This is a genomic window from Vibrio sp. OPT41 (assembly GCF_015163595.1).
GTDB lineage: Bacteria > Pseudomonadota > Gammaproteobacteria > Enterobacterales > Vibrionaceae > Vibrio > Vibrio alginolyticus.
The window spans coordinates 15697-131039 of sequence record NZ_JADDYH010000029.1; the positions used below are offsets into that span (position 1 = coordinate 15697).

99 protein-coding genes and 2 tRNA genes (1 of these 101 running past the window's edge) are annotated in these 115343 nt (G+C 44.3%); 60 read left to right on the forward strand and 41 right to left on the reverse strand.

Annotation, left to right across the window (positions count from 1 at the left end; all coding sequences use genetic code 11):
* Positions 1–276: 276 nt before the first annotated feature.
* Positions 277–353: transfer RNA gene (locus IQP38_RS12920), tRNA-Pro, on the forward strand.
* 186 nt (positions 354–539) lie between these two features.
* On the opposite strand, the gene IQP38_RS12925 is transcribed toward IQP38_RS12920, so the two are convergent.
* Entirely contained in the window at positions 540–923 is a 384-nt protein-coding gene (locus IQP38_RS12925) for a hypothetical protein (RefSeq protein ID WP_005384085.1), read from the reverse strand.
* Positions 924–1075: 152 nt separating this feature from the next.
* On the reverse strand, positions 1076–1948 hold the full coding sequence (locus IQP38_RS12930; protein WP_064353689.1) for a TraB/GumN family protein: 873 nt from the start codon (positions 1946–1948) through the stop codon (positions 1076–1078).
* 494 nt (positions 1949–2442) lie between these two features.
* On the opposite strand from IQP38_RS12930, the gene IQP38_RS12935 reads away from it, so the two are divergent.
* Positions 2443–5094, forward strand: a complete 2652-nt coding sequence (locus IQP38_RS12935; RefSeq protein WP_193837643.1) for a beta-N-acetylhexosaminidase — start codon at positions 2443–2445, stop codon at positions 5092–5094.
* A 438-nt stretch (positions 5095–5532) separates the two neighbouring features.
* On the forward strand, positions 5533–6231 hold the full coding sequence (locus tag IQP38_RS12940; RefSeq protein WP_193837644.1) for an oligogalacturonate-specific porin KdgM family protein: 699 nt from the start codon (positions 5533–5535) through the stop codon (positions 6229–6231).
* Positions 6232–6296: 65 nt separating this feature from the next.
* On the opposite strand, the gene IQP38_RS12945 is transcribed toward IQP38_RS12940, so the two are convergent.
* Positions 6297–6746 carry a DUF411 domain-containing protein gene (locus tag IQP38_RS12945; RefSeq protein WP_005382005.1) on the reverse strand — a complete coding sequence of 150 codons (450 nt, stop codon included), beginning with the start codon at positions 6744–6746 and terminating at the stop codon, positions 6297–6299.
* Between the two features lie 21 nt (positions 6747–6767).
* The gene (locus IQP38_RS12950) at positions 6768–9464 is read right to left on the reverse strand and encodes a heavy metal translocating P-type ATPase (RefSeq protein ID WP_193837645.1); all 2697 of its coding nucleotides are present in this window, start codon (positions 9462–9464) and stop codon (positions 6768–6770) included.
* Positions 9465–9942: 478 nt separating this feature from the next.
* Here IQP38_RS12950 and chiP point away from each other — a divergent pair, with 478 nt between their 5' ends.
* From chiP to IQP38_RS12970, 4 genes are all read left to right on the forward strand, one after another.
* Entirely contained in the window at positions 9943–11064 is a 1122-nt protein-coding gene (gene chiP / locus IQP38_RS12955; RefSeq protein ID WP_017819978.1) for a chitoporin, read from the forward strand.
* Positions 11065–11187: 123 nt separating this feature from the next.
* Positions 11188–11784 carry a DUF2057 domain-containing protein gene (locus IQP38_RS12960; protein ID WP_193837646.1) on the forward strand — a complete coding sequence of 199 codons (597 nt, stop codon included), beginning with the start codon at positions 11188–11190 and terminating at the stop codon, positions 11782–11784.
* Between the two features lie 177 nt (positions 11785–11961).
* Positions 11962–13389, forward strand: coding sequence for a glutamate--tRNA ligase (gene gltX, locus IQP38_RS12965; protein ID WP_005384075.1), 1428 nt, complete (start codon positions 11962–11964; stop codon positions 13387–13389).
* Between the two features lie 641 nt (positions 13390–14030).
* Positions 14031–14993: an OmpA family protein gene (locus tag IQP38_RS12970; RefSeq protein ID WP_005382010.1), complete on the forward strand. Its 963-nt coding sequence runs from the start codon at positions 14031–14033 to the stop codon at positions 14991–14993.
* Between the two features lie 115 nt (positions 14994–15108).
* Here IQP38_RS12970 and IQP38_RS12975 read toward each other — a convergent pair whose 3' ends face one another.
* The 3 genes from IQP38_RS12975 to IQP38_RS12985 all read right to left on the reverse strand — a co-directional run bounded on the left by IQP38_RS12975 (position 15109) and on the right by IQP38_RS12985 (position 17280).
* Positions 15109–15615 carry a hypothetical protein gene (locus IQP38_RS12975; RefSeq protein WP_005382011.1) on the reverse strand — a complete coding sequence of 169 codons (507 nt, stop codon included), beginning with the start codon at positions 15613–15615 and terminating at the stop codon, positions 15109–15111.
* A 279-nt stretch (positions 15616–15894) separates the two neighbouring features.
* Positions 15895–15971: transfer RNA gene (locus IQP38_RS12980), tRNA-Arg, on the reverse strand.
* Between the two features lie 175 nt (positions 15972–16146).
* Complete coding sequence (locus IQP38_RS12985; RefSeq protein ID WP_005382012.1) at positions 16147–17280, reverse strand: flagellar assembly protein FlgT; 1134 nt, start codon at positions 17278–17280, stop codon at positions 16147–16149.
* A gap of 169 nt (positions 17281–17449) precedes the next feature.
* On the opposite strand from IQP38_RS12985, the gene IQP38_RS12990 reads away from it, so the two are divergent.
* A complete protein-coding gene (locus IQP38_RS12990) occupies positions 17450–18088 on the forward strand; it encodes a FlgO family outer membrane protein (protein WP_005382013.1) in 639 nt (212 codons plus the stop codon).
* 9 nt (positions 18089–18097) lie between these two features.
* On the forward strand, positions 18098–18529 hold the full coding sequence (gene flgP / locus IQP38_RS12995) for a flagellar assembly lipoprotein FlgP (protein WP_005382014.1): 432 nt from the start codon (positions 18098–18100) through the stop codon (positions 18527–18529).
* 102 nt (positions 18530–18631) lie between these two features.
* On the opposite strand, the gene IQP38_RS13000 is transcribed toward flgP, so the two are convergent.
* The 3 genes from IQP38_RS13000 to flgA all read right to left on the reverse strand — a co-directional run bounded on the left by IQP38_RS13000 (position 18632) and on the right by flgA (position 20262).
* Positions 18632–19057: a flagella synthesis protein FlgN gene (locus IQP38_RS13000; RefSeq protein ID WP_005382015.1), complete on the reverse strand. Its 426-nt coding sequence runs from the start codon at positions 19055–19057 to the stop codon at positions 18632–18634.
* 27 nt (positions 19058–19084) lie between these two features.
* Positions 19085–19399, reverse strand: coding sequence for a flagellar biosynthesis anti-sigma factor FlgM (gene flgM / locus IQP38_RS13005; RefSeq protein WP_017819976.1), 315 nt, complete (start codon positions 19397–19399; stop codon positions 19085–19087).
* Between the two features lie 116 nt (positions 19400–19515).
* A complete protein-coding gene (flgA, locus tag IQP38_RS13010; RefSeq protein ID WP_005382020.1) occupies positions 19516–20262 on the reverse strand; it encodes a flagellar basal body P-ring formation chaperone FlgA in 747 nt (248 codons plus the stop codon).
* A 76-nt stretch (positions 20263–20338) separates the two neighbouring features.
* On the opposite strand from flgA, the gene IQP38_RS13015 reads away from it, so the two are divergent.
* From IQP38_RS13015 to IQP38_RS13090, 16 genes are all read left to right on the forward strand, one after another.
* Positions 20339–21265 (forward strand): chemotaxis protein CheV, encoded by a 927-nt coding sequence (locus tag IQP38_RS13015; protein WP_005382022.1) that lies wholly within the window; start codon positions 20339–20341, stop codon positions 21263–21265.
* A gap of 11 nt (positions 21266–21276) precedes the next feature.
* A complete protein-coding gene (locus tag IQP38_RS13020) occupies positions 21277–22104 on the forward strand; it encodes a CheR family methyltransferase (RefSeq protein ID WP_005382024.1) in 828 nt (275 codons plus the stop codon).
* Between the two features lie 303 nt (positions 22105–22407).
* Complete coding sequence (flgB, locus tag IQP38_RS13025; protein ID WP_005382026.1) at positions 22408–22803, forward strand: flagellar basal body rod protein FlgB; 396 nt, start codon at positions 22408–22410, stop codon at positions 22801–22803.
* A gap of 5 nt (positions 22804–22808) precedes the next feature.
* Complete coding sequence (gene flgC / locus IQP38_RS13030) at positions 22809–23222, forward strand: flagellar basal body rod protein FlgC (protein ID WP_005393132.1); 414 nt, start codon at positions 22809–22811, stop codon at positions 23220–23222.
* Between the two features lie 17 nt (positions 23223–23239).
* Positions 23240–23950, forward strand: coding sequence for a flagellar hook assembly protein FlgD (gene flgD / locus IQP38_RS13035; RefSeq protein WP_005382029.1), 711 nt, complete (start codon positions 23240–23242; stop codon positions 23948–23950).
* A gap of 30 nt (positions 23951–23980) precedes the next feature.
* Complete coding sequence (gene flgE / locus IQP38_RS13040; RefSeq protein WP_005382030.1) at positions 23981–25294, forward strand: flagellar hook protein FlgE; 1314 nt, start codon at positions 23981–23983, stop codon at positions 25292–25294.
* A 330-nt stretch (positions 25295–25624) separates the two neighbouring features.
* Entirely contained in the window at positions 25625–26374 is a 750-nt protein-coding gene (flgF, locus tag IQP38_RS13045; protein ID WP_005382031.1) for a flagellar basal-body rod protein FlgF, read from the forward strand.
* A gap of 18 nt (positions 26375–26392) precedes the next feature.
* A complete protein-coding gene (flgG, locus tag IQP38_RS13050) occupies positions 26393–27181 on the forward strand; it encodes a flagellar basal-body rod protein FlgG (RefSeq protein WP_005382032.1) in 789 nt (262 codons plus the stop codon).
* Between the two features lie 30 nt (positions 27182–27211).
* A complete protein-coding gene (gene flgH, locus IQP38_RS13055; protein WP_005382033.1) occupies positions 27212–27991 on the forward strand; it encodes a flagellar basal body L-ring protein FlgH in 780 nt (259 codons plus the stop codon).
* A gap of 43 nt (positions 27992–28034) precedes the next feature.
* On the forward strand, positions 28035–29126 hold the full coding sequence (locus tag IQP38_RS13060) for a flagellar basal body P-ring protein FlgI (RefSeq protein ID WP_054579496.1): 1092 nt from the start codon (positions 28035–28037) through the stop codon (positions 29124–29126).
* Between the two features lie 16 nt (positions 29127–29142).
* The gene (gene flgJ, locus IQP38_RS13065) at positions 29143–30069 is read left to right on the forward strand and encodes a flagellar assembly peptidoglycan hydrolase FlgJ (RefSeq protein ID WP_054579495.1); all 927 of its coding nucleotides are present in this window, start codon (positions 29143–29145) and stop codon (positions 30067–30069) included.
* A gap of 160 nt (positions 30070–30229) precedes the next feature.
* The gene (gene flgK / locus IQP38_RS13070; protein ID WP_054579494.1) at positions 30230–32170 is read left to right on the forward strand and encodes a flagellar hook-associated protein FlgK; all 1941 of its coding nucleotides are present in this window, start codon (positions 30230–30232) and stop codon (positions 32168–32170) included.
* Between the two features lie 13 nt (positions 32171–32183).
* Complete coding sequence (gene flgL / locus IQP38_RS13075; protein WP_047102907.1) at positions 32184–33377, forward strand: flagellar hook-associated protein FlgL; 1194 nt, start codon at positions 32184–32186, stop codon at positions 33375–33377.
* A 427-nt stretch (positions 33378–33804) separates the two neighbouring features.
* On the forward strand, positions 33805–34959 hold the full coding sequence (locus IQP38_RS13080; protein WP_005382038.1) for a flagellin: 1155 nt from the start codon (positions 33805–33807) through the stop codon (positions 34957–34959).
* Positions 34960–35465: 506 nt separating this feature from the next.
* Positions 35466–36599, forward strand: a complete 1134-nt coding sequence (locus IQP38_RS13085; RefSeq protein ID WP_005380447.1) for a flagellin — start codon at positions 35466–35468, stop codon at positions 36597–36599.
* A gap of 116 nt (positions 36600–36715) precedes the next feature.
* Positions 36716–37840, forward strand: coding sequence for a flagellin (locus tag IQP38_RS13090; RefSeq protein WP_017634830.1), 1125 nt, complete (start codon positions 36716–36718; stop codon positions 37838–37840).
* A gap of 94 nt (positions 37841–37934) precedes the next feature.
* Here IQP38_RS13090 and crr read toward each other — a convergent pair whose 3' ends face one another.
* From crr to cysZ, 5 genes are all read right to left on the reverse strand, one after another.
* Entirely contained in the window at positions 37935–38444 is a 510-nt protein-coding gene (gene crr, locus IQP38_RS13095) for a PTS glucose transporter subunit IIA (RefSeq protein WP_005382041.1), read from the reverse strand.
* Between the two features lie 121 nt (positions 38445–38565).
* Positions 38566–40290 (reverse strand): phosphoenolpyruvate-protein phosphotransferase PtsI, encoded by a 1725-nt coding sequence (gene ptsI / locus IQP38_RS13100; RefSeq protein WP_017634829.1) that lies wholly within the window; start codon positions 40288–40290, stop codon positions 38566–38568.
* A 140-nt stretch (positions 40291–40430) separates the two neighbouring features.
* Positions 40431–40688: an HPr family phosphocarrier protein gene (locus IQP38_RS13105; RefSeq protein ID WP_005382043.1), complete on the reverse strand. Its 258-nt coding sequence runs from the start codon at positions 40686–40688 to the stop codon at positions 40431–40433.
* A 300-nt stretch (positions 40689–40988) separates the two neighbouring features.
* On the reverse strand, positions 40989–41957 hold the full coding sequence (cysK, locus tag IQP38_RS13110) for a cysteine synthase A (RefSeq protein ID WP_005382045.1): 969 nt from the start codon (positions 41955–41957) through the stop codon (positions 40989–40991).
* A 164-nt stretch (positions 41958–42121) separates the two neighbouring features.
* Positions 42122–42865, reverse strand: coding sequence for a sulfate transporter CysZ (gene cysZ, locus IQP38_RS13115; protein ID WP_025998633.1), 744 nt, complete (start codon positions 42863–42865; stop codon positions 42122–42124).
* Positions 42866–43116: 251 nt separating this feature from the next.
* On the opposite strand from cysZ, the gene zipA reads away from it, so the two are divergent.
* The 3 genes from zipA (at position 43117) to IQP38_RS13130 (ending at position 48096) form a co-directional block, all read left to right on the forward strand.
* Complete coding sequence (gene zipA, locus IQP38_RS13120) at positions 43117–44073, forward strand: cell division protein ZipA (RefSeq protein ID WP_017634828.1); 957 nt, start codon at positions 43117–43119, stop codon at positions 44071–44073.
* A gap of 90 nt (positions 44074–44163) precedes the next feature.
* Positions 44164–46176, forward strand: coding sequence for an NAD-dependent DNA ligase LigA (gene ligA, locus IQP38_RS13125; protein ID WP_017634827.1), 2013 nt, complete (start codon positions 44164–44166; stop codon positions 46174–46176).
* Positions 46177–46686: 510 nt separating this feature from the next.
* Positions 46687–48096, forward strand: coding sequence for a hypothetical protein (locus IQP38_RS13130; RefSeq protein WP_005382055.1), 1410 nt, complete (start codon positions 46687–46689; stop codon positions 48094–48096).
* Between the two features lie 336 nt (positions 48097–48432).
* Here the strand turns inward: IQP38_RS13130 and IQP38_RS13135 are convergent, their stop codons facing one another.
* The 6 genes from IQP38_RS13135 to bcsE all read right to left on the reverse strand — a co-directional run bounded on the left by IQP38_RS13135 (position 48433) and on the right by bcsE (position 53854).
* Positions 48433–48612 (reverse strand): hypothetical protein, encoded by a 180-nt coding sequence (locus IQP38_RS13135; protein ID WP_054576689.1) that lies wholly within the window; start codon positions 48610–48612, stop codon positions 48433–48435.
* A gap of 324 nt (positions 48613–48936) precedes the next feature.
* Entirely contained in the window at positions 48937–49398 is a 462-nt protein-coding gene (locus IQP38_RS13140; RefSeq protein WP_017634826.1) for an NfeD family protein, read from the reverse strand.
* Positions 49399–49401: 3 nt separating this feature from the next.
* Positions 49402–50319 carry an SPFH domain-containing protein gene (locus tag IQP38_RS13145; protein WP_005382060.1) on the reverse strand — a complete coding sequence of 306 codons (918 nt, stop codon included), beginning with the start codon at positions 50317–50319 and terminating at the stop codon, positions 49402–49404.
* A 153-nt stretch (positions 50320–50472) separates the two neighbouring features.
* Positions 50473–52098: a cellulose biosynthesis protein BcsG gene (gene bcsG / locus IQP38_RS13150; protein ID WP_193837647.1), complete on the reverse strand. Its 1626-nt coding sequence runs from the start codon at positions 52096–52098 to the stop codon at positions 50473–50475.
* Positions 52098–52274, reverse strand: a complete 177-nt coding sequence (locus IQP38_RS13155; RefSeq protein WP_017819966.1) for a hypothetical protein — start codon at positions 52272–52274, stop codon at positions 52098–52100. The genes bcsG and IQP38_RS13155 overlap by 1 nt, the downstream gene beginning before the upstream one ends.
* Positions 52271–53854 (reverse strand): cellulose biosynthesis protein BcsE, encoded by a 1584-nt coding sequence (gene bcsE, locus IQP38_RS13160; RefSeq protein WP_193837648.1) that lies wholly within the window; start codon positions 53852–53854, stop codon positions 52271–52273. The genes IQP38_RS13155 and bcsE overlap by 4 nt, the downstream gene beginning before the upstream one ends.
* 470 nt (positions 53855–54324) lie before the next feature.
* On the opposite strand from bcsE, the gene IQP38_RS13165 reads away from it, so the two are divergent.
* Genes IQP38_RS13165 through IQP38_RS13190 form a run of 6 tightly spaced genes read left to right on the forward strand, consistent with a single transcriptional unit; the run spans position 54325 to position 65071 of the window.
* Entirely contained in the window at positions 54325–54522 is a 198-nt protein-coding gene (locus tag IQP38_RS13165; protein ID WP_021034149.1) for a hypothetical protein, read from the forward strand.
* Positions 54519–55298: a cellulose biosynthesis protein BcsQ gene (gene bcsQ / locus IQP38_RS13170; RefSeq protein ID WP_025767000.1), complete on the forward strand. Its 780-nt coding sequence runs from the start codon at positions 54519–54521 to the stop codon at positions 55296–55298. The genes IQP38_RS13165 and bcsQ overlap by 4 nt, the downstream gene beginning before the upstream one ends.
* 3 nt (positions 55299–55301) lie before the next feature.
* Positions 55302–57935, forward strand: coding sequence for a UDP-forming cellulose synthase catalytic subunit (gene bcsA / locus IQP38_RS13175; RefSeq protein ID WP_193837649.1), 2634 nt, complete (start codon positions 55302–55304; stop codon positions 57933–57935).
* Positions 57925–60210, forward strand: coding sequence for a cellulose biosynthesis cyclic di-GMP-binding regulatory protein BcsB (gene bcsB, locus IQP38_RS13180; RefSeq protein ID WP_193837650.1), 2286 nt, complete (start codon positions 57925–57927; stop codon positions 60208–60210). Before bcsA ends, bcsB begins: the two co-directional genes overlap by 11 nt.
* Positions 60210–61316: a cellulose synthase complex periplasmic endoglucanase BcsZ gene (bcsZ, locus tag IQP38_RS13185; protein WP_005382071.1), complete on the forward strand. Its 1107-nt coding sequence runs from the start codon at positions 60210–60212 to the stop codon at positions 61314–61316. The genes bcsB and bcsZ overlap by 1 nt, the downstream gene beginning before the upstream one ends.
* Positions 61307–65071: a cellulose synthase subunit BcsC-related outer membrane protein gene (locus IQP38_RS13190; RefSeq protein WP_193837651.1), complete on the forward strand. Its 3765-nt coding sequence runs from the start codon at positions 61307–61309 to the stop codon at positions 65069–65071. The genes bcsZ and IQP38_RS13190 overlap by 10 nt, the downstream gene beginning before the upstream one ends.
* Before the next feature lie 60 nt (positions 65072–65131).
* Here IQP38_RS13190 and IQP38_RS13195 read toward each other — a convergent pair whose 3' ends face one another.
* The 3 genes from IQP38_RS13195 to IQP38_RS13205 all read right to left on the reverse strand — a co-directional run bounded on the left by IQP38_RS13195 (position 65132) and on the right by IQP38_RS13205 (position 68244).
* Positions 65132–65986, reverse strand: coding sequence for a co-chaperone YbbN (locus IQP38_RS13195; protein WP_005388628.1), 855 nt, complete (start codon positions 65984–65986; stop codon positions 65132–65134).
* A gap of 471 nt (positions 65987–66457) precedes the next feature.
* Positions 66458–67285, reverse strand: a complete 828-nt coding sequence (locus tag IQP38_RS13200; protein WP_025766996.1) for an SDR family oxidoreductase — start codon at positions 67283–67285, stop codon at positions 66458–66460.
* Between the two features lie 44 nt (positions 67286–67329).
* Positions 67330–68244, reverse strand: a complete 915-nt coding sequence (locus tag IQP38_RS13205; RefSeq protein ID WP_005382076.1) for a TIGR01777 family oxidoreductase — start codon at positions 68242–68244, stop codon at positions 67330–67332.
* A 254-nt stretch (positions 68245–68498) separates the two neighbouring features.
* Between IQP38_RS13205 and IQP38_RS13210 the strand changes: the two genes are divergently transcribed.
* From IQP38_RS13210 to yfcE, 6 genes are all read left to right on the forward strand, one after another.
* Positions 68499–69233, forward strand: coding sequence for a DUF1538 domain-containing protein (locus IQP38_RS13210; RefSeq protein ID WP_005382077.1), 735 nt, complete (start codon positions 68499–68501; stop codon positions 69231–69233).
* A complete protein-coding gene (locus IQP38_RS13215) occupies positions 69230–70021 on the forward strand; it encodes a DUF1538 domain-containing protein (RefSeq protein WP_005382078.1) in 792 nt (263 codons plus the stop codon). The genes IQP38_RS13210 and IQP38_RS13215 overlap by 4 nt, the downstream gene beginning before the upstream one ends.
* Positions 70011–70361: a P-II family nitrogen regulator gene (locus IQP38_RS13220; protein ID WP_054578025.1), complete on the forward strand. Its 351-nt coding sequence runs from the start codon at positions 70011–70013 to the stop codon at positions 70359–70361. The genes IQP38_RS13215 and IQP38_RS13220 overlap by 11 nt, the downstream gene beginning before the upstream one ends.
* The gene (locus tag IQP38_RS13225) at positions 70358–70765 is read left to right on the forward strand and encodes a CBS domain-containing protein (RefSeq protein WP_005382085.1); all 408 of its coding nucleotides are present in this window, start codon (positions 70358–70360) and stop codon (positions 70763–70765) included. The genes IQP38_RS13220 and IQP38_RS13225 overlap by 4 nt, the downstream gene beginning before the upstream one ends.
* A gap of 149 nt (positions 70766–70914) precedes the next feature.
* The gene (locus IQP38_RS26425) at positions 70915–71124 is read left to right on the forward strand and encodes a hypothetical protein (RefSeq protein ID WP_005382086.1); all 210 of its coding nucleotides are present in this window, start codon (positions 70915–70917) and stop codon (positions 71122–71124) included.
* 75 nt (positions 71125–71199) lie between these two features.
* Complete coding sequence (gene yfcE, locus IQP38_RS13230; protein WP_138939153.1) at positions 71200–71745, forward strand: phosphodiesterase; 546 nt, start codon at positions 71200–71202, stop codon at positions 71743–71745.
* A 39-nt stretch (positions 71746–71784) separates the two neighbouring features.
* Here the strand turns inward: yfcE and IQP38_RS13235 are convergent, their stop codons facing one another.
* The 4 genes from IQP38_RS13235 to IQP38_RS13250 are packed head-to-tail and all read right to left on the reverse strand — an operon-like array spanning position 71785 to position 74292.
* A complete protein-coding gene (locus IQP38_RS13235) occupies positions 71785–72063 on the reverse strand; it encodes a SelT/SelW/SelH family protein (protein WP_005382088.1) in 279 nt (92 codons plus the stop codon).
* A gap of 21 nt (positions 72064–72084) precedes the next feature.
* Complete coding sequence (locus IQP38_RS13240; RefSeq protein ID WP_033906922.1) at positions 72085–72840, reverse strand: sulfite exporter TauE/SafE family protein; 756 nt, start codon at positions 72838–72840, stop codon at positions 72085–72087.
* A gap of 46 nt (positions 72841–72886) precedes the next feature.
* Positions 72887–73402: a transmembrane regulator ToxS gene (gene toxS / locus IQP38_RS13245; RefSeq protein ID WP_005382091.1), complete on the reverse strand. Its 516-nt coding sequence runs from the start codon at positions 73400–73402 to the stop codon at positions 72887–72889.
* 11 nt (positions 73403–73413) lie between these two features.
* Positions 73414–74292 carry a transcriptional regulator gene (locus IQP38_RS13250; RefSeq protein ID WP_005389626.1) on the reverse strand — a complete coding sequence of 293 codons (879 nt, stop codon included), beginning with the start codon at positions 74290–74292 and terminating at the stop codon, positions 73414–73416.
* A 271-nt stretch (positions 74293–74563) separates the two neighbouring features.
* On the opposite strand from IQP38_RS13250, the gene htpG reads away from it, so the two are divergent.
* From htpG to hemH, 3 genes are all read left to right on the forward strand, one after another.
* Positions 74564–76468 (forward strand): molecular chaperone HtpG, encoded by a 1905-nt coding sequence (htpG, locus tag IQP38_RS13255; RefSeq protein WP_017634818.1) that lies wholly within the window; start codon positions 74564–74566, stop codon positions 76466–76468.
* Between the two features lie 320 nt (positions 76469–76788).
* Entirely contained in the window at positions 76789–77433 is a 645-nt protein-coding gene (gene adk / locus IQP38_RS13260; RefSeq protein WP_005382094.1) for an adenylate kinase, read from the forward strand.
* 167 nt (positions 77434–77600) lie between these two features.
* The gene (hemH, locus tag IQP38_RS13265; RefSeq protein WP_005382095.1) at positions 77601–78563 is read left to right on the forward strand and encodes a ferrochelatase; all 963 of its coding nucleotides are present in this window, start codon (positions 77601–77603) and stop codon (positions 78561–78563) included.
* Between the two features lie 49 nt (positions 78564–78612).
* Here hemH and IQP38_RS13270 read toward each other — a convergent pair whose 3' ends face one another.
* Complete coding sequence (locus tag IQP38_RS13270; RefSeq protein WP_193837652.1) at positions 78613–80001, reverse strand: peptide MFS transporter; 1389 nt, start codon at positions 79999–80001, stop codon at positions 78613–78615.
* A gap of 333 nt (positions 80002–80334) precedes the next feature.
* Between IQP38_RS13270 and rfaH the strand changes: the two genes are divergently transcribed.
* A complete protein-coding gene (gene rfaH, locus IQP38_RS13275; protein WP_005382098.1) occupies positions 80335–80835 on the forward strand; it encodes a transcription/translation regulatory transformer protein RfaH in 501 nt (166 codons plus the stop codon).
* A gap of 115 nt (positions 80836–80950) precedes the next feature.
* Here the strand turns inward: rfaH and asnB are convergent, their stop codons facing one another.
* The 4 genes from asnB to nagA form a co-directional block, all read right to left on the reverse strand.
* Complete coding sequence (gene asnB / locus IQP38_RS13280) at positions 80951–82615, reverse strand: asparagine synthase B (RefSeq protein WP_005384979.1); 1665 nt, start codon at positions 82613–82615, stop codon at positions 80951–80953.
* A gap of 230 nt (positions 82616–82845) precedes the next feature.
* The gene (locus IQP38_RS13285; protein WP_005384981.1) at positions 82846–84435 is read right to left on the reverse strand and encodes a cation:proton antiporter family protein; all 1590 of its coding nucleotides are present in this window, start codon (positions 84433–84435) and stop codon (positions 82846–82848) included.
* 81 nt (positions 84436–84516) lie between these two features.
* Complete coding sequence (gene nagC / locus IQP38_RS13290) at positions 84517–85731, reverse strand: DNA-binding transcriptional regulator NagC (RefSeq protein WP_042523152.1); 1215 nt, start codon at positions 85729–85731, stop codon at positions 84517–84519.
* A gap of 2 nt (positions 85732–85733) precedes the next feature.
* The gene (nagA, locus tag IQP38_RS13295; RefSeq protein WP_193837653.1) at positions 85734–86870 is read right to left on the reverse strand and encodes an N-acetylglucosamine-6-phosphate deacetylase; all 1137 of its coding nucleotides are present in this window, start codon (positions 86868–86870) and stop codon (positions 85734–85736) included.
* A 489-nt stretch (positions 86871–87359) separates the two neighbouring features.
* Between nagA and nagE the strand changes: the two genes are divergently transcribed.
* Both nagE and glnS read left to right on the forward strand, forming a co-directional pair.
* The gene (nagE, locus tag IQP38_RS13300) at positions 87360–88853 is read left to right on the forward strand and encodes an N-acetylglucosamine-specific PTS transporter subunit IIBC (protein ID WP_005384985.1); all 1494 of its coding nucleotides are present in this window, start codon (positions 87360–87362) and stop codon (positions 88851–88853) included.
* A 276-nt stretch (positions 88854–89129) separates the two neighbouring features.
* Positions 89130–90800 carry a glutamine--tRNA ligase gene (gene glnS, locus IQP38_RS13305; protein ID WP_005382124.1) on the forward strand — a complete coding sequence of 557 codons (1671 nt, stop codon included), beginning with the start codon at positions 89130–89132 and terminating at the stop codon, positions 90798–90800.
* A gap of 222 nt (positions 90801–91022) precedes the next feature.
* Here glnS and fcrX read toward each other — a convergent pair whose 3' ends face one another.
* Entirely contained in the window at positions 91023–91472 is a 450-nt protein-coding gene (fcrX, locus tag IQP38_RS13310) for a ferric iron uptake transcriptional regulator FcrX (protein WP_005382141.1), read from the reverse strand.
* 200 nt (positions 91473–91672) lie between these two features.
* Between fcrX and IQP38_RS13315 the strand changes: the two genes are divergently transcribed.
* Positions 91673–92176: a DUF4442 domain-containing protein gene (locus IQP38_RS13315; RefSeq protein ID WP_005382144.1), complete on the forward strand. Its 504-nt coding sequence runs from the start codon at positions 91673–91675 to the stop codon at positions 92174–92176.
* Positions 92177–92228: 52 nt separating this feature from the next.
* Here the strand turns inward: IQP38_RS13315 and fldA are convergent, their stop codons facing one another.
* From fldA to IQP38_RS13330, 3 genes are all read right to left on the reverse strand, one after another.
* Entirely contained in the window at positions 92229–92762 is a 534-nt protein-coding gene (fldA, locus tag IQP38_RS13320) for a flavodoxin FldA (RefSeq protein WP_005382146.1), read from the reverse strand.
* A gap of 48 nt (positions 92763–92810) precedes the next feature.
* A complete protein-coding gene (locus IQP38_RS13325; protein ID WP_005393038.1) occupies positions 92811–93032 on the reverse strand; it encodes a DUF2788 domain-containing protein in 222 nt (73 codons plus the stop codon).
* A 112-nt stretch (positions 93033–93144) separates the two neighbouring features.
* Positions 93145–93912 carry an alpha/beta fold hydrolase gene (locus IQP38_RS13330; RefSeq protein ID WP_017634814.1) on the reverse strand — a complete coding sequence of 256 codons (768 nt, stop codon included), beginning with the start codon at positions 93910–93912 and terminating at the stop codon, positions 93145–93147.
* A 92-nt stretch (positions 93913–94004) separates the two neighbouring features.
* Here IQP38_RS13330 and seqA point away from each other — a divergent pair, with 92 nt between their 5' ends.
* Complete coding sequence (seqA, locus tag IQP38_RS13335) at positions 94005–94547, forward strand: replication initiation negative regulator SeqA (RefSeq protein WP_005382149.1); 543 nt, start codon at positions 94005–94007, stop codon at positions 94545–94547.
* A gap of 92 nt (positions 94548–94639) precedes the next feature.
* Positions 94640–96286: a phosphoglucomutase (alpha-D-glucose-1,6-bisphosphate-dependent) gene (gene pgm, locus IQP38_RS13340; RefSeq protein WP_017634813.1), complete on the forward strand. Its 1647-nt coding sequence runs from the start codon at positions 94640–94642 to the stop codon at positions 96284–96286.
* Positions 96287–96347: 61 nt separating this feature from the next.
* On the opposite strand, the gene IQP38_RS13345 is transcribed toward pgm, so the two are convergent.
* Positions 96348–97121 (reverse strand): DUF1853 family protein, encoded by a 774-nt coding sequence (locus IQP38_RS13345; RefSeq protein ID WP_017634812.1) that lies wholly within the window; start codon positions 97119–97121, stop codon positions 96348–96350.
* Positions 97122–97353: 232 nt separating this feature from the next.
* Here IQP38_RS13345 and IQP38_RS13350 point away from each other — a divergent pair, with 232 nt between their 5' ends.
* Entirely contained in the window at positions 97354–98112 is a 759-nt protein-coding gene (locus tag IQP38_RS13350) for a Nif3-like dinuclear metal center hexameric protein (protein WP_005382162.1), read from the forward strand.
* A gap of 92 nt (positions 98113–98204) precedes the next feature.
* Here IQP38_RS13350 and IQP38_RS13355 read toward each other — a convergent pair whose 3' ends face one another.
* Complete coding sequence (locus tag IQP38_RS13355) at positions 98205–99494, reverse strand: citrate synthase (protein ID WP_005382163.1); 1290 nt, start codon at positions 99492–99494, stop codon at positions 98205–98207.
* A 396-nt stretch (positions 99495–99890) separates the two neighbouring features.
* Between IQP38_RS13355 and sdhC the strand changes: the two genes are divergently transcribed.
* The 8 genes from sdhC to sucD all read left to right on the forward strand — a co-directional run bounded on the left by sdhC (position 99891) and on the right by sucD (position 109600).
* Positions 99891–100283, forward strand: a complete 393-nt coding sequence (gene sdhC / locus IQP38_RS13360; RefSeq protein WP_017634811.1) for a succinate dehydrogenase cytochrome b556 subunit — start codon at positions 99891–99893, stop codon at positions 100281–100283.
* Entirely contained in the window at positions 100277–100621 is a 345-nt protein-coding gene (gene sdhD, locus IQP38_RS13365; protein ID WP_005382169.1) for a succinate dehydrogenase, hydrophobic membrane anchor protein, read from the forward strand. Before sdhC ends, sdhD begins: the two co-directional genes overlap by 7 nt.
* Complete coding sequence (gene sdhA / locus IQP38_RS13370) at positions 100622–102388, forward strand: succinate dehydrogenase flavoprotein subunit (protein WP_005382172.1); 1767 nt, start codon at positions 100622–100624, stop codon at positions 102386–102388. It begins immediately after the preceding gene.
* 15 nt (positions 102389–102403) lie between these two features.
* Positions 102404–103114: a succinate dehydrogenase iron-sulfur subunit gene (locus IQP38_RS13375; protein ID WP_005382174.1), complete on the forward strand. Its 711-nt coding sequence runs from the start codon at positions 102404–102406 to the stop codon at positions 103112–103114.
* 171 nt (positions 103115–103285) lie between these two features.
* Positions 103286–106111, forward strand: coding sequence for a 2-oxoglutarate dehydrogenase E1 component (sucA, locus tag IQP38_RS13380; protein WP_017634810.1), 2826 nt, complete (start codon positions 103286–103288; stop codon positions 106109–106111).
* Between the two features lie 28 nt (positions 106112–106139).
* Positions 106140–107348 carry a 2-oxoglutarate dehydrogenase complex dihydrolipoyllysine-residue succinyltransferase gene (gene odhB / locus IQP38_RS13385; protein ID WP_005382177.1) on the forward strand — a complete coding sequence of 403 codons (1209 nt, stop codon included), beginning with the start codon at positions 106140–106142 and terminating at the stop codon, positions 107346–107348.
* Between the two features lie 213 nt (positions 107349–107561).
* Positions 107562–108728 (forward strand): ADP-forming succinate--CoA ligase subunit beta, encoded by a 1167-nt coding sequence (sucC, locus tag IQP38_RS13390; protein ID WP_005382179.1) that lies wholly within the window; start codon positions 107562–107564, stop codon positions 108726–108728.
* Positions 108728–109600: a succinate--CoA ligase subunit alpha gene (gene sucD, locus IQP38_RS13395; protein ID WP_005382181.1), complete on the forward strand. Its 873-nt coding sequence runs from the start codon at positions 108728–108730 to the stop codon at positions 109598–109600. Before sucC ends, sucD begins: the two co-directional genes overlap by 1 nt.
* Before the next feature lie 119 nt (positions 109601–109719).
* On the opposite strand, the gene znuB is transcribed toward sucD, so the two are convergent.
* Both znuB and znuC read right to left on the reverse strand, forming a co-directional pair.
* On the reverse strand, positions 109720–110505 hold the full coding sequence (gene znuB / locus IQP38_RS13400; RefSeq protein ID WP_005382183.1) for a zinc ABC transporter permease subunit ZnuB: 786 nt from the start codon (positions 110503–110505) through the stop codon (positions 109720–109722).
* Positions 110498–111286 (reverse strand): zinc ABC transporter ATP-binding protein ZnuC, encoded by a 789-nt coding sequence (gene znuC, locus IQP38_RS13405; protein WP_017634809.1) that lies wholly within the window; start codon positions 111284–111286, stop codon positions 110498–110500. Before znuC ends, znuB begins: the two co-directional genes overlap by 8 nt.
* 78 nt (positions 111287–111364) lie before the next feature.
* Here znuC and znuA point away from each other — a divergent pair, with 78 nt between their 5' ends.
* Together znuA and IQP38_RS13415 are read left to right on the forward strand one after the other, a co-directional pair.
* On the forward strand, positions 111365–112252 hold the full coding sequence (gene znuA / locus IQP38_RS13410; protein ID WP_176310841.1) for a zinc ABC transporter substrate-binding protein ZnuA: 888 nt from the start codon (positions 111365–111367) through the stop codon (positions 112250–112252).
* A gap of 202 nt (positions 112253–112454) precedes the next feature.
* Positions 112455–115343 carry the 5' portion of an AraC family transcriptional regulator gene (locus IQP38_RS13415; RefSeq protein ID WP_193837654.1) on the forward strand. It continues 489 nt past the right edge of the window, so 2889 of the gene's 3378 nt are visible here — the first part of the coding sequence; the start codon lies at positions 112455–112457; its stop codon lies beyond the right edge, outside the window.

Below are 115343 nucleotides of genomic sequence, written 5' to 3' on the forward strand. Positions count from 1 at the left end.
TCAAGCCAAAAGTCCATACGTTTCCTCCAAGATGTTCCCGACAGGAATAAACTAAATGGCGGTGTCTTGTTGCACACTGATCTGGATCAATTATGTTGCTAAGGTTAATAAACTGTATTTTGTTGTGAGTTATCAGTCACATTTTACGTGCTAGTGTTCAGTTATTCATCAAACGAATTAAGACCTAAGGTTTTTTTGTAAAAAGCACTTGCGCCACAGTTCAGAATCCGTAATATACGCATTCGTTGACGGGGACAATTCCTCAGTTAAACATCTCGGTGAATAGCGCAGCTTGGTAGCGCATCTGGTTTGGGACCAGAGGGTCGGGGGTTCGAATCCCTCTTCACCGACCACTTTTAGAAAGCCTGCTCAATGAGCAGGCTTTCGTCGTTTTTAGCGCTAGTAATTTTAGACTTCAATAGTATCGAATCAAATTGGGGTTCGCCTGATGTTCGAATATGGCACTTCACCGACACGTATTGAGAGGAAGGCTCTACAGAAATGTAGGGCCTTTTCATTTTTTAGAGTGAGTAAATTTATTACTTGATGTCACACGAGATAGTATTGATAGGAGTTTCAGAAGTAGTGAAGCAGACATAAGCGGTCTTTGGGTGATTTGGACCAATCTTGACGTAACCCGCTTTTAAATCGTCTTCATCAAACGTTACTGAGTGAGATTTGCTTGTATTTCCATCATAGTAAACCGCTTCAAAGCCTTGGTTCATCATATGTGCAACGCGATTTCGAGTGTGGGCTGTTGAAAACGTGATGTTCGCGCAACGCATCATTGGTTTTTCGGTAATAAGAAATTGACCACTCTCTTTATCTAAAACACCGCCTTTTACTTCCGGAGTTATATCAATAGCTTGAAAAGCTTCTACGTTGCATGGCGGTTTAGCATAAGACAGCGAAGAAGTGAGCATAATTCCAATCGTGTATAGGAATAAATATTTAAATTTCATATGAGTTGTTTTGTATCCACTTAGCTTAACGGCGTTTTATAAGAAAGTTTGAATGAATTTTTAAATGGTTGTATTTAAATAATTGTATTTAAATGGCATTTTTCACACAATCACTAGATATCACAATTTGCTTGGCGCGTCTTACCCAGTGGTTTGATGTTAAATCCCCGATTTTTAAGCAGTTCAATCAGGTTATCTTTACCTACTAAATGCAAGCCACCAACAACAACGGTGAAGCGACCCGATTGTTGAGGTAGAACACTGCCAGTGTCGAGTTTTTTAGCCCAATCTCGATTACGCTCGTATAAAAAGGCTTGGTTAAACTCTTCTGTTGTATGATCGGTCAAAGAGGCTTCGACCAACATGCTACCATCACCACTCTTCCAACTCTCTATCAAGCATTGAACCAACTCTTCTCCGCCATCATATTCTTCAATTGACGAGAGAAGTATCTCTTTACCGCCTTCTGATTGACCTGCGATTAAATCGATTTGGAATTGCACTGACTCTAGTGGAATGACCGGGATTTGCTTTTTATCAGCGAGTCCTATTAGGTGCATGTCGACCCCTTTATCAGAGACATACCCCAGTTTGTTGACTAAAGCGAGTTGGATGGTGAATGCAGCCATCCAAGGTGGGGAATTTAGGAGTTGAGTTTCTGGCAAACCTAAATCTTGGGCAATTTCAATTAAGTGGCGACGTTGAGCTCTGTCTAAAACATCTTTAGAAAGAATGGTTGTTTGTGGGTAAACCAAGCCTTCAGAATTCCTGACGTCTGCTTCAATAATCAACCCTGCGCTTTGGCTTAAATACTGGATGACCGTTCTAGGGAGTGGGTACATCGTTTTATCCCCCACATGTACCGAGCCAATAATCATAAGTTCGGTTTCCCCTTTTTTCGCTAACCAATGCTGTGGCTCTGCATAAGATGAAAAAGGCGTTAAAGTAACAAGTAGAGATGATATGAGCGTCAAGAGACGAAACATAGAATGGTCCTCAGATAAGATACCTTGAAACTTTATACGCAAAATAGCGTGAGGTTAAGTGCAATTTCTCCAGTGGTGTATTCGACAAAATCGTCATTTATAAAAATATTGACGAGTTTTGACGACGAATAAATGAGAGTCACTTCACGAAAGGTAAATAGGTAATTCGCTTACTAATGGTTCACAAAATAATTAGGCGTGATCCAAATCTTACAAAATCAGTCGTAACTCATGAATATAAGTGACCTAGATCGCAGCAAACTCGTCAAAACAAGTTGTTCGATTTTGACGTGTATTGTAACTCCATGAAAATTAGGTTTTTATTGTTTTTGCTGAGTGTCATTTTTTGAGCTGGATCACTTCCTATTTCTATTTATTTTACGCTTAGAAATAACAGGTTGTATGTTGAATGTAACGGTTAGGTACCTCGCATTTGAGGGGCCGAGATTTTTATCATTGTCGTTTTGAACCACTGACTTTTTTGGGGAAGTAAGATGTTTAAACCTAGTCTGATTGCTATTTCTGTTATCACTACATTAGCAGGTTGCGCTGCGCTGCAAAGCTCTGAACAACAAGTTGTAAATTCGTTGGCTAATAATCTTGATATTCAATACCAAGTGTTGACTAACCACGGCGCAAACGAAGGTCTTGCTTGTCAGGGCTTAGGGGCTGAGTGGGCGTCTTGTAACAAGGTAAACATGACGTTGGTTAACCAAGGAGAAGCGGTTGACTCAAAAGATTGGGCTATTTACTTCCACAGCATTCGTCTGATTCTGGATGTTGAAAACGAACAGTTCAAAATCTCTCGCGTAACGGGTGACCTACACAAACTAGAACCGACAGATAAGTTTGATGGTTTTGCTGCGGGTGAAGAGGTTGTGCTTCCTCTTGTTGCTGAATACTGGCAGCTATTTGAAACTGACTTCATGCCAGGCGCGTTCGTTGCTGCACCAAATGCAGAGCCTAAGATGATTGCTTCTCTTAACACAGAAGACGTTGCATCTTTCGTGACTGGCCTTGAGGGGAACAACCTAAAACGTACGCCAGATGACAACAACGTATTTGCAAACGCTGTGTCTCGTTTCGAGAAGAACGAAGACCTAGTAAAACAAGACGTATCAACCACGTTACTACCAACGCCACTGTCTGTTGAAGCAGGTAAAGGTACCGTAGATATCGCGGCGGGTATCGCGCTGCCTAAAGACGCATTCGATGCGACTCAATACGCAGCAATTCAAGATCGTGCAGAAGTGGTAGGTGTGGATGTTCGTGGTGATCTTCCTGTAAGCATCACTGTTGTTCCTGCAGACTTCACCGGTGAATTAGCAAAATCTGGTGCTTACGAAATGAGCATCAAAGGCGACGGTATTGCGATTAAAGCGTTTGACCAAGCAGGTGCTTTCTACGCAGTACAATCTATCTTTGGCCTGGTAGATAGCCAAAATGCTGATTCTCTACCACAACTGTCTATTAAAGATGCGCCTCGTTTTGATTACCGTGGTGTGATGGTGGACGTGGCTCGTAACTTCCACTCTAAAGACGCGATTCTTGCAACGCTTGACCAAATGGCCGCGTACAAGATGAACAAACTACACCTTCACCTAACGGATGATGAAGGCTGGCGTTTAGAAATCCCGGGTCTGCCTGAGCTGACTGAAGTGGGTGCTAACCGTTGTTTCGATTTGGAAGAGAAAAGCTGTTTACTGCCTCAGCTTGGCTCAGGTGCAACGACAGACAACTTTGGTTCTGGCTTCTTCAGCAAAGCAGACTACGTGGACATCTTGAAGTACGCGAAAGCGCGTAACATCGAAGTGATTCCTGAAATCGATATGCCAGCACACGCTCGTGCAGCAGTGGTATCAATGGAAGCACGTTACGACCGTCTAATGGAAGAAGGTAAAGAAGCAGAAGCAAACGAGTACCGCCTGATGGATCCTCAAGATACATCGAACGTAACGACGGTTCAGTTCTACAATAAGCAAAGCTTCATCAACCCATGTATGGAATCTTCAACTCGCTTTGTTGATAAAGTGATTTCAGAAGTAGCAGCAATGCACCAAGAAGCGGGCACGCCGCTAACAACATGGCACTTTGGTGGTGACGAAGCGAAGAACATCAAGCTAGGCGCTGGTCTGCAAGACATCAACGCAGAAGACAAAGTAAGCTGGAAGGGTAACATTGATTTGTCTAAGCAAGACAAGCCATTCGCACAGTCACCACAATGTCAGACGCTAATTGCAGACGGTACGGTAAGCGATTTTGCTCATCTACCAAGCCACTTTGCAGAAGAAGTGTCGAAGATGGTGGCAGAGAAAGGCATTCCAAACTTCCAAGCTTGGCAAGATGGCCTTAAGTACAGTGAAGGTGAGAAAGCGTTCGCAACAGAAAACACACGTGTTAACTTCTGGGACGTTCTTTACTGGGGTGGCACATCATCAGTGTACGAATGGTCTAAGAAAGGTTACGACGTTATCGTTTCTAACCCAGACTACGTATACATGGACATGCCGTACGAAGTTGACCCGAAAGAGCGTGGTTACTACTGGGCGACGCGTGCAACAGATACTCGTAAGATGTTTGGTTTTGCACCAGAGAACATGCCTCAGAACGCAGAAACCTCTGTAGACCGCGATGGTAACGGCTTCACTGGTAAAGGTGAAATCAAAGCGAAACCTTTCTATGGTCTATCAGCACAGCTGTGGTCTGAGACAGTACGTAACGACGAGCAATACGAGTACATGGTATTCCCTCGCGTACTGGCAGCCGCTGAACGTGCATGGCACCGTGCTGATTGGGAAAACGACTACAAAGTGGGTGTTGAATACTCGCAAAACTCTAACCTAGTAAACAAAGCTGCGCTAAACCAAGACTACAACCGCTTTGCGAACCTACTTGGCCAACGCGAACTGGCTAAGCTAGAAAAAGCGGGTATCGACTACCGCCTACCTGTACCAGGCGCGAAAGTTGAAGAGGGTAAACTGGCAATGAACGTTCAGTTCCCGGGTGTGAAGCTTCAATACTCTCTAGACGGCAAGAACTGGCTAACTTACGCAGATAATGCTCGTCCAAATGTGAAAGGTGAAGTGTTTATCCGTTCTGTGTCAGCAACCGGTGAGAAAGCAAGTCGAGTGACCAGCGTGAAATAACTCGATTCTTGTAAGTTAATTTTTTGGCAAAGCCTCAACATCATGTTGGGGCTTTCTTTATTTTTTGAGGAAATTAAGCGTGATCGATGTCTAATTATTTTTCATTGATAAATAAGTTTTTGGTTGTAATGGTCAAGGTTATTGTGAACTGGATCGACTTAATCTGCTAAATATCAATAAACAACCTGTTTATGATCACACTTCTATTTTTTGAATAATTTTATAAAAATACAATAAGTGCCTGTATTTCCGATGTTTTTATCAGGGTTGTTGAGCTCGGTTTGAACAAGATCACTTTTTAAAATGTTTTATTTTCCATCGCGAATTAATTAAAACAATATTGCGAACGCCAAGGAGGCACATTCCAAAGTTTGCGATAAAAGGGAAGAGATGCCCTCTAAAACTATCGCATAACGTGAATAAATAAAGGCAGTAATTATGAAAAACATTTTTGCACTGAGTGCTCTTTCTCTCGCTTTCGCTTCTAGCGCTTTTGCTGGTTCTTCTTACGTAACAGGTAATGTTCAATTCCACGATGATGGTCGAATTCATGGTTCGGACGTTACGTCTACACTGGAAGCTGGTCATACTTTTGATAACCAATTCGGCGGCTTTACGGTTTACACCGAATTTGATGGTATTCAGTTGGGTAAACTGGAAACAGAAAACGGTGGCGCAGGTAACACAACACCAGCAATCACTGTGGGTGGTGAGCAGTCATTTAATATTACCGATCATTTATGGGTTGCCGCGGGTTACCAACACCTGTTCTCTGCTGGCGAGAATGTACAGTACCGTCCATTGGTTAAGATCGGTTACAACTTCGATAACGGCATCTCCTTAAGTAACCGTACTCGTGCGCACATTGATGCGACAGACGCAGACGCAGATGCGGATACAGATTACCGCATGGACAACCGCATCGGTTACGTGATGAATGAGGATGTGACGCTAAGCTACAACAACGTCTACATGATTGAAGCGGAAACCATGGACCACGAGCTTCGTGCAACGTGGACTCGTAAAGGTGTTCAACCTTACTTTGAGTTCCGTAGTCAAGCACACGGTGCAGAAAACGCGAGTGGTGACAGCCTAGTGAATAACGCTTTTGTATTTGGTGCCTCTTACGGCTTCTAATTTTATATTTGTCTTAACTGTCCATTAAGAAAAAGCCCAGCGGTTTATCTCGCTGGGCTTTGTTTTTATTGGTCGTTGCCTTCGTGGTGGCTATATTCGAACACTTGGCCTTTTTCGTTAAAGGCGTAAACGGTGTAGCTGTCTTTTTTGTCGCCATATTCCATACCAGGGGAGCCCATTGGCATGCCTGGTACTGATAGGCCTTTTGCGTTACGTGGTGGATTTTTCAAAAACGCTTTAATGTCTTCGGCTGGAATGTGACCTTCAAACAGATAGCCGTTGATCTCTGCCGTGTGGCAAGAGTAAAGCTGTTCATTCTTGATGCCTAGATCGCGTTTGATGGCGTTCATGTCATCGTGCAATTTTTCTTCGACCGTAAAGCCGTTCTCTTCCATGTGTTTTGTCCATTCTCCACAACAGCCACAGTATGGCGATTTATGGTTAATGACATCGGCTGCCAATACGTTGGCGGACACGGTCGCAAGCATTGCAAAGGTCAATAGTTTCAACTTCATAATACCCTCAAAAAGAAGTGGTTATTTTACTGAAAACAGTCGTAGTCGATTTGCATTACTAACGACAGTAATTGAAGACAGTGCCATTGCCGCTCCTGCGACAACAGGACTGAGCAAAAATCCAAACGCTGGGTAAAGCACACCAGCGGCAACTGGAATACCCAACGAGTTGTAAACAAAGGCACCAAATAGGTTTTGCTTCATGTTTTTAAGTGTAGCGCGAGAGAGTTCAATCGCATGTACTACCGCCATTGGTGACGTGTTCAGGATGGTCATTTGCGAACTTTCAATGGCGACATCACTGCCGCTACCCATGGCAATACCTAGGTTGGATAACGCGAGAGCAGGGGCGTCGTTAATGCCATCCCCCACCATTGCCACGACATGTCCTTGAGATTGAAGTTGCTCAATGTGCTGAGCTTTCTCATCTGGCATTACTTGGGCAATCACTTCATCAATACCAAGTTCTTGGCCGATAGTATTGGCAACGTGTTGGTTATCGCCCGTCAGCATTACCGTTTTGATGCCTTGCGATTTTAATGCAGAGAGCGCTTGCTTCGCATCTGATTTGATCGGGTCGGCAATGGCGATCAGACCGATCAGTTCGCCGTTCAATGCCACAGCTACCGGAGTCCACGCATTTTTTGCGCATTCATCGATGGCAGGTTTTAGTGCGCTGGTCTCGACGTTCTCTGCTTGCATAAATTGAAGCGAACCAATGAGTAGCGGTTTATCTTGATACGTCGCCCAAATGCCGCGCCCGCGAACGTTCTCAAACTTGTCTAATGAGACATCCTTTGCGTCGTGTCGTTTGGCGTAATCACATACCGCTTTTGCCAGTGGGTGCTCAGACTGACGCTCTGCCGCATACGCTAAAGCCAATAGATCTTCTTGGCTGGTGGCGTGAGTAAACACTTTCTGAACGCTAGGTTTACCTTGGGTAAGCGTGCCAGTTTTGTCGAACACAACCGTGTCGACTTTGCTTGCCAATTGCAGGGCGTCGGCGTCTTTGATTAGAATGCCGAGCTCTGCGGCTTTACCCACTCCCACCGTGACAGAAAGCGGGGTTGCTAAGCCTAGAGCGCAAGGGCAGGCGATGATCAGGACGGTTGTGGTGACCACCAGCATATAACTCGCTTTTGGCTCTGGGCCAACGGCAAACCAAACGAGCGCGGCCAGTATTGCTATGCCAACAACGACAGGGACAAACACCGATGAAATCTGGTCTGCCAGTTTCGCGATGGCAGGCTTACTGCTTTGCGCTGTGCGCACCATGCGGATGATACGAGCCAGCATGGTATTTGCGCCAATACCCGTTGCCTCAATGACTAATCCACCATCGGTATTTAATGTCCCGGCAGACACTTGAGCCTCTTGTGCTTTTAATACTGGTACTGGTTCACCAGTGAGCATCGACTCATCAATGTATGATTCACCTTGAATCACAACGCCATCAACAGGCACTTTCTCGCCTGGTTTGATACGCAGTTTCATGCCTAACGTGATTTGCTCAACCGCGATTTTTTGGTCGCCTTGTTCCGTAATTACCGTAGCTTGCTGAGGTTGCAGGTTAATCAACGCTTGTAAGGAACGTGTTGTGTTTGCTTTGGCTTTTGCTTCTATATAGTGACCAAGAGAAATTAAGCCGATGATCATTGCACTCGCTTCAAAGTACACGTGGCGTGAAGCAAGAGGGAACCAGTCTGGGAAAATCACCACAAGCATCGAATAGAGCCACGCTGCGCCAGTACCGAGCGCGACTAACGTGTCCATGGTGGCGCGCTTGTGAGTAGCTGCTAACCAAGCGTTACTGAAGAAGTGTTTCCCTGCTGTGGCAAGAAGGAGTAAACATACGATACCGATCGCGCCCCAAGCTAATTGGTCGTTGGTGTTGCGAATCATCATATTGCCGCCAGCTACGCCCCAAATCATTAAAGGGGCACCGACGACAAGGCCAGCAATAGCATCCAGTTTAAAGCGTTTTTGTTGCTGACGTTGTTGCTGTGCTTGCTTTTCTTGCTGGGTTGCGGCGTCTTGTAGGATCTCTGCTTGGTAACCGGCTTGTTTTACCGATTCAACAATTGCGTTAAGGAGGTCATCAGAGTCTTGGCTTGCGAATATTAGTGCGCTTTGTTCTGCAAGGTTGACCTGTGCTTTCTCAACGCCTTCTACGTTAGTAAGTGCTTTCTCTACTGAAGATACGCAACTCGCACACGTCATGCCTTGAATCAGCATTTGCAATTGAATACTCGCTGGTGGCACCTGCGTATCTTTAATATTGCTTTGCTGTTCTACCTGTTCGGTCTCTGGTGAGCTTTCGTTCTCTACTTCAACAGAATCAAGGTTGGCGGTATAGCCGAGTGTTGCTATTAAGTCGATCACTTGTTGCTCGGAGAGGAGGGTACGAATCTCTAAGTGCGTTGTTGAAGCCTCAAAAGAAATAACGTCTTGATTAGATTCTAATAAAGATGAAAGTTTTTTGACGCAACCGCCACAGCTTAAGCCTGAAAGGTTTAGTTCGTAGTGATTTCCTGCTTGGTAACCAAGAGATTCAATCGACGAGACGAGCTCTTTAAGAGAAGACTCGGTTTTGACCTCTACTTGCGTCGGGGACAAATTGAGGATCTCCACATCGTGATTTGCATGTAAAGCCTTCTCAACTTTTCTCGCACAGCCCATGCAGTTGAGCCCTGATAAAGGTATAACTAACTGATACATAATCTGCACCTCAATAGTAGTGATGCCATGAGCTTAAACCTTCCTGCAAGGGTAAGGTCAATACCCATTTGCTACTCACAACAATTTCGTCAAAATCTCTCGAATCCCACAAGTGCACGGTCATTTTACTTGCGAGTGATCTCAAGGTTTTTTCTCTTTGAATATAAAGTTCCGTTAAAACACCTAAAAGATGAATGAAGTCGCTCACGTTTTTTAGATACTCTCAATGTCAGTTCAGTGTCAAAACGTACTTTTAACGTTTTTTATTTTTTATATTTGATGTTAAGTAATTGTTTTTTATTATTTTATTTTATTTTTGATCTTCTCATTTTGAAGTCGCTCAGATTGCTGTAGGGAAAGTTTTTTAGTGCGAAAAAAGTTTGTCATATTTGCCCCGTCCAAACACTGTTTCAAGTTCCTGCCATGTCCTAGTTAGTGAATTTGAAAATGGAAAAAACTAAAAATATAGGGGTTTATAATGTCTTACCTAAAGAAAAGCCTACTTGCCACGGCAATTACCGGCATGATGTTCAGTGGTGTTGCATTTGCTGATGGTGCAAACAGTGACGCAGCAAAAGAGTTTCTAACCAAAGATTCATTTTCTTATGAAGTTTACGGGATCATCGCGATGCAGGCCGCGTACCGCGATTACGATTCTGGCAGCAAAGCAACGGACGATGATTTGGGTGGCATGCAGCTAAACAACGAATCTCGTATTGGTTTCCGTGGTAAAAAACAATTTGCTAACTTCGACCCTACTTTTATTTGGCAAATCGAAGGCGGTTATGTAGACCCTAGCTTTGGTGGCGAGGGCGCAGGTCTTGGTGAACGTGACACATTCGTCGGTTTTGAAAGTGCATCTTGGGGTCAAATTCGTCTGGGTCGCGTTTTGACACCTATGTACGAATTGGTTGACTGGCCAGCATCTAACCCTGGTCTCGGCGATGTATACGACTGGGGTGGTGCTATTGGAGGCGCCAAGTACCAAGACCGTCAATCAAACACTATCCGCTGGGACTCTCCAATGTTTGCTGACAAATTCTCCCTAGATATCGCAGCTGGTGCAGGTGATAAAGCAGGTCTAGGTGAAGGGGATGACTACTGGGGTGGTATTGCAGCACACTACAAAATTGGTCCTATCCAGTTAGATGCGGCATATGAAGGTAACCGTAATATAAAGATGGAAAGCCAAACGTGGGAAAACAACACGTACTTGGTAGGGGCACAAGGCTGGTTTGATAACGGGATCTCTTTCTTTGCGCAATACAAATACATGGAAGCGGACGCAAGCAATGGTGTGAGTGAAAAGCAAGATGCAATGTCTGCCGCTATCATGTACACCACGGGTGATTGGCAATACAAACTGGCTTACGCCGCTAACTTTGATCTCGAGCGTGATGGTAAGAAAATTAACGATACAGCGGACGATGTGTTATCAGCACAAGTTATGTATTTCGTAGACCCATCGGCAGTGCTGTACGTACGTGCTCGTACTCTAGACTTTGGCGACGGTGCGTCTCAATTAGATAAACCAACAGAAGCACGTTGGAAGTCTGCTGACTACGACGAGTTCTCTGTAGGTGTTGAATACTACTTCTAACTAAAGAAGCAACTAAAAGGGCGGAAACGCCCTTTTTATCTTGATACTTATTCAAATAAGCCTTTGAAATGACTGGCCTGTAAATTTTAGAGGCTTATCTAAATTGGTATAAAGTGAGAAACCATGATGAAAAAAACAACGACACTTCTCGGACTTTGCGCAATGCTTTCTGCGCCTGCTTTTGCTGCTCAACTGACTCTGCAAGCTGAACTGGTTCCTCGCGTTCTCAACGGTGAGTTCGTGTACCCTGAGTGGATTTCCAAAAATAACAGCATCGAGTTAAAGGATGGGGAAAACCAATTGGCGGTAACGGTTGGACAAATCGTATTTGAAGATGGAAAGCGCCGTAAATTCGATTCGCAGCCGCTGGTATTAGAGTTTGATGCAGAAAAAGACACCGAGCTTTCTCTGACTTATCAAACATTCCGTACTATTGAAGAGGCGAGAGCCTTCGAACTCGATCCTAAAGTGGTATTGAAAGACAAAAACGGAAAAGAAGTGGCATTCTCTATGGTTCAACTTCGTAAAGGTGGTTTGCAAGGTTTTCGTGATTATGAACGAGAAGTTGCCGACTATAATAACGCAATGAATAAAGAATCGACTAAGGCAAGCATTGCGTCTTCTCCAGCGGAAACCAAAACAATCAAAGCATCGTTTAATGAATTGAGCCGTGAAGAGCAGCAAGAATTTATGCAATGGGCAATGCGTAACCTGAAGTAATTTCGTCTCGTGCTTTAACAGTAAATAGCAGGGCTGTGCCTTTTTGGTTCTGCCCTGTTTTTATTTCTGTTGTCAAACCGATTGTAGAATTGACTTACGGTGGTAAAATGTCGCCACTTTTATCCTTGACATTACAACGAGAGATCTCTCGTTGCTCATTACCCCTAAGGAACTCAAATGACGGTTAAAACTCGTTTTGCTCCTAGCCCAACTGGCTATCTACACGTTGGTGGTGCGCGTACTGCACTTTACTCTTGGCTATACGCTAAAAACCAAGGTGGTGAATTCGTTCTACGTATCGAAGATACAGACCTTGAGCGTAACTCTCAGGAAGCGGTTGATGCAATTCTTGAAGGCATGGAATGGCTAGGCTTGGAGTGGGATGAAGGTCCTTACTACCAAACTCAACGTTTTGACCGTTATAACGAAATGGTTGATAAGCTTCTTGCTGAAGACAAAGCTTACAAATGTTACGCGTCTAAAGAGCTGCTAGATGAAATCCGTGCAGAGCAAGAAGCAAATAAAGAAATGCCTCGCTACGATGCTAACCATCCAAAAATCAAAGCAGCAAACGAAGCGGCAAAAGATGGCGATCCATGTGTTATCCGTTTCCGTAACCCGAAAGAAGGCAGCGTAGTATTTGATGATCAAATCCGTGGTCGCATTGAAATCCGCAACGATCAAATGGATGACCTAATCATTCGTCGTACTGACGGTTCACCTACTTACAACTTCTGTGTAGTAGTGGATGACTGGGACATGGGTATCACTCACGTTGTTCGTGGCGAAGACCACATCAACAACACCCCTCGTCAAATCAACATCTACGAAGCACTAGGTGCGCCAGTACCTACATTTGCACACTGTGCAATGATCCTGGGTGATGACGGCGCGAAACTGTCTAAACGTCACGGCGCTGTATCAGTCATGCAATACCGCGATATGGGTTACCTGCCTGCGGCACTAAACAACTACCTAGTGCGCCTTGGTTGGTCTCATGGTGACCAAGAAATCTTCTCTCAAGAAGAGATGATCAATCTATTTAGCCTAAACGCAGTATCTAAGTCAGCGTCTGCTTTTAACACTGATAAACTGCAATGGTTGAACAACCACTACATCAAGAACTCAGACCCTGCGTACGTTGCTGAGCATCTACAATGGCATCTAGATCAACAAAAACTAGACGTAACGAATGGTCCTGCTATCACTGACGTGATCAAGCTAGTGGGTGAGCGTTGCAACACGCTAGTTGAGCTAGCTGAGCAAATCCGTTACTTCTATGAAGATTTCTCTGAGTTTGAAGCGGGCGCAGCGAAGAAACATCTACGTGGCGTGGCTAAAGAGCCTCTAGAACTTGCATTAGCGAAAGTGGAAGCACTAACTGAGTGGACGACAGCTAACATCAAAGATGGCGTTATCGCAGCAGTATGTGAAGAGTTGGAAATCGGCATGGGCAAAATCGGTATGCCATTACGTGTTGCTGTAACAGGAGGCGGTCAGTCTCCTTCTGTCGATGCAGTCATGGAGCTGGTTGGAAAAGAGCGTTGTATTGCTCGCATTAAGATGGCGCTTGAGTTCATTGCTGAGCGTGAAGCAAACGCATAATTGCTTTGAACTGAACGTTCTTTTGAATAAATAGTCACAAAGCCGCGGTGAGCAACCGCGGCTTTTTTGTATCTTCAATTTAGATAACGAGAAACTTTCTCTCATATTGGTGAATGAAGAGATGGTTTCACCTGTAATTTACCTCAATATGGATAAGATTTTTTAATCCAAATATCGTTGGCATGAATAAAAAACGAGCGATTATATATCAAATATCTGATTGATTTTTATCCATGTTCCTTAAAGTTCCATTTTGTTTGTCTCATTTTTAAGAAAAAACCTTTGCTTTAGCTATGTTGTTTCAAAAAATAAAGCAAACGTTTGCGTCGTGATTGCGTGGGGATTTTTTTGCTTAAGATCACATGTTGTCGAGATTTTTGATGACAATAAATTGACAGAATTGGGATTTTTCTCGCGATTTCTTAGCGTTATAGTTCATCCCGTCAGCGATACCGAGATGGCGATATGTATCACTGAACAGGAAATGTACGTAAGTTGCTTCCATAAAAAAAATGCATGTGCATAAAAAGAAGCTGACTAAGTATCTCACTCAAGGAATGAATAAAAAGAATTGAAATACAACGTCAGTCAGACGGCGCATTTCGGCATCTAACAAAAGAACTTCTTTAGAGGAATCAATAATGAAAAAATTAGCAGCGGTAATTTCAGCGTCTCTACTTATGGCTTCAGCAGCACAAGCAGAAGTATACGTTGGTGGTAAGATGGGTAAGTCATGGATGGAAGACGCGTGTGTAGCGGGCCAGGCTTGTGACAAAGACGATTCTACTCTTGGCGCTTTTGTTGGTTACGAAATGAATAAATACTTCGCAGTAGAAGCGGGTTTCGACAACATCGGTGATTTTAACCAAACTTCTTTCGGTGGCCACGTAGAAGCAATCACTCTTGCTCCTAAATTTAGCCTACCAATCACTGAAGACATCGCACTTTACGGTAAAGTGGGTGGCGCTTACGTAATGTTTGATGGCAAAGATGATTACTCTTACCTAGGCGCAGCTGGTCTTGAATTCAACCTAAGCCAAAACGTAACAGCTCGTGCGGAATACCAAACACTGACTGACATCAGCAACGATGTAACTCGTGCGACAGGTAACACTGCAACACTAGGTGTTTCTTTCAAATTCGGCGGCAACGATGAGCCAGTAATCGTAGAAGAGCCAGTTGTTGTTGAAGAAGTGGTTGTAGAAGAAGTGGTAGAAGAGCCAGTTGTAGTTACGAAAACATTCGAAACTCAAACAATTGGCACAGGTAGCTTCGATCTAAACAGCACAACTCTAAAACCAGAGAGCGCTGCAAAACTTGATAACCTAGTTGCTTTCCTAAACGAGCACCCACAAGCGAACGTTGAAGTTGTAGGTTACACAGATACGTCTGGTCCAGCAGCTTACAACCTAAAAGTTTCTGAAAAACGTGCTGAGTCTGTTGCTAACGCACTCGTTGAAAAAGGTATTGATTCATCACGTATCCAAGCTCGTGGCGAAGGTGAAAACAACCCAATCGCTTCAAACGACACTCGTGAAGGTCGTCAACAAAACCGTCGCGTAGAAGTCGTTGTTCCAGAATTTGAATACCAAGTTCAGCAATAAGCTCCTATTCGACCGTAGTATAGAAGACTGAAGCTGAAAGCCCCAAAGAGTTCGCTCTTTGGGGCTTTTTATTTCTCTTCAAAAAACTGACTGAAATGTTCAAAGTGGCCAGGTATTACTTAAGATCAATGCTGTTTAAACGCCCCATAAATGTCAGGATCTCCAAGTTATCTTTATGTGCTTCTAACAACGCTTTTTTGGTTTGCATGTAGGCGGCAAGTTTGCCGTACTTACTAATAGAGCGAACCACCGTTTTATATTTATACTCGCCGTCATCATTGAACTCTCGCCACTTGGCGATGTAACACGTATCTCGGTTGTCAGGGTTTTCAAGAGTAGGGTTAGGCTTGTGAACGATTTTAGGCTCAACGCTATGTGGAAGCCTAGTCATTAGGTAAGGGTCTTTCAAAAGACGTCGCCAGAATTTGCCCCACATTTGCCGGCCTAACTCGTTTCTCAGCTTAATGGCTTTTTGTAAGCCTTTCTTTTCTCCAATACGAACAAATCCTACCGAGCGGTGTAGTACCGTATCCTCGGGGGTATGGATATGTATCTTAAAGGCTGTCTTGCCTTTAGAAATAAAGCGGTGTCCAGTGTTAGTTATTAAATTGCTCTTAGACATAGTGCTAACTAATAATTTTATTAATAGCTAAAAGGGTAAGCAAAACTCATAGATAATTAAAGTAATAAAATACAAAACTGTAAATAGGGCTTGTTGAAATGATTTCAAGGGGAAGAAGTCAGATCAGTAGAAGGGTTTATCCCGTAACCGAAACACCCGATCCGATCATATTGATTACTGGGAAGATTATCTAACACGGTGTACTAGGGGGAGCAGTGCGAGGCTTGAAATTGAAGATACAAAAAAGCCTTAGCTCAAGTGGGAGCTAAGGCTATGATATGGCGCCCCCAGTAGGATTCGAACCTACGACCTGTCCCTTAGGAGGGGACTGCGCTATCCAGCTGTGCCATGGGGGCGTAATACCAATAGTTGCAGTTCATTGCACTGTTTTACTGAGTTCAAATCTAGCAATCTACCAGATCTGTATCAGCATCACGTTGAACGATTCGCTACGGTCATTGGTATAATCAAATAAGATGCGCTGCCTATGATATTCAAAAGTGAGCATATCTCAAGACTTAATGTTTGCTTTTATAGGATCTTGTTCATTACGTCGCCAATTTGAACGCTAGATGCTAAATTTGGCTGATCAATCGTCAGTTCCGCTTCGTGTTCGTATATGCGTGATACCGTTAATGTAATTTCGCTTTGCGAGACTTTGTTTCTTGGCAATCCATTTTGGTCGATAAACGACGCGGTGTGCCAAAGCTGCAATTTGTCTCCCTCTTTTACGCCGTGCATACGGCCGAGATCCATCGTTACGGTATTACCGAAGACTGCCACAACCTCTGGCAGTGTAATTTTGCAAGATAGCTCCGACTCCAGATCCAACATAATATTGCGACTAACGCGAAGCATCATCTCGCCATAGGTCGATGCCCAAAAACGTGCACTACGAGTGTCCACTTGACTCGTCTTAGCAAATGGCCAACGCGCGACCTCACGGTAGGCTTTGTTGAAGATTTCATGGCCAGTTTTACCATCAAATACTTTCATTTCTAACGCAAACTGACGATTGATGATGTCATCTTGCAATAGTTGAGATTCGACCGTTGCAGTGAGATCGGTGATGACCCCTCCAATGATGTATTGTGCGCCATTGTCTTGCGCGATCATTTGAGTGCGAGCAGGATAGTTGCTGCTTATTGAGTAGTCCGTTGTACCAACAGACACAAAGCTGCGTGAGGTTTGATCAAGTTGACGGTTCACTACGTGGCTAAAATCGTCACCAACTTGATAAATTTGTCCCATCACTGCTTGTTGTGGTGATGCGACCTCAATATTGCCGACCAGCATTGTCTTTTTGTATTGATCGGTGTGGCAACCCGTTGCCGATGGATAAATATCAACGCGGATTTTTACCTCGACTTTACCGCGACGTTTGCGTTCAGATTCGACCAAAATGTAACGGACTTCATGATTGGTAAACTGGTATTCGTTGCGGCTTTCTTCTAACAGCGGCATCAAGTTGCTAATACTGCCAATATCTGCGCCCGAAAAATTGACGGCTTTGAACAGCGCGTCTTCCAACGCATGGAGCCTTGCCGTCTCTTCTGAAGAAACGATGGTGGCAACGCCTGTGACTTCATACCAAGATGCCATTACCTTAAAAGGCACAAGCATCACTAAAGTGATTGAAAACAGACTGTTTAATATTTTTTTCATTGGTTACAACCGTTCGGGTATAAATATTGCTTTAACAAATTCAGTGAAGTTTGGTGGGTTTTTCTTCGTTAGGCAAACAAAGAAAAGCAAAGACTGTTCCAATATTCACTTTCTTGGAAAGGAATTAATAAAGAACGGTATCACCTAAGATTATCTGGAGAATCAAACCATGAAAAAGTGGCTTGTCGCCGCATCGATGATGACGCTTCTGACATCGTGCGCGTACTCACCGATTTACAATGGTAAAGAACCGTACTCGGGAAGCCAGTTCATGCTGATGGATAGTCCGCGTCATACGATGGACTTTTTCATTGAGAGCATGACAGAAGACCTGATGGTTTCTAATGTGGCAGTATCAGCGCGGACACCGATTGCGATTACCTCGTTTGTTGATCTACAAAATATGGATGCAACAAACTGGTTAGGTAACTCGGTCTCTGAAGGTTTTATCCATCAGTTTCAGCGCCGAGGGTTTAAAGTGGTTGATTTCAAAACTACGGGCTCTATTCAAGTGACGCAGCAGGGCGATTTTGCTTTAAGTCGTGATTGGCAAGATTTAGCTCAAGAGCAGCAAATTCAGTATGTACTGACCGGAACAATGCTGCGCCAAGAGGGCGGAGTGCTTGTCAATGCACGCGTGGTTGGCATGCAAAGCCGTGTAGTTGTAGCGACAGCGCAAGGTTTCCTTCCGGCTGACCGTATTGGGCGTGACTTAGATACGTTAAATAGCATCCGCACACAAGATGGTGTGTTGATTCGTTCTGACCCTACTATTCGTCAGCCGTACACTGTGATTCTCCGTCCATAGGATAGAAGCATGAAGAAGTTATTATTTATTGTTGCCACACTGATATTGGTTGGGTGTCAGCCATTACAACAGATGCGTCAAGATGAAATCTTAGTGGCGGTGGGTTATGCCAGCGTCAGTGAGCAAACAGGCCGCACAGTTGAAGAAAAGCGTGTACGAGCAATGCGCGCATCAAAAATTGATGCTTATCGTGAGCTAGCAGAGCAAGTTTATGGCATGCGTGTTAGTGGACGTGCAGAGCTGCAAGACCAGCGTTTGGGTATTGAAAGCACCACTGGTGCCGTCGATGGTGTAATTCGTGGTGCAGAAGTTGTGCGTAGTTATCTTGTTGAAGACAGTTATGTGACTGAGCTGCGCCTGGATATCCGTAAGATGGATAAGCTACGTGATTATGGAGAAGTTCAGCAGGTGCCTGAGAAGCGTCAGCAAACCTTGTTTTAAACCATTTCACTAGACAGATAATCTTTTTGAGCGGCTGATTGGTAACAATGAGTCGCTTTTTTATATCTACGTGAGCGCGGGAATTGAGGGTAAGAGTGACGTTTAAGCTTTTATATTGGTGCCAAGCGTCGAGATGGTGTGGGTTTTTCCGCCCGCATTGTAGGTCATGCCAACTTTGCCATGAGTTCGCTGAAGCATGTTGTTGAGTTTATTGAAGCTCAGCTGTGCGCGACTAAGCGATTCGCCATTTACTTGGTTAACTTGTTGACAGTCGAGGACGATCGATTGGATCTGAGCAACAACCTGACTTAGGTGCTCATCTTCAGTAAGTTGATTGACGTGCGGGTGAGAGGCGATTCGCTGATCAGTTGTTCTGAGCTGATCAATGAGCGTCATCTTCTGTTTGGCAATGTTCTCAATCTCGGTAGAGACACGCGCCGTGATTGCTTGTGTTTCTTGGCGTAAAACAGCGGAAAGTGCCTTAGCATTTTCTAGCTGGAAATTAACGAGATCGACTAATGCTGCCATAAAACACTTACCTTCGGCCTAAGCCAGTTAGCTTTTTCCTTGCAATTCGTTTTCAAACTTAATCATGTTGTCAGCCAATTTTTCAGGATCGACTTTGTATGAACCGTTTGTGATAGCTTCTTTGATTGCTGCAACTTTGGCGCTGTCATATGCCGGAGAAGCTGCCATATCCTTCTGGAGTTTACTGACGGCTTTACTTTGCTGGCTGAGTGATACTGCGTCTTGTTGCGCTGGCGCCTTTTTTGATTCTGTCGTGCTGGTAGCATTGGAATCGTTACGTGTAGGAGCACGACTTGTTGTCGTCATCATTTGCCCTGAACGTATATTATCTATACCTGCCATGTTTAACCTTTGCCTTGTATCGTAATACTGGTATCCAGACTATCGACCAGCGCAAAAATAACTTTAGTCATTTTTTGCATTTTTATTGATCAGTTTAAACACGCTACCAGTGGGTATTAAAAATTAACAGTGATTTCCGCAATGTCAGTCACTATGCCTTCTATTATACGTTGTGACTTATCATTTTTCACTCTTACTTGATCGCCAGCTGAACCATCCTGCAATGCTGTGCCTTGCGTTGTGATCGTCATGCCAGAATTCACCGCTTTGATAATGACCTTTTCATTTCGGCATACCACACAAACATCATTTCTCTCTACGACATCGCCTAAACGAACATTACGCTTTAGCTTTGCCCCAACCACTTGATCGTAGCTAGAAAATCCATCTTTACGAAAGCGCTGTAGCTCGATCATGGAAGTGGTAACATCCGATGCGCTGACGATTTCTCCTCTCCCTAATGTTCGTGTCGCGACGATCATTGGTACTGATACCGAGATCCTCACAGGGACATAGACTTTCCAGTCATCCGGTTGGCATTCCACTAACACATTGATGTTACTTCTCGTGCTGCTGGTGGAAGAGGCAGATGTATCTAATGGAACAGGGCAATCCGTTGCTTTTATTCTCGAGTCGATCTCTGCCGCATTAACAGATAGCTCGCCACCATCAGGCTGATCAACCGTAGCAAGAATATGTTGTTCTGCTGCTGTTTTTATTTGCTCGATCTGATTATCTGAAGCTGAATGAACAAAAAAGCTAAACATACTGAGCAAAATGCCGATAGACTTAGCGTACTTTGTAATTAGCGCTCTACATATTGTCATAGTCAATGGTGTCGAAGTGAAAGTGAAATACGCCATACTGTCTCCCTGGTATCGTGCTTGCCAGTGGTAGAGTATCATTTAAAAACAAAAAGTTTGAGATGGAGATGAGCATATGACGGGGATTCTTGACTCGGTGAATCAGCGTACGCAACTCGTCGGTCAGAACCGATTGGAATTATTGACCTTTCGACTGATGGGCCGACAGCGCTACGGCATTAACGTATTCAAAGTGAAAGAAGTACTACAGTGCCCTAAGCTGACTTCAATGCCAAATCTACACCCTCTGGTTAAAGGTATCGCTCATATCCGCGGCCATACCGTGTCCGTTATTGATTTGAGCCTGGCAATTGGTGGCCGCCCAACCACTGATTTAGATAAATGTTTTGTTGTTATTGCAGAATTTAACCGTACGATCCAAGCATTTTTGGTATCATCGGTTGAGCGTATTATCAATATGCATTGGGAAGCGATTTTGCCACCGCCAGACGGTGCAGGTAAAGCGCACTACTTGACTGCCGTGACAAACATTGACAATGAGCTGGTTGAAATCCTTGACGTTGAAAAAATCCTGGCAGAAATTGCGCCAGTTGATGAAACGATGGATTCCGCTATTGGCGAAGAAATCGCACAAGCAGAACAAGAAAAGCCTATTGTACGCCGCATACTGATTGCTGATGACTCGACGGTCGCGCGTAAACAGGTAGAGCGTGCGATTACATCCATCGGTTTTGAGGTCGTATCTGTCAAAGACGGCAAAGAAGCGTACAATAAGTTGATTGAAATGGCTCAAGAAGGCAATATCTACGATCAAATTTCGTTGGTTATTTCCGATATTGAAATGCCAGAAATGGACGGCTATACCTTAACGGCTGAAATTCGCAGACATGCCGATTTGAAAGACCTTTATGTTATCCTCCATTCTTCATTAAGTGGTGTATTCAACCAAGCTATGGTTGAGCGTGTAGGTGCCAACACCTTCATTGCGAAATTTAACCCAGATGAGTTGGGTAACGCGGTTAAATCTGCATTAACACAATAAAAGAGACATTAATGACTGCTATTACAATCAGTGATCAAGAGTATCGTGACTTTAGCCGTTTTCTAGAATCGCAATGTGGCATCGTGTTAGGTGATAGCAAGCAATACCTCGTGCGTAGCCGACTGAGTCCTTTAGTGACGAAGTTTAAGCTCGCATCGTTATCAGATTTGCTACGTGATGTTGTTACAGGGCGTAATCGAGAATTACGAGTCGCCGCTGTGGATGCGATGACGACTAACGAAACCTTGTGGTTTCGAGATACTTATCCGTTCACGGTTTTAGCTGACAAATTATTGCCAGAAGTAGCGGCAAGCAAGCGCCCAATTAAGATCTGGTCTGCTGCCAGTTCATCGGGCCAAGAACCGTATTCTATTGCAATGACGATCCTGGAAACGCAACAGCGCAAGCCGGGCTTGTTACCAAACGTGTCCATTACAGCCACAGATATTTCGGCAAGTATGCTCGAGATGTGTCGTGCAGGGGTGTACGACAACTTGGCTTTGGGTCGCGGGCTTTCACCAGAACGTCGTCGCACCTTCTTTGAAAATGCGGACGGTGGTCGCATGAAAGTCAAAGATAACGTCAAGCGTTTGGTGAACTTTCGTCCACAAAACCTGATGGACAGTTACGCACTGATGGGTAAGTTCGACATCATTTTCTGTCGTAACGTATTGATTTACTTTTCTCCAGAAATGAAATCTAAAGTGCTTAACCAAATGGCGAGCAGTTTAAACCCTGGTGGTTACTTGCTGTTAGGGGCATCAGAGTCGCTAACTGGTCTGACTGATAAATTTGAAATGGTGCGCTGTAATCCGGGCATCATTTACAAGCTTAAATAGCGGTATCTCTTCATTGATAGAAAAGCCTGACTTCGTGTCAGGCTTTTTTGTTTGTTACCTTTCTGCGCCGAGCGCTTCATGTATCACTCAATTAGTTGAAGCGCGTTTTTGCCTTGTGCCCTCAACACGGTGTATCTTTATTAAGTGAGCAAAGTGATACGACATGACATTCCAGTTACTTTGGCTCACTTATTGCTATTTCAATTCACGGTAACCACTAGGTTGGTGTAATGCTTTAGGTTTTGGCATGCTAATTGCTTTTTGGTTATCAATCACGGTCAGTTCTTAATTGTAGAGGCAAACATGGCTATATCTTTTGACAATGCACTAGGCATCCACCAGCACACGGTGGGCGTACGTGAGCGCAATGCAGAGGTGATTTCCACCAACATCGCACAAGCAAACACGCCTGGTTACAAAGCAAGAGGTTTAGACTTTGCGAAGGAATTGCAAGCGGCAACATCTGGGGCAAGCATTGGTCTTAGTCGCACAGATGGTCGGCATATTCCTGCCACTACGACGTTGGTTGGGGACAAGTTATATCGTCTTCCTACGCAACCAGATACGGGAGATGGCAACACGGTAGACTTGGATTTAGAGCGTAACTTGTTTATGCAAAACCAAATCAGACACCAAGCATCACTCGACTTTCTAGGCAGCAAATTCAAGAACTTAACCAAAGCAATCAAAGGGGAATAATTTAGATGAGCTTATTTAACGTTTTCAATGTGACAGGTTCCGCAATGAGCGCTGAATCCGTTCGTCTGAATACTACCTCAAGCAACTTGGCGAACGCCGACAGTGTCAGCAGCTCTGCGAAAGACACTTACAAAGCGCGTCATGCCGTGTTTGGTGCAGAGTTAAGTAACGCCATGCGTGGCGGTGATACGGTGCCAGTGAAAGTGATGGGTATTGTAGAAAGTGATAAACCGCTGAGTGCGGAGTACAACCCAGACCATCCCCTTGCAAACGAAGAAGGCTACATTTACAAGCCTAACGTCAATGTAATGGAAGAAATGGCAAACATGATTTCAGCTTCTCGTGCATACCAAACTAATGTACAGGTCGCTGATTCTAGTAAACAAATGCTGCTGCGTACGCTGCAGATGGGTCAATAAGGATAAGGGGGTAGCGTATGGCCGGAATTAACAACGTTGGTCAAAGCGGCTTGTCCTATATCGACCAGCTTAAAAGTCTACAAGAGAGTAACAAGAAAGCGGAAGAGAGCACGGGTAAGCAGGACCTAAAACAGGAAGACTTCTTATCATTGCTCACGAAGCAACTGTCTCAGCAAGACCCTTTTAAGCCGGTAAGTAATGACCAGATGATTGCGCAAATGGCTTCATTTGCGACCGTTGATGGCATTGGCAAGATGAACACTCAGTTTGAGAGTTTGAATTCGTCAATGACATCAAATCAAGCGTTACAAGCTTCCTCTTTGGTAGGGCGTGACGTATTGGTCCCAGGAGCAGCAGGTGTGAAGCAGGACGACGCACCAATGGCGGCAATGGTTAAGCTTTCACAATCTATCGATAATCTGTTTGTTCGTGTAGAGGATGAAGCTGGCCAACTGGTTCGTACCTTTGAGGTAGGGGCGAAACCAGCCGGCGACACGCGTGTGCTTTGGGACGGTAAAGATGAAAGCGGAAATCCACTGCCAGCTGGCAAATACAAAGTGAAAGCGTCTGGCTTAGTTGAAGGGGAGTCGCAAGAGTTCCCAGTATCGACGTATGCCAACGTAAACAGCGTATTGCTTGGCAAAGGTGACGGAAACGTATTACTCAATCTGGCTGGTTTTGAATCGCCAGTTCGACTTGCAGAAGTATTGGAAGTCGGCAAAGCGTAGTCATAGCTCGCTAGATTAGGAGATTTTGGAATGTCATATGTATCTTTAAGCGGTTTGTCCGCCGCCCAACTGGATTTGAACACCACCAGTAACAACATTGCGAACGCCAACACTTACGGCTTTAAAGAGTCCCGTGCTGAGTTTGCTGATGTCTACTCTAACTCTTTATTTACTAACGCAAAAACCACACCGGGTGGTGGTGCGCAAGCAAGCCAAGTGGCACAGCAGTTCCATGAAGGCTCTAGCATTTACACCAACAACCCAATGGATTTGCGTGTTTCGGGGACAGGTTTTTTCGCTGTAGCGAAAGAGCGTCTAACTCCACAACAGAATGAACTGACACGTAATGGTGCATTTCACTTAAATAAAGAAAACTACATGGTGACCGCGAACGACGAGTTCTTATTAGGTTACCAAGTGGACCCAAGCTCTGGTGAGGTTTCTTCATACGAGCCACAACCCATCAATATTCCTGCTGAATTTGGTAAGCCAAAACAAACAGCAAACATTGAAGTGGGTGTGAACTTGCCAGCGAACGGCGATTTGAAAGATCCAACGCAGTTTGATTTTTCAGACCCAGATACATACAACCGTTCAACCTCTTCGACAATTTATGACTCGATGGGTCAGTCTTACAAGCTAACGACGTATTACTTGAAAGATCAGACTCAGCCAAATACATGGAACACTTACTACACCGTGACAGATAAAGAAGGTGAAAAGCCTTTAAATGTTGCGGCTGGTGATGCGCAAACGCCAACAGGTCATGTGGGGCATACCATGAAGTTCAACAACGATGGTACGTTGGCGAGCTTGAACAATGGTCAGCCAATCACTTCTGTGGCTCTGGGCGATCCGGCGACGAACACGACACCAGTCGATATGAATGGTGCCGATCCTGCGCAGACGCTTAACTTCGGCTTAGGCTCAGCAACACAGTTTGCGGCTCCGTTCGAACTGACTAAGTTTGACGAAGACGGTGCAACGACGGGCTTCCTAACCAAAGTTGACTTCGATGAAAACGGCAGCGTATTGGGAACTTACTCAAACGGTGAAAACGTTACATTGGGTCGTGTTGCTCTCGTACGTGTTCCAAACGAGCAAGGTCTGGATAAGAAAGGCGGCACTCAATGGGATTCAACGCAGTTCTCTGGTGACAAGATCTGGGGTGAATCAAATAAAGGCTCTTTCGGCACCATCAATAACGGTATGCTGGAACAGTCAAACATTGATATGACGCAGGAGTTGGTGGACCTGATCTCTGCTCAGCGTAACTTCCAAGCAAACTCACGTTCGCTCGAAGTACACAACCAACTACAACAGAATATCTTACAGATCCGCTAGAGCACTAGCTGGGTCATTCGATACTCTGCTTGAGTAAGCAATGGCGTGTGATTGCTTCTTAGTAATTACCGCTTTGTTCACTTTCATCATGACATTCATCTGATGCTTAGCCTGAATACACCTCACTCAGGCTAAGCATGCTTTGATCTACGATTTGCCGCTGTTGCCGCCGTATGGATCAAAACCTTGCCTCTCGTTACAGTTTTCTGCCCCTATTGACCTCTTTTAATTGTTGATTGTTAATTCAAAGTATTGATTGATAAGCCTATTTTTGTTTTGGCATAACTATTGCTTTTACTCCGTGTACAGAGAGATTTTTTGGAGTAATTTATGGATCGCGCACTGTTTCTCGCAATGAGTGGCGCCAAGCAAAATATGCAGGCACTACAATTGCGCGCTAATAACTTGGCTAACGTAAGCACGACCGGATTTCGGGCTGATTTAGCACAGGCTCGCTCAATGCAGGCTTATGGTGAAGGCCATCCTTCACGTGTGTTCAGCATGACAGAGCGTCCAGGGCATAACTTTGCTCAAGGTAGCGTGATTACAACAGGGCGTGATCTGGATGTGACGATTGAAGGCAGCGGTTGGATATCGGTACTCGATCACACAGGGAAAGAAGGGTTGACCCGTAACGGCAACCTAAAAGTCGATCAAAATGGCATGCTTACCAACGCAAGTGGTCATTTGGTGCTGGGTGAAAACGACGCGCCGATTACTTTGCCTATTCCTCTCTCCAAAATTGAAATCGGTCGGGATGGCACCATCTCTGTACTTCCTCAAGGTGCCCCGGCAGAAGAATTCCAAGCGGTTGATCGCATTAAGCTTGTTAAGCCTAATGATCAAAGCTTGTTTAAAGACACCAATGGCTTATTTCGCCATAAAACTCCAAACCAACCTTACGAAGCAGACGCGACTGTTAGCCTCCAGACGGGAGCGATAGAAGGCAGTAACGTGAATGCCGTAGGTGAAATGACCGCATTGATTGACTTACAACGTCAGTTTGAAATGCAAGTCAAGATGATGAGCACAGCTGAAGAAATGGATAAATCTTCAGATTCACTGCTTCGTATGAGTTAACAGAGTTAGAGGTTCACTATGCATCCAGCACTATGGGTAAGTAAAACAGGTCTAGACGCCCAACAAACCAACATTGCCACGATTTCGAACAACTTGGCGAACGCCTCTACTGTCGGCTACAAAAAGAGCCGTGCAGTATTCGAAGATCTGTTCTATCAGAACATCAACCAGCCTGGCGGCCAGTCATCTCAGAACACGGAACTGCCAAGTGGCTTGATGCTAGGTGCGGGTTCTAAAGTGGTTGCGACGCAAAAAGTGCACACGCACGGCAATGCACAGACAACGACCAACGCACTGGACATGATGGTGGAAGGCGACGGCTTTTTTCAAGTGACATTGCCGGACGGCAACATCGGTTATACCCGTAACGGTCAGTTCACGCTAAATGGTGAAGGCACGTTAGTCACGTCGGGTTCTGGCTACCCTGTAGAGCCTGAAATTGTGATTCCAGAAGATGCGATTTCTATTACTGTCGGTACGGATGGTGAAGTGTCGGTTCGTGTCCGAGGGCAGCAAGACAACCAAGTCGTTGGTCAGTTAACCATTACAGATTTTGTTAACCCGGGTGGCCTAGAGCCAATTGGTCAGAACCTTTACTTACCAACGGGTGCCAGTGGCGATCCACAAGAGGGTGTTCCAGGTTTGGACGGTTTGGGTGAAATTCGTCAATCCATGCTGGAAGCGTCCAACGTGAATGTAACGGAAGAGTTGGTCAACATGATCGAAGCCCAGCGCGTTTACGAAATGAACTCAAAAGTGATCTCGTCAGTCGATAAAATGATGAGCTTCGTTAACCAGCAATTGTAACGATTAAGAGCAAGATTTGAGGAGCTCACGATGAAACGTATTTGCCTACTCGCTTTGATTGCTACGATGTCGGGATGTGCCATGTTGGAACCGATTGAAACGGATGAAGTGACACAAGCAACCACTGTGGTCGACGCAGTAGAAGGCGATAAATCGAAAGAAGAGAGCAGCGGTATTGTAGATACTTTACGTGGTAGAAGTGATCCGGTTGCTGGCGACCCTGCTTGGGCTCCAATTCATCCGAAAAACAAGCCTGAGCATTACGCTGCTGCAACAGGTTCGTTGTTTAGCGCCGAGCACATTACCGACCTATACGACGATTCTAAACCACGTGGTATTGGCGACATTATTACCGTAACACTGGATGAGACAACCAGTGCGACGAAAAGCGCAAATGCCGATTTATCGAAAACCAATGAAGCGCAAATGGACCCGCTTCAAGTGGGCGGAGAAGAGCTGCAAATTGGCGGAAAATATAATTTCTCTTATGACTTAAACAACTCCAACTCATTTGCAGGTGACTCTTCTGCAAAGCAGAGCAACAGCATCAGTGGTTACATCACTGTTGAGGTGATCGAAGTACTGGCAAACGGCAACCTCGTGATCCGCGGTGAGAAGTGGATGACGCTAAATACGGGTGATGAGTACATACGTTTAAGTGGCACTATTCGTCCGGATGATATTAATTTCGACAACACCATTGCATCAAATCGCGTTTCTAACGCAAGAATTCAGTACTCTGGCACTGGTTTGCAACAAGATATGCAAGAGCCAGGCTTCTTGGCACGATTCTTTAATGTAGCGCTATAACACGCCGTGCTGACGGCAATTTGACTGCAAGAGATAAGTAAGCATGAAAAAACTCCTTTTAGTACTGATGAGCGTTGCTCTGTTTTCTACCGTAGCCCAAGCCGCACGTATCAAAGACGTCGCGCAAGTGGCAGGTGTACGAAGCAACCAACTCGTGGGTTATGGTTTGGTTTCAGGCTTACCTGGTACGGGTGAAGCGAACCCGTTTACAGAGCAAAGTTTCGCCGCCATGCTGCAAAACTTCGGCATTCAGATGCCGCCGGGCACAAAGCCAAAAATTAAAAACGTTGCCGCAGTCATGGTTACGGCCGAATTGCCGCCTTTCTCTAAACCGGGTCAGCAAGTGGACGTGACTGTCTCTTCCATCGGAAGTGCTAAAAGTTTGCGTGGTGGCACCTTGCTGCAAACGTTCCTCAAAGGTCTCGACGGTCAAGTTTACGCGGTTGCTCAAGGTAACTTAGTAGTGAGCGGCTTCAGTGCTGAAGGCGCTGACGGTTCTAAAATCGTAGGTAACAATCCAACCGTTGGTCTTATCTCTAGTGGTGCGACAGTAGAGCGAGAAATTCCAAACCCATTTGGTCGTGGTGATTACATCACGTTCAACTTGCTTGAGTCAGACTTCACAACGGCTCAACGTATGGCGGATGCTGTAAACAACTTCCTTGGCCCACAAATGGCGAGCGCTGTTGACGCGACATCAGTGCGCGTGCGTGCTCCTCGTGACGTCAGCCAGCGTGTTGCGTTCTTATCGGCAATCGAAAACCTAGAGTTCGACCCAGCAGATGGTGCAGCCAAAATCATCGTTAACTCACGAACGGGCACCATCGTAATTGGTAAGCATGTGCGTCTTAAACCTGCAGCAGTAACGCATGGCGGCATGACGGTTGCGATCAAAGAAAACCTGAATGTTAGCCAACCTAACGGCTTTTCTGGTGGGCAAACCGTTGTCGTACCAGACTCGGATATCGAAGTCAGCGAAGAGCAGGGCAAGATGTTTAAGTTTGAGCCAGGCTTAACGTTGGATGACTTGGTCCGTGCAGTGAATCAAGTCGGCGCAGCGCCGTCGGATTTGATGGCTATCTTGCAAGCATTGAAACAAGCTGGTGCCATTGAAGGCCAGTTGATCATCATTTAATGGTTAGGAGGTAGGTATAATGAACAATCCTAACGACATTGGTTTTATTCATGACATCAGTTCGCTGGATACCTTGCGTCAAAAAGCAGTGAAGGAAGGTAAAGATGGCGAGCAAGAAGCACTGCGTGCAGCAGCTCGTCAGTTCGAATCTATTTTCACCTCCATGATGTTGAAATCCATGCGAGAAGCCAATGAGGGCTTTGAGTCCAACATGATGAACAGCCAAAACGAGAAGTTCTATCGACAAATGTTGGATGAACAGATGGCGAGTGAATTGAGTTCGTCTGGTTCAATGGGACTGGCCGATATGATTGTTAAGCAATTAACGGCTGGGCAAGGGAACGACAAAAAAGAAACGGCTATGCGTGATGCGGCAAACAATGCTGCGGAATATCGTCGTGTTGACCCGAAAAAAGCGCGCGAGATTGAACAGCGCTTGATTGAGTCTGGTCAGCTATCTCGACCAAGCAATGAACCCACTCGATTCGATTCACCAGAATCCTTTGTTAACTCGATGAAGCCATACGCGGAGAAAGCTGCGAAAGCCTTAGGTGTCGAGCCATCTCTGCTACTTGCGCAAGCCGCTTTGGAAACGGGGTGGGGACAAAAGGTCGTGAAGAACGCGCGTGGCAGCAGCAACAACTTATTTAATATCAAAGCAGATCGAAGCTGGCAGGGTGACAAAGTGACGACTCAAACTTTAGAGTTCCACGATAACACGCCAGTGAAAGAGACGGCAGCGTTTCGCTCCTACTCAAGTTACGAAGACAGCTTTAATGACTTTGTACGATTTTTGAATGACAACCCACGTTACGATACAGCATTGCAGCAACGCGGGAATTCAGAGTCGTTTATTCGCGGTATCCACAGTGCGGGTTACGCGACCGATCCGAATTACGCAGATAAAGTCCTGCAGGTGAAGGATAAAATCGAAAGTATGTAATGTCTCTGCGACAATTTATGACGTTCTCGAAGGCTTGCCATAGTGCAAGCCTTCACTTTATCTGAACATCTACGCCTTTCTATCACTTGGCACATCTTTTGCTTTTAATGTGTCTAGGTGATCGGTTTTGCCGATTTATATTTCGTTTTTGGGGGCATGTATGGCGTCAGATCTTCTGAATGTAGGTACTCAAAGTGTGCTTACTGCTCAGAGACAATTAAACACCACTGGTCATAACATTTCTAATGTTAATACAGAGGGTTATAGCCGTCAGTCTGTTATCCAAGGCACGAATGATCCGCGCATGTTTGGTGGTTCTACCTACGGCATGGGTGTGCATGTGGAAAATGTTCGCCGCTCGTGGGATCAGTTTGCCGTGAATGAACTGAACCTGTCGTCGACCAACAATGCCAACAAAACGGATACCCAAGACAATCTTGATATGCTCTCTAGCATGTTGAGCTCCGTGGCATCGAAGAAAATTCCTGAGAACCTGAATGAGTGGTTCGATGCGGTAAAAACCATGGCAGATACCCCGAACGATTTAGGGGCACGAAAAGTGGTATTGGAAAAGGCGAAAATCTTCTCTGATACATTAAATGACTTCCATGAAACCGTGCGACTGCAATCTGATGTCACCAATAAAAAATTGGATATGGGCATTGAGCGCGTTAACCAACTTGCGTTGGAAATTCGCGATATTCATCGACTGATGATGCGTACTCCCGGCCCACATAATGACCTGATGGATCAGCATGAAAAGCTGGTTACTGAGCTGTCAGAGTACACCAAAGTTACCGTAACCCCACGCAAAAATGCGGAAGGGTTTAATGTTCATATCGGCAATGGACACACTCTTGTTTCTGGCACGGAAGCAAGCCAGCTCAAAATGATCGATGGCTATCCGGATGTTCATCAAAGACGCTTAGCAATGGTGGAAGGGGATGGCATTAAAGCGATCAAGTCTGACGACATGGATGGCAAAATCGGCGCTTTGCTTGAAATGCGCGACAAACACATTCCACAACTGCAAGATGAAATGGGCCGTTTAGCGACGGGTTTCTCCTACAAAATTAATCAGCTGCAATCTCAAGGTCTGGATCTTAACGGTAAGATAGGTAAAGACGTATTTACCGACGTGAACTCTGAGCTGGTGGCAAAATCTCGAGTTTTTGCTGCGCCTGACTCTCAAGCTGATGTTGCGGTTTACATTGATGATATTTCAGCGATCAAAGGTGGTGAATATTCGCTACGTTATGATGGCGACCAGTATAGCGTGACAACACCGAAAGGTGAGCAAATGTCGTTGAACATTGATCAATCAGATTCTTCGTTTGTTCTGGATGGTATGAAAGTGCAAATCGGTGAAGGTCTTGCCGCTGGTGAGCGCGTATTATTGCGCCCAACACGAAGTGGCGCAGCCATCATCAAGATGGAAACCAATGATGTAAAAGCCATTGCCGCGCAAAGTTATGAAGCTTCAACCACTTTTGCTCAAGGTAACGCCAAGTTCAAAATTCGTGAGGCGGGGGATGTTAAAGAGTTTGAGGTCACCGTACAACCAGCCGACGAGAAACATGATAAGCCATGGTTAAAGATCACGGACAACAAAGGCAATTTGCTATCGGACAAATACTCATACCCGCTAGACAAAGATAACCCGATGATTGAAATCTCAGTGCCGAAAAGTCATCCGCTGTATAAAAATGGCGATGCGACTGTATTTGAGCTGAGCGAAGGTGCGCTGATGAATGACAAGTTCACCGCGAACTTGGTGCCTTCGGAAGGTGGTAATGGCAACTTGAGAAAAATGCAGAAGATCCAAACAGATAAGATGATGGACGGAAAATCCAGTACTTTGATCGATGTTTATCACAACCTCAATACCGAAGTCGGATTGAAATCTTCTACAGCAAACCGATTAGCCTCTGTCGCTCGCTTAGAGCATGAGGCGGCACAAGAGCGCGTTGCTTCTATCTCTGGCGTTAACCTCGATGAAGAAGCGGCCAACATGATGAAGTTTCAACAAGCGTACATGGCTTCATCACGTGTGATGCAAGCGGCGAATGATACCTTCAATACCATTTTACAACTGAGGTAAGGAGAAGAGATAAGTGCTAACCCGAATTTCTAGTTTCCATAACTATCAGTCCGTACAAAATGATCTGCGTCGTCAAGAGAATAAGGTTCACCACAACCAAGAGCAGCTTGCTTCAGGGAAAAAGTTACTGAAACCTAGTGACGACCCCCTCGCTGCGCATTACATCCAAAACATTAGTCAGCAACAAGAACAGCTACAACAATATCTTAGCTCGATAGTGTTGGTGCGTAATCGTCTAGAAAACCACGAAGTTAATATCGCCAATGCGGAGAATTTTGCCGACGAGTCGAAGCGCTTAACGATGGAGATGATTAACGGTGCCTTTTCTGCTGAAGACCGACAAGCAAAGAAGCGTGAGCTAGAAGAGATTGCGAACAACTTCCTTAACTTGGTGAACTCGCAAGATGAATCTGGTAACTACGTGTTTGCTGGCACTAAGCCAAAAAGCCAACCATTTTATCGCGATAAAGATGGTAGCGTGCAATACGCTGGGGACGATTATCAGCGCAAAATGAAAGTTTCTAGCATGCTTGAGATGCCAATGAACGATCCTGGCAGCAAGCTGTTTATGGAGATACCAAACCCATTTGGCGATTATCAGCCGAATTACGATCTACAAAACGGTTCTGAGTTGCTATTAAACAGAGCCACTAACGTTGATACGAAGGATGATGCGGCGTATCGCGTGACATTTGTCGATATGAATAACGGCAAATTTGGTTACCAATTAGAGCGTAACGGCAAAGTAGTGGATGCCGATGAGTTTTCTCCAGAGAAAGGGATTGAATACAAAGGCCTGAAAGTGCACGTAAAAGGCCAAATTACGCCTGGTGACAGCATTGAGATCGAAAAGCGGGCAGAGTTCAGCATTTTCGATACCTTCAAGGATGCAATGGCATGGTCAGACAAATCGGTTTCGGATACGTCGGCGACCGCCAAATTGCACCAAATGACAGAAGAATTCCACGCTGCTTTTATCCATTTGAATAAAGCGCGTACAGATGCCGGTGCTCGATTGAGTACGCTGGATATCCAAGAGCAAAATCATGAAGACTTTAATTTGTCTCTCGCAAAAGCGAAGAGCAACTTTGAGGACTTGGATTACTCTAAAGCCGTGATCGAGTTCAGTGAAAACTCGCGAGCGTTACAGGCATCGCAACAAGCATTCGGTAAGACCAAAGATCTAACGTTGTTTAACTACATCTAGTATGGCACTCATACACATTGTCTGATTTTGATGCCTTATGTGCAAAGCCTTAAGCGCGATAAGTCGGCGTAACCTGAGAGTCTGAGATGTCATGCGGCACGATTTTACCCAAAGCGGCAATGAGGCGGGAGGCAAGTCGGGCGGCAACAGGGCAGCGTTCAATACCCTTGGGCTAAGATGAGTCTGACAAACCTGAAATAGCTTAATGATAAAGCTAACTTATTGTTTATCTGATTCTTTTAAAAGTAGTTAAATAATTTACGCAAGTTGGCACACAAATTGTATTGAAAATATCAGAACAGATTTAGAGATTCTAAACCCTGCGTTTAAGGCAGATTTAGCAAGTAACTTTTACGGTCAGTGCTTATCCAAATGAGAGTAAAGCTGGCCGCTTCGCAAAATCTTGCGAACTCAACAGGAGAGCAAAATGGCTGTAACAGTTAGTACTAACGTCTCCGCGATGACCGCGCAGCGTTACCTAAACAAAGCGACTGATGAATTAAACACGTCGATGGAGCGCTTATCTTCAGGACATAAGATTAACAGTGCAAAAGATGATGCGGCAGGTCTACAGATCTCTAACCGCTTAACTGCACAGTCTCGTGGCCTAGATGTCGCAATGCGTAACGCGAACGATGGTATCTCGATTGCACAAACCGCTGAAGGTGCGATGAATGAGGCAACCTCTGTCATGCAACGAATGCGTGACCTTGCGATTCAATCATCGAACGGTACTAACTCTCCGGCTGAGCGTCAGGCGATCAACGAAGAGTCAATGGCATTGATTGACGAGCTAAACCGTATTGCAGAAACCACTTCATTTGGTGGTCGTCGTCTATTGAACGGCTCATTCGGTGAAGCGGCATTCCAGATTGGTGCGAGCTCAGGTGAAGCAATGATCATGGGACTCACCAGCATTCGTGCGGACGATACTCGCATGGGCGGTGTGACCTTCTTATCTGAGAACGGTAAAGATAAAAACTGGAGCGTTGACCCAGCTAAATCTGACTTGAAGATCACGCTACCAGGTATGGGTGAAGACGAAGACGGCAATGTTGATGATCTAGAAATCAACATTAATGCCAAAGCGGGCGACGACATCGAAGAGCTTGCCACTTACATTAATGGTCAGTCTGATATGATTAATGCGTCTGTAAGTGAAGATGGCAAGTTGCAAGTTTTTGTCGCGCATCCAAACGTTCAGGGTGAGATTTCTATTTCTGGTGGATTAGCATCTGAGCTTGGCCTGAGTGATGAACCTATCAGAACGTCAGTACAAGATATTGATATGACCACGGTACAAGGTTCTCAAAACGCGATTTCTGTGCTGGATTCGGCACTGAAATACGTAGACTCGCAACGTGCAGACTTAGGTGCGAAGCAAAACCGTTTGAGTCACAGCATCAACAACTTGGCGAATATCCAAGAAAACGTTGACGCATCGAACAGCCGAATTAAAGATACAGATTTTGCGAAAGAAACCACGCAAATGACCAAAGCACAAATTTTGCAACAAGCAGGAACATCGATTCTTGCTCAAGCGAAACAGTTGCCAAACTCTGCAATGTCACTATTGCAGTAGTTTACTTAGCCTGTGCTCAATACATTCAGACGTGGATGGGAATGCAGGCTTTTGGCAAGCAACTTTACAATAGAATGAGCGGCTCTCTCATCTCTCACCTGCCAATCATTTTCAATGTAAAGTTGCACTCGGTATGCCGGAAATGTGTTCATTTCTCTTGATCTCCACATAGGCTCTGGCGACCAACCTAGCCCCAGTTCTCTCAAAGGAAAAGGGGCTTTTTCTTTTCTAATTCTTACGTCTATCGTCTGCGAACTTATCTTCAATTGTTTCCTTTCGCTGGTTTTCTATACAATTTGGCACTCTCGGCTCGATTTGTGGAAACTTGAGCACTTTTTCTTACTTTTCTTCAATTTTATTAGCTAAATCTCGCAATGTTATTTTTTTAAACTTTTTTCTAAAGCTTCTGAATTTGGTGTCGTTAATAGAGGTAACTTTGAGAGAACTACTTGGTTTTCCGAGACGTCGGAAACCGCTACATCGGAAAATCAATTGGAGAAATCACCATGGCAGTGAATGTAAACACAAACGTATCAGCGATGACCGCTCAGCGTTACCTAAACAACGCAAACTCAGCACAACAAACTTCTATGGAACGTTTGTCTTCAGGTTTCAAAATCAACAGCGCGAAAGACGACGCTGCGGGTCTTCAAATCTCGAACCGCTTGAACGTACAAAGCCGTGGCCTGGATGTGGCTGTTCGTAACGCGAACGACGGTATCTCGATTGCACAAACTGCTGAAGGTGCAATGAACGAGACCACTAACATTCTTCAACGTATGCGTGATTTGTCTCTACAATCAGCAAACGGTTCAAACTCGAAAGCAGAACGTGTTGCGATTCAAGAAGAAGTGACCGCGCTAAATGACGAACTAAACCGTATCGCAGAAACCACTTCTTTCGGTGGTAACAAGCTACTAAACGGCACACACGGTGCGAAATCGTTCCAAATCGGTGCGGATAACGGTGAAGCAGTGATGCTTGAGCTAAAAGACATGCGCTCAGACAACAAAATGATGGGCGGTGTGAGCTACCAAGCTGAAAGTGGTAAAGGTAAAGACTGGAACGTTGCTGAAGGTAAGAACGACCTAAAAATCAACCTAACGGACAGCTACGGCCAAGAGCAAGAAATCAACATCAGCGCAAAAGCGGGTGACGATATCGAAGAGCTTGCGACTTACATTAACGGTCAAACTGACCTAGTGAAAGCATCAGTAGACCAAGATGGTAAACTGCAAATCTTCGCAGGCAACAACAAAGTTGAGGGCGAGGTCGAGTTTTCAGGCGGTCTATCTGGTGAACTAGGTCTGGGCGAAGGCAAAAAAGTAACGGTAGATACTATCGACGTAACCTCAGTTGGTGGCGCACAAGAATCTGTTGCTATCATCGATGCGGCACTGAAATACGTAGATAGCCACCGTGCAGAGCTGGGTGCTTTCCAGAACCGTTTCAACCACGCAATCAGCAACTTGGACAACATTAACGAGAACGTGAATGCGTCGAAGAGCCGTATCAAAGATACAGATTTCGCGAAAGAAACGACGGCAATGACCAAATCACAAATTCTATCGCAAGCGTCAAGCTCAATTCTAGCGCAAGCGAAACAAGCGCCAAACTCAGCGCTAAGTCTGCTAGGTTAATCAATTTAACAAAGCAAGAAACCAAAGCCAGGCTCATCCCTGGCTTTTTGCTTATTGGCTATAACGATTCAGATGTGTCCTGACAGTATGTTCGATAAGGCATTCATATCGATTAGATGCTCTCTTTAAATTCCAATGTTTCTGCGATGGTGGCGCAGAGACACCTGAGTCAAGCAGCTGCGCAAAATGTTGATTCACAACGCAACCTAACTTCGGGATTTCGAATCAACTCGGCGAGCGATGATGCGGCAGGTTTACAGATATCGAATACTCTCCATGTACAAGCGAGAGGGCTTGATGTCGCCTTAAGAAATGCACACGACGCTTTTTCTGTTTCTCAAACAGCGGAGGGAGCATTGCACGAAAGCAGTGACATATTGCAACGCTTACGCTCTCTGGGGCTTCAAGCAGCAAACGGCAGTTATGACTCAAGTGATCGGCAAAGTATTCAATATGAGGTCGTAGCGCTGCAAGATGAGCTTGATCGTGTCGCGATCACGACAACATTTGCGGATAAAAACCTGTTTGATGGATCTTACGGTTCACAAAGTTTCCATATTGGCGCGAACGCTAATTCAATCTCTTTGACGTTACGTAACATGCGTAGCCATATCCCAGAGATGGGAGGGCAGCATTATGTTGGTGATGCGGTCGATAAAGATTGGCGAGTCACTAAAGATAACCAAACCCTAAAAGTCGAATACCAAGACAGTAAAGGGCAAACCCAAACGGAATCCATTGGACTCAAATTGGGTGACCGTATAGAACAGGTCGCCACTTACATCAATGCTCAACAATCGATAGTGAATGCTTCAGTAACGGAAAACAACGAACTGCAATTCTTCGCTTCTACGATGAAGGCGCCAGAGGGTGTGGTTCTCGATGGGAGTTTAGCGGATGAGCTTGATGTGAGCGCTGGTCAATTAGTCACAATGGATGACATCGATATGTCGACGGCAGGTAAGGCGCAGCTTTCAGTTGGGGTGATTGATGCAGCAATTAAGTACGTTGATTCGCACCGAAGTGAAATTGGCAGCTTTCAGAACCGTGTAAATGGTTCGGTGGATAACTTAAATACTGTGAATCGGAGTGTTACAGAATCCAAGAGTCGAATAAGAGATACAGACTTCGCAAGAGAATCTACGGAAATGGTGCGTTCTCAAGTGCTCCAAGATGCGACAACTGCGTTATTGGCTCAGGCAAAGCAAAGGCCGAGTTCGGCACTTGGATTACTTAGCTGAGCGGGTTTCAGCGATGCCCATCGCTCAGAAAAAAGTCAGATAATAAAAAACGCTGCCATTGGCAGCGTTTTTTTCGTGTTCGATTAAGTAAAAATTACTTAGTTACACGTAGAACTGGAGTTTCACCAACAGTTACAGAACCAGAAAGCTTGTTTAGCTCTTTGATTTCGTCCATGTTAGAGATAACAACTGGAGTTAGCGTTGACTTCGCTTTCTCTTCTAGAAGAGCTAGATCGAATTCAATTACAGTGTCGCCAGCTTTAACAGTTTGACCTTCTTCAGCGATACGCGTGAAGCCTTCGCCTTTTAGTTCAACTGTGTCGATACCGAAGTGAACGAAAAGCTCAACACCGTCGTCAGACTCGATAGAGAACGCATGGTTAGTTTCGAAGATCTTACCGATAGTACCGTTTACAGGAGCTACCATTTTGTTGCCTGCTGGCTTGATAGCAATACCGTCACCAACGATTTTCTCAGCGAAAACAACATCTGGCACGTCTTCGATGTTTACAATCTCACCAGAAAGTGGCGCGATGATTTCGATAGCACCAGCGTCAGCGCTGTCATCAGATACAAGCTTCTTAAGTTTGTCAAACAGACCCATTGTGTCATGCTCCTAAGGTTTGGTTTTATTCTGTCGAATTATAGTATACCAATATAGCTCATTAGACGACTTTTTTCGCCGTCTAATGGCCATTAAGTATTGAATTACTTGGTACTACCGATTACTGAGCTTTCTCAGCAATAAACTTTTCTACCACGGCTTCGATTTCTTCTGCTGTTGGTAGAGAAAGGGCTTCTTCAGCCATTGCTTTCACTTCTGCGAAGTTAGAGTTACGAACTACTTTCTTCACTTTAGGGATTGAAATGCCGCTCATTGAGAACTCGTCCAGACCCATACCTAGAAGTAGAAGTGTTGCACGCTCGTCACCTGCAAGTTCACCACACATACCAGTCCATTTACCTTCTGCGTGAGAAGCGTCGATAACTTGCTTGATCACTGTAAGTACAGCTGGTGATAGTGGGTTGTATAGGTGAGAAATCATCTCGTTACCACGGTCAACCGCTAGCGTGTACTGAGTTAGGTCGTTTGTACCGATAGAGAAGAAAGACACTTCCTTCGCTAAGTGGTGTGCGATCGCAGCAGCAGCAGGAGTTTCAACCATAACACCGATTTCGATGTTTTCGTCGAACGCGTGGCCTTCAGCGCGTAGCTCTTCTTTGTACTCTTCGATCGCTTTCTTAAGCTCACGGATTTCTTCGACAGAGATGATCATTGGGAACATGATACGCAGTTTGCCGTGTGCAGAAGCACGTAGGATGCCACGTAGCTGATCACGAAGGATTTCACGACGATCCAGACTGATACGTACAGCACGCCAACCTAGGAATGGGTTCATCTCTTTTGGAAGATCCATGTATGGGAGATCTTTATCGCCGCCGATATCCATAGTACGGATGATCACAGCTTGACCGTTCATTGCTTCCGCAACTTCTTTGTACGCTTGGTACTGTTCTTCTTCAGTTGGTAGCGCAGTACGGTCCATAAATAGGAATTCAGTACGGTACAGACCAACACCTTCACCGCCGTTACGAAGGATACCGTCACAGTCTTTCACTGTACCGATGTTACCGCAAACTTCTACACGGTGACCGTCAGTCGTTTCTGCGTGTAGGTCTTTCAGTTTCGCTAGCTCTTCTTTTTCAGCTAGGAATGCTGCTTTAACCGCTTTCGCTTCTTCTAGCTCAGCTTCTGATGGGTTAACAACAATCTTGTTGTTCATTGCGTCAAGAATCAGCATGTCGCCATTCTTAACTTTCTTCGTGATGTCGTTAGTACCAACGATAGCTGGAAGCTCAAGTGAGCGAGCCATGATTGAAGTGTGAGATGTACGACCGCCGATATCACAAGCAAAACCAAGCACGTAGTCTAGGTTAATTTGCGCAGTTTCAGATGGCGTTAGGTCGTAAGCAACAAGAATTACTTCTTCGCTGATATCGCTAAGCGAAACAATGTTGATGCCTAGTGCGTTCTTAACAAAACGAGAACCGATATCGCGGATGTCAGTTGCACGCTCTTTTAAGTATTCGTCATCTAGAGACTCAAGAGCACATGCTTGCTCTTCGATCACTGAGTGGATAGCGTGATCAGCAGTCATCTTGTCGTTTTTGATAAGTGCTAGGATTTCCTCTTCTAGCTCTTCGTCTTCAAGAAGCATGATGTGACCTTCAAAGATCGCTTCTTTTTCTTCGCCAAACGTTTCAAGCGCTTTTTGCTTGATAGTTTCTAGCTGAGCTGCAGATTTGTTACGAGCGTCAAAGAAACGCTGAACTTCAGCTTCTACTTGATCGTCAGAAATAGTGTTTGTGTTTAGGACAATTTCATCTTCTTGAAGTAGTAGTGCTTTACCGATTGCAATACCAGGAGATGCTAGGATGCCTGAAATCATAGCCTTACCTTAAGTTTGGTCAACTTTATAAAACGGGAGAATAATGGGTGCGCTAACGAATAGTTTTAGCTTAGTTTTGAGCCTATTTCCAACGAAGCCATTTTGCTTTCACAAAATGGCTTCTGGAGTAGGAGACCGGATTAGTGTAGTTGGTCCATTAGAGCAACTAGGTGGTCAACTGCTTGCTGAGCTTGTGGGCCTTCAGCAGAAATAGTAACTTGAGTACCTTTTACTAGGCCTAGTGTTTGTAGTTTGAACAGGCTCTTAGCGCTAGCGCTTTTACCGTTAGAAGTCACAGTGATGTCTGCGTCGAATGCTTTCGCTTCTTTAACAAACTGTGCAGCTGGACGAGTGTGAAGGCCGTTTTCTGCTGTGATTTCTACTTGCTTCTCGTACATGTGATATACCCCAATAAATGTATTTTTTTGTTAGTTTGTGACCAGATTTTAGCTTAACTGCTTTACATCTTGTGCGCTAGCACGGGAAGAGTTCAAAGCGCGTCAGTTCTGATACTAGTCAAAAGTTTGGTAACTACGCAACTGTTTGCGTGCGTAATCACTTTGAAACCTTTTTGTGTTCTGCTTCTTTATTTTGAAGCTAGAAATAAAACACCCTGATATTACCAAAGGTAGGGCAGGGATCAACAAAAAAGCCCCTAAACGGGGCTTTTTTAAACTAAAAATTGATTTGAACACATATTATTGTTGGTTCTCTTTTTCGGTAAAGATACCTGCAAAGAGTGCTGTACTTAGGTAACGCTCACCGGAACTTGGCAAGACAGTTACAATTGTTTTTCCTTCAAATTCAGGTAGTTCCGCAAGTCGGTTCGCTGCAACAACCGCTGCGCCAGATGAGATACCAGCTAGGATACCTTCCTCTTCCATTAGGCGACGAGCCATCTCAATCGCTTCTTCTGAGGTAACTTGCTCAACACGGTCAATAATGTCTAAATCGAGGTTACCAGGGATGAAACCAGCACCGATACCTTGAATTTTGTGCGGGGCAGGTTGGATTTCTTCGCCAGCAAGTGCTTGTGCAATAACCGGAGACTCTGCTGGCTCAACTGCAACAGAAGTGATGGCTTTGCCTTTTTCACCTTTGATGTAACGGCTTGTACCTGTAATAGTACCGCCCGTACCAACACCAGCAACGAATACGTCGATTTCACCGTCTGTCGCTTCCCAAATCTCAGGGCCCGTAGTCTTTTCGTGGATTTCTGGGTTCGCTGGGTTGTCAAATTGTTGAAGAAGTAGGTACTTCTCAGGGTTGCTTGCTACGATTTCTTCTGCTTTAGCAATCGCCCCTTTCATGCCTTTCGCCGCTTCAGTCAGCTCAAGGTTCGCGCCTAGTGCTTTTAGTAGCTTACGGCGTTCTAGGCTCATTGATTCAGGCATGGTCAATGTTAGCTTGTAACCGCGAGCAGCCGCTACGAATGCTAGAGCAACACCAGTGTTACCACTGGTAGGTTCTACAAGCTCTACACCTGGCTTAAGAAGGCCCGCTTTCTCTGCTTCCCAAATCATGTTTGCACCGATACGGCACTTAACACTGAAGCTAGGGTTACGCGCTTCAATTTTTGCGAGAACTTTGCCTTTACTTACTTTGTTTAGACGAACGAGAGGTGTATTACCAATAGTAAGAGAGTTATCTTCGTAGATTTTGCTCATAGTGATGTTCCTTCATTACACGTTGTGTGAATATGGATAGAAGAATATGCGGTATGAAAAAAAGGGAAAAGGATTAAAAAGTTATATCTTATTAGGTTGGCCCAGAACTTGATAAAAGAAAAGGGAAAAGCTGGCGCTGATCCCTTTCCTTAATCTCTAATCGACTATCGTTGGTGCTTAAACTCCGCGACCCACATAGCGGTTGCACCACATATTGCTACAGGCATGACAATGAGGTTCAAAATTGGGATCGTCGTAAACACAGACACCAATACCCCAAAGCCATAGGCCTTACCTTGCTTTTGTTTCAATTTGTAACGCATGTCGTTAAATGGGATTTTATGGTTATCAAACGGGTAGTCACAATATTGAATCGCGAGCATCCAGGCGGTAAAGATAAACCATAAAAATGGGCCTACTGTTTGTCCAAGGGCAGGGATGAGCAATAATAGGAATAGGCCTATTGCTTTAGGTAAAATGTAAAGGAGCTTTCTCCACTCACGAGCTAAAACGCGAGGAACATCTTTCAGGACGGCAGTGAAACCATCATCATTTACTTTTTGTCCCGTTAAGTACTCTTCCACTTTTTCAGCCAAGAGGCCATTGAATGGCGCGGCGATAAAGTTCGCGAGCGTGCTGAAAAAATAGGAGAAGGTAGCGAGTATCGTCAGAGCGAGTAAAGGCCAAAGAATGTAAGTTAACCAGGATAAAAACTCAGGCAGCTGCCCAATCCAGCCTTCTATCCATATATTAAGGTTTGAAAATAGATAGAAGATGGCACCACCTACAAGCAAGATATTTGCAAGTAGAGGTAAGATGACAAAGCGCCTGATTTTAGGGGCAAGTGCCAATTGTATCCCGTATAGAAAATAACCGAACCCGGTTCTCTGCTGATTGTTTTGCTTCATGTCTATTTTGGCTTCGTGTAAATGAAAACTCATTGTACCTGTGAGGACTTTTCTTTCAATGCCCTGACAAATGACGTCTTGTTAAGTGGAATCGTGGCAAGAATCACAACAAAAAACGGAACTTCTTGCATTAAGTTGTTCTAAATCTACATATAGTTTTGGTAAAGTAAACGTATCATTCAGATTTATTGCACTTGGGTTGCTGCTCAAGGAACTGCGAGTAGTAAAAACAAGTATATTGAGAGTAAATAATGCAGGAATTGCGATTCGTACTCATTGTTGTTGGCGCATTAGCCATCGCGGCATTACTGTTTCATGGTTTATGGAGCAGTAAAAAAGAAGGCAAAGCAAAGTTTGGTAACAAGCCACTTGGTAAGCTGGATGTTGACCAAGAAGACAAAAATGATCTTGTTGAGAAAGAACGAGACTTCGCTCCCGCTCCTGAAGATGACTTTGAGATCATTCGCAAAGATCGCAAAGAGCCAGATTTTGGGATGGCGAATTCTTTCGACAACAAGTTTGAATCTGACCCGTTATTCGGTGGCCCATCTGAAGTCAAACAGACGCAGCAGGAGCCGGATGACATCCCTTCATTTGTTGCAGAAAAAGATAAAGAAGAGGACGTTGAGCCTGTTGTTCAAGCAACAGTAGCTGAAGAGCCATTCCAGCCCGCTGTGGAAGAAGACGCTATTCCCGCCGCGTTTGATATTACGGAGAAAGAACAGCAAGTCGAAACGGTTAGTGAGCCTGTCGTTGCAGAGCCTAAGGAAGAGCCAAAGCCAGCACCTGAAATGCAAGTGATTGTATTGAATGTGCACTGTGCTGGTGAAGAGCCATTTGTTGGTACTGCTTTATTTGAAAGTATGCAACAAAACGGTCTAATTTATGGCGAGATGGATATTTTCCATCGTCATGTTGACTTGTCCGGTAACGGCAAAGTGCTGTTTAGCGTCGCTAATATGATGCACCCTGGTACGTTTGAGCATGCTGATCCTGCTGAGTTTACAACGAAGGGTATTTCATTCTTCATGACATTGCCTTGTTATGGCGAGGCTGAACAGAACTTCAACTTAATGCTCCGAACTGCACAGCAAATTGCTGATGACTTAGGTGGTAACGTACTTGATGACCAGCGCAACTTAATGACGCCAGATCGTTTAGCATCTTATCGACGTCAAATAGTTGAGTTTAATGCCGCTAACGCATAATCTTAACAGCAAATAATAATAGGGCTCCGGATGGAGCCCTTTTTCTTGGATTTCCCAACCTCACCGATTGAAAATACACGGGGCTTTACTATGTCTGAATCAGTACTTCAGCGACTAGAAGAACTAAAAGAGTCGTTGCATTACCACGCTGTGCGTTACTACGTGGAAGATAACCCAGAGATCCCTGATGCCGAGTACGACCGTTTAATGCGAGAGTTACTGGATATTGAAGCTGAGAACCCTGACTTAATAACCGTAGACTCGCCAAGCCAACGTGTCGGTGGACAACCTCTCTCTGCGTTTAGCCAAGTGACACATGAAGTACCGATGCTTTCGCTTGATAACGCGTTTGATGATAGTGAACTTGATAGTTTCCACAAGCGCGCACAAGAGCGCGTGGGCAGCCAGAGTGTGAAAGAATACTGTTGTGAGCCTAAATTGGATGGACTCGCCGTAAGTTTGTTATATGAGAATGGCGTGTTAGTTCAAGCGGCCACTCGAGGCGATGGTACTACGGGTGAAAACATCACAGAGAATGTGCGTACGATTAAAGCCATTCCTTTAAAACTCAGAGGTAATGACTGGCCAAATCGTCTTGAAGTTCGTGGTGAAGTCTTTATGCCGAAAGTTGGGTTTGAAAAGCTCAATGAATTAGCAAGGAAGAAAGGCGAGAAAATCTTTGTTAATCCACGTAACGCTGCGGCAGGTAGCTTACGACAATTGGATTCACGTATTACGGCTTCTCGTCCGCTTAGCTTCTATGCATACAGTGTAGGCGTGGTGCAAGGCGCAGAATTGGCAGCAAGTCATTACGAACGCTTTTTGCAAATCAAATCTTGGGGACTGCCAATGTGTCCGGAAACTAAGCGAGTTGAAAGCTTGGCGGATGTAAAAGCTTACTACCAAGATATATTGCAGCGTCGTGATGCCCTCCCTTATGAGATCGATGGTGTCGTTATTAAAATTGACGATATTGCCGTGCAAGAGCGTCTGGGGTTTGTTGCTCGCGCTCCACGTTGGGCGATTGCCTACAAATTTCCAGCTCAGGAAGAAATGACGACACTGAATGAAGTGGAGTTCCAAGTCGGTCGCACTGGTGCGATTACACCTGTTGCTAAGCTAGAGCCTGTATTTGTTGGCGGGGTAACGGTAAGTAATGCGACGCTTCATAACGCAGATGAGATAGAACGTCTGCAGGTCAAGATTGGTGATCACGTTGTGATCCGCCGTGCTGGCGATGTTATTCCGCAAGTCGTATCTGTCATCAAAGAGCGTCGACCAGAAACAGCTCGAGATATTGTTTTCCCAACTCAGTGTCCTGTTTGTGGTTCGCATGTTGAGCGGATCGAAGGAGAAGCGGTAACACGTTGTATGGGGGGCTTAGTTTGCCAAGCCCAACGCAAACAAGCGCTAAAACACTTTGTTTCTCGTAAAGCGTTAGACGTTGACGGTTTAGGCGATAAAGTGATCGAGCAGCTTGTTGATCGTGAGATGGTGAAAACTCCTGCTGACTTATTTAAGTTATCAGCGGGGATTTTAACCGTACTAGATCGCATGGGGCCAAAGTCTGCGCAGAATATTGTGAATGCGTTAGAAAAATCCAAAGAAACAACTTTACCTCGGTTTTTGTATTCACTGGGGATCCGTGAAGTTGGCGAGGCAACCGCAGCAAACTTAGCAATGCACTTTAAAACGTTGGGAGCGATCCAAAATGCTACCGAAGAGCAGTTGATTGAAGTGCAAGACATCGGTGCTGTGGTTGCTCAACATATTACGACTTTCTTTAGTGAAGAACAGAACCAAGCGGTGGTTAAAGATTTGCTTGAACAAGGAATTCATTGGCCAGAGATTAATACTACTGAGCAGGTGGGGGAATTACCATTAGAAGGTAAAACAGTAGTATTAACGGGAACACTTTCTCAACTGGGGCGTACAGAAGCCAAAGAAGCCCTCCAAGCACTGGGGGCTAAAGTGACGGGTAGTGTTTCTAAGAAAACCGATATTTTGTTTGCTGGTGAAAATGCAGGTTCGAAGCTCGCAAAGGCACAAGAACTGGGTATCGAAATTAAAACAGAACAAGACTTACTCGAACTGATGAATTAAGTCTTCTCAAAAAAGCTAAAAAATAACTAAAAGCCCCGTATGCTAAGCATGCGGGGCTTTTTCTTGTTCATAATTAAGTGTTTTTTTATTGAGTAATTGATGCCTTTGTTCTTTTCAGTGATCAAGATCGAACCTTGGGTTATTGGTTTTTTTGGCTTTTTTAGTCTGCGAGTGACTTCAAGTTGATACTTTCAAGTTCAATTTAAGTGTTTGATTTTAAATAACAATTTGTTGTGTTGTGTTGATGTTGTTAAAAATAAGATCTGGATCAATAAGTTATATGGAACTTTGGAGTGGCTCATATTTTTTTAGAAAAAAAATAAGTTCCATTTGGATGTTTTTAGCTGCGAAGTTAGTCTTAATCACGTGGATACACGGTGTGTATGCAGGAACTAAAAAAAGCCAAATTAGAAATAATGAGGTTTGATCAGGAATTTACTTCTCTCCTTCGGCGGCCAACTAAAGGTGAGATAGAAAAATACAGCTATATCCATTTTTAGGAGTTTTTCCATGGACAAATTTTTTAAGGTTTCAGCGTTAACCGCAGCAATGTTTGGTGTTGTTGCTGTCGCTCCAGCTACAGCGTCTACTGAAAGTGCAGCAGGTGGCGAGTACGTAGAGAAAGTGAACGAATTTATGCAAGACTCAAGTCTGAATGCATTATTCATAGTTGATACTCGTTCACGAACTCGTACAACAGGTAAGCCCGGCGGTGAAAATGGTGACCGTTGGAGTCGTCTAAACTACTCTTCTTACAACGCAATTTTAGACTTCACTTCTGGCTACCACGATGGTTGGGTGGGCGCAGATGTTGCGGCTTACTACTCTGGCGATCTTTACAACGATAGTCTTTACAATTCAAACGAAGGCTACCTATGTAACGAAATCTCAACTTGTAACAACCTAGACTGGGGTGCAGGTGATGGTCAGCAGCTTAAAGTTTACAAAGCAGCGCTGAAATTCAAAGCAAACGAAAACTTTAATGCTCGTTTTGGTATGTTACAGGCTGGTGGTAACGGTACAATCGGTAACGTTTGGAGCTTTGTACCTGGTACTTACCGTGGTTTCGAACTGAACGCTAAACTTGGTGATTTCAACCTAAGCTACTTTGGCGCAGACCAATTTACAGCACCTTGGCTGCTTCACGAAGATGATTACGCACCAGCGCTTTGGTCTGACACTTCATGGAGCTACCTACACTCTCTAGGCCTAAACGGTAACCTAACTGACAGCTTGTTTATGCAACTTGGTTTGGGTCAAGCTACTGGCGTTCAATATGCAAATGGTGTTGACTGGGGTGCAGGTCAAGTAACTAGCTACCACAACGAAACTGACAACACTTCTTACAAGGCTTACTTGAAGTACACTGTTAGTGACCGTACAACTCTAGCATTTGATTTCTACGGTGTTGACGATGATGTGAAATACGATGGTCTAGGTTTCCACACTGGTCTATCTTTGAATCAATCTTTCGGCAAGCTAGCTTGGATGTCTGAGTTGCGCTACACAGACACAGATAACCGTGCGGACTTCGTTCCTCGTACTATTCATACATATGGTATGAACAATGGTACTTGGTCTCAGTGGTGGGACGCGCTATCTGACTGGAACAAAGCGGGTGAGCTAGCATGGTACAACCGTCTATCTTACAACCAAGGTAACGGCTGGAACTACTACCTAGGCTTTGGTTACGGTACTGGCGCTGACTCTGCAGCAAGCGGAGCATCAGGTGACTGGGATTACGAAAGCGAATACGCAGTTAACGCAACAGTATCTTACTCACTACAAAGTGGCGCGCTTAAAGGTTCTACCATTCGTTTACACGGTACAATCCTAGAACGTGATGAGTACGCAGGTGCTGGCGATGCGGATGAAACAGACTTACGTCTACAAGTTCTTATCCCTTACAGCTTCCACTAATACTTAGTGAAATAATAAAAGGAGCCGCTAGGCTCCTTTTCTATTTCACTTCTCGGCCGTCGTATATTTTGCAATATAACGGTGGCAACATATGTACATTACCGTTTGGCAACTCACACTTTATCTCTGGGCCTATCGTACGACCACCGGATGCACCATTAGCATGAGTGGTTAACGGAATTATGGCAAAAGATATTACTAATAGACCAGATAAAAATCTCATAATCATCACCTCAATATAAACTTTAAATATCTACGTACTTGTATAAACCGTGACTACGCAGAAAGGTAAGGTTGAAAAGGGCTCTTATATCAAACTAAGCTCTTACTTCTTTACTATTCCCATTCCCCACCTCTAAATCGACACATTTCACTTGGAATATTCGTAATGTCGCCACTTGGCATCTTACATTCGACTATAGGTCCCAAATTAGTTGTACCGCCGTTTCCGTTGTTGTAGGCAAAGGAAGAAAAAGAAAAAATACCGCACATCATTAAAAAGAGAAGCTTATTCATAGTACATCCTCTTACTTACCAAATAAAAAGCACTCAACTTAAATGCTTATGCGTTAAGTATGTATCCGAGGATAAAAAGATCAAAAAATAATTCAATAAAGTTTTATTTTTTAAAATAAATTTAGATCGATAATTTACCTAGATATATTTCTATCTTATTGATTGTCGTGTGTTGAATAATTAAATAATAGGAAATGGTAGGTAGGGTATTAATAATATTACTAATACTTATTTTTTTCTCGATTTTAATTAAGGTAATGAAATGAAAGCAGTTGTTTAGATTAAAGTAATGGAGCATGATTTGCCCCATTACTTTGGCATAAATTAATTTGAATCAGGCTCAATGATTAAAATAATACCTTCAACATCGGTGATTCTTACGCGGGTACCGGCTGGAAGTGCTTGATCCGATTGTGCGGACCATGTGGTATCGGCTACCTTGATGCGATTGAGCCCGACGGAAAAGTCTTCTTCAAGGATAAGAGTACGCCCAATTAACTGCTTGTACTTTTGGTTCAGATCTCTTTCTTGGTCTTCTTGCTTGTCTTTAGACCATTGTCGTCGCCACCAAAGCCAGGTGGTGATTAAGCTGAAGCTTGCAAAGCAAAGCCATTGCAATTGCCAGCTCATTGGCAAAACGGTCATGAGTGCTCCAACGATAAGTGCAGACATCCCGAGCCAGAGAAAATACCCTGCGGTACCAAGTAGCTCAACTGCTAAAAGAGCAAAGCCAAACGCTAGCCAATGCCAGAAAGAGATACCTTCCAACAAACTAAAAAAGTCCATAAATTATTCTTTATCTTGCTGTTTAAACATTTCTGCTATCCCTGCAACCGAGCCCATTAGTCCGGTTGCTTCTAATGGAAGCATAATGATTTTACCATTTTCGGCTTGACCAATGCTTTTGATCGCTTCGGTATAACCCTGTGCAATGAAGTAATTGACGGCTTGCATGTCACCTTTTGCAATGGCTTCGGAAACCATGTAAGTCGCTTTTGCTTCTGCTTGCGCGGCACGCTCACGTGCTTCTGCATGGAGAATAGCAGACTGCTTTTCGCCTTCAGCTTTTAATATCTCTGATTGTTTATGACCTTCGGCCTTTAATATCTCAGCTTGGCGAACCCCTTCTGCTTCAAGAATTTCCGCACGCTTATTACGCTCGGCTTTCATTTGCGCATTCATTGCAGCGGTCAGATCGGCTGGTGGCTGGACATCTTTAATCTCAATTCGTGTGACTTTTACGCCCCAAGGGTTTGTTGCTTGGTCAACAATCGCCAACAGCTTAGAGTTGATCATGTCGCGTTGGCTCAGCATTTCGTCCAGTTCCATTGAACCTAAAACGGTACGAATGTTGGTAAGGGTCAAGTTTCTAATAGCGTGTTCTAAATCGTTGACTTCATAAGCCGCTTTGGCAGCATCGATCACTTGAACAAATCCGACAGCGTCAATAACCACGTTAGCGTTATCTTTTGAAATGACCTCTTGCGCAGGAATATCGAGAACGCGCTCCATCATATTTACTTTTTGACCAACTTTATCAACGAATGGAATGATCAAGTTTAAACCCGGCTTTAATGTGTGGGTGTAGCGTCCGAAGCGTTCAACTGTCCAGTTGTTTCCTTGCGGAACCGTTTTAATGGCTGAAGATAAGATAACGACAGCAAGAACGACGAAAATACCGATGGTGATCAGTGAATCAATTGGCATGAGTTATTCCCTTAAGTGCATAATGTTCGATCCATTTTTACCTATTTATAGACAATAGACAATTGAAGTTCTGAGACCTTTGAGAGGTTATTGGTTTTTTATATGACAAAGGCCGGAAACACCGGCCTTTGTCATGGCATGGTTTTACTCTCGCTATTTTGCGGGGTATTCAATCCAACTTGAACCATCAAGAGAAACATAATACTTCCCTTGTACTTCAATCACAGTAGAGCCTGAGTTCTGCGCGACAACTCGTGTTTCTGGTAGGTTCTCTGTCAATATTGAAGGGCTAAACGTCTTACTTTGATAAATGTTTTTATCCAGGATATTCGAAACGAGCTGCGACAATGCCAGATAGCTAGATGGCTCGCTTACGTGTTCGGTGTCGCCCTGACGCTGAATTCCTTCTCCGAAGATTTTAATTCCTACCGGTGTATGAATGATTGTCGGTGCAGGAATTTCTCGCATACCCGAAATTTGCATGCGGTCTCCTCGCATTCCACCACCATGTTCTGGTACCAAAGCGACAACGATGTTGCGTTTTGAGGACTCTAAGGTTTTAAAGAACGCGTGGAGATCATCAAGCAAATTCTCAAGGCGCATTTTGTAGCTAGCAATAGATGTGCTTGAATTCGCATTGATGATCCTGTTGCCATCATGTAGTGAAATTGAGTTGTAGAGTGCCACGACTTTGTCGTCACTACTGTTAAGTCTTTGCTGCCACCAATTATCCAATACTTGCTTATCGCGGAAGATCGAAGAGCCATCAAAAGATTTTTGGTAAGGAGTTAAGTCTTCTTGAGACATAAGAGCCGCTTGTAAGTCGCCGTCTTTTTTGATCAATTCAAGGAAGCTATCAAAGACACCATTGTGGTTCATCAGTAAATTTTCTGTGAAGCCTAGCTCTTTCAAACTTTCGAACAAGTAGCACTGCTTTGATGTTGCTGGCTGGAACAGTTGACTGTGTTCCTGTTGACCACAATTGGCTCGTAACAGACGAATGACAGCAGGCCCACTGTATGACGTAGCGGAGCTAAAATTGTCGAACATGATGTCAAACTCTTTGAACAGCGGATGATCAGCCAGTCCTGCAATTTCGATGTCATCCCACGCGACCGAACAAATACTCAAGAACAGCAAATCAAAAGGAGCATCCATTGCGCTGTTTGTATCGAATGCCACACGTCGGGAAGCTTCTTTAGCAAAGAAATCTGCAGTTAACGTGTTGAGACTGGCATCATTAATTTCCGTTATTTGAGGTTGTTTGCCAGCAGTAACCTCGTTTGTCGGCTGTTGTTGAGTTACTTCTGCAGCCACTGTTGTCTGAGGTTCAGTCGTCATTGGCATACTTATATAGACCATCGCAATAACCACAAAGACTGAAACCCTAACAAACTTGCTCAAAATAAAGTACGCACCACACAAAGCGAGCAATCCGAGTATTGCTTGGAATGATAAAAATCGTCCCAAAAGCTCGACCAGATAACTCAATTCAAACTGCATTAACTGTCCCGCTTGAGCCCAAAGACGGTCTAGAGGAGGGAGATAAGAATCATAATGCAAGAGCCACGCTGCGGCGACAAATACAACGATATGACGTACCGCATTTAGGCTTTTCATCGAGATAGGAAGCAGGATGAAGATCAACAGCGCAAAGTTTTCCATTGGATGGAAATCGATGATTCCTTGAAAATAGAGCGCTGTTTTTGCGATAAAGTAAATATTCCACCAGCCCAATCCTATAGTGGAGGGGGTAGAGTCATGAGAATGCGATATCATTACTTAAGCTTCTTAGTGTTAGTGGCTGATGTATCTAGCTCAAAATAGCGCGAGCGTTTTAAGTGCTTGTGGTAAAAGCGTCGGGTAGCGTTTACTAGGTCACGGATAAAGTATCCTAGGAGTAGGCCAATACCTGAGCTGATAATCACGGTCAGTAAAAAATCGTTAATATTCATGAACGCTCCTTGAGCTCGATGGTTTTTTTCACAGCAAACAAAGGAGGAACATCAGTAATGGAGTTAGTGGCGGTATGGAATATTTTCCTCTCTGTCGCCAGAGCTGAAACGTCGTCGGATATGACGGCTTCATCTTGAACGATGAATTTTAACTCTGTTTCGATATCTAATTGAGTATCAAACGTGTGAGTTGAATGAAATAAGTCTCTCACTGGGAACTCAAATATATTGTTGAGTGCAATATCAATATCGCTATGTCGAATAGCACTGAACAAGACATATAGAGCTTTGTTGCAGGCTGTCACAACGTCGCCATCTCTTCGAATATGGCAAAGACGTAAACATTCCTCTGCCGTCATACCTGGTAATAAGTTCAGCTTGATAAGCGCAAAGTTCACATTTGAGTGTGTTGAGTGGGAAATGACGTCAATACAGTATTGGCTAAAGTCCTGGTTTTGTAAGTAGCCTTTGCTACCAAACTCAAAGTCATATTTTAAGAGCGCCTCTAAACTTTCAGGAATTGGGCGTGTAAGCATTTGGCCTTGAATTGCTTCAACCTGAGTCATAAAGCGCATGTGGGGGATTTGCGCGTGAGAAATGAAGTTTGCCCCCGCGCGAAGCAAGAACTTTTCATCTGCATATCTCAGACATTGTTGGGTCTCCCTGACAATAATCTTTAGTCGACGGCCATATGCGGACCTTAAACGGTAGCAATCTAACGCGATCTGTTGAACTTCGCTTTGGTTATCGCAGCTGAAAATAATCGTTGAAGAGCGAGGGTTGTCTAGCATCGCTATGAGTCCTTGATTGCTCTCTGCCACACGCATCCCTTTTGGGGCTTTCACGCTTTCTCTGAAAGCTCTTCTGCTGACATAGATTCTATCACTATCCGATTTGTCTTCTGGCATGACATGAGATGGATGCGTTTCGTAAGACGTTGCTTTTAGTGTTTTATCTTTAGTTTTAGTGAGAATGTATTCGTGTTGGGTAATTACACCGTGTTTATTGGACCAAAAATCCACAAGATAGCAGTAGCGAGCGTCATCTAATGATGTCATGGTCGCCAAACCTGCAATGTGTCTATTGTGAGAAATAAGAATGGGCTTTAATAGTGAAGTCGTCAGATGCCCATATATACAAACACTAATAGTGATTTTTTTATTATTTGCCAGCTCATTTAAGCTTTGTAGAAAGACACTTATAAAATCATCATTAGTTGATGATAGTAGCGAGTCTGGAACAACTAATAGACATGTAGAAAACTTCTTTATGTTCGTTTTGTGAATGTCTTTAGCAAGATTTATAGCTTTGGGCGTTTTTTTTGTGAATTTATGACTAAGAAAAAAACACTGTTCAAGGTAGGTTTTAGATAAGTCATTGAATTTCATTAAGGCTTCATCATTCAATGTGGACAAAAAAGTTTCTTTGTCTGTAAAGCTTGTAAGTGAAGTGTTGTCATTTTCCGGTAGTGTACTGAACAAATAATCAATAAGCATCTGTTTATGAGTAAATAAGTTTACATAAACAGAGTTTATCTCTCGTTCGTTTTTAATAGCAGATGATTCAGAGAGTGATGACATAAAGAGCCTTAAATCAATAACTTAATGTGTTTTGCGAAGCTCACAATCCGTTGTATGCTAATCGTTACAATTTTGATTTTCTTAGTGACAAGAAAATGACGCTAAGATATTAAACGAAATTGATCAGAAATTAAAATAGTTATAGCATGTGCTTCACATGATGTTTATGAGTTTAAAATCAATAGTCTCTAAGTCTATGATTCTCATTTAAAATATTTAAATTTCTTATATGTATTAAATGGATGGTAACAATTCATTATTGTAATCCTTTTTTCTGAAGTTAAATATTATTTAGGCCTTTGTTATTTATATGGGCTATAAATAAACTTATTCACATTCATCATCGTTCTATAAATATGAGACGCATAGGTCGATGCGTCAATTTTTTAACAATGGAATTTATACTGAAAATGATAGTGGCGGGATTGCTGTTATCTCAGTTTAAGCTCCGTTACATTGTGAAAAATTCTATGACTGAGTCTGCAAAAGATATTAATTCGATCTACTCTTCTTATAACTTAACTCAATACACGTATATTGAAACAACAGAAAACGAGTCTTACGTACAAGTTAAAAATAAGTGGCAAGTCTTCAAAGCCAACGGTGCTCGTAATGTTCTATCTTTGGTACGTAATACGCAGAAAAATTCAGAAACGGAAGCGATATGAAGCGCCTTCTATTTGTTAGTTTAAAAGGCGGTTGTGGCTCAACGACCGTCGCTGCGAATTTGGCACAAGCGTTAGTTAAGATAAATAAACAGGTACTGGCCATTGAGGTGGTGCCTAATAGTTTACTGCAAGCTCATCTTGGCTTGCCGAGGGAAGAGCAAGGAGGCTGGGCGAAACAACTTCTTTTAGATAAGCCTTGGACCCAGGCTGGTTATGAAAGCCCACAAGGTGCACTTTTTTTACCGTTTGGCCATCTGAATTCTGAGCAGTTAAAAGCGTTTTTTAATGAGCGTTCTCACTATCTATCAATGTTAGGTGAAACGACGTTGCAAGTGAGCGAAAACCGTGGTGAACAGTGGCTGCTTTTTCACGCCGACTTAGCAGAGCTTACTGATCCTGAAGTGCGATCTTTTGTCGACTCAATGGATATGATTGTGGTGGTGGTAACGGCAGACGCCTTGAGTTATCTCACTCTTCAATCTTGGCTACAACATGAAGAGCTATCGAGATTGCTTCGCTCTGACAAATTACGTTTTTTGGTGAATAAATATCAGCCAGAAACCGAAATTGGTCGTGATTTCATGTTGGTGCTGAAAAAGGAACTTAGCGAATCCTTGATTCCTGTTTCGATTCATCGAGATACGGCATTGCTTGAATGTGTGGCAAACCTGACGACCGTTCAACACTATTCGCCATCGAGCCAAGCCGCAAAAGATTTTCAGTCTTTTGCTTTTTGGTGTGTATCAGCGTTATCAAGCGCTCAGGACCAAAGCTAATTTATGCGAAGTCTTAATCTGATTTTCCAACGTTGGGTAGTGGATCAATTCAGACTGCAGAAGAACGCTTACGAGCAAGCCTGGAATTGTAAAACAAACTGGGTTGGTGAGTGTGCTTTGTCTTTTTGGTTTTCATTGAGTTTTGTATTTTTAAAGCCGGTTATTTCGGGTGTTCCCTCATGGAAACTGCCTTTGGTTTACTATCCAAACGTTAATTTTGCTGCGCCAAGATGGTTTGATCCTGTACGTTTTATTATCCAAAGCGTGTGGTTGCTTTGCTTCAGGCAAAACGTAAATACAGCATGGTCCAAAAAAACCAGCAGCTTAGCGATGACTTTAGCCGAGCAAATTCGCAATGCGTTCTACTTGCCATTTGAATTGGTTGCAAAAGGCGTCCGCTGGTTAGAACAGACAGCGAACAACATCAAAGATCCACAAGTTCGAGAGCGTATTAAAGCAAGTAAGTCAGCGATGGCGTTGAACTACACCTTGTTGTTTTTCGTGGTGTTAATCGCTTTGCTTTGTTTTACGGTGCCATTTGGTTATCAGGCTCAGACTGTCTTTGTGCTGTTACTCTGGGCATTAGCGATGATGGTCCGTCGCATGCCGGGTCGTTTTCCTACCATGCTTTTGATCATCTTGTCGGTTACGGCCTCATGTCGATACTTGTGGTGGCGTTATTCGTCTACCCTGAACTGGGACGATCCTGTTGCTTTGTTTCTAGGGGGCGTTTTACTTCTAGCTGAGACGTATTCTTGGATTGTGCTGATGCTTGGCTATTTCCAAAATATCTGGCCATTGAATCGCAAACCAGTATCGATGCCACCGGATCAGTCAACTTGGCCAACCATTGACTTGATGATCCCTACTTACAACGAAGATCTCGATGTTGTGAAAGCGACGGTTTATGCCTCGTTAGGTGTCGATTGGCCGAAAGACAAACTTAACATCCACATTCTGGATGACGGCAAGCGTGATAGCTTCCGAGATTTCGCCAAAAGTGTAGGGGTGAACTACATCCGCCGCCCAACGAATGAACATGCGAAAGCCGGTAACATTAACTATGCGTTGAAGCAGACCAGCGGTGAGTTTGTTGCGATTTTTGACTGTGACCATATTCCTACACGAGCATTTTTTCAGCTCACAATGGGGATGTTCCTGAAAGATCCAAAGTTGGCGCTTATTCAGACGCCGCACCATTTTTTCTCACCGGATCCTTTTGAGCGTAACTTATCGAACTTTCGTAACGTGCCAAACGAAGGCAACTTGTTTTACGGCCTGATTCAAGATGGTAACGACTTATGGGATGCGACTTTCTTCTGTGGCTCGTGCGCTATTTTACGTCGAGAGCCTTTAGAGGAAGTCGGTGGTATTGCAGTCGAAACCGTGACGGAAGATGCGCACACGTCTCTGCGCATGCACCGTTTAGGCTATCGTTCTGCATATCTTAAGCAGCCGATTTCTGCTGGTTTGGCGACAGAAACATTGTCTGCACATGTTGGGCAACGCATTCGTTGGGCTCGCGGGATGGCGCAGATATTTAGGGTAGATAATCCATTGACTGGAAAGGGGCTTAAGCTCTCTCAACGGCTTTGTTACGTCAATGCCATGCTGCACTTTCTATCTGGTATCCCGAGGATTGTATTCCTGATCGCACCCTTGGCTTATTTGTTGCTGCATTCCTACGTGATTTATGCACCAGCGCTGGCGATCATTTTGTACGTATTACCCCACATGATTCACGCCAGCATGACCAACTCTCGTATGCAGGGTGACTACCGTTATTCGTTTTGGGGTGAGGTATACGAAACCGTGCTTGCTTGGTATATCGCAAGGCCAACAACGGTGGCTTTGTTTGCGCCCCATAAAGGGACATTCAACGTAACGGCAAAAGGCGGTTTGGTTGAAAAGTCTCACTACGATTGGGTTATCTCTCGACCATATTTGGTTTTGGTTGCACTCAACATTTTGGGCTTCGCTGTAGGGACTTACCGAATGGGGTGGGGGCCTCAAAATGAAATCGGTACAGTTATCGTGAATCTCGTATGGACGATGTACAACCTGTTGATTTTAGGTGCTGCCGTTGCGGTTGCAGTAGAAGCTAAACAAGTGCGAAAAGATCACCGAGTAGAGGTGGCGATTCCTGTCGCGGTTAGGCTTAATTCTGGGCATTTAATACAAGCGCAGATGAAGGATTTCTCTTTGGGGGGCGTGCGCATAGAAATTGACGGGGTCGATGAACCAACCTGTGCTTACTTACTCGGTCAAACCTTAGAAGTGATCCTCAATCGAGGTGGCCAAGAATTCGTCTTCCCTATGACGGTTGCCTATGCTCATAAGGGGATATTTGGTTTACAACTCAACGAATTGTCTCATCAACAACGAATCCAATACGTCCAATGTACATTTGCACGTGCAGATACATGGGCGAAATGGCAACAAGGTTATCAATCAGATAAACCTCTATCGAGTATGCAGGCTGTACTGCAAGTCGGCTTTAATGGATACAAACGCTTGCTGCAACATTGTCCTAAGTTTGTTCAGGTCAGTGTGGATGCACTTTTATTTTGTATCGAATTTATTTGGTCACTAAGACCTCGTTATGTCCCAATCAGGACCTCAAGTCATGCTAAATAATAAAAAACTAACAGCGTTGACAACGGCTATCACTCTCATGTGTATGTCGTGCAGTCTCGCGGCACAAGAAGTAAGTCAGCAACAAGCAACGCCTTTGGCACAGCAAGATGCTGAAGATTCGACCGTGTTTAAGCGCGTCATCCCATTTAGTCAATTAGGTTACAGTGGTTCAATTGCTATCCAAGGTAGTGAGGCCAGTGCTTATATTGGTTTCGGTTCGCGACTCGATGAGGTGGTATCTAAAGCAACGTTGCACTTTGATATCACACCTTCGCCAGCGTTGCTCTCTTTGGTTTCTCACGTCAAAGTGTATTTGAACAACGAACTTATGGGAGTAGCGTCAATCGTCGATGGCCAGCAAGGCAAAAAGTTGAGCTTATCTATGCCGCTGGACACTCGTTACTTTAGTAATTACAACCAAATTCGCTTTGAGTTAATAGGGAATACTCAGAAAGACTGTGCTAACCCCAATGACTCGAGCATTTGGGCTGAGATTAGCCAAAGTAGTCGAATTGAGATGCTTGCTCAAAAGACAGTGCTGGAAAGTGACTTGAGTTTGTTACCGGCTCCTTTTTTTGATGTCCGTGATTTCAGCCAGTTAAATCTGCCTGTCGTGATGGGTAGCAAATACGATTTAGATGATGTCAAGGCTGCCGGTGTCTTGAGCTCTTACTTTGGTGCTCTTGCGGGTTGGCGTGGTGCTCAATTCCCTTTTAGTGTCGACACGTTACCTAAGCGCAACGCCATTGTCTTTGTTACCAATGACAACAAACCTGAGTTTCTGAGAGATTTTCCAGACACGGATGGCCCTCGTCTTCAAGTCATCACTCATCCAACAGACCCGTACGTGAAGCTTCTTCTGGTGACAGGCCGTGACAGTAAGGAGCTTAACATTGCGGTGCAAGGTTTGGCGTTGGGAAACCAACTTCTTACTGGACCAATCGCGAAGATTAATGAAGTCAAACAAATCAAACCACGAGTCCCGTACGATGCGCCAAACTGGGTGAGTACGGCTCGTCCTGTTGCATTGTCTGAGTTAGTCGAACAAAAAAGCATGCTGCAAGTGGAAGGCCGAACGCCTCCACCAATCAACGTAAGTTTGCGTTTACCACCCGATCTCTTTACTTGGCAAAGCCGTGGTATACCGATGGATCTTAACTATCGTTATTCACCGCCTGCTGCGGATCATTCCGGCTCTCGTCTGACTTTGAGTATTAATGACCAATTCATTGAGGCGTTCAACCTAACCACAAAAGGTCAAGGTGGAGAATCTAACCGTATACGTGTTCCTTTGTTAGATGATGGCATTCTAAGTGGTGATACGTTTGTTCGCATTCCGGCTTTTAAGGTGGGTAGTCAAAACCGAATCGAGTTCGAATTTGGCTTTGCTTCGGTGACCGATGGGCAGTGCCAGGTAACGCAGCCAAGTAAGCAATACGCGGTTATTGATGGTGATTCTACTATTGATTTTAGTGGTTTCCCCCACTACATCGAAATGCCGAACATGCGCGCTTTTGCTACATCCGGTTTTCCTTACACTCGCATGGCTGATTTGTCAGAAACTGCTATTGTTGTTCCAGAGAGTGCTCCAAAAGAAGTGTTGCAAACCTTCTTAAACGTCATGGGGTCATTGGGACGTGACTCTGGGTACCCAGGTATTCAGGTGCTTTTGACAGATAAATGGAATGCTGAGCAACTAAAAAATAAAGATATCCTGACGATTGGTGTTGTGGATGCACTAGAAGAAGCCGCTAATAATCCTGACCAAGTTAACTTAGTGGTTAAAGAGGGTCAGAGACAAATTCGCCTACCAAGCAAAAATGAAAAGCAGCTCGGAATGAACTGGATGAGTCCAAGTGATGCTCGTCAAGCCGCCGCAGATTATGTTTCTGTCGAGGCAGAAGGCTCTTTTGCTGCTATTTATGGTGCAGAATCGCCATTTACGAAAAAACGCAGCGTCATTTCTATTATGGCGGCTCACCCGTCAGATTTTTCGTCGGTTGATCGCGCGTTGGCTGACTCCGGTAAAGTGGAGCACATGTTTGGCTCGGTGGTGACGTTGAGAAATAACGAAGTAGCAAGCTACAACGTGGGTTCGCACTACTATGTCGGTAAGCTTCCTGTGTGGCAGCTCGTTTGGTATCACTTCTCTAATCACCCAGTCATCGTTGCGTGCTTTGCCGCCTTGCTAGTGGTGATCGTAACCATTGTGCTTTGGCGCGTATTACGTCAAGTCGCGTCTAGACGTTTAGAAAAAACTGAGGAAGAGGAATAATGAAAAAACTCATCTCGTTCCTTATGTTGTTCGTGTCTCCTTACTTGTGGGCTAACACCTGCGAGTGGCCACAATGGGAAACATTTAAGTCGGTATACATGGAGCAAGGCCGAGTCGTTGATGGCAGTGACGAGCGTATGATTACAACCTCGGAAGGCCAATCTTACGCATTGTTCTTTGCCTTGGTTGCCAATGACCCTAAAACCTTCGATCAGGTTTTAAAATGGACTCAATCACATTTGGCTGGTGGGGATTTGACGGCAAGGCTTCCTGCTTGGTTGTGGGGAAGAAAAGAAAATGGTCAGTTCGGAGTCTTGGATTCTAACCCAGCGTCAGATTCTGATTTGTGGATAGCTTACTCCCTTGTTGAGGCGGGGAGATTATGGAATAACTACTACTATCAGACCCTTGGACATCTGATCGCGAGTCGTATTTTACGTGAAGAAACCGTCAACATAGCGGGAGTTGGAACGGTATTGTTGCCAGCTCCAACGGGCTTTGATGCCGACGGCCAGTACCGTGTGAATCCGAGTTATGTTCCGTTACAACTGATTGCTCGTATGCAGTCGCTGTACCCGCAATACAACTGGGACTCAATGTATAAGGCAAGTGTTCACATGCTAGAGAAAACGATGCCAGCTGGCTTTAGCCCAGACTGGGCAGTATTGAGAAATGGTCGTTATAGCTCAGATGTGGTTACAGGGCCGATGGGCAGTTACAACGCCATCCGCACTTATCTTTGGGCGGGTATGCTAAATGACCAAGTTTCAGAAAAAGCAGTATTAGTACAAAAAATGCAGCCGTTTGTCGCGGCAACCAAAGCCCTTGGTGCGCCAGCGAGAGAAGTAAATACTGAAACGGGTAAATATACCCAAGCAGGAAGCGCAGGTTTTTCTGCTGCGGCTCTTCCGTTACTCGCGGCTTCTGGTGAATCTACGCTCTTGGAGACGCAGTTTCGTCGTGCTCAAAATGAACTTGTGGTGGACAAAAACGATCATTATTACGACAACGTATTAAGTCTATTTGGGCTTGGTTGGCATGAAGAACGTTACCGTTTTGGTGTGCAAGGTGAATTGCTTCCTGTATGGAGCGAGAGATGTCAGTAACAGGACGCGCGTTATGGTGGATTCCACTGGTTGCTTTGGCGACTGGTGGCGTCGGCACTGTGCATGCAGAAAGCTTTAGTTCAAAACCTCTGACAAAGTCGCAGCTCGCACAGGTCTACAAGCCTATCGAGCTGGTTCAATTTTCCACATCATTAGCACGAGTTGACTCGGTTGAGTGGTTGGTTGAGCAGCTAAAACTGGCGGACGCGATTGGCCGAGATGATATTGTCGAGAGTACTCTGGAGAGGCTGTTCGCGATTGAAGAAAGCAATCCAACGGGGCTTTTCTATCAAGCGAATATGTATCTGAAACGTAAGCAGCCAGAATTAGCAAAACCGGTATTTGAGCGCTTAATCAGACAGGCGCCTCATTCGACTCAAGCGAAAAACTTGTCATCGATTATGGCTATTCAGGGAGAGAAAAGAGCGGATTATCAGCGCGCTCAGTTGCTTGCAAAATCTGGTCGTTACGATGAAGCGATTCAAGCTTACAAAGCCCTTTTCCCAAATGGAATGCCATCACCAGCGTTACAACTGGAATTCCTACAGTTGCAAAGTAATTTGCCAGGCAGTTGGAGCTCGGTAAAACAGGGACTGGAACGTTTAAATGCAAATTATCCTACTGTTCCGTCTTTTCAACTCGCGTTAGCCAACCACATTCGCAAAGAGAATCCTGCTGATCCATGGATTCTCGATACCTATAAAAAGTTAGCGCTTGCTCCTTCGGTTGGAACAAATGCGGCAACGTCGTGGTTGCGTGCATTGGATCAATTGCCTATTTCAGATCAAGTTGTTCAGCAATATGCCATCTTAGCTAGCTACTACCCGTCTGACATGGAGATACAAAGAGCGAATCAAAGCGCGAAAGATCGCTGGAAAAAGGAAAAGGAACTACGCAAAGACCCCACTTATCTCGCCAAGCTCAAAGGGTTAGCGTTGCTCGAGGAAGATAAAACCGACCAAGCAGAAGCTCAGCTGCGTTATGCGTTGACGACTCGTCCGCAAGATCCTGAATTGCTTGGTGCTATGGGTAAGGTTTATCTACGTAGAGGGCAGCAACAAAAAGCGCTCGGATACTTTAAACAGGCTCAGCACTTAGATCATAATCCTGACTCGGCCTCAAAATGGGCAGCGCTAATCGAGACTTCTCAATATTGGGCGTATCTTGATCAAGGTGATGCCTTGGTCGAAAAAGGCCAGTTTAAGCAAGCAGAAAGCGCTTATCGAAAAGCGATTCAAGTAGATAAATCCCAACCTTATGCTTATTCATCATTAGGCTCTTTGTATCTGGTACAAGAAAATTATGCCGCGGCAGAGAAGGTTTTCAAACAAGCTTTGCAACTGGATAGCAGCAATAGCTCTGCATTGCGTGGTCGCTTAGATGTTCGTATTCAGCAGCAAGATTGGTCTGGCGCGGAAGCACTCGCGCGCAGTTACTCAGCCCAACAGCAGAAAGTGGTCGCTGAAAAAATAGCGAGCATCAAGTCGGAAGTTATTTTGACTCGTCTGCGGATCGCAATCGCTCAAAATGATCAGGCAACGATGAAAGCGTCCGTAGAGGAATTGATAGCGCTACAGCCAACCTCCCCATGGTTAAGGCTTGATATTGCTGATGTTATTCATTCAATGGGCGACAAAGTACGCGCGGATACGCTGATGTCCGATTGGGCTACATCTAGTAATGACCCTGAAATGAAATTTGCTTACGCGCTTTATCTCGCGCAGGACTTCAACGTGAATGAGGCCATCGCTGAGCTAGAGAGTATCGCACAACATGACATGACAGACGCAATGCAGCGCAATTTAACCCGCTTGAAGCTTGATGCTCAGTTGAGAGACATTCAAACGCGTTACTTAGCTTCTCCCGAATCAGTAATGGCGACATTACGTGCGCTAGAGTCGGATTATCAAGGTCAAATTCAACCGCTCGCTCGTCTAGTGAGTGCGTGGTTAGACATTGATGAAGTTAAGGAAGCTGAGAGGATTTTCCAAAACATTTCGCTTTCAGAAGATTGGTCAACCGATGACAAACTGGCTTACGGCAGCATGATGGTAAGCTTGAATCACTTTGAAGATTTTGACCGTTGGTACGCGGACTTAGCATTAAATTCCGCAACACAAGATTTAAGTGCTTCGGAAGCATTACAGCTTGATGAACTCAAAACCCGTCGACTGTTGAGTCAAGCGGATCTGATGCTGGTTAATCAACAGCCTAAGCTTGCGTTGGATTTGTATGAACAAGTTTCTTTAAAGCCTGAGCCATTTAAAACTCAAGCAGAAATTGGCATGTTGCAAGCTAGTGCTTTGACTGGGTATGAAGCGACGTATCACGACATGCACCTCATTTTGAATAAAAAGCGCGATAGCTTAACTGCGGCACAGTTGATGACAGTGGCCGCGGTGTTTAATCAACAAGGCTATCGAAATGACGCTAATGCGCTAAATCAGTTGTTGGATGCGATGCCTGATGCTGACGCATTAGCATTTCGCAATAGCATGTCTATAGCAATGGAAAATCAACAGTGGGCGTTAGCTGAAACACGCGCCTATCAAGCCTTAAATCGTGACCGAATGGATAAAAATCGTGAACCTGAAGAGGCGAAAAAAGAACCCCTAAGCTTACGCGAGCTATATGATACTGCTGACGACTACTGGTTGACTCGTAACGTCAAATCGGACATCGATAAACTGCATGATCGGAGTGATGGGCATGTCATGATTGGCTGGGATTACAGTGCACGAGATGGCCGTAATACTTCGAATCAAGTGCCCATAGAAGCCCGAATCCCGATAGAGAGCTGGGATGGGCACCTGTTGCTAAAAGCCGATTATGTTTCTATCGATTCAGGTCAGTTGGACTATTATGAAAAAACCACCGATTCTGACAGCACTTCGTTCCAAAATGACGCATCAGGTATGGCATTTGGAGTGGGCTGGCAGGCTGAAGATTGGTTGGTCGATATCGGCACGACACCAATTGGTTTCGACCATACCACATGGGTTGGTGGTGTGCGCATCAATGGGGACCTGGGTGAGTTCGGTTGGACGGCAGAAGCTTCGCGTCGCCCTGAGACCAGTAGCGCGCTTTCTTATGCTGGAATGTCTGTCCCTAGCGGCACGACTGACCCTCAAGGGACTAAATGGGGCGGAGTTGCTCGTACTGGTGTGAAGTTGAGCTCAAGTTGGGACATTGGTGGCCCTTACGGTTTTTGGAGTAGCTTGCAGTATCATGTTTTGACTGGTGAAAAGGTTGAGGACAACACTCGTTTAGGCGTGCTAGGTGGAGCGTACTACAAGTTAATTGCAACGGATGACCAGCGTTTAAGTATAGGTACAAACTTAATTTACCTTGATTACGACAAAAATCTGGGTGAGTACACGCTAGGTCACGGTGGCTACTACAGCCCGCAAAGTTACTTCTCGGTGTCTTTACCTATCAACTTTTATGGCCGATACAACAGTTCTTGGTCATATCAATTGAGTGCATCCGTCTCTAACTCTTGGACTAAGGAAGACGCGCCATACTTATCGACAGTAGCGGAGTCAGACAAAGGTGGTGGTTTTGGTACGTCGTTGCAAGCGGCGGTAGAAAAGCGAGTCAGCAAACGTTGGTATCTTGGTGCGTTAGTCGATGTACAACGTTCTGAGTTTTATACACCAAACCATTTCATGCTTTATGCCAAGTACACCTTTAATGATCGTTGGCAACCAATAGAGTATCCGCCAGCAGCACCAACGTTGTATAGCGACTTCTAACAAAAAACAAAGGCCGGAAATCCCGGCCTTTGTTGTCTTATTCCTAGAAGAATGCGGCGCTTAGTACAAAATTGAGTAAAGCTGGCGACGATATTTGCTTGCTAATGCGTTACCTTGACCTAGCGCACTGAGAATATCCATAAAAGTCTTCTTCACGTCACCGTCTTGGGCGCCCAAGTCTTTTTTAAGAATATTCCACAGCAGTTCCAACGCTTCTTCATCCCGACCAACTTGGTTGTATTGTACCGCCAATTCACAAGCGAGTTCGAAGTTTGCCATGTCTGCTGCGTATGCTTGTTCTAGTCGCTGTAACTCAGGGCTATCTGCAGCCTGCAAATGCAGCTCGAGCTTGGCTATTAGGCTCTTGTAGTAGTTATCTTGATACTCGAGAGGGATAGCGTTCAGTAGTTCTTGGGCAATATCAAATTGTTTGGTTTCTAGCAAACAATCAGCCATCGCGAGTTTCACATCACCACGCTCTTGCAGCTCTGGCGGCAAAGTGTGGATGATGCTCAAAGCCTGAGCATGCTCACCTTGCTGAAGAAGTTCACTGACTTGTTTTAATAGTTGTTCATCTGGGCTTGGCAAATGCTTTTGTAGCATGGTAGCAATGGCATCAATTGGCTGGGGGCCTCCCAGACCATCGACGGCTTGACCATTTATAAACAGCGCGATAGTTGGCAATACTTGCACGCCAAATTGAGACGCTAAAGCGGGCTGATCTTCACAATTTAGTAGAGCAAGCGTAAATGCACCGTTGTACTGTTGAGCAAGAGATTGCAACTCAGGGAGTATCTGTGCGCTTTCTGGCTGAGCGTTGGCCCAAAAGTGGATCAAAACGGGCGTGTTCATTGATCCTTCAAGCGTTTCGCGAAAGTTCTGTTCTGTTATCTCAACGATAAATGGGGATTGCATCAGAGTATCCTTGCCTTGTGTCTTGTCGTTGATATTAGATATGGAGTTGATTTAGGTGAAATTCAAGCGACATTCACCATCAATAATGATCATTCTATTTTGAGAAAACGTGAGGTAATAGAGTGAGGTTATTGCTGCTCAGGTGTTAGATAAAAAGAAAACGCTGCCGAAGCAGCGCAATTCTAATGCTATTTGTTAGTGCGGTATCAAAATAGGATGAACATGGTCAACACTACACCCACACTAAGCCAGTTAAGCTGATTTAATGTCATTGTTGCCTCGCAGTAGTATAAACATTGCTACAAAACGTAATGGGTGGCGATACCAAATCTAAGCAACTCAATCACTTTGGGCGAAAGAATCCCCGCTGAATTGCGTAGAAATTGATTCGTTTAGTTGAGGTTTTTTTAACCTACATGTTCATAATGACATCACATTGTTACGGTGAAATTACATTTCGACAAAACTTTTTTATGCAGCCTGTCGCAAAATTTTATCAAGTACACGGGTTGGTAATAGTCTTTTCAAGACTGCGAATAATTTAGTCGGTGTAGTAATTCGATAACGAATTTTCGGTGAAACGCTAGTTAATGCATGAAGAACTGGTGCGATGCAAGACTCTGCAGGCAAAACAAATCGATTATTAGACTTGTCGTTGTTGAGTCGCTCTCTTTGTCCTTCATAAGCATGACGATGGGGGCTAGATTCAATATCAACCCACTTCTCAAAGGCTCGTAATGCATTGTTTCTAAATTGAGTTTCGATCGGTCCTGGTTCTATCAATGCCACTTTGATATTCGTATCCGCAAGCTCTAGCCTGAGCGTATCTGTCCAGCCTTCTAAGGCAAATTTTGATGCATTATAGGCACCACGGTATTTCATTGCGGCAAAACCAAGAACAGAGCTGTTTTGTATGATGCGTCCTTCGCCTTGCTGGCGCATATGAGGAAGCACCTCTCTGACCAACTGGTGCCAACCAAAAAAGTTGGTCTGAAATTGATCTTGAAGAGCCTCGGTGGGTAAGTCTTCCAGTGCTCCGGGCTGACCATAGGCACCATTATTGAACACTGCGTAAAGCTTACCTTCTGCTAACTCTAGCGCTTGCTTCACGCCCGAAGAAATGCTTTCTGGGCTATTTAGGTCTAGATTGATGCAGGTTAGCCCTTCATTAATTAGGCGCTGGACATCTTGTTCTTTCCTACAAGATGCAATGACATTAAATCCCTTGTTTTGTAGGGCGTGAGCGCACACGTAACCGATGCCGGTTGAACAACCCGTAATAAGAATCGACTTTTTCATAATTTAATTTAAGACTCAGAAACCTTGATTAGAGCCATCATTCATCAGCTCCGGTCATGAAGCAAGTGCTTGAGTGCTGGCTCTATTCTGGAGTAGCTAAATTTAAAGCCCAGTTCGGTGAGTTTTTTGGGTTTGGCTCTCATGCTATCAAACAATAAGCAGGAAGATTCTCCCATTAGGAGTTCCATCGCCCATTTAGGCGTGAACAAGATATGCGGACGTTTTAGCGTTTTAGCTAGTGTGCCGCTGAATATACGATTAGTCACAGGATGGGGGGCGCACATATTGAATGCACCGTGGGCATGTGGTGTTTCAAGCAAGTACATGATGGCGCGGACCATATCTAGGATGTGAATCCAAGGCATGTACTGATTACCGTTCCCAAGTGGGCCGCCTACGCCAAGCTTGTAAGGTAATAGCATTTTTGCCAACGCACCACCATTAAGGCCGAGTACCACGCCAGTTCTCAGTAGACAAACCCGTGTTTGTTCCGACTCTGCGCGCTTGGCTATTTGCTCCCACTTTGCACAAACCTCGTGAGGAAAGTCGTCGCTATTAACATGTAAGCACTCATCAAACGGATGGTCTTGTTGATCACCATAGTAGCCAACTGCCGAGCCACTAATAAAAACAGAGGGAGGTTCGGTACTTGCGTGGATCAGCTCAACAATTTGCTCGGTAATTTTCCAACGACTTTTGCAGATTTTTTCTTTTTGCTCGCTGGTCCACCTTTTATCCGCAATAGGCTCACCTGCAAGATTAATGACGGCATCAACGTGATTTAGATCGGCGAACGACTCGAGCGAGTCAAGGTATTCGATATTACCCAGATCAGCATGCTGTAGGCGTTGTTTTGCTCGCTCTGGAGAGCGTGTAAGTAGCATAACCTGGTGAGTTGATAGCAGCTTGAGCAACTCCGAGCCAATAAACCCAGTGCCACCTGTGAGTAATATCTTCATGTTATCTCTTTGAATGTACACGTATTAGAACATTATAGTCGTTTTGTGCTTAGCTTGATCATCTCAACACCATTATTTCTGGGATAGTGACAAGCTGGCAGAGATACTATTAACTTCACATATTAGAAAATATGTAACTAAATGTTATAGATGGCGCTAGTGCATTCACGGTAGAAGAGTGAAATCTATGCCAGACTAGAAGTTATCGCTCATTGGAATGGCGTAATCAGTTTGCACAATCAAGGAGGATAGGCATGGAAGCATTTGTTGCGCTTTTTCGAGCGCTCCTCAATAGTGCTCGTGACTTATTACCCATCATCATTGTTATCACTTTTTTCCAATTAGTCGTTTTGCAAGAGCCGCTGCCCAACCTGGTCTCCATTCTTTTTGGCTTGTTGCTTGTCGTTTTAGGATTAACCTTTTTTATCTTTGGCCTAGAACTTGGTCTTTTTCCTATCGGAGAGAGTATGGCTCAAGCCTTTGCAAAAAAAGGCAGCGTGTTTTGGTTATTAGTCTTTGCGTTTTGTTTGGGGTTTGGCACCACGATAGCTGAACCTGCATTGACCGCGGTAGCGGAAGAAGCCTCAGAAGTTGCGGCAGAGGGCGGAATGATCGCTAACTCAGAGCAGTCCATGCAGGATTACGGAGAAGGACTTCGAGTAACAGTAGCTCTCTCTGTGGGGATAGCCATCGTTATCGGCGTTTTGCGTATCTTAAAAGGGTGGCCGATTCATTACATGATAATTGGTGGCTATGTAGGCGTTGTAATACTGACGTGGTTTGCACCTGAAGCCATTATTGGCGTCGCTTACGATTCAGGAGGTGTAACAACGTCCACCATAACAGTACCTTTGGTCACTGCACTGGGCGTCGGTTTAGCGTCTTCTATTAAAGGGCGCAACCCTATGGTGGATGGCTTTGGTTTAATCGCTTTTGCCTCGCTGTTACCGATGATGTTTGTGATGGTTTACGGAATGGTCGTAACATGATTTCAATTGATCATTTCCTAGACACTTTATTATCGACCGTTAGAGACGTCGTTCCCATCGCCAGCATTATTTTTGGTTTTCAGTTAGCCGTGTTAAGGCGTCCTGTTAGCAACCTTAAGAAAGTTTTGCTTGGGTTCGTTTATGTGATTTTCGGGCTAGCTCTTTTTTTACTTGGATTAGAAATGGCGTTGTTTCCACTTGGGGAGACGATGGCTGTGCAATTAACGGCGCCGGAGTTTTTACAAGAGTTCAAAGTATCGGTAGGGAAAGCCTTAATGTGGGTCGACTATTATTGGGTTTACACCTTCGCCTTTTTTATAGGCTTTAGTACCACGATTGCAGAGCCTTCTTTAATCGCTGTAGCGATAAAAGCAAACCAAGTCTCTGGAGGCAGTATCAGTATTAACGGCTTGCGCGTAGCCGTTGCGTTTGGGGTGGCAATTGGTATTGCATTAGGGAGTTACCGGATTGTCGTGGGCGATCCCATTCATTATTACATCATCGCGGGTTACATCGTCGTTGTGATTCAAACGTTTTACGCTCCTAAGCTTATTGTTCCACTCGCCTACGATTCTGGAGGCGTAACAACTTCTACCGTCACTGTCCCACTTGTAACTGCATTAGGGTTAGGGCTTGCTTCGACCGTCCCTGGAAGAAACCCAATGATTGATGGCTTTGGCTTGATCGCGTTTGCCAGTCTATTTCCTATGATCTCTGTGATGGGCTATGCGCAAATAACCCAGTGGCTGAATAAAAACGTCTCGGAGGAAGAAGAAAATGCGCTTTAAATTGATACTTGCGTTTGTTGAAGACAGCAAAACAGACAAGGTGTTGGACGCTGCACGCGATGCTGGTGCGACCGGTGCAACAGTGATTAACAATGCTCGCGGGCAAGGTTTAAATCAAAAGCGAACGTTTTTTGGTTTAACGCTAGAAGTGCAAAAAGATGTGCTGCTGTTTGTGGTCGAGGAACATCTATCTCGACACATATTAGAGACCATTAATGAGGTTGGTGAATTTGACAGAGAGTCGGGACAGGGGATTGCTGTTCAGATCGATATTGAAGATGCAGTCGGTGTCGCGCATCAAGTCGAGACATTGACCAAAGTAGTCGAGGATGAATTATGAGTGATCAAACGATAATTAGAGTTCGAGATGTTATGGCGGCAACGTATGTAATGGTTGATGGACTGATGACCGTATACGAAGGCATAACGCTAGCGAAAAAATACCAAGTCAAAGCGCTGGTGGTGAAAAAGCGAGATGATAATGATGAATATGGCATCGTGTTGATGAATGATATCGCCAAAAAGGTGCTGGCGAATAATCGTTCTCCTCAGCGCACAAATATTTATGAAATCATGACCAAGCCCGCTTTGTGTGTCGAACCAGATATGAACGTAAAATATTGTGCACGTTTGTTTGAGCGATTTGGCATAAGCAGAGCGCCGGTCATTGAAAGTGGCGAGGTCATTGGGATGGTGAGTTATAACAATATTGTCATCAACGGTATGGTGCGAGAAGAAGTGTAATAGGTTGATATAAATGAAAAATCAACGAATTTTTTCTCAAGTCAGCGACTGTTACAAAGAACTAAAATATTTAATATATGTTAGGTTGCATATGTGTTAATTCACCATTATTCTTTGCGCCCTAAGCCTAATGTCGAGGAATCTGTATCATGCCTTTAGTCTCTTGCCCCGTGTGTGAGAAACAAATCTCAAAACGCGCTCATGCATGTCCAGGATGCGGAGAGCCCGATCCGCTGCACCATCTAGCCAAATCAAAATTTATGTCGATGGTGTTTTGGATACTGGTGTTGGTTGGAACAGCGTATGCAGCATGGTTCTATGTTTTGCCTATGGTCATTGAATCATTGCGCTATCAGTAGTATTCAAACCGTCGTAGGTTGAGCTGCTAAAAAAATGCCGTAGAATGACCTCATACTTTTTGAGGAGACAATGTCGTGAAACTATTTTTTGCCTCAGACCTGCATGGCTCTTTGCCAGCAACTAAAGAAACCATTGAGCTATTTCTGGCCTCTGGTGCGCACCACATGATTTTGCTAGGAGATACGCTAAACCATGGGCCGCGAAACCCTATTCCGGAAGGCTACAACCCTCCACAGGTAGCAGACTTATTGAACCAATACAGTGATCAAATTATTTCTGTACGTGGCAACTGTGATAGTGAAGTGGACCAAATGCTATTGAAGTTTCCAATGATGATGGATTACTCATGGGTGCTACTTGAATCTGGCAAGAGAATCTTTTTGACTCATGGTCACTTGTACAACTCTGAAAAACGGCCGCCACTGCGCGAAGGTGATATCATCGCCCACGGGCATACACATGTTCCCGTCGCAGAGATGCAAGATGGAGCCATTATATTCAACCCAGGCTCGATGACATTCCCACGTAATGGCTTACCGAGAAGCTTTGGTACTCTAGAAGACAATAAGCTAACGGTAAAAACGCCAGAAGGCGAAGTATTAGCACAAACCATGATTTAACGGTTTTACTAAGTAAAAAAATAGGGAGCGAATTGCTCCCTATTTTGTGTCTGAATGTCCTAAATCGCGTTCTGGGTCGATAATGTCTCTAACGCGCTGTTTTAGCACCTTGGCTTCAGGAAAGCCGCTGTCTTTTTTCCGTTCCCAAATTTGCTGGCCATTACAGAAAATTTCGAAGCGACCACCTGTGTCCGGGTGTAAGCTGATTGTTTCTATTTCTTCGCTAAAAGTATGCAGTAATTCTTGCGATAGCCAAGTTGAACGCAACATCCAGTTGCACTGGCGGCAGTAATAAATATCAATGATTGCTTTATCCATGAAACTTTCCTTTTAATCTTTTTAAACCAGCAACTTGATGCCCACCGCAAACGTGAGAATTTCGAATGCAACTTTAATCACTCTGTTACTGTATCGAGTCGCGGCCCATGCGCCTAAACTGCCGCCTAGAAAAGAGCTTAACAATAAAACAGGTAACCAAGCCCAGTGAATAGGCGCCCCTGCCTGTACGACGGCAATGCCTCCAATGCCATTCCAAAACAGGCCGACACAAATCATGGTGTAAGCAACGGCTTGTTTGTAGTCGTAACCAAACCAGCGCACCAAAAATAGTGTCACGAGCAAACCAGAACCTGCGGTAAGAGATCCGTTAATGATGCCGATAAACAGTAAGCCAATTCCACCAATAACCCAACCGATAGGATGACGGTTACGTATTACTTCAGCTTGGCCTAGCGATGTCTTAAATCGCGAGTAGATACCTAGCGCTAGGATCATCGTGCCGAGCATCTTTTCCGCGATACCATCAGGGATCTGTACAATTAAGTTAGCCCCTAAAATCACGCCAATACTACCGGACAAGATAAGGTAGAGCGCGACTTTCCATTTAATAGTGCCTGATCTTAAATGCGTGCTTGCTGCGCCTAAGCCTAAAGCAACCGAAGCCACCTTATGTGTGCCTAGCGCAACGGAGAACGGTAAGCCGAGAAAGATGAGTAAAGGGAATTGAAGCAAGCCTGCTCCGCCACCAGAAAGTGAAGCCAGCGTGTTGGCGATTAGTGAACCGAAAAAAAGGGTAAGGGTATCTAGCCAATCCATAAGCAAAACAAAGGGGGCGTCTTGCCCCCTTATCATCCAATCAAAATTAGTTTTTAAACAGTACCGAAGAACCGTGGTTCAAGCTAGTGAGCAATAGTGTTTTTTCGTTCACGACGTCAATACGACGACTTTGCTCCGCATCTAGCTTAAAAATTTGAGTAATCAAACGTAGCTGTGCTTCGGAAAAGTCTTTTGATTGAGAAGATGAAATATCTTTAAACTCCGAAGGCGAGACCAACAAATAGTTGTCACTTACTTCCCAGCGGCCTTTTTCCGAGATATTTATCGTTGATTCTGCGGTTGAACCTTGAGCGAATAGTTTGATATTTGCTACGCGAATATAGTCACCATTAGGGAGATATTTCACGTTTGATTCAACATTAACTCGGCGTAGTGGGCCGACAGTATCGTCAGGCAAGCTGTCTGTAATGACTGTCACCATGGTCGACTGCCATTCGTTTGCTGTGAGGAGCTGCTCCACTTTTAGGTCACTTCCCCAATACAACCAACTACTGAAAAGAACGGATACGGCCAAAACCGCAGATGCTAATTTAATCTTCATATTGGCCTCCTTTATTTGCAGATGTCTGTTGGATCGTTTTGACCTGCGAAAATACGCAGTGTTACGTTCTCGTAAGAGTGGTTACTGTCATGAATGTAGTTCAGAATCAGCTGGTTATTTTGTCCACCAGTGGCAATCACTTCCACTGGCAACGAGTCTTCTGCATGGTGCTTCACGTAGCGCTCAATGCATTGCTCTATTGAAGGCAACCAGTTGTTGATTTGAGGGTGATTTACAGGTGTCATCACTGGTACATTTTGATACTCACCAATTTGACGGAATTGGGATTCCGCAGGGTTCGTGAATAACAATACGCAAACAGGAAGCAGCAGAGACAAAAAGATAATGACACGCGGTAGCCAGTTAATCGTGTTAGATGCTGGCTTCGGCTGAGTTTTAGTTGGCTCTACTTGAGGCTCAATATCAGCAGTAGTATCGGTCACTACCTCTGTCGGTAGCATATCGCTCGCTTCTAACTCCACTGCTGGCGCTTCTTGTTCAGAAGAGGTTTCTTCAGCGTCAGTGTTAGAGTCAGTAGAAAATGGGCTCAAGCGTTCCACTGAACAAATGAGTTGGTAGCCACGTTTAGGTACCGTTTTAACAAACTCTGGAGATTTTGTTGAATCCTTCAACATCTTACGCAGAGTAGAAATCGCTTGAGTCAGGCTTGAGTCATCCACCTCAAAACCTTGCTCACGCCAAACAAACTCGTGAAGCTCGTTACGGGTTAAAACTTCGTTTGGTCTCTCTGCCAACATCAGAAGTATACGGCTTTCGTTGCTTCCTAATCGTACAACGTCGTTGCCGTTTTGTTGGTCAGCGAGCGAATTACTATTTGGATCAAAGGTGAACCTTTGAGCAAGTAGAAATTTGGTGCCAATGTTAGTCATTTAGTTCTTCTTAGATGGATGATGTTGTAATTATGGTGATTTATGTCACAAAATTACCGGGGCGCTTGGAGTGCGCACGACATTTTAGATGCTTTTAGACGGGTAGGATAATTAAAATTTTCTAAAAAAACACCGTTTTTAGCAATATTGACCTTGAATTTACATTTGTCAGCCACATGTTAAATGACATCTCGGTAAGGTGATTTCAAGGGGAAAGTCACAAACTTGTCCCTATGAAAAAGCCAATTAGTTTAGATGTTATGGAGCACACATGAGCGAAACCGTATCTCAAAATAAAGAAACTCGTGGTTTTCAATCAGAAGTAAAACAACTACTGCATTTAATGATCCATTCTCTTTATTCAAATAAAGAGATCTTTTTGCGCGAGCTGATCTCTAACGCATCAGATGCATCAGACAAACTGCGCTTTCAGGCGTTATCTAACCCAGATCTATACGAAGGTAATGCAGACCTTTGCGTGAAACTGTCGTTTGATGAAAGCGCAAATACCTTAACCATTTCTGATAACGGTATCGGTATGAGCCGTGATGATGTGATTGAGCACTTAGGAACAATCGCAAAATCTGGTACAGCTGAGTTTTTCTCAAAGCTATCTGAAGAGCAGAGCAAAGACTCTCAGCTTATTGGTCAGTTTGGTGTTGGTTTCTACTCGGCATTTATCGTTGCTGACGCCGTTACCGTGCGCACTCGCGCTGCGGGTCTAGCCGCTGATGAAGCGGTACAATGGCACTCAGCGGGTGAAGGTGAGTACACCATCGAAAACATTACCAAAGAGTCACGTGGTACCGACATCATTCTTCATATGCGTGAAGAGGGTAAAGAGTTTTTGAATGAGTGGCGTCTACGTGACGTTATCAGTAAGTACTCTGATCACATCGGCATTCCTGTTTCAATCCAAACTGTCGTTCGTGATGACGAAGGCAAGGAAACAGATGAGAAGAAGTGGGAGCAAATCAACAAAGCCCAAGCACTGTGGACGCGTAACAAATCTGATATTTCAGAAGAAGAGTATCAAGAGTTCTACAAACACGTATCACATGACTTTGCCGATCCCTTGGTCTGGAGTCATAACCGTGTAGAAGGTAAAAACGACTACACGAGCTTACTATACATCCCATCGAAAGCACCTTGGGATATGATGAACCGCGACCACAAATCAGGCTTGAAACTGTACGTACAGCGCGTATTCATTATGGACGATGCAGAGCAATTTATGCCGTCATACTTACGCTTCGTACGTGGTTTAATAGACTCAAACGATTTACCGCTAAACGTATCGCGTGAGATTTTACAAGACAATAAAGTGACTCAGTCTCTACGTAATGCTTGTACTAAGCGCGTGCTAACGATGCTCGAGCGCATGGCCAAGAATGACGAAGATAAATACCAATCATTCTGGAAAGAGTTTGGTCTTGTGATGAAAGAGGGCCCTGCGGAGGACTTTGCAAACAAAGAGAAAGTTGCAGGTTTATTGCGCTTTGCTTCAACTGAAGTGGATTCTTCTGAGCAAACTGTGGGCTTGGCGTCTTACGTTGAGCGCATGAAAGAAGGTCAAGATAAGATCTACTACTTGACGGCAGACAGCTATGCAGCTGCGAAAAACAGCCCTCACTTAGAACTGTTCAAAGCGAAAGGCATTGAAGTTATCTTGATGTACGACCGCATTGATGAGTGGCTGATGAACTACTTAACTGAGTTTGATGGTAAACAGTTCCAGTCAATCACTAAGGCTGGGCTTGATCTAAGTCAGTTTGAAGATGAAGCAGAAAAAGAGAAGCAAAAAGAAACCGAAGAAGAGTTTAAGTCGGTTGTAGAGCGCACGAAGTCTTACCTAGGCGATCGTGTGAAAGAAGTTCGTACGACCTTCAAACTCGCATCCACGCCTGCTGTTGTGGTAACGGACGATTACGAAATGGGCACTCAAATGGCGAAGCTTCTTGCGGCAGCTGGTCAAGCTGTACCGGAAGTGAAATACATCTTTGAGCTAAACCCTGAGCACGAATTGGTTAAGCGTATGGCTGACGAAGCCGATGAAGAAGCGTTTGGTCGCTGGGTTGAAGTTCTGCTTGGTCAGGCAATGCTAGCGGAGCGAGGCTCTATTGAGGATCCAACAGAGTTCTTAGGAGCCGTTAATCAACTTTTGACTAAGGTGTAATAACCTCTGCAAATCAAAAAGCTCGCATTTCGCGAGCTTTTTGTTTGTTGTCGCAAAATTTTGCATCTCAAGTGCTGAGTTAATAATCAATAGGGCGTGAAAGAGGGTACTGTTAACATTCTTTAGTCTTAATACACTCTTTGCTCAGAGAACCTGTGATAGAATCTGCGACTTGAATGTGAGTAATAAGGCGTGTATTTTTGCTCGCCTATATACGTTATACCGAAACTTATCGTTGCAGGTGCTTCTCAGGTTTGATGTCTAAGAGGTCAGCTATTGTGAGCTTCGGTATAAATCTTAAATATTAAAGAGGATAAATCATGCGCATCATTCTTCTAGGTGCTCCAGGTGCAGGTAAAGGCACACAAGCAAACTTCATCATGGAAAAATACGGTATTCCACAAATCTCTACTGGTGATATGCTTCGTGCTGCTATCAAAGCAGGTACAGAGCTTGGTAAACAAGCTAAAGCTGTTATTGACGCTGGTCAGCTAGTTTCTGATGAAATCATCCTTGGTCTTATCAAAGAGCGCATCGCTCAAGAAGACTGTGCAAACGGTTTCCTACTAGATGGTTTCCCACGTACTATCCCTCAAGCTGACGGCCTAAAAGAAATGGGCGTAGACGTAGACTACGTTATCGAATTTGACGTTGCAGACGATGTGATTGTTGAGCGTATGGCTGGTCGTCGTGCTCACCTTCCTTCTGGTCGTACTTACCACGTGGTTTACAACCCGCCTAAAGTGGAAGGTAAAGATGATGTAACTGGTGAAGATCTTGTTGTTCGTGATGATGACAAAGAAGAAACAGTACGTGCTCGTCTAGGTGTTTACCACGAGCAAACTGCACCGCTAATCAACTACTACGGCAAAGAAGCTGAAGCAGGCAAGACTAAGTATCTTAAGTTTGATGGTACTAAGCAAGTAGCTGAAGTTAGTGCGGATATCGAGAAAGCACTATCTTAATTTGCTGAAGTCAAAAATTTAATATTTTGATATATTGAAAGCGGCCCAAGTGGTCGCTTTTTTTAGTTTACTCGTAAACATATATCTAATTAACTTCAGCTCGGCTATTCGTTACTTCGAGGTTACTTAAATATATGAACCAAGCCGTTTACCATGAATAGGATGTTATGAAAGAGAATAATAAACAGGGTGTACTCCTAGTTAACCTGGGAACTCCTGACGCACCAACCGCTCCTGCCGTAAAGCGTTTTTTAAGTCAGTTTCTTCATGATCACCGAGTGGTAGACATGACTCGATGGCTTTGGTGTCCACTATTGCACGGCGTTATCCTTCCTATCCGAGCTCCTAAAGTTGCCAAACTCTATCAATCAGTATGGATGGAAGAGGGCTCGCCGTTGATGGTGTACTCTAAACGCCAAACTGAAAAGTTAGCACAAAAGCTTGATATACCTGTAGAGCTTGGTATGACGTATGGTAACCCAAGTTTACAATCAGGCTTTGAAGCCCTATTGGCGCAAGGCGTTGATGAAGTCATTGTTTTACCGTTGTATCCGCAATACTCGGGAACAACAACGGCAGCGGTTTCTGACGGAATCACTAAAGCATTTAAAAACCTGCCTGTGATGCCAAGCTTTAGCTTTATTCGTGATTATTACAATCACCCGAAATATATTGAAGCGTTAGCGCATTCAGTTCGTGAACATTGGCAAAAGAATGGTCAGGGAGATTACCTGCTGTGTTCTTATCATGGTATTCCAAAACGCTATGCTGACAATGGTGATGTTTACCCACAGCATTGTGAAGAGACGACTCGCTTGCTTGGGGAAGCGTTAGGTTTAAGTGAACAACAAATTGGCATGACGTATCAGTCCCGATTTGGGAGAGAAGAGTGGCTTCAACCTTATACCGATAAGACCCTAGAGGCACTTCCTGCAAAGGGTGTGAAAAATATTAATGTTGTGACCCCTGCATTTTCTTCAGATTGTTTAGAGACGTTGGAAGAGATCTCGGAAGAGTGTAAAGAGATTTTCCTTGAAGCAGGTGGTGAAAACTTTACCTACATCCCTTGTTTGAACGATAGTGAACTTCATATCGAGATGATGGTTGAGTTAGTTAAATCTAAACTTTAGATACAAAAAAGGGTCGCAATAGCGACCCTTTCTACGTTTAGTTGAGCGATCAAGCGACTTGTACTTGCTGCTCTTCTACTTGCTCTGCCGTGCTGTGCGTATTTTCAGCGCCATGCATCCAGCGAACGAGTGTATTAGAGAACAGGAGCAAGATTACGCCACTTACGGTTGCGCTGACCGCAATACCACTAAAGATAGCCATAGCGCCTAACTCGCCTACGTGAGAACCCACATAGCCCGCAACATAGTTAGCAATCGCATTACAGCCAAACCATGCACCCATCATAAGTGAAGCTAAGCGAAGCGGTGCTAATTTAGTCACCAATGAAAGACCAATTGGAGATAAACACAGCTCGCCTAATGTGTGGAAGAAGAAAGCGCCGACCAACCATAACATCGATGTTTTTACTGTTGTATCTCCACCTTTTTCTAGCACTGCGCCAACCATACAAAGGAAACCAATCGCCAAGAAAAATAGTGCCATCGCAAATTTCACTGGCGAAGTAGGTTCACGTTTACCCAATTTTACCCAAAGGACAGCCAGAACTGGCGCTAGAGTAATAATGAAAAATGGGTTTAGTGATTGGAACCACGCAGCAGGAACTTCGAAACCACCAATCATGCGATCAGTATATTGTTGAGTGTAGATGTTCATCAGGCCACCAGCTTGTTCAAAGCCTGCCCAGAAGACAATAGTGAATAAGCTCATGACCAGAATTACTTTTAGTCGATTCACTTCTTCTTTGGTGAGTGGCTGCTTCGTGGTGGCGTTTTTGTTATTTAGATCTCGTTTCGCCGCTGGTTCGCGGCCAATATCACCAAGCCATGATTGAGCCAGTACCATTTGCATCACTAGGCTAACCAGCATACCCACACCAGCGGCAACAAAGCCAGCTTTCCAACCGTAAGAGGTTGTCACAGAGCCAGAAACGACGCCGGCAAGTAATGCACCTAAGTTGATACCCATATAAAAGATAGTGAATGCGCCGTCACGACGGTTGTCACCTTCTTGATAAAGGTCGCCAACCATGGTTGAGATATTTGGCTTAAAGAGACCGTTACCAGTGATAAGTAGGCCAAGACCTAAATAGAAACTGTGTAGCGAACCAATACCTAAAGCATCAGCAGGAAGTGCAAGAGTAAACTGGCCGATGGCCATTAACGCGCCACCAAGCAAAATTGAGCGACGTTGACCTAAATAGTTATCTGCTAGGTAACCACCGATAAGAGGCGTGATATACACAAGCCCTGTGTATATGCCGTATAGGTCTAATGCGTCTTTGGTTGACCAGCCAAGGCCGCCATTCATTGTTGTATCAGTAAGGTAAAGCACGAGAATGGCACGCATTGCGTAGTAAGAAAAGCGTTCCCACAGTTCTGTACCGAACAATAAGAACAGGCCACGTGGATGACCAAAATATTGATGTTGGTTTGACATAAGCTCTTCTAATAATAGTTATTACATTTTTTAACGACTTCTACGTATACAATGCAATTCAACGAGTGACAAATAATAAAATTTTGCCATTCAACTATTTTTGTTTGTTAAGTGGCTGTTTTTGATTGGATTTGCAGATTATATGATGGTGTATTGGTTGTGTTACAAACTTAATTTCCATTTTTGCCTATGGACTTCTTTATCGTAAGTTACTGAAAAATGTCGTTAATGCGAGCGATGTATAATCATACTTTTATAGATAAACTGAATATCAATGACTCAACTTTGGCTTAATGCTAGGATAAAAACAAAATAGAATTGGCTAGTAAAAAGATGAAACGTTGGTATCTACTTTATTGTAAACGTGGGGAGCAGGTTAGGGCGAAACAACACCTTGAAAATCAAGGTGTAGAGTGCTTTTATCCAACTGTAGAAGTTGAGAAGATTTTGCGCGGTAAAAGACAAAAAGTCGAGGAACCGCTGTTTCCTTGTTACGTATTCGCTTACTTTGATTATGAGCAAGGGCCAAACTTCACCTCAGTCCGCTCTACTCGAGGTGTTGTTGACTTTGTGCGTTTTGGTGCTCAACCGAAAGAAGTTCAAGGTGACTTGGTCTTCGAATTGATGCAGCTAGAAAAGTGTTGTAATGACAATACCGTTTCTGAATGTATGCCAAAACCAGGCGATCAAATTAGAGTTAAAAGCGGTCAATTTGCGGGCATAGATGCCATCTTCCAAGAACAAGATGGTGAGAAACGCTCAATTATGCTAGTTCAGATGATCACCAAGCGTGTGCCTGTCAGCATAGACAATAGTGATTTAGATTTAAAATAGCCTAATTCCATCAAACATAAAAAGAGGTGCAAAAGCACCTCTTTTTGATCGTATCTAATTTTCTGTCTGTTTTAAAAGGGTTGGACGAACCGACCCTTATCTTTATCGTAGAGAATTAGTATGAGTCGTTGTGAACGGTCTGTACTGCACGACCTGATGGGTCAACACAGTTTTGGAACGATTCATCCCATTCAATCGCCTTCGCTGAAGAACACGCTACTGAAGGGCCTCCTGGTACACACTCTGCTGCTGATGGAAGTGGGAATAACTCTTCAAAGATTTCACGGTACACGTAGCCTTCTTTTGTCGTTGGCGTGTTGTATGGGAATCGATATTGAGCTGTTTCCATCTGCTGGTCTGTCACTTTCTGTTCCGCGACTTCTTTCAGCGTATCGATCCAGCTGTAGCCAACGCCATCAGAGAATTGCTCTTTTTGACGCCATGCGATCGATTCTGGCAGGTAGTGCTCGAAGCACTCACGAAGGATGTGTTTCTCCATTTTACCGTTGCCACACATCTTGTCTGCTGGGTTCAAGCGCATTGCTACATCTATGAACTCTTTATCTAGGAAAGGTACGCGTCCTTCAACTCCCCATGCTGCCAGCGACTTGTTAGCACGAGCACAGTCGAACATGTTCAGAGCAAGCAGTTTACGCACTGTCTCCTCGTGGAACTCTTTCGCGTTTGGCGCCTTGTGGAAGTAAAGGTAGCCACCAAAGATTTCGTCAGCGCCCTCACCAGACAATACCATCTTGATACCCATCGCTTTGATCTTACGACCCATTAAGAACATAGGTGTTGATGCGCGGATAGTCGTCACGTCATACGTTTCAATGTGGTAAATCACGTCACGAATCGCGTCCAAACCTTCTTGAATCGTGTACGTCATTTCGTGGTGAACGGTACCAATTTGGTCGGCAACTTCGCGAGCTGCTTTCAGGTCAGGCGCGCCTTCTAGGCCAACAGCAAAAGAGTGCAGTTGAGGCCACCAAGCTTCAGACTTTTCATCATCTTCAATACGCATCGCTGCAAAGCGTTTTGCTACCGCAGATGTAATAGAAGAATCTAGACCGCCTGAAAGAAGTACACCGTAAGGCACGTCAGTCATTAGTTGGCGTTTAACAGCCGCTTCTAGCGCTTCAGTCAATTCTTCTTTGCTAGTGCTGTTACCTTGTACTGCTGCGTACTCGTTCCAGTCACGAACATAGTAACGTGTTGGCTCAGTATCTTTAGAGCTGTAGTAGCTACCAGGAGGGAATTCACTTACTGTTTTACATACTGGAACAAGAGCCTTCATCTCTGATGCCACATAGTAGTTACCATGCTCATCGTGACCTTGATAAAGAGGGATAATACCAATATGGTCACGGCCGACTAAATACTCATCTTTTTCTTCGTCGTAGAGCACAAAAGCGAAAATACCGTTTAGTTCTTCAAGGAGATCTGCACCCATATCTTGGTAAAGTGCAAGAATGACTTCACAGTCTGAATCGGTTTGAAATTCGTACTTTCCTTCGTAACGAGCACGAATTTCTTTATGGTTGTAGATTTCACCATTGACGGCAAGGATGAGCTTCTTATCAGGGCTGTATAGCGGCTGTGCACCACTATTTAGACCAACAATCGCCAAGCGCTCGTGCGCTAAAATAGCACGCTCTGAAGAGTAAATCCCAGACCAGTCTGGGCCACGGTGACGAAGTTTTTTCGACATCTCTAATGCGATAGGGCGCAATGCGGCTGCATCGCTTTTAATGTCTAAAATGCCAAATACTGAACACATACTACATCCTTACTAAACTAAACAATTTCTAATCGGTATGGTTTAAATTTGCCATTACTAATAAAAAAAGCAACGTTTTGTGATTAAAAAAATGATAAAAGGCCTTGTTGTATGGAAAATATTTAACTCAATCGTTGTTTTGGTGAATGAGATCAAGGTTTGGTATAAAAACTATACAAAAAAGGCTTTCTATCAATAGAAAGCCTTTCAAAAAATATCAGTGCTGTTGCTTATTTAATTGGTGTGAATTTAGGCTGAAGTTGTTTACAGACGTGTCGAGCAAAACCGCTACCAGCTTCACTATATATATTGAATGCTGCGTCAACGCCATTTTCAAGTAAGCCTTCCAATTGATCTGGGTATTCGGCGATAGCGGCAATTTGCCCCTTATATTTTCTGCGTTTAAGCTGCTCAAGTGCTGTTTGGTTACCTTGATGATGTGGCATTGCAAGCAGAACCAGTTTTACATGACCTGTATCTAAAATTCGCTCCCAGAAATCCGGGTCGGTGGCATCACCAGAAATCACATTTCTTCCTTCTGAACGATGATGATGTGCAGCGTCTTCACGAATTTCTATACCCAATGAAATTTTGCCATAGCGTGAGCGTAGCTCATCATAAGCGCCCGTTCCAATACGCCCCATACCTAAGATCAATACTTGGGCATGACCTGGGTTGATGAGTTGGTCGCGTTGATTGAGCTTTTCTACCGCTGTCTCTTGCAGCCACTTACCTGAATGTTGATAAATTTTATGGCTAAGGCGGTTAAGTGGCGCGGAAATTACAAAGGATACCGACACCGCAACCGCAATCGCAGCAAGCATATCACTTGGCATCCAGCCCATTTTATAGGCCAATCCAGCAACAATAAGACCAAACTCACTGTAGTTAAATAGTGATAAAGAGGCGAGCAAAGAGGTACGTACTCGAAACTTAAAATGATTAATAGTGACGAAGTACAAGAGTCCTTTGATTGGTAGCAGTAAGATAAATAGCAGGGCGAGAACGACGCCATTCACGCTCAATGAGGCGGATAAACCAATGTTTAAAAAGAAGCAGACTAAAAAGAGCTCCTTCATATTGAATAATGACTTGGATAGTTCTGAGGCTTTTGGGTGACCTGCGAGTAGCATGCCTAAAATTAGCGCGCCCAAGTCTGGTTTCATCCCGACCAACTCGAATAGCCCAGCACCGACAACAAGCGCGAAGAAAATACCGAATAGCACCAGCATTTCGCCGTGGCCAACTTTATCGAGCAGCTTATAGAATAGGGGACGAAGGAAAGGCAGTGCGAACAAACCGATGGCATACCATTCTGGGACTTTTCCGGTTGAAGCAGTCAGGAATACTACGGCAAAAATATCTTGCATAACCAAAATACCGATCGCGAGTGTGCCGTAGGTCGCGTTCATTTCGCCTTTTTCTTGCAATGCTTTTACGGCAAAAACGGTACTAGAGAACGATAGTGCAAAAGCTAAAAGCAGGATTTGGCTGCCGTCCATACTGGCTAGCGAAGTCAAGCCCAGTAGTTTTAAGCCGGATAACGCTAGGGCAAAAAAAGCGGTAGAGAGTATGTTGTGGGCGGTTGCCCCTCCCCATATTTCTTTGGACAGCAGGGTTTTTACATCGAGTTTGAGTCCAATAGTAAACAGAAGAAGAGTAACACCAAGATCTGCGAGAGTGACGATAACGTCATTGCTTTGGTAACCAAATGCATGCAAGCCAAATCCAGCTAGTAGAAAACCAACGAGGGGAGGGAGGCTGCATTTAAGCGCAATAAAACCAGCTAAAAAAGCGGCTGTAATTAGAATAATTTCCATACTGTTAAGCTGTATTCCTGATATACAAAAACGGGCTGTGAAAACACAGCCCGAGATTGTAACTCAATTGGTTGTATAAACTTAGTCTTCCAGTAACTTTTGTAACAAAACTCCGTTCAGCATAGCGCGTTTAATCATCGCAAATGCGCCCATCGTTGGCTGCTTATCAATGTGAGAAGCCACGATAGGGAGGTCGTTATGGAAAGTTTTAAGAGATTGATTCTCTACGTTGCGTTGAATTGCAGGGAAAAGAATATCTTGTGCTGCAGTAATATCGCCAGCAATTACAATTTTCTGTGGATTAAATAAGTTAACCGTAATCGCAATCGCTTTACCTAGCTGGTTGCCCACTCGCACTAAACTCTGTTTCGCAAGTTCATCACCATTCATTGCGTGCTGACATACCGCTTCAATTGTGATGTTTTCAAGGTCGGTTAAGCTTGATTCGTATCCTTGAGTAATCAGTTGCTTCACTCGTTGAATAATCGCTGGGTTTGCAGCTACGGTTTCTAAACAGCCAAAGTTTCCACATTGGCATTGCTCACCAAGCGGGTCAATTTGGATATGACCAATTTCACCGACGTTGCGGTTAAAACCAAGAAAAACCTGGCCGTTAACGATAATACCTGCGCCAGTACCGCGGTGGACGCTAACCAAAATAGAATCCTGGCAGTCTTGGCTTGCTCCAAAGTAGTGCTCAGCCAACGCCATGCCACGTACGTCGTTGCCAACAAAGCATGCTGTATTAAACTTCTCTCCAACAATTTCACCGAGAGCAAGATTATCGATATCGGTATTAGGCATGTATTCGACCACGCCAGTTGTTGGGTTAACAAGGCCCGGTAAAGTGATGCCGATAGCGATGAGTTGATCAATTTTGTCTTCGCAACGGCTTACGAAATCTTTTAATAAATCGATAAGCCCTGCGATTAAGTCTGCTTGGTTAGTGTAGTACAGTTCATGCTGATCTTCTGCCAGCGCGGTACCACCTAAATCGTATAAACTGAACTGTACGTAATCTCGACCTAAGCGAACGGCAATCGAATGAAAAGGTTTGACTTCAGTAGTCAAAGAGATCGCACGACGACCACCAGTTGAAGCTTGTTGGGCGACCTCCTTAATAAGGCCGCGCTCTAAAAGTTGGCGGGTTATTTTGGTAACACTAGCAGGCGCGAGTTGACTCACGTCCGCGACTTGAATACGGGAGATAGGACCTTGCTGATCAATCAGCCTATATACCGCAGCGCTGTTAAGCTGTTTTACTAAATCTACATTACCAATCTGTCCGCCATTCATGCTTAATTTTGCTCGTATTGTCCGTTAACAACCGTCGCTTTTACTTTAAAGTCACGATCGAAAATAGTCAGGTTTGCAACCATCCCTTTTCGAACTCGGCCAAGGCGATCCTCAACACCAATTGCTGTTGCTGGGTATAACGTGGCCATTCGTAGAGCTTCGTCTAAAGCGATCCCCGCGTGCTCAACTGAATTCTGAACTGCTTCAATCATTGTCAAAGCTGAGCCGCCTAGCGTGCCATTTTCATCAACACACTTACCATCTCGGTAATATACTTTCTTACCGACAAAAATAAAGTGATCAATGTTAGCACCTGCTGGAGCTGTGGCATCCGTCACCAAAACAAGCTTTTCACCTTTGATTTTATGAGCAATTCGGATGTTTGCGTAGTCGACGTGAAAACCATCAGCAATAATGCCAGCGTATACGTCAGGAGTATCGTAAATTGCACCAACAACTCCTGGTTCACGACCAACCATTGGTGTCATTGCATTAAAGAGGTGTGTGGCAAAAGTAATGCCTGCTTCAAAGCTTTTACGTGCTTCGGCGTAGGTTGCATTTGTGTGGCCAATTGAAACCACGATGCCAGCAGCCTTTAATCGCGCAATATGCTCTGGGTCGTTATGCTCAGGTGCTAGCGTTACTTTCGCTACGATATCGGCGTTTGCGCAGATAAGGTCGATCATGCTTTCGTCTGATGGGCGAATAAAATCGACGTTATGGATGCCTTTTTTCGCGACGTTAAGGTAAGGACCTTCGAGGTGTAAACCAAGCGATTGATTTTGATACTTGTTGTGGTACTCACGAGCTGCGGCAATTGCAGTTCGCATATCTTCATCAGATGACGTAATGAGTGTTGGCAGGAAGCTAGTACAGCCAGATTTGAGGTTTGCCTGGTGCATGATTTGCATGGTTTCAGGGGTAATTGCATCGTTTAGCATTACACCGCCACAACCGTTCAACTGCAGATCGATAAAGCCTGGACTTAGATTAGCGCCTGCAAGGTCTTTTAGTTCGATGCTTTGAGGTAGCTCAGAAACCGGCACAATAGATTGAATAAGATCGTTTTCGATGATGACCGCATGATCGGTAAGAACATCACTACAGGTATAAATTTTACAGTTACTTAGCGCGTACATAGTCAGCTAGTCCTTATAGATGAGAATTCAATTTCTATATCGTTATCTAAGTAGAGACTGCTTCAGTCATATGGGTACTTAGTTTGTATCACTGAATTAGATAACGAGTCACATACAGCAAGTCGCGTTTTATCGATGTTATTGTCATAGTAACTAACTGAAAAGTAATAATTGTATGGTTTTTTATGATTCTTTTTCAGAGCAAAGTTACAGTGATTTACCCGCCTAGATACCAAAATAACACTGATTCTGCCTTGCATAAAGTGCGAGAATATTATCTTTAAAACGCCATTTTTTCGTATAATAAAATAAGTTTTATGATCTCGCTAGCAAAAACCTTCCGAAAGGGCAAATTGTGGTGATTATGATCACAAACGGTGAGCTTTTAATTTGCGGAGCAAAATTAATATCATAAACTTAGGATGACTAAATTGGACGGCTGAAATAAGTCATTCAACATAACATCTAATCCTATAGGGGGAACTTAAGGTGAACATTCTCGGATACTTCCAGAAGGTGGGTAAGGCGCTTATGGTGCCGGTTGCCACACTTCCTGCAGCAGCAATACTCATGGGTATTGGCTACTGGATCGACCCAAATGGCTGGGGCGCAAACAGTGCACTTGCTGCATTTCTTATTAAAGCTGGTGCAGCGATCATTGACAACATGTCAGTATTGTTCGCTGTTGGTGTTGCTTACGGAATGTCTAAAGACAAAGATGGCGCCGCTGCACTTTCAGGCTTCGTGGGCTTCTTAGTTGTCACAACGCTTTTGGCCCCTGGTGCAGTATCACAAATTCAAGGCATTGACCCAAGTGAAGTACCTGCTGCATTTGGTAAAATCAATAACCAGTTCGTAGGTATCTTGGTTGGTATTGTTTCTGCTGAGTTGTACAACCGTTTTTCTCACGTAGAGCTGCACAAAGCACTGGCGTTTTTCTCTGGTAAGCGTCTTGTACCTATCCTAACGTCTTTTGCTGGTATCGTTATTGCGTTCATCCTGATGTACGTTTGGCCATCAGTTTACGGCGGTCTGGTCAGTTTTGGCGAAAGCATTCAAGGTATGGGTGAAGCAGGTGCAGGTGTTTATGCATTCTTCAACCGTCTTCTAATTCCTGTTGGTCTGCACCATGCACTAAACTCAGTGTTCTGGTTTGATGTTGCTGGTATTAATGACATTCCAAACTTCCTTGGCGGTGCGAAATCATTAGCTGAAGGCACGGCAACGGTAGGTGTTACGGGGATGTACCAAGCGGGCTTCTTCCCAATCATGATGTTTGGTTTACCAGGCGCTGCTCTAGCGATGTACCATACTGCGAAATCAAAGAATAAAGAGAAAGTGGCATCTATCATGATTGCGGCTGCGTTTGCTTCATTCTTTACAGGTGTAACAGAACCACTTGAATTTGCATTCATGTTCCTTGCTCCAGGACTGTACGTTCTTCACGCAGCGCTGACTGGTCTATCAGTTTATATCGCGGCATCAATGCAGTGGATTGCAGGTTTCGGTTTCTCTGCTGGTTTAGTCGACTTAGTATTGTCGACTCGTAACCCGCTAGCGGTAAACTGGTACATGCTCATTGTGCAAGGTCTTGGTTTCTTTGCGGTTTACTACTTCGTGTTCCGTACCGTGATTGTTAAGTTTGGCCTTAAAACACCGGGACGTGAAGATGATGAAGAAGCTTCATCTAACGTGGCTGGATCAAGCAATTCTTCAGAGCTTGCTCGTCAGTACTTGAAAGCACTTGGCGGTCATGACAACCTAAGTTCTATCGATGCCTGTATTACTCGTTTGCGCCTTTCTGTGAAAGATATGAGCGTTATCAATGAGAAAACTCTGAAAGATCTTGGAGCTATGGGAGTTGTGAAGCTAGGTACAAACAACCTACAAGTTATCCTTGGTCCACTAGCAGAGATTGTTGCTGGTGAGATGAAGAATGTATCTAAAGATGAAGACTTAAGTGGTGTTCAGCTACCAGCTTAACTGTTTAATAGTGGTGTGATTGTTTGTTATTGGTATTGCAAACAATTGATACTACAACATCGCAAAAGGCCTCCGCAGGAGGCCTTTTTTCGTTTAGGCCCTTTGAATCTGCTTTGCTTTCACGCTAACTCGATAAATATTGTCGTTTTAGAGCGAGTTCTTGTTGTCTAATTGCTTAGAATTGTGGATCATTAGGAACAATGTACTCTGTGAAACCATACTTGGATACAGGGTTCCGTTTTCTCTGACAATACTAATATTTTTGAGGTGCTATAGATGAGTGAAGCTGATGCTCGTCCATCAAACTTTATTCGCCAGATCATTGATAAAGATCTAGCGGATGGTAAACACACTAGCGTGCATACTCGATTCCCGCCGGAGCCAAATGGCTACCTGCATATCGGTCATGCTAAGTCTATCTGTTTGAACTTCGGTATTGCTCAGGACTACCAGGGTCAATGTAATCTGCGTTTCGACGATACAAACCCTGAAAAAGAAGACATCGAATACGTTGAGTCTATCAAGAAAGATGTAAACTGGTTGGGCTTTGAGTGGAGTGGTGAAGTATGTTACTCATCAAACTACTTCGATAAGCTTTACGAATATGCAATTGAATTGATTAACAAAGGCTTAGCGTACGTAGATGAGCTAAGTCCAGAGCAAATTCGTGAATACCGCGGCACACTAAAGGCGCCAGGTAAACCAAGTCCATACCGTGACCGTTCTGTTGAAGAGAACTTGGCGTTGTTTGAAAAAATGCGCGCTGGTGAATTTGAAGAAGGTAAAGCGTGTCTTCGTGCTAAAATCGACATGGGTTCTTCATTCATGGTCATGCGCGATCCAGTTTTATACCGAGTGCGTTTTGCTACGCACCACCAAACTGGTGATAAGTGGTGCATTTACCCAATGTACGACTTTACGCACTGTATTTCTGATGCATTAGAAGGCATTACGCACTCTATTTGTACGCTTGAATTCATGGATAACCGTCGTCTGTACGATTGGGTTCTAGACAACATCACGATCGAAAGCCGTCCACATCAATACGAGTTCAGTCGTTTAAACCTTGAATACACAGTGATGTCTAAGCGTAAGCTTAACCAGCTAGTTACTGAAAAACTGGTTAATGGTTGGGATGATCCACGTATGCCGACTGTCTCAGGTCTGCGTCGTCGTGGCTTCACACCTGCATCTATTCGTGAGTTTTGTAAGCGTATTGGTGTAACGAAGCAAGAAAATATGATCGAGTTTAGTTCATTAGAATCTTGTATTCGTGATGACCTAAACGAGAACGCTCCGCGTGCAATGGCTGTACTGGATCCTGTTAAAGTTGTTATCGAAAACTTTGAAGCAGGCGCAGTAGAAAACTTGACAGTTGCCAACCACCCAAATAAACCTGAAATGGGCGTGCGTGAAGTGCCATTCACGCGTGAATTGTGGATTGAGCGTGAAGACTTCCGTGAAGAAGCGAACAAAAAGTACAAGCGTTTAGTGCTAGGTAAAGAAGTTCGTTTACGTGGTGCTTACGTGATCAAAGCTGAGCGCGTTGAAAAAGATGCCGAAGGCAACATCACAACGATCTTCTGTTCTTACGATGCAGATACGCTAGGTAAAAACCCAGCAGATGGTCGTAAAGTGAAAGGCGTTATTCATTGGGTGTCAGCTGATAAAGCTCTTCCAGCGGAAATTCGTCTGTACGATCGTTTATTTACGGTGCCAAACCCAGGCGCAGCGGAAGATTTTGCTTCTACTATCAACCCTGAATCATTAGTTGTGATCAATGGCTTCGTCGAGCCTAGCCTAGCTTCCGCAGAAGCAGAAAAAGGTTACCAGTTTGAACGTATGGGTTACTTCTGTGCAGACTCGAAAGACTCTTCAGCAGATAATCTAGTATTCAACCGCACGGTTGGTCTACGTGATACCTGGGCAAAAATTGAGAATCAATAATCTCAATTAATGCTGAGAACGATGAAAAAATGCCAGCAAACGCTGGCATTTTTTATACCTAATCCCACAGAGTGCTATATAGATGTGCAAAACTGTGGAGAAAAAAGATGGGTGTTTAGTAGCTTTTGTTCTGTAACCAAAGTACTGACGTCTAAGGTTCTGACTTCTAGAAACAAAAAACGCCAGCATGTGCTGACGTTTACTTTTTAAATTAACAAACCCTTATTTTTTCGGTTTGTGTGCATCTGGATTGTCTTTACAACCACCATCGCTACACTTGCCGTACAAGTATAAGCTGTGGTTTGTTAGTGTGACATTGTACTTAGCTGCAATCTCTTTTTGACGTTCTTCAATAAGATCGTCAGAAAATTCAATTACCTCACCACAGTCTAGGCACACTAGGTGGTCGTGGTGATGTTGAGTCGATAATTCGAAGACTGACTTTCCACCTTCAAAGTGGTGACGAGTTACAATACCAGCATCGTCGAACTGGTTTAGAACTCGGTAAACAGTTGCTAGGCCAATTTCTTCACCTAGATCAATCAACTTTTTGTACAAATCTTCAGCACTGATGTGCTGGCAGTCTGGCTGCTGAAGTACTTCTAGAATTTTTAGCCTCGGAAGGGTTACTTTTAAACCCGCATCCTTCAGCGCCTGATTATTATCTGACATATACTTTCCCGTTGGATCATCTGCAGCGATTTAACAGAATTCAATCTTCCTACCATTATAGGATAAGCGTTCGGAACATTAAACCACGAACTTCAAAGGGTTAATAGAATCTTTTTGTAAATTAGAAACAGGTCTATTATATTACAGCTCTGACCAGTTACAATTATGTAACATTAAGCTTGGAGAGGGCAGAGATAGCGATGAATAGGCGACTAGCGAAGATATACAAACCAGGAATTGTAAAGTTCGCACTCAATATTTGGCCTCCTTTTTGGGGGGCGGGTATTAAAATCTTACATATTTCTCAAGACTTCCGTACTGTAAAGGTACGTTTAAAGCTTCGCTGGTGGAATAAAAATGCCAATCGCACCCAATATGGCGGCAGTATTTTCTCTTTAACTGATCCTATTTACTCGTTGATGCTGATGGGGATTCTACGAGAGGAATATTATGTGTGGGATAAAGAGGCAAGCATTAACTTTATTAAGCCGGGGCAAAGTGATTTGTTTGCAGAATTTGAGGTCACTGAAGGGATGCTGGAAAACATTTATCAAATGACACGGAATGGAGAAAAGTGTTTTCCTGAGTTTATTACTCATGTAAAAGATAAACAGGGGAATGTGGTTTCAGAGGTTCAACGCAAGCTTTATGTAAGAAAGAAACCTCAGTATCGCGAAGAGGAAGTACTTACCGATGCTGTGTGACAATACATACAAAAAGACCTCCAAGTGGAGGTCTTTGCATCATTCAATTTGATTAGCCTTCTAGCTCAGCTAAACACATCTCTTCATAGATCTGTTTAACCCAGCTTTCAACACGCTCGTCAGTCAATTCTGGTTGGCGGTCTTCATCAATACATAGACCTACGAATTGGCTTTCGTCACCTTCAACAAGTGCTTTAGACGCTTCAAATTCGTAGCCTTCTGTCGAGGTATGGCCAAGAATTGTGCCGCCTTTAGACTCAACGATATCACGGACTGTGCCCATCGCGTCACAGAAGTATTCTGCGTAGTCTTCTTGGTCGCCACAGCCAAAGATAGCCACTAGCTTAGTAGAGAAGTCGATTTGCTCAAGTTCAGGGAAGAAGTCATCCCAATCACATTGTGCTTCGCCGTAGTACCAAGTTGGGATACCTAGAAGAAGAAGATCGAAGTTATCAATGTCTTCTTTGCTGCTTTTCGCGATGTCTTGAACGTGAACTAGATGTTTACCTAGTTGCTTTTGAATCATCTTTGCAACGGCTTCAGTATTACCTGTGTCGCTACCGAAGAAGATACCTACACTTGCCATAGAGTCTATACCTTTACATTGTTTGTTATTGGCGATGCTACTAAGGGTTTAACCTAACCCTGAGCCTTCCCAAGTTAGCTGAATTACACCTTTTGCAATAAAGCCAGCACAGCCTAGGAAAAGGACTAACCACACAATACGACGACCAAAAACAGGTACATTGCCTTGCTTTAGCACATCTTTTATCGCCATCCCGATGAAAAAAAAGATAGCAGCAAAAAGAAGATCGAGCCCAATAGACTCGAGCATATCCATATAGTCGTAAAGCATTTTAGCCCTTCATGCCGAAAAATCTTGGGCGCACTATACCACTGTTAAACGGTAAAGTTAATGCACTACAAGAAGGGTTATTTCAATAATCTAGTGTTGCTTTTCGAATTTGTTAACTCGAAATGTATTTTCGAATGACTCTCATTACTTCTGTCGGTTTCTCGGCGTGTAACCAGTGACCAGTGCCAGCGATAATGTGTGCTTTAGCATGGTTAAATTGTCGCTTCACTGCCGGCTGATGTTCTGGCATTAAGTAGTCAGAGTCGCCGCCTTTGATAAACAAAGTTGGGATATCTGTTGGTGTGATTTCTTGCCAGCCAATAATTTGGTCATAATTATCAAAAAGGCTCGGTACGTTAAACCGCCAATCCATCTTATCGCCATTTTTGTACAGTGATTTAGAGAGAAATTGTCTTACACCATCGAGTTCAATATGTTGAGCTAGGATATCCATGGCTTGCTGTCGATTTGCTGGTTTTTCATTAATAACAGCATGTAAGCCGTTAAAAACATTATCGTGACGGTTCGTAGTGTAGGCAACAGGCGCCATGTCGAGAACGACTAACTTCTTGACTACATTTGGAGCAATGTCCACAAGAGCCATCGCGACTTTTCCGCCCATGGAGTGCCCAATAACAATAGATGGCTCAACGTTTAAGTGCTGAAGGAGCTGAGCCACATCTTTTGCCATATCGGTATAGTTATGGACTTCGGAGTGGAAAGAGAGGCCGTGATTTCTCAGATCAATACTGATCACCGTGTGATCTTTAATAAGATCGCGGGCGAGTAGACCCAGATTACTTAAACTACCAAACAATCCGTGAATCAAAACAACTGTTTGGCCTTGGCCTTCCTGCTTATAGTTGAGTAATGCTGACATTTTATCTTATTCGTGATGGGTTTAACGTGGAGTATCCGCGTGGATCTCGTTATAATCCCCCAGAGTTTAAACATTGAGAATGTGAAAAGCGAATGAAAACAATTGAGGTTGATGAGGATCTATACCGTTATATAGCTAGTCAAACTAAGCATATCGGTGAAAGCGCCTCGGATATTTTGCGACGCCTTTTAAACCTTGATGGTCAGTTGCAGGAAGCTAAAGCCGCGCCTGTAGTAGAGAAGCCACAAGGGATTGTAGTAAGTAAAGATGCGGGTAAAACGGAATCTGTTGATGTAGTGAAAGAAATGCGTTCGCTGCTTATTTCTGATGAGTTTGCCGGTCTAAAAAAAGCGATTGATCGCTTTATGTTGGTATTATCGACCTTACATAAATTGAATCCAGAAGGTTTCGCCCAGGCTACGAATGTAAAAGGACGCAAACGCGTGTACTTTGCAGATAATGAAGAAACCTTGCTAGCAAACGGTAATACGACCAAGCCAAAAGCCATTCCTGGCACACCGTTTTGGGTTATCACGAATAACAATACAAGTCGTAAAAGACAGATGGTTGAACAAGTGATGGCACACATGGGGTTCCAACCTGACTTAATAGAAAAAGTAACAGGTTCAATCTAAGAAACCTGATAGAAGCCTCATAATGCGTCGCAGTGAGCGGATATTATGAGGCTTTTTTAATTTTATTTGTATTTAAAGAAAGGATGTCAAACATGGCTATGCACCCTCGTGCTGGGCAAAAAGCGCAGCAGGAAGATCTTCACAATATCCCAGCACTCGTTGCTAACTACTTCTTACTTCAACCAGACGCGGCAAACGCAGAACACAAAGTTCAATTTGGTACTTCTGGCCACCGCGGTACTGCAGACAAGCACACTTTTAACGAAAACCACATTTTAGCGATCGCTCAAGCGGTAGCAGAAGTTCGTGCTGAGCAAGGCACAATTGGCCCGTTGTTTGTGGGTAAAGACACGCATGCGCTATCTGAGCCTGCTTTCTCAAGTGTGATTGAAGTACTGATTGCAAACGGTGTGAAAGTGATTGTCCAACAAGACAACGGTTACACGCCAACACCGGGTATTTCACACGCGATTCTGACTTACAACATCAAACACGATGAAAAAGCAGACGGTATCGTTATTACCCCATCACATAACCCACCACAAGACGGCGGTATCAAATACAATCCGACACATGGTGGTCCTGCAGAAGCTGAGTTGACTCAAGCTATCGAAGATCGTGCGAACGAATTGATTGCTGAAGGTTTACAAGGTGTTAAACGCCTACCACTAGCAGAAGCAAAAGCATCGGATCTGTTTGTAGAGATGGACTTGGTGAAGCCATACATCGATGACCTGGTGAACGTTATCGATATGGAAGCAATCCAAAAAGCGAACCTGAAGATTGGTGTAGATCCATTGGGTGGCAGCGGTATCGATTACTGGCGTCAAATTGGTCAGGCATACAACCTAGACCTAACGCTAGTAAGTGAATCGATCGATCCTTCTTTCCAATTCATGTCGCTAGATAAAGACGGCGTTGTGCGTATGGACTGTTCTTCTCCTTACGCAATGGCGGGTCTATTGGCACTGAAAGACGAATACGATTTAGCATTTGGTAACGATCCTGATTACGACCGTCACGGTATCGTTACGCCAAAAGGTTTGATGAACCCGAACCACTTCTTAGCCGTTTGTATTGACTACTTGTACCGTCATCGTGACGAGTGGGGTAAAGATGTCGCTGTTGGTAAAACACTAGTTTCAAGTGCGCTGATTGACCGTGTTGTTGCGGATCTAGGTCGTGAGCTATGTGAAGTGCCTGTTGGTTTCAAATGGTTTGTAGACGGTCTGTACACTGGTAAGTTTGGTTTCGGCGGCGAAGAAAGTGCTGGTGCGTCATTCCTTCGTAAAGATGGCACGCCTTGGTCAACAGACAAAGATGGCATCTTGCTATGCCTTCTAGCAGCAGAGATCACTGCGGTAACGGGTAAGAACCCTCAAGATTACTATGAAGAGCTAGCGGCGAAGCACGGTGAGTCGAAGTACAACCGTATTCAAGCTGTAGCAAATGGCCCACAAAAAGACGTATTGAAGAAGTTGTCACCAGAAATGGTTGCGGCTGAAACTCTAGCAGGTGATGCGATCACTGCTCGTCTAACGCATGCACCAGGCAATGGTGCTGCGATTGGTGGCCTTAAAGTAACGACAGCTAACGGTTGGTTCGCTGCTCGTCCATCAGGTACAGAAGATATCTACAAGATTTACTGTGAAAGCTTCAAAGGTGAAGAACATCTGAAACAAATCGAAGCTGAAGCACAAGAAATAGTTAATCAAGTATTTGCAGCCGCTGGTTTGTAAAACATCCAATGGTCAATGTATCTAGCAAAGGGTTGATGTGAAAACATCAACCCTTTCATGTTTAAGTGCCCCGAACCGCTTTATCTCCGGGCCATGAATCTGGTACCACAAACCAGAATTGACCGTCTTCCGTTTGTGCGTGTATGAATCGATCTAAAGGCTTTTCAATAGGTTGAGAGAAATCGTCTGTACCGATCGCCCAGCATGGTTTATGTAAATGATAAAGGGGTTTACCAATTAAATCCCATTGACTTTGATAGCACCAGTAACCACTAATCTGACTTGGATTTAATTCATAACCCAAGCACTCCTTAGGAGTTGGCTCTGGAGTAAACGGATTAATATAGAGTCGTCCTTGCATCATTAGGCGCTCTTCTGGAGAGTCGTTTAAAGGAATTATTTTTTGAAATTCCGGGCGATCGCTCATTTTCAGCTGATGCGTGAGCATTCTATCCAATTTTGCATGTAACTGGTCGTGAGCATTCGGGCCATACCAAATGCCGTTGTAAAGAAGATAAAACTTAATCGCCACTTCCCAATGTTCTATCTGATTTGATTCTGTATTCCTCAACACCAAATCGACAGCACCAATGGTCTTACCTTCAGCGTCGTTTAACTGAATTTCTTCGGCAATAATCTGATATCGTCCTGAATTAGAAAGAGCCGCAGTGCATAGGTGCTGATATAAAAAACCCAGTCTCGGATTACCATTGTATTGTTCTGAGCTATTCAAAGGTTTGACCGAGACATCTTCTAAGGTTGCAAACGGAGGGCGTAACTTGAAAAGCGGAGGTGAAGTGGCGATCCATTGGTAAAAGCGTTGCAGTTGGTTCATCCGTATCCCTAAATCTATGGTGAGGCGACAAGCTTTGTTATTGTAACTAAATTTGCTTTTGAGGGTAGGGTGGCTAGCATCGATATTAGGGTTCGAGATACACTTTAAAGACCTAAATGATATCAAGGTGCCAGATGTCAAAAACGTTGCTGTATCAACTAGGTTGCACTCTTTCGTCTGATTCCATCGAGAGGTTATTTAGGTTTACATGCGCTAGAAATTGGAAGTAATAATGAATAACTTAAAGCTAGAACAGATTCTTAATGACAAACTGTCACCGCAGTTAATTAAAGATTACGCACCAAATGGGTTACAGGTAGAAGGGAAATCAGCGGTAAAGCGTGTTATCACTGGCGTAACCGCCTCTCAAGCCTTAATCGATAAAGCGATTGAGCTTAATGCAGACGCATTGCTTGTTCATCATGGCTATTTTTGGAAAGGTGAGCCTGAGCCAATTCGTGGCATGAAAGGTAAACGAATTCGTAGCCTGATCAAAAATGATATCAACTTATATGGTTATCACCTTCCTCTAGATATTCATCCAGAGCTAGGCAACAACGCTGAATTAGCTCGCTTACTTGAAATCGAAGTAGAAGGTGGGCTTGAAGGGCACCCTCAGTCAGTTGCTATGTTTGGGCGCTTGAAAAAGCCGATGTCTGGTGTTGAATTTGCGAGTAAGATCAACCAAGTTCTTGAAAGAGAGCCTCTGCATATCGCTCCAGAGAATACTGATAAGATGATTGAGACAGTCGGCTGGTGTACTGGTGGAGGGCAGGATTTCATTGAACTTGCTGTACAGCACGGGCTGGATGCATTTATCTCTGGAGAAATTTCAGAGCGCACCACTTATACTGCTCGTGAAATGGACATTCATTACTTTGCTGCAGGTCATCATGCTACTGAGCGTTATGGTGTTCAGGCCTTAGGCAAATGGCTAGCGGATGAATATGGCCTACATGTGGAGTTTATCGATATTGATAATCCGGTTTAGCGTTCTCCATTAATAACGTTAAACGCAAAAAAGAAAAAAGGGTTGAGACGAAAATCTCAACCCTTTTGTTTGTCTATCTTCGTACTAAAAGATCATTCACGTTCGTGAAGTGGAGAAAACTCACGTTGTGTTTCGCCAGTGTATAGCTGACGAGGACGACCGATGCGGTTCAGTGGATCGCTGTGCATTTCGTTCCAGTGAGCAATCCAGCCGATGGTACGAGAAATCGCGAAGATAACCGTAAACATAGAAACTGGAATACCAATCGCTTTAAGAATGATACCTGAGTAGAAGTCTACGTTCGGGTACAGCTTCTTAGACACGAAGTACTCATCAGAAAGTGCAATGCGCTCAAGTTCCATTGCAACGTCTAGCAGAGGGTCTTGAATGTTTAGCTCTTTGAGAACTTCATGACACGTTTCGCGCATTACTGTCGCACGTGGGTCGTAGTTCTTGTAAACGCGGTGACCAAAGCCCATTAAGCGGAATGGGTCATCTTTGTCTTTCGCGCGGTCTACATATTCAGGGATGTTATCGACGCTGCCAATCTCTTCTAGCATTCTCAAGCAGGCTTCGTTTGCGCCACCGTGAGCAGGCCCCCAAAGGGATGCAATACCAGCGGCAATACATGCAAATGGGTTCGCACCAGAAGAGCCAGCTAGGCGAACAGTTGATGTCGACGCATTCTGTTCGTGATCCGCGTGTAGAGTGAAAATCTTATCCATCGCACGGGCAACCACAGGATTTACTTCATACTCTTCGCAAGGGTTTGCGAACATCATATGCAAGAAATTCTCTGCGTAGCTAAGGTCGTTACGAGGGTAAATAAATGGCTGACCGATAGAGTATTTGTAACACATCGCCGCCAGTGTTGGCATTTTTGACAGCAGACGGTACGCTGCAATTTCGCGGTGTTCGTCGTTGTTAATGTCAAGAGAGTCGTGATAGAAGGCTGCAAGTGCTCCAACTACACCACACATTACCGCCATTGGATGAGCATCGCGTCGGAAGCCATGGAAAAAGCTTGCGATTTGCTCGTGTACCATTGTGTGACGAGTAACGGTCGTTTTGAATTGCTCGTATTGTTCTCGGGTAGGGGCTTCACCATAAAGAAGGATGTAACATACTTCTAAGTAATCTGCGTTATTGGCTAATTGATCAATCGGGAAACCGCGGTGCAAAAGAATACCTTTGCCGCCATCGATGTACGTGATTGATGATTCACAAGATGCAGTGGCAAGAAAACCTGGGTCAAAAGTAAAGTAACCATTGGCTCCCAGCTTACGAACGTCAATTACAGGTGTACCTAGCGTACCGTCCATAATTGGCAGTTCGATTGGCGCTTGACCTTCAACATGAAGGGTCGCTTTCTTATCCGCCATAACAATCTCCTTTGTTTATTATTTAATCCGTCCAGGATGTTTATGTGCCATTTTTGTACTGTTGTTAAAGCTTAAAGTCAATTTTTCTCCATCTTTGTGTGCACTTGTTATGATTTTTCTCATGAAAATCGTTAAAAATCTGTTCTATGTAGCATAATTTGTTACACCAATTGTATTAGAATGTTGCTCGCCGTATATTGGCAAAGAAAATTTTAGTTAAATCCTTATAAATTCGGGGCTAGAAACAAAGAGTGAGGTTTGTTGCTGGATTCCGTTTGTTAACAACTTGTTTACAATTATCTGAGTGGTTACTCGCGATATTTGTTAAATGGATGTTAACTTTTGTACGTTTGGAAGCTGAAATTGGTTATAACAATAAATGCTCAATGGAGCTGAGTGAGCAAGCCCGTGAAAGAAAGAAAGTCAAGACCTGTTAATTTAGATTTACAGACCATCCACTTTCCTATCACAGCAATCGCATCCATCCTACACCGTGTGTCTGGGGTAATTACGTTTGTTGCGGTGGGTATATTACTGTGGTTACTATCCATTTCTCTGTCATCCCCAATGGGTTTTATGGAAGCCGCTGACATCGTCGATAGCTTCTTCGTAAAATTCATCCTGTGGGGAATTCTTACTGCACTTGCCTACCACATCGCAGGTGGTATCCGTCACTTATTGATGGATCTAGGTCACTTTGAAGAACTAGATTCAGGCACGATGAGCGCTAAAGTCGCGTTTGGTGCAACAGCAGTATTATCATTATTGGCGGGGATCTTGGTATGGTAAAACACGTATCTTCATTTGGTCGTAATGGTGTACACGATTTCCTACTAATTCGTGCAACTGCAATCATTATGACGCTATACACGATTTATCTGATTAGCTTCTGTGCATTTTCAGATATCTCTTACGCATCTTGGACCCAATTCTTTGGTGGTACCTTCACTAAAGTATTCACCATGTTGGCACTTGTCTCGATCCTGATTCACGCTTGGGTTGGTTTGTGGCAAGTATTAACTGATTACATTAAGTGCGCGAAACTACGTGGCGCACTACAACTTGGTGTTATTGCCGTGCTATTCGGCTATGTCTTCTCTGGTCTATTTATTCTGTGGGGTGCGTAAGTGTCTATTCCAGTTCGTGAGTTTGATGCCGTAGTAATCGGCGCTGGTGGTGCAGGTATGCGCGCTGCACTACAAATTTCAGAGCAAGGCCTATCATGTGCTTTGTTGTCAAAAGTATTTCCAACACGTTCTCATACTGTGTCTGCACAGGGCGGCATTACCGTTGCTCTGGGTAACTCGCACAAAGACGATTGGCAATGGCACATGTACGATACCGTTAAAGGTTCCGACTACATCGGTGACCAGAACGCGATTGAATACATGTGTAAAAATGGTCCTGAGTCAGTTATCGAGCTTGAAAAAATGGGTCTTCCATTCTCTCGTTTTGATAACGGTACCATATACCAACGTCCATTCGGTGGCCAATCTAAAGAGTTTGGTGGTGAGCAGGCTGCTCGTACAGCCGCTGCTGCAGACCGTACTGGTCACGCACTTCTTCACACGCTTTACCAGCAAAACGTAAAACACAAAACAACCATCTTCTCGGAGTGGTACGCTTTGGATCTTGTGAAAAACCAAGACGGCGCAATCATGGGTTGTACTGCGATTTGTATGGAAACGGGTGAAATCTGTTACTTCAAATCGAAAGCAACCATTCTAGCTACAGGTGGTGCAGGTCGTATTTACGCATCGACCACTAACGCGCACATCAACACGGGTGATGGCGTTGGTATGGCACTTCGCGCAGGCGTTCCAATGCAAGACATGGAAATGTGGCAGTTCCACCCAACAGGTATTGCTGGCGCGGGTGTTCTAGTGACGGAAGGTTGTCGTGGTGAAGGTGGTTACCTTCTAAATAAAGATGGTGAACGCTTCATGGAGCGCTACGCACCAAACGCGAAAGACCTTGCTGGTCGTGACGTGGTTGCTCGTTCAATGATGATTGAAATTCGTGAAGGCCGCGGCTGTGATGGTCCTTGGGGTCCACATATCAAGTTGAAACTTGATCACCTTGGTAAAGAAGTACTTGAATCACGTCTACCAGGTATCTGTGAACTGTCTCGTACATTTGCACACGTTGACCCAGTGAAAGAGCCAATTCCAGTAATTCCAACTTGTCACTACATGATGGGTGGTGTACCTACTCAAGTCTCTGGCCAAGCAATTAAGCAGAAGGCCGACGGTAGCGAGATGGAAGTACAAGGCCTTTACGCATGTGGTGAGATTGCTTCTGTATCGGTACACGGTGCTAACCGTCTGGGCGGCAACTCATTACTAGACTTGGTCGTATTTGGTCGTGCTACTGGCTTGCACCTTGGCGAAACGCTAGCAGCGCAAGCAGAAGCTCGTCCTGCAACAGAATCTGATATTGAAGCGTCTCTAGCGCGTACTATGCGTTGGGAAAACAGCACTGGTGGTGAAGATCCAGTTCAGATTCGTAAAGACCTACAAGCATGCATGCAAAACAGCTTCTCGGTATTCCGTGAAGGCGATGCGATGGCAACCGGTCTAGAAGAGTTGAAAGTGATTCGCGAACGTTTGAAAGATGCGCATCTAGCGGACAAGTCTTCAGAGTTCAACACGCAGCGTATTGAGTGTCTAGAACTTGATAACCTGATGGAAACCGCGTTTTCAACTGCCGTTGCAGCAAACTACCGTACAGAGAGTCGTGGCGCACATGCTCGTTTCGATTTCCCTGAGCGTGATGATGAGAACTGGCTATGCCACTCTATCTACAATCCGGAAACAGAAGCGATGACTAAGCGTGATGTAAACATGACGCCAACGCATCGTGAAGCTTTCCCGCCGAAAGTACGTACATACTAAAGGGAGGATACGACTATGAAATTAAACTTCTCTTTATACCGTTACAATCCGGATGTGGATACCAAGCCTTACATGAAAGAGTATACCCTTGAGGTAGACGAAGGCTCAGACATGATGGTGCTTGATGCATTGATTCTGCTAAAAGAGCAAGATCCAAGCATCGCGTTCCGTCGCTCATGCCGTGAAGGGGTATGTGGTTCTGATGGTTTGAATATGAATGGTAAAAACGGCCTAGCGTGTATCACACCGTTATCTGCTCTACAAGGCGATAAGATAGTTATTCGTCCACTACCAGGGTTACCTGTCGTGCGCGATCTTATCGTTGACATGACGCAGTTCTATGATAACTATGCGAAAGTTAAACCATTCTTGATTGATGATGGTGCATTACCACCATCACGTGAGAACCTACAATCGCCTGATGATCGTGCGCATTTAGATGGATTGTACGAATGTATCATGTGTGCATGTTGTACAACGTCTTGCCCATCATTCTGGTGGAACCCTGATAAATTCATCGGCCCAGCTGGTCTTCTCGCAGCGTACCGTTGGCTAATTGATAGCCGCGATACGGCAACAGATGAACGTTTGTCTGATCTTGATGATGCATTTAGCGTTTTTCGTTGCCATGGCATCATGAATTGTGTAAGTGTTTGTCCTAAGGGATTAAATCCGACGAAAGCCATCGGTCACATTAAGTCGATGTTGGTTAATCGTTCGGTTTAATTTACTCGCTCTTAGGAGTGTCGCAGTGTTGCGGATCACCCGATATGACCGCTTCACTGCTTCAGTAATATTCGAGTAAAGAATACAAAAATTGCCGACCGTATTTTTAGTCGGCTCTTATAGCTCGGCAAAGACCGAAGCAAACGTGAAAACTACTGGTTAAGGGAAAATATGCACAACGGCGTGATGAAGGCATGGCTCGAGTCTTCACACTTGGCTGGCGCCAATGCAACGTATGTAGAGGACCTCTACGAACTGTATCTAAGTGATCCCGATCTGGTAAGTGAGGAGTGGAAACGTGTTTTTGAAGGCTTGCCTAAGCCATCAGAAGAAGTGGCAGAACAACCACATTCACGTGTCCGCGACTACTTCCGACGACTCGCTAGAGAAACAAAGCATTACAATGTCCAAGTTAGTGACCCAGATGTCGATGCAAAACAAGTAAAAGTTCTACAGCTAATCAACGCATACCGTTTCCGCGGGCATGAAGCTGCAGAATTAGACCCACTAGGTCTATGGCAACGCCCAACAGTGGCGGAGTTAGACCCTGCTTTTCATAATCTTACCGAAGATGACTTCGAAGAAACTTTCAACGTAGGTTCTTTTGCTGTTGGGCAAGAAACCATGAAGTTGAAAGATATCTATGAAGCCCTCAACAAAACTTATTGCGGTTCCATCGGTGCTGAATACATGCACATGACTGACACAGAGCAAAAGCGTTGGATTCAGCAACGCCTTGAGTCTGTCGTAGGCCAGCCATCATTCAACAAAGATGAGAAGCGCACATTCCTAGAAGAGCTAACAGCCGCTGAAGGTTTGGAGCGTTACCTCGGGGCGAAATTCCCAGGTGCAAAACGTTTCTCTTTAGAAGGTGGTGATGCGCTGATTCCGATGACGAAAGAGTTGATCCGTCATGCGGGTACAAGTGGGATGCGTGAAGTGGTTATCGGTATGGCTCACCGCGGTCGTTTGAACATGCTGGTGAACGTACTTGGTAAGAAACCTCAAGACCTGTTTGATGAGTTCGCCGGTAAACACGACGAAACTTGGGGGACGGGTGATGTGAAATATCACCAAGGTTTCTCTGCTGATTTTGCGACTCCAGGCGGTGATGTTCACTTAGCGCTTGCATTTAACCCATCACACCTAGAAATCGTAAACCCGGTAGTCATGGGCTCAGTTCGAGCACGTCAAGACCGCTTGGGTGATAATCAAGGTAGCAAAGTACTTCCTATCACCATCCATGGTGATTCTGCAATCGCTGGTCAGGGTGTGGTTGCCGAAACGTTCAACATGTCTCTTGCTCGTGGGTTCCAAGTTGGTGGTACGGTACGTATCGTCATCAACAACCAAGTAGGCTTTACGACGTCTAATCCTCGTGACACGCGTTCTACGATGTACTGTACCGATATCGCGAAGATGGTGCAGGCGCCAATTTTCCATGTAAATGCAGATGACCCAGAAGCAGTTGCTTTTGTTACTCGCATTGCATTGGATTACCGTAACGAGTTCAAGCGTGATGTCGTGATCGATCTTGTATGTTACCGTCGCCACGGTCACAATGAGGCGGATGAGCCAAATGCGACTCAGCCTTTGATGTACCAGAAAATCAAAAAGCATCCTACACCACGCAAATTGTATGCAGATGTTCTGATCGATAAAAATGAATCAGATATCGAGACAGCGACTCAGTTAGTCAATGAGTATCGCGATGCATTAGATCGCGGTGAAGTGGTTGTTAAAGAATGGCGTCCAATGGCGTTGCACTCTGTAGACTGGTCCCCTTACTTAGGGCACGAATGGGATATGGAGTGGGATTCAAAATACGACAAGACACGCCTTATTGAGCTAGGCAATCGTCTGTGTCAGTACCCAGAAAGCCATAAACTGCAAAGCCGTGTTAATAAGCTATACAACGATCGTCTAGCAATGATGACCGGTGAAAAAGCTATTGACTGGGGTATGGCTGAAACATTGGCATATGCTACATTGGTTGACGATGGCAAGCGTATTCGTCTTTCTGGTCAGGACTCGGGTCGTGGTACTTTCTTCCACCGTCACTCGGTTCTTCATAACCAAACCGATGCAAGCACTTACATTCCATTAGCGAATATTCATGACAACCAAGGGCCATTCCAAGTCTTTGACTCAGTATTGTCAGAAGAAGCTGTGTTGGCGTTTGAATACGGTTACGCAACAGCCGAACCAGGTGGTTTAACTATCTGGGAAGCACAATTTGGTGATTTTGCCAACGGTGCACAAGTTGTTATCGACCAGTTTATCTCGTCAGGCGAGCAAAAGTGGGCGCGTTTGTGCGGTCTTACTATGCTTCTACCTCATGGTTATGAAGGTCAAGGTCCTGAGCACTCATCTGCACGTTTAGAGCGTTACCTTCAGCTTTGTGCTGAGCAAAATATGCAGGTTGTGGTTCCTTCAACACCGGCTCAGGTGTACCACATGATTCGTCGTCAGGTTGTACGCCCAATGCGTCGACCTCTCATTGTTATGTCACCGAAATCTTTGCTGCGCCACCCTCTATGTACTTCAACGATTGAAGACTTGGCGGATGGTACATTCCAATCTGCAATTCCAGAAGTAGATGATTTAGAACCAAGCAAAGTGAAACGTGTCGTGTTCTGTGCTGGTAAGGTTTACTTTGACCTACTAGAGCAGCGCCGTAACAACGAGCAAGACGATGTTGCTATCGTGCGTATTGAACAGCTTTACCCATTCCCAATGGAAGAAGTACAAACAGCAATTGCTCAATACACTAACGTTGAAGACTTCGTGTGGTGTCAGGAAGAACCTCAGAACCAAGGTGCTTGGTACTGTAGCCAACATAACTTCCGTGCCGCTATTCCTGCAGGTGCAAATCTTAAATACGCAGGTCGCCCAGCTTCTGCTTCGCCAGCAGTTGGCTACATGTCGGTGCACTTGAAACAACAAAAAGCGTTGGTTGAAGACGCTCTGAACGTGAACTCAAAAACTTCGAATTAAGAACTAGAAGTTAAAGGAAGAAACAGATATGACAATTGAAATTCTGGTTCCAGATTTACCTGAATCAGTTGCTGATGCAACCGTAGCGACATGGCACAAACAACCGGGCGACGCAGTAGAGCGTGACGAGGTTTTGGTTGACATCGAAACAGACAAAGTTGTGCTAGAAGTTCCAGCTCCGGAAGCTGGCGTTTTGGAAGCTATTGTTGAAGCAGAAGGTGCGACAGTACTTTCTAAACAAATCATTGCTAAATTGAAGCCAGGCGCAGTTGCAGGTGAACCAACTGCAGACAAAACAGAAGGTACTGAAGCATCTCCTGATAAGCGTCACAAAGCTGCGCTTAGCGAAGAAAGTAATGACGCATTAAGCCCAGCAGTGCGCCGTTTGTTGGCTGAACATGGCTTAGAAGCAAGCCAAGTGAAAGGCACTGGTGTTGGTGGTCGTATTACGCGTGAAGATATTGAAGCGCATCTTGCGAACGCTAAATCTGCGTCAAAAGAAGACTCGCCAGCAGTGGTTGACGTGCCGGCAGCGGCTCGCAGTCAGAAGCGTGTTCCAATGACTCGCCTTCGTAAGACAGTCGCTAACCGTCTGCTAGAAGCGAAGAACAACACGGCAATGCTAACGACGTTTAACGAAGTGAACATGAAACCAATCATGGACCTTCGTAAGCAGTACAAAGATCAGTTCGAAGAGCGTCACGGTATTCGTTTGGGCTTCATGTCTTTCTACGTGAAAGCAGTAACAGAAGCGCTTAAGCGTTACCCAGAAGTAAATGCTTCGATTGATGGCGATGACATTGTTTACCACAACTACTTCGACATTAGCATGGCGGTATCAACTCCACGTGGTCTAGTTACACCTGTCCTAAAAGACTGTGACAAGCTTGGTTTCGCTGATGTTGAAAAAGGCATCAAAGAGCTGGCTATTAAAGGTCGTGATGGCAAGCTAACGGTAGACGAGCTAATGGGCGGTAACTTCACTATCACAAACGGTGGTGTGTTCGGTTCACTAATGTCTACACCAATCATCAACCCACCTCAATCAGCGATTCTTGGTATGCATAAGATCCAAGAGCGTCCGATGGCAGTGGATGGCAAAGTTGAAATCTTGCCGATGATGTACCTAGCGTTATCTTACGATCACCGCCTAATTGATGGTCGTGAATCAGTTGGCTTCCTAGTAACGATTAAAGAGTTACTAGAGGACCCAGCACGTCTCCTATTAGACGTTTAATATCGCTAAAACGTCTAGTTATCGTAGGTAGCTAGACGTTAAAAATTTCAATGGCTAGACTAGCTCAACGTTTGGCCTTCATTTGAATCCTTCAGTATGAGAACTCATGATGAAGGATTGATTTGAGAAGACCCTACAGACGTACAAGCAGCCAAGACTGCAGCGTTATGGAAATAATAAATCCCTTAAGGGAAAAACAAACGGAATATCGAAATGAATTTGCATGAATACCAAGCCAAACAGCTGTTTGCAGAATTCGGTTTGCCTGTGCCAGAAGGCTACGCGTGTGATACACCACAAGAAGCTTTTGAAGCCGCAGGCCGTATTAGTACAGCCAAGAAAGTAGTTAAATGTCAGGTTCACGCTGGTGGCCGTGGTAAAGCGGGTGGCGTAGAGCTACACGATACAAAAGAAGGCGTTAAAGAGTTTGCACAGAAGTGGTTAGGTAAAAACCTAGTGACTTACCAAACTGACGCTAACGGTCAGCCAGTAACAAAAATCCTTGTTGAAGAAGCTTCAAATATTGCGAACGAACTATACCTAGGTGCGGTAGTTGACCGTGCTAGCCGTAAGATCGTTTTCATGGCTTCTACCGAAGGTGGTGTGGAAATTGAAAAAGTTGCGGAAGAAACGCCGGAACTCATCCACAAAGCAGCAATTGACCCACTAGTAGGTCCACAAGCTTACCAAGGTCGTGAGCTAGCGTTCAAACTTGGTCTTGAAGGCGACCAAATCAAACAATTCGTTAAGATCTTTATGGGTCTTGGCACTATGTTCTCTCAGTACGATCTTGCTCTGCTAGAGATCAACCCACTTGTGATTACTGGCGAAGGCAACTTGCTATGTCTTGACGGTAAGATCAACATCGACTCAAACGCACTGTATCGTCAGCCTAAGCTTCGTGAAATGCACGATCCTTCACAAGAAGATGAGCGTGAAGCACACGCAGCTCAGTGGGAGCTGAACTACGTAGCACTAGACGGTAACGTTGGCTGTATGGTTAACGGTGCAGGCCTAGCAATGGGTACGATGGATATCGTAAACCTACACGGCGGCAAACCAGCTAACTTCTTAGATGTAGGTGGCGGCGCGACGAAAGAGCGTGTTGCTGAAGCATTCAAGATCATCCTATCTGATGACAATGTGAAAGCGGTACTTGTTAACATCTTCGGTGGTATTGTACGTTGTGACATGATCGCAGAAGGTATTATCGGTGCGGTTAAAGAGGTAGGCGTAAGCGTACCTGTTGTTGTTCGTCTTGAAGGTACTAACGCTGACCTAGGTCGCGAAGTTCTTGCTAATTCTGATGTTGATATCATTGCTGCTGAGTCGCTAACTGATGCTGCTCAGAAAGTTGTTGCTGCTGCGGAGGCTAAATAATGTCTGTATTAATTAACAAAGACACTAAAGTAATCTGTCAGGGGTTCACTGGTGGTCAAGGTACTTTCCACTCAGAGCAAGCTATCGCATACGGTACGCAAATGGTTGGTGGTGTGTCTCCAGGTAAAGGCGGCCAAACTCACCTAGGTCTTCCTGTATTCAACACAGTACGCGAAGCAGTAGAAGCGACTGGCGCAACAGCGACAGTCATCTACGTACCAGCACCTTTCTGTAAAGATGCAATCCTAGAAGCGATTGACGCGGGTATCGAGCTAATCGTAACGATTACTGAAGGTATCCCTACTACAGATATGATCGACGTAAAAGTGAAGCTAGAAGAAACTGGCGTTCGCATGATTGGCCCTAACTGTCCGGGCGTTATCACTCCTGATGAGTGTAAGATCGGTATCATGCCTGGTCACATCCACAAGAAAGGAAAAGTAGGTATTGTATCTCGTAGCGGTACTCTAACTTACGAAGCAGTTAAACAAACCACTGACGAAGGTTTCGGCCAGTCTACTTGTGTTGGTATCGGTGGTGACCCAATCCCGGGTTCAAACTTCATTGATATCCTAAAACTGTTCCAAGAAGACCCTGAGACAGAAGCGATCGTTATGATCGGTGAGATCGGTGGTACTGCAGAAGAAGAAGCAGCAGCATACATTAAAGAAAATGTAACGAAGCCAGTGGTTTCTTACATTGCTGGTGTAACTGCACCTCCTGGTAAGCGTATGGGCCATGCTGGTGCGATTATCTCTGGTGGTAAAGGTACTGCTGAAGACAAATTCGCTGCACTAGAAGCGGCTGGCGTTAAAACTGTGAAATCTCTAGCAGAGATTGGCCAAGGTCTACGTGAAGTGACGGGTTGGTAATCGACCACACTACTTAATAAGTATTAAAAAGCCTGCGATTTCGCAGGCTTTTCTTTTTCCGTTTCCGTGGATTTATGTTTGTTGTTAGCAAGGTCTTTCGCGTTTAATACTCAATGCGATTATGCTTTGCTTTTAATCAGCTGGCTCAGCATAAATAAGGATGTTGCGCTGATCACTACGGAAGGGCCGGCCGGTGTATCGAAGTGCCATGATAGGCTAAGCCCCATCAGTACTGCCACAGAGCCAATAATGGATGCGAACAATGCCATTTGCTCTGGTGATGAAGAGACTTTACGTGCTGTTGCTGCTGGGATAATTAGGAGCGAAGTCATGATCAACGCGCCAACGAACTTCATACCTACTGCGATTACTACACCCACCATTAGCATTAACACCAATCTAACTAAGTCTGTATTCACGCCCTCAACAGCGGCAAGTTCTTCACTAACAGTGCTAGAAAGCAGTGGGCGCCAGAAGACGTACAAACACGCGCTTACCGCAACAACACCTGCGTAAATAAACATCAGATCTTGTGGAGAGACGGCAAGTAAGTCCCCAAATAGGTAGCTCATTAAATCGACGCGCACGTTTTCCAAAAAGCTAACCGATACTAAACCGATAGAGAGTGCACTGTGTGCCAAGATACCTAACAACGTGTCTGTAGCCACAAGTTGTTGCTTTTGCAGAGTGACAAGCAAAACGGCCAGAGCTAAACAGCAGACGAGTAGCGCAAGGTAGAGATTTACGTTGAGCAAGAAGCCCAGCGCTAGGCCCATTAACGATGCATGAGCTAGGGTATCTCCGAAGTAAGCCATTTTACGCCAAACGACAAATGACCCAAGTGGACCGGCAATGATCGCGATACCAATACCAGCAAGAATAGAAGGTAGGAGAAACTCAATCATGATGGTGATGTCCGTGTTTATGGTGGGAGCATGATATCGCATCACCGCTTACTGGCGTTCCGGATAAATCGTGATGATGGTGCTCATGGTCGTGATGATAAAACGCGAGAGACTCTCTCGCTGCATTGCCAAATAGTGCGATGTAAGAAGGGTGCTGAGTAATAGTGGCAGGTGAACCTGAGCAGCAAACATGGTGATGCAGACAAATAACATCGTCCGTTTTCGCCATCACTAAATGTAAGTCATGCGATACCATAAATACGCCACAATCAAAGCGGTGACGAATGCTCTCAATTAAGTCATAGAGATCGATTTGACCTTGGATATCCACCCCCTGAGCTGGTTCGTCTAATACCAATAGCTGAGGACGTTGAAGCAGAGCGCGAGCCAGTAACACTCGTTGGTTTTCACCACCGGATAAGCGATGCATATTACTATTAAGTAAATGTTCAGCGCCAACAAGCCGTAATGCATCAATGCACTCCTGCTTACTGTATTTTCCTGCTAAATTTAGAAAGCGGGTTACATTCAATGGAAGGGAGTCATTGAGCTTCAACTTTTGAGGAACGTAACCAATTTTCAGTTTTCTTTGTCGGTTCAACTTGCCGCTAGTTGGCTTTTGAAGACCTAAGATAACTTTGACTAACGTTGATTTTCCCGCTCCATTGGGACCAATTAGGGTAGTTATTTTGCCCTTTTCTAATTCCATACTAATGTTATCGAGAACTCTGCGGCCATCGAACTCGACGCATAACTGCTCAAGATGGACTAAGGAAGACATGAATGAAACTCATTTGCAAATCAATAATGTTATAATGTAACATTATCTCACTTTCCACGCCATATCCCAAGTAAAACTATGAAAAGAGCATTAATTCTTGCTGCCTCAGCAATGTTAACACTGCCAGCACAGGCGGTAACGGTACTGACGAGTATCAAACCTATTCAGTTGTTAGTAACAGAGCTTACTCAAGGAGTAACTTCACCAGACGTGCTATTGCAGTCTAACACATCACCCCATGACTATGCTTTGCGTCCATCGGATGTTAAAAAGGTCGCTTCGGCTGATTTGGTTATCTGGTACGGACATGATCTTGAACCGTTTCTAGAGAAAGTTGTTTCGGATAGATCGAATACTTTGACTATTAGTCAAATTCCAAATCTAGAATTGCGTGAATTTGATAGTGAGCACAACCATGACCATGATGGGCACGATCATGGCTCACATGATCCGCACTTTTGGCTAGGTGTAAGCCAAGCACAACAAGTGGCCAAGGCTGTTGTGAATCAACTTGTATCACTTGATCCGGAAAATGCAGCTCAATATCAAGCGAACCTCAAAAAGTTTGAACTCGAGCTAAAAGACACTGACCAACAGATAAAGCAGAAGCTGGCACCAGTAAAAAGCAAAGGTTACTTTGTATTCCATGATGCTTACGGTTATTTCGAAGATCGTTATGAACTAAATCAAATGGGGCATTTTACTGTGAGCCCAGAACGCAAGCCAGGAGCGAAGACCTTAATTCAAATTCGTCAAAAGCTAAGTGGTGGAGATGTGGCTTGTGTATTTTCTGAACCTCAGTTTACCCCGGCTGTCGTTCAGAGCGTAATGAGAGGCAGTGATGTCGCTAAAGGCGAGCTTGACCCGTTAGGGAGTACAATTGAAGCAAAACCTGGCAGTTACTTTACTTTTCTCAACAATATGGCGAATAGTTTTGAGCAATGCTTGAACAAAAAGTCAGATTAAGTGCTGTCGTAATGTAGGAGTAGTCTTTTTAACGTGATCCAGTAGTAAGAATTACAACCTTTGGTAAGGCGAGCCTTTTCTCAGAAAGTAATTGAGATATCATTACCAATAATTATCAGCTCAAAATAACCGTATAAATCCATGTTTTACAAACGATGAACGGTCACTTTCAGAGCACAAATTGATACAAAAGGTTTTCGTCTTGCTACGCCAATTAGCCCTTGCTCTGTTGGGCTTTATCTTATCCTACCAAGCATTTGCGCTTCATAATGCAAATGCAATCTTTTACCCTTTGCCAACTCAGGCAAAGGGTACTTTTATCGCGGCTAAAAAGTTGTTCTTGGGTGAAAAGGGCGGTTTGTGGATTCATGACGTACACGGGAGAGTCCTGTTTTACGATGGTCAAACTATATTGCCTAAATCAGGTAGCTTCCTACAAACGTCGGCCAAGCAGTTGGCTTATCATAAAGGTGCTTTTTGGACCTTTATTGAAAATGAGGTCTATCGAACTTATCCAAATCAGGAGCGACGTTTAGTCTTTAGTTTAAATCCAGGCTCACAAATAAGAAAAATAGGGTCTTCAAAGAACTATATTTGGGTGAGTGATGGCGCGCATTTCTATACCTACAATATCGACACTAGCGAGTTAAACTCTTTCTCTCTATTGCAGCTCTATCAACATAGTAATAATAGCTACGTTTACATTAATGATGCGGTGCTAGTTGAAACGAAGTGGGCACTAGCAACGACTTCCGGCTTCTATCTTTCTGAAGGTGATAAGTTTGACCATGTCGCTGCCTCAGGTCAAAACTACATTGAGAAAGTCTATTATTCACACACGCGAAGAGAAATTTTGATAGGTACATTGCGTGGCGCTTTAATTTTCAACATTTACCAGCCTGATAAAGAAGTGATTAGAATTGGCGGCTCACATGTTTTGACATTCGCAGAGACAAATCAAGAGTACTGGGTGGGGACAGAGCATGGCCTTTATTTGTACTCATTTTTTTCAGGTGAGGTCACCGAAGTCGCGCCTGCAAGTTTTCTTGAGTTAGAGTTAGATAACACGAAGATTTATTCGTTGTTGAGTGACAATATGGGAGGGATGTGGATTGCGACTAACCAAGGTATTCGTTATTACTCGCTATTTAGTAAAAAATTTGAACGAGTGACCTTTAGTAGTTATGACTCACACACCCTATCAGGACGAATTCGGCAAACTATTGAAGGTCCTGATGGTGCGCTTTGGTTTGCTGATGACCGAAAGATTTATCGTTCAGGAAAGAGTGGGATTAACCAAGTCTTAGAGTTGGAGTCGCAGATCAATGAATTTGCGTTTCAAAACGGCATGCTTTGGCTTGCAACCTCAAAAGGGCTGGAAATATTTGAGCTAAATGGTCTCAACAAGATTACATTTCCTTATTTACAGGTTATGGCCGGACATGCCGTAGAGCATGTGACCGTTGATGGTGATGACCGTCTTTGGGTATCAAGCGGATACCATCTTTACAATGTTGATACTGCTGCACAAAGCGTACGAAACTTTGGAAGTGAGTGGCTAGTAAGTCAGTATTTGCCTGCTAAGGTTACGCGCCTATATGATACTGAAGATGCCCTATTAATAGGCACCGATCATGGCGTATACCAATACAGTAATGACAACATCCAGTTTATCCGTTTTTCAGAAAAGTTTGGTGAATCATTAGACATGACCACGGCGGTTGATGGCAGCCAGTGGTTTGCTTCATCTTATGGTGTGTTTAAAACTGATACACGAAGCGATGAAAAACGTGTTGTTGAAATGAGTGAGCCCAACGCCAGACCTGCTTGCTTGATCAGAGACAGGCAAGGTGTATGGTTAGCTTCCTCTGTCGGTTTAAGCTATTACCACCTTTCGGGTGAGTTAGTGAAACATTACGCATCGTCATCAGGCTTAATGAACAATGAGTTCCTCCCTGGTATTTGTAGCGTTATACAGCAGACAGAAATTGGTGAGCGAGAGCTTGTTCTGGGGTCGAAGTACGGACTCGTAAAAGCAGAAGCATCCAAGCTGCTTGTATCTAATCCCCCAGAGTCTAAGTTTATTGTTAGCCAAGTTGTGCTTGAAAATGAAGTTCTGCAAGTTGGTAGTGCCGATCTGAATGGGATCACACTGCCATATGGATCTTCGCTGAGTTTTTTATTCGGTGTGATGCCAAAACCAGACAGTCAAAATTTGTACTATCGATTGAACAACGATGACCCATGGCAAACGTTAGAGGGGGGCCAACTGACACTCGAGCACCTTAGTTCCGGTGAATATCACTTGCAGGTCAGTAATGAGTCTCAAGTTGCCGCTGGAGTCGTTGGTTTAGAATCTCACTTTATCGTCCTTCATCCTTGGTATCTATCGCGATTTGCTATTTTAGGCTTTGTCGTAGCTAGTATTGCGGTCGTCGCATTACTTGTTTTCTGGCGCTCTCGCTACGTTGTACAGGCTAACCGTGATCTAGCAGCTCAAGTGACTCTCAAAACGAATCAGTTAAGACATCAAAGTAGAGTGTTGCTTACGAGCAACCAGCAATTACGTAAACAGATTCAAGTTAGAAACCTACTCGTAGACCATGTAGCTCTATCCATAAAATCAAGCGTCGACTTTATTGTGGCGAAACTACCTATGCCTCTGGATACTGCGACAGAGGATCATTTGGCTAAAACGAATTGGCAGTTAAATGAACTCAAAAGTGTTCCAAGTGATGTAAGTGGTGGGAGTCAGAACTACAACTTGAGTCAGATAACTCAGTCAGTGGTTGATGTATGGCAAGATGACTTTGCAAAAGCGGGTATTTTGGTAGAGCTAGAAGATGAGAGTAAGCAGAGCCGGGTTGCTCTGGAAAGCTTTAATCTTGATGTTATTTTCAATAGCATTTTTGCCAATATCATCAAGCGCTCTTTCCGGGGTCAAACGGTTAGAATTATGCTAGAAAAGGGGCATGATATTGTGTCATTGAGCTTTCTTGATTACGGGACGCAATTACCTAATAAAGTCGCGACTGGGCTTCCATCTAACTTAAATCACTCTGAGTTGAGTATTGACCACCTTGCCCAACTA

Coding starts and splice junctions, on each gene's coding strand:
- flgH (WP_005382033.1), top strand. CDS start 27,212: ATGAAACGTATTTGCCTACTCGCTTTGATTGCTACGATGTCGGGATGT.
- bcsZ (WP_005382071.1), top strand. CDS start 60,210: ATGAAAAAACTCATCTCGTTCCTTATGTTGTTCGTGTCTCCTTACTTG.
- bcsE (WP_193837648.1), bottom strand. CDS start 53,854: ATGTCATCACTCTCTGAATCATCTGCTATTAAAAACGAACGAGAGATA.
- sdhD (WP_005382169.1), top strand. CDS start 100,277: ATGGTAAAACACGTATCTTCATTTGGTCGTAATGGTGTACACGATTTC.
- flgB (WP_005382026.1), top strand. CDS start 22,408: ATGGCTATATCTTTTGACAATGCACTAGGCATCCACCAGCACACGGTG.
- flgC (WP_005393132.1), top strand. CDS start 22,809: ATGAGCTTATTTAACGTTTTCAATGTGACAGGTTCCGCAATGAGCGCT.
- seqA (WP_005382149.1), top strand. CDS start 94,005: ATGAAAACAATTGAGGTTGATGAGGATCTATACCGTTATATAGCTAGT.
- IQP38_RS12930 (WP_064353689.1), bottom strand. CDS start 1,948: ATGTTTCGTCTCTTGACGCTCATATCATCTCTACTTGTTACTTTAACG.
- crr (WP_005382041.1), bottom strand. CDS start 38,444: ATGGGTCTGTTTGACAAACTTAAGAAGCTTGTATCTGATGACAGCGCT.
- fcrX (WP_005382141.1), bottom strand. CDS start 91,472: ATGTCAGATAATAATCAGGCGCTGAAGGATGCGGGTTTAAAAGTAACC.
- IQP38_RS13135 (WP_054576689.1), bottom strand. CDS start 48,612: ATGAATAAGCTTCTCTTTTTAATGATGTGCGGTATTTTTTCTTTTTCT.
- sucA (WP_017634810.1), top strand. CDS start 103,286: ATGCACAACGGCGTGATGAAGGCATGGCTCGAGTCTTCACACTTGGCT.
- bcsA (WP_193837649.1), top strand. CDS start 55,302: ATGCGAAGTCTTAATCTGATTTTCCAACGTTGGGTAGTGGATCAATTC.
- IQP38_RS13250 (WP_005389626.1), bottom strand. CDS start 74,292: ATGACTAACATTGGCACCAAATTTCTACTTGCTCAAAGGTTCACCTTT.
- IQP38_RS13345 (WP_017634812.1), bottom strand. CDS start 97,121: ATGAACCAACTGCAACGCTTTTACCAATGGATCGCCACTTCACCTCCG.
- pgm (WP_017634813.1), top strand. CDS start 94,640: ATGGCTATGCACCCTCGTGCTGGGCAAAAAGCGCAGCAGGAAGATCTT.
- sucD (WP_005382181.1), top strand. CDS start 108,728: ATGTCTGTATTAATTAACAAAGACACTAAAGTAATCTGTCAGGGGTTC.
- IQP38_RS13130 (WP_005382055.1), top strand. CDS start 46,687: ATGGACAAATTTTTTAAGGTTTCAGCGTTAACCGCAGCAATGTTTGGT.
- IQP38_RS13165 (WP_021034149.1), top strand. CDS start 54,325: ATGACTGAGTCTGCAAAAGATATTAATTCGATCTACTCTTCTTATAAC.
- IQP38_RS12925 (WP_005384085.1), bottom strand. CDS start 923: ATGCTCACTTCTTCGCTGTCTTATGCTAAACCGCCATGCAACGTAGAA.
- IQP38_RS13015 (WP_005382022.1), top strand. CDS start 20,339: ATGACGGGGATTCTTGACTCGGTGAATCAGCGTACGCAACTCGTCGGT.
- IQP38_RS13375 (WP_005382174.1), top strand. CDS start 102,404: ATGAAATTAAACTTCTCTTTATACCGTTACAATCCGGATGTGGATACC.
- glnS (WP_005382124.1), top strand. CDS start 89,130: ATGAGTGAAGCTGATGCTCGTCCATCAAACTTTATTCGCCAGATCATT.
- bcsQ (WP_025767000.1), top strand. CDS start 54,519: ATGAAGCGCCTTCTATTTGTTAGTTTAAAAGGCGGTTGTGGCTCAACG.
- sucC (WP_005382179.1), top strand. CDS start 107,562: ATGAATTTGCATGAATACCAAGCCAAACAGCTGTTTGCAGAATTCGGT.
- flgG (WP_005382032.1), top strand. CDS start 26,393: ATGCATCCAGCACTATGGGTAAGTAAAACAGGTCTAGACGCCCAACAA.
- IQP38_RS12950 (WP_193837645.1), bottom strand. CDS start 9,464: ATGTATCAGTTAGTTATACCTTTATCAGGGCTCAACTGCATGGGCTGT.
- flgP (WP_005382014.1), top strand. CDS start 18,098: ATGAAGAAGTTATTATTTATTGTTGCCACACTGATATTGGTTGGGTGT.
- toxS (WP_005382091.1), bottom strand. CDS start 73,402: ATGAAGATTAAATTAGCATCTGCGGTTTTGGCCGTATCCGTTCTTTTC.
- IQP38_RS13325 (WP_005393038.1), bottom strand. CDS start 93,032: ATGCTTTACGACTATATGGATATGCTCGAGTCTATTGGGCTCGATCTT.
- flgM (WP_017819976.1), bottom strand. CDS start 19,399: ATGGCAGGTATAGATAATATACGTTCAGGGCAAATGATGACGACAACA.
- chiP (WP_017819978.1), top strand. CDS start 9,943: ATGTCTTACCTAAAGAAAAGCCTACTTGCCACGGCAATTACCGGCATG.
- IQP38_RS13200 (WP_025766996.1), bottom strand. CDS start 67,285: ATGAAAAAGTCGATTCTTATTACGGGTTGTTCAACCGGCATCGGTTAC.
- IQP38_RS13090 (WP_017634830.1), top strand. CDS start 36,716: ATGCTCTCTTTAAATTCCAATGTTTCTGCGATGGTGGCGCAGAGACAC.
- bcsB (WP_193837650.1), top strand. CDS start 57,925: ATGCTAAATAATAAAAAACTAACAGCGTTGACAACGGCTATCACTCTC.
- IQP38_RS12960 (WP_193837646.1), top strand. CDS start 11,188: ATGATGAAAAAAACAACGACACTTCTCGGACTTTGCGCAATGCTTTCT.
- IQP38_RS13140 (WP_017634826.1), bottom strand. CDS start 49,398: ATGGACTTTTTTAGTTTGTTGGAAGGTATCTCTTTCTGGCATTGGCTA.
- flgF (WP_005382031.1), top strand. CDS start 25,625: ATGGATCGCGCACTGTTTCTCGCAATGAGTGGCGCCAAGCAAAATATG.
- IQP38_RS13205 (WP_005382076.1), bottom strand. CDS start 68,244: ATGAAGATATTACTCACAGGTGGCACTGGGTTTATTGGCTCGGAGTTG.
- IQP38_RS13085 (WP_005380447.1), top strand. CDS start 35,466: ATGGCAGTGAATGTAAACACAAACGTATCAGCGATGACCGCTCAGCGT.
- IQP38_RS13020 (WP_005382024.1), top strand. CDS start 21,277: ATGACTGCTATTACAATCAGTGATCAAGAGTATCGTGACTTTAGCCGT.
- IQP38_RS13155 (WP_017819966.1), bottom strand. CDS start 52,274: ATGAATATTAACGATTTTTTACTGACCGTGATTATCAGCTCAGGTATT.
- flgE (WP_005382030.1), top strand. CDS start 23,981: ATGTCATATGTATCTTTAAGCGGTTTGTCCGCCGCCCAACTGGATTTG.
- IQP38_RS13330 (WP_017634814.1), bottom strand. CDS start 93,912: ATGTCAGCATTACTCAACTATAAGCAGGAAGGCCAAGGCCAAACAGTT.
- nagA (WP_193837653.1), bottom strand. CDS start 86,870: ATGTACGCGCTAAGTAACTGTAAAATTTATACCTGTAGTGATGTTCTT.
- hemH (WP_005382095.1), top strand. CDS start 77,601: ATGAAAGAGAATAATAAACAGGGTGTACTCCTAGTTAACCTGGGAACT.
- IQP38_RS13080 (WP_005382038.1), top strand. CDS start 33,805: ATGGCTGTAACAGTTAGTACTAACGTCTCCGCGATGACCGCGCAGCGT.
- IQP38_RS13105 (WP_005382043.1), bottom strand. CDS start 40,688: ATGTACGAGAAGCAAGTAGAAATCACAGCAGAAAACGGCCTTCACACT.
- IQP38_RS13195 (WP_005388628.1), bottom strand. CDS start 65,986: ATGCAATCCCCATTTATCGTTGAGATAACAGAACAGAACTTTCGCGAA.
- znuB (WP_005382183.1), bottom strand. CDS start 110,505: ATGATTGAGTTTCTCCTACCTTCTATTCTTGCTGGTATTGGTATCGCG.
- znuA (WP_176310841.1), top strand. CDS start 111,365: ATGAAAAGAGCATTAATTCTTGCTGCCTCAGCAATGTTAACACTGCCA.
- IQP38_RS13190 (WP_193837651.1), top strand. CDS start 61,307: ATGTCAGTAACAGGACGCGCGTTATGGTGGATTCCACTGGTTGCTTTG.
- htpG (WP_017634818.1), top strand. CDS start 74,564: ATGAGCGAAACCGTATCTCAAAATAAAGAAACTCGTGGTTTTCAATCA.
- IQP38_RS12945 (WP_005382005.1), bottom strand. CDS start 6,746: ATGAAGTTGAAACTATTGACCTTTGCAATGCTTGCGACCGTGTCCGCC.
- IQP38_RS13060 (WP_054579496.1), top strand. CDS start 28,035: ATGAAAAAACTCCTTTTAGTACTGATGAGCGTTGCTCTGTTTTCTACC.
- nagC (WP_042523152.1), bottom strand. CDS start 85,731: ATGAATGGCGGACAGATTGGTAATGTAGATTTAGTAAAACAGCTTAAC.
- gltX (WP_005384075.1), top strand. CDS start 11,962: ATGACGGTTAAAACTCGTTTTGCTCCTAGCCCAACTGGCTATCTACAC.
- adk (WP_005382094.1), top strand. CDS start 76,789: ATGCGCATCATTCTTCTAGGTGCTCCAGGTGCAGGTAAAGGCACACAA.
- IQP38_RS13215 (WP_005382078.1), top strand. CDS start 69,230: ATGATTTCAATTGATCATTTCCTAGACACTTTATTATCGACCGTTAGA.
- IQP38_RS13285 (WP_005384981.1), bottom strand. CDS start 84,435: ATGGAAATTATTCTAATTACAGCCGCTTTTTTAGCTGGTTTTATTGCG.
- asnB (WP_005384979.1), bottom strand. CDS start 82,615: ATGTGTTCAGTATTTGGCATTTTAGACATTAAAAGCGATGCAGCCGCA.
- flgA (WP_005382020.1), bottom strand. CDS start 20,262: ATGGCGTATTTCACTTTCACTTCGACACCATTGACTATGACAATATGT.
- cysZ (WP_025998633.1), bottom strand. CDS start 42,865: ATGAAGCAAAACAATCAGCAGAGAACCGGGTTCGGTTATTTTCTATAC.
- IQP38_RS13220 (WP_054578025.1), top strand. CDS start 70,011: ATGCGCTTTAAATTGATACTTGCGTTTGTTGAAGACAGCAAAACAGAC.
- IQP38_RS13000 (WP_005382015.1), bottom strand. CDS start 19,057: ATGGCAGCATTAGTCGATCTCGTTAATTTCCAGCTAGAAAATGCTAAG.
- IQP38_RS12985 (WP_005382012.1), bottom strand. CDS start 17,280: ATGAAAAAAATATTAAACAGTCTGTTTTCAATCACTTTAGTGATGCTT.
- IQP38_RS12990 (WP_005382013.1), top strand. CDS start 17,450: ATGAAAAAGTGGCTTGTCGCCGCATCGATGATGACGCTTCTGACATCG.
- flgD (WP_005382029.1), top strand. CDS start 23,240: ATGGCCGGAATTAACAACGTTGGTCAAAGCGGCTTGTCCTATATCGAC.
- IQP38_RS13225 (WP_005382085.1), top strand. CDS start 70,358: ATGAGTGATCAAACGATAATTAGAGTTCGAGATGTTATGGCGGCAACG.
- znuC (WP_017634809.1), bottom strand. CDS start 111,286: ATGTCTTCCTTAGTCCATCTTGAGCAGTTATGCGTCGAGTTCGATGGC.
- zipA (WP_017634828.1), top strand. CDS start 43,117: ATGCAGGAATTGCGATTCGTACTCATTGTTGTTGGCGCATTAGCCATC.
- IQP38_RS12970 (WP_005382010.1), top strand. CDS start 14,031: ATGAAAAAATTAGCAGCGGTAATTTCAGCGTCTCTACTTATGGCTTCA.
- IQP38_RS13235 (WP_005382088.1), bottom strand. CDS start 72,063: ATGGATAAAGCAATCATTGATATTTATTACTGCCGCCAGTGCAACTGG.
- ptsI (WP_017634829.1), bottom strand. CDS start 40,290: ATGATTTCAGGCATCCTAGCATCTCCTGGTATTGCAATCGGTAAAGCA.
- IQP38_RS12940 (WP_193837644.1), top strand. CDS start 5,533: ATGAAAAACATTTTTGCACTGAGTGCTCTTTCTCTCGCTTTCGCTTCT.
- cysK (WP_005382045.1), bottom strand. CDS start 41,957: ATGAGCAAAATCTACGAAGATAACTCTCTTACTATTGGTAATACACCT.
- IQP38_RS13145 (WP_005382060.1), bottom strand. CDS start 50,319: ATGCCAATTGATTCACTGATCACCATCGGTATTTTCGTCGTTCTTGCT.
- IQP38_RS13240 (WP_033906922.1), bottom strand. CDS start 72,840: ATGGATTGGCTAGATACCCTTACCCTTTTTTTCGGTTCACTAATCGCC.
- IQP38_RS13350 (WP_005382162.1), top strand. CDS start 97,354: ATGAATAACTTAAAGCTAGAACAGATTCTTAATGACAAACTGTCACCG.
- ligA (WP_017634827.1), top strand. CDS start 44,164: ATGTCTGAATCAGTACTTCAGCGACTAGAAGAACTAAAAGAGTCGTTG.
- IQP38_RS13270 (WP_193837652.1), bottom strand. CDS start 80,001: ATGTCAAACCAACATCAATATTTTGGTCATCCACGTGGCCTGTTCTTA.
- IQP38_RS12935 (WP_193837643.1), top strand. CDS start 2,443: ATGTTTAAACCTAGTCTGATTGCTATTTCTGTTATCACTACATTAGCA.
- flgK (WP_054579494.1), top strand. CDS start 30,230: ATGGCGTCAGATCTTCTGAATGTAGGTACTCAAAGTGTGCTTACTGCT.
- fldA (WP_005382146.1), bottom strand. CDS start 92,762: ATGGCAAGTGTAGGTATCTTCTTCGGTAGCGACACAGGTAATACTGAA.
- IQP38_RS13315 (WP_005382144.1), top strand. CDS start 91,673: ATGAATAGGCGACTAGCGAAGATATACAAACCAGGAATTGTAAAGTTC.
- odhB (WP_005382177.1), top strand. CDS start 106,140: ATGACAATTGAAATTCTGGTTCCAGATTTACCTGAATCAGTTGCTGAT.
- bcsG (WP_193837647.1), bottom strand. CDS start 52,098: ATGATATCGCATTCTCATGACTCTACCCCCTCCACTATAGGATTGGGC.
- rfaH (WP_005382098.1), top strand. CDS start 80,335: ATGAAACGTTGGTATCTACTTTATTGTAAACGTGGGGAGCAGGTTAGG.
- IQP38_RS13355 (WP_005382163.1), bottom strand. CDS start 99,494: ATGGCGGATAAGAAAGCGACCCTTCATGTTGAAGGTCAAGCGCCAATC.
- IQP38_RS12975 (WP_005382011.1), bottom strand. CDS start 15,615: ATGTCTAAGAGCAATTTAATAACTAACACTGGACACCGCTTTATTTCT.
- IQP38_RS13210 (WP_005382077.1), top strand. CDS start 68,499: ATGGAAGCATTTGTTGCGCTTTTTCGAGCGCTCCTCAATAGTGCTCGT.
- IQP38_RS26425 (WP_005382086.1), top strand. CDS start 70,915: ATGCCTTTAGTCTCTTGCCCCGTGTGTGAGAAACAAATCTCAAAACGC.